The 91,208-nt window shown below is 73.4% G+C and carries 80 protein-coding genes and 1 pseudogene; 30 read left to right on the top strand and 51 right to left on the bottom strand.

What is annotated here, in order from left to right; all coding sequences use genetic code 11:
• Positions 1–134: 134 nt before the first annotated feature.
• From ACIRD3_RS34085 to ACIRD3_RS34070, 4 genes and pseudogenes are all read left to right on the top strand, one after another.
• A pseudogene (locus tag ACIRD3_RS34085) lies at positions 135–287 on the top strand (MerR family DNA-binding transcriptional regulator); the annotation flags it as partial.
• Positions 288–437: 150 nt separating this feature from the next.
• Positions 438–1,190, top strand: a complete 753-nt coding sequence (locus ACIRD3_RS34080; RefSeq protein ID WP_402224313.1) for a DUF6215 domain-containing protein — start codon at positions 438–440, stop codon at positions 1,188–1,190.
• A 102-nt stretch (positions 1,191–1,292) separates the two neighbouring features.
• Entirely contained in the window at positions 1,293–1,973 is a 681-nt protein-coding gene (locus ACIRD3_RS34075; RefSeq protein WP_402224300.1) for a DsbA family oxidoreductase, read from the top strand.
• Positions 1,974–2,169: 196 nt separating this feature from the next.
• Positions 2,170–2,652 (top strand): hypothetical protein, encoded by a 483-nt coding sequence (locus tag ACIRD3_RS34070; RefSeq protein ID WP_402224299.1) that lies wholly within the window; start codon positions 2,170–2,172, stop codon positions 2,650–2,652.
• Between the two features lie 67 nt (positions 2,653–2,719).
• Here ACIRD3_RS34070 and ACIRD3_RS34065 read toward each other — a convergent pair whose 3' ends face one another.
• A complete protein-coding gene (locus tag ACIRD3_RS34065; protein WP_402224296.1) occupies positions 2,720–4,141 on the bottom strand; it encodes a BTAD domain-containing putative transcriptional regulator in 1,422 nt (473 codons plus the stop codon).
• Between the two features lie 139 nt (positions 4,142–4,280).
• Here ACIRD3_RS34065 and ACIRD3_RS34060 point away from each other — a divergent pair, with 139 nt between their 5' ends.
• From ACIRD3_RS34060 to ACIRD3_RS34040, 5 genes are all read left to right on the top strand, one after another.
• A complete protein-coding gene (locus ACIRD3_RS34060) occupies positions 4,281–7,196 on the top strand; it encodes an AfsR/SARP family transcriptional regulator (protein WP_402224294.1) in 2,916 nt (971 codons plus the stop codon).
• A gap of 142 nt (positions 7,197–7,338) precedes the next feature.
• Entirely contained in the window at positions 7,339–8,244 is a 906-nt protein-coding gene (locus ACIRD3_RS34055) for a CAP domain-containing protein (RefSeq protein ID WP_402224291.1), read from the top strand.
• A gap of 112 nt (positions 8,245–8,356) precedes the next feature.
• Positions 8,357–9,229, top strand: a complete 873-nt coding sequence (locus ACIRD3_RS34050; protein ID WP_402224289.1) for a peptidoglycan-binding protein — start codon at positions 8,357–8,359, stop codon at positions 9,227–9,229.
• Between the two features lie 36 nt (positions 9,230–9,265).
• Positions 9,266–9,832, top strand: a complete 567-nt coding sequence (locus ACIRD3_RS34045; protein WP_402224286.1) for an RICIN domain-containing protein — start codon at positions 9,266–9,268, stop codon at positions 9,830–9,832.
• A 105-nt stretch (positions 9,833–9,937) separates the two neighbouring features.
• Complete coding sequence (locus ACIRD3_RS34040; protein ID WP_402224283.1) at positions 9,938–10,738, top strand: GNAT family N-acetyltransferase; 801 nt, start codon at positions 9,938–9,940, stop codon at positions 10,736–10,738.
• A gap of 21 nt (positions 10,739–10,759) precedes the next feature.
• Here the strand turns inward: ACIRD3_RS34040 and ACIRD3_RS34035 are convergent, their stop codons facing one another.
• Positions 10,760–11,533, bottom strand: coding sequence for a nucleotidyltransferase domain-containing protein (locus ACIRD3_RS34035; RefSeq protein WP_402224280.1), 774 nt, complete (start codon positions 11,531–11,533; stop codon positions 10,760–10,762).
• Positions 11,534–11,747: 214 nt separating this feature from the next.
• On the opposite strand from ACIRD3_RS34035, the gene ACIRD3_RS34030 reads away from it, so the two are divergent.
• The gene (locus tag ACIRD3_RS34030) at positions 11,748–12,464 is read left to right on the top strand and encodes a hypothetical protein (RefSeq protein ID WP_402224279.1); all 717 of its coding nucleotides are present in this window, start codon (positions 11,748–11,750) and stop codon (positions 12,462–12,464) included.
• Between the two features lie 67 nt (positions 12,465–12,531).
• On the opposite strand, the gene ACIRD3_RS34025 is transcribed toward ACIRD3_RS34030, so the two are convergent.
• The gene (locus ACIRD3_RS34025; RefSeq protein WP_402224277.1) at positions 12,532–13,170 is read right to left on the bottom strand and encodes a TetR/AcrR family transcriptional regulator; all 639 of its coding nucleotides are present in this window, start codon (positions 13,168–13,170) and stop codon (positions 12,532–12,534) included.
• A gap of 476 nt (positions 13,171–13,646) precedes the next feature.
• On the opposite strand from ACIRD3_RS34025, the gene ACIRD3_RS34020 reads away from it, so the two are divergent.
• From ACIRD3_RS34020 to ACIRD3_RS34010, 3 genes are all read left to right on the top strand, one after another.
• Positions 13,647–13,997 (top strand): DUF6542 domain-containing protein, encoded by a 351-nt coding sequence (locus ACIRD3_RS34020; protein WP_402224275.1) that lies wholly within the window; start codon positions 13,647–13,649, stop codon positions 13,995–13,997.
• A complete protein-coding gene (locus ACIRD3_RS34015; RefSeq protein ID WP_402224274.1) occupies positions 13,990–15,669 on the top strand; it encodes an LCP family protein in 1,680 nt (559 codons plus the stop codon). Before ACIRD3_RS34020 ends, ACIRD3_RS34015 begins: the two co-directional genes overlap by 8 nt.
• A 152-nt stretch (positions 15,670–15,821) precedes the next feature.
• Positions 15,822–16,202 (top strand): VOC family protein, encoded by a 381-nt coding sequence (locus ACIRD3_RS34010; RefSeq protein ID WP_402224271.1) that lies wholly within the window; start codon positions 15,822–15,824, stop codon positions 16,200–16,202.
• 73 nt (positions 16,203–16,275) lie between these two features.
• On the opposite strand, the gene ACIRD3_RS34005 is transcribed toward ACIRD3_RS34010, so the two are convergent.
• The 20 genes from ACIRD3_RS34005 to ACIRD3_RS33910 form a co-directional block, all read right to left on the bottom strand.
• A complete protein-coding gene (locus ACIRD3_RS34005; RefSeq protein ID WP_402224311.1) occupies positions 16,276–17,337 on the bottom strand; it encodes a thiamine pyrophosphate-dependent enzyme in 1,062 nt (353 codons plus the stop codon).
• A gap of 5 nt (positions 17,338–17,342) precedes the next feature.
• The gene (locus ACIRD3_RS34000; protein ID WP_402224269.1) at positions 17,343–19,340 is read right to left on the bottom strand and encodes a 2-oxoacid:acceptor oxidoreductase subunit alpha; all 1,998 of its coding nucleotides are present in this window, start codon (positions 19,338–19,340) and stop codon (positions 17,343–17,345) included.
• Positions 19,341–19,572: 232 nt separating this feature from the next.
• Entirely contained in the window at positions 19,573–20,235 is a 663-nt protein-coding gene (locus ACIRD3_RS33995; RefSeq protein WP_402224266.1) for a response regulator, read from the bottom strand.
• Between the two features lie 143 nt (positions 20,236–20,378).
• The gene (locus ACIRD3_RS33990; protein ID WP_402224263.1) at positions 20,379–21,389 is read right to left on the bottom strand and encodes a polyprenyl synthetase family protein; all 1,011 of its coding nucleotides are present in this window, start codon (positions 21,387–21,389) and stop codon (positions 20,379–20,381) included.
• A 309-nt stretch (positions 21,390–21,698) separates the two neighbouring features.
• Positions 21,699–23,336: an NADH-quinone oxidoreductase subunit NuoN gene (gene nuoN, locus ACIRD3_RS33985; protein ID WP_402224261.1), complete on the bottom strand. Its 1,638-nt coding sequence runs from the start codon at positions 23,334–23,336 to the stop codon at positions 21,699–21,701.
• Positions 23,333–24,952: an NADH-quinone oxidoreductase subunit M gene (locus tag ACIRD3_RS33980; RefSeq protein WP_402224258.1), complete on the bottom strand. Its 1,620-nt coding sequence runs from the start codon at positions 24,950–24,952 to the stop codon at positions 23,333–23,335. Before ACIRD3_RS33980 ends, nuoN begins: the two co-directional genes overlap by 4 nt.
• Positions 24,953–24,989: 37 nt before the next feature.
• On the bottom strand, positions 24,990–26,885 hold the full coding sequence (gene nuoL, locus ACIRD3_RS33975; protein WP_402224256.1) for an NADH-quinone oxidoreductase subunit L: 1,896 nt from the start codon (positions 26,883–26,885) through the stop codon (positions 24,990–24,992).
• A 13-nt stretch (positions 26,886–26,898) separates the two neighbouring features.
• A complete protein-coding gene (gene nuoK, locus ACIRD3_RS33970; protein ID WP_030235394.1) occupies positions 26,899–27,198 on the bottom strand; it encodes an NADH-quinone oxidoreductase subunit NuoK in 300 nt (99 codons plus the stop codon).
• Positions 27,195–28,130, bottom strand: a complete 936-nt coding sequence (locus ACIRD3_RS33965) for an NADH-quinone oxidoreductase subunit J (RefSeq protein ID WP_402224253.1) — start codon at positions 28,128–28,130, stop codon at positions 27,195–27,197. Before ACIRD3_RS33965 ends, nuoK begins: the two co-directional genes overlap by 4 nt.
• Positions 28,127–28,738, bottom strand: coding sequence for an NADH-quinone oxidoreductase subunit NuoI (nuoI, locus tag ACIRD3_RS33960; RefSeq protein ID WP_402224251.1), 612 nt, complete (start codon positions 28,736–28,738; stop codon positions 28,127–28,129). The genes ACIRD3_RS33965 and nuoI overlap by 4 nt, the downstream gene beginning before the upstream one ends.
• A gap of 6 nt (positions 28,739–28,744) precedes the next feature.
• Positions 28,745–30,073, bottom strand: coding sequence for an NADH-quinone oxidoreductase subunit NuoH (nuoH, locus tag ACIRD3_RS33955; protein ID WP_402224248.1), 1,329 nt, complete (start codon positions 30,071–30,073; stop codon positions 28,745–28,747).
• On the bottom strand, positions 30,070–32,589 hold the full coding sequence (locus ACIRD3_RS33950) for an NADH-quinone oxidoreductase subunit G (protein ID WP_402224245.1): 2,520 nt from the start codon (positions 32,587–32,589) through the stop codon (positions 30,070–30,072). Before ACIRD3_RS33950 ends, nuoH begins: the two co-directional genes overlap by 4 nt.
• Positions 32,586–33,947 (bottom strand): NADH-quinone oxidoreductase subunit NuoF, encoded by a 1,362-nt coding sequence (nuoF, locus tag ACIRD3_RS33945; RefSeq protein WP_402224243.1) that lies wholly within the window; start codon positions 33,945–33,947, stop codon positions 32,586–32,588. The genes ACIRD3_RS33950 and nuoF overlap by 4 nt, the downstream gene beginning before the upstream one ends.
• Positions 33,947–34,765 (bottom strand): NADH-quinone oxidoreductase subunit NuoE, encoded by an 819-nt coding sequence (gene nuoE / locus ACIRD3_RS33940; RefSeq protein WP_402224308.1) that lies wholly within the window; start codon positions 34,763–34,765, stop codon positions 33,947–33,949. The genes nuoF and nuoE overlap by 1 nt, the downstream gene beginning before the upstream one ends.
• Positions 34,766–34,782: 17 nt before the next feature.
• Positions 34,783–36,123: an NADH-quinone oxidoreductase subunit D gene (locus ACIRD3_RS33935; protein WP_402224240.1), complete on the bottom strand. Its 1,341-nt coding sequence runs from the start codon at positions 36,121–36,123 to the stop codon at positions 34,783–34,785.
• Positions 36,123–36,836: an NADH-quinone oxidoreductase subunit C gene (locus tag ACIRD3_RS33930; RefSeq protein WP_402224237.1), complete on the bottom strand. Its 714-nt coding sequence runs from the start codon at positions 36,834–36,836 to the stop codon at positions 36,123–36,125. The genes ACIRD3_RS33935 and ACIRD3_RS33930 overlap by 1 nt, the downstream gene beginning before the upstream one ends.
• Positions 36,837–36,909: 73 nt before the next feature.
• Positions 36,910–37,464, bottom strand: a complete 555-nt coding sequence (locus tag ACIRD3_RS33925) for a NuoB/complex I 20 kDa subunit family protein (RefSeq protein ID WP_402224235.1) — start codon at positions 37,462–37,464, stop codon at positions 36,910–36,912.
• A gap of 123 nt (positions 37,465–37,587) precedes the next feature.
• Entirely contained in the window at positions 37,588–37,947 is a 360-nt protein-coding gene (locus ACIRD3_RS33920; protein ID WP_030060100.1) for an NADH-quinone oxidoreductase subunit A, read from the bottom strand.
• 629 nt (positions 37,948–38,576) lie between these two features.
• A complete protein-coding gene (locus tag ACIRD3_RS33915; RefSeq protein ID WP_402224232.1) occupies positions 38,577–39,290 on the bottom strand; it encodes a response regulator in 714 nt (237 codons plus the stop codon).
• A 36-nt stretch (positions 39,291–39,326) separates the two neighbouring features.
• Entirely contained in the window at positions 39,327–40,406 is a 1,080-nt protein-coding gene (locus ACIRD3_RS33910; protein ID WP_402224229.1) for a sensor histidine kinase, read from the bottom strand.
• 233 nt (positions 40,407–40,639) lie between these two features.
• On the opposite strand from ACIRD3_RS33910, the gene ACIRD3_RS33905 reads away from it, so the two are divergent.
• Positions 40,640–41,233, top strand: coding sequence for a hypothetical protein (locus ACIRD3_RS33905; RefSeq protein WP_402224226.1), 594 nt, complete (start codon positions 40,640–40,642; stop codon positions 41,231–41,233).
• 13 nt (positions 41,234–41,246) lie between these two features.
• Here the strand turns inward: ACIRD3_RS33905 and ACIRD3_RS33900 are convergent, their stop codons facing one another.
• Positions 41,247–42,230 carry a DMT family transporter gene (locus ACIRD3_RS33900; protein ID WP_402224223.1) on the bottom strand — a complete coding sequence of 328 codons (984 nt, stop codon included), beginning with the start codon at positions 42,228–42,230 and terminating at the stop codon, positions 41,247–41,249.
• Between the two features lie 255 nt (positions 42,231–42,485).
• Positions 42,486–43,160: a CatB-related O-acetyltransferase gene (locus tag ACIRD3_RS33895; protein WP_402224220.1), complete on the bottom strand. Its 675-nt coding sequence runs from the start codon at positions 43,158–43,160 to the stop codon at positions 42,486–42,488.
• A gap of 94 nt (positions 43,161–43,254) precedes the next feature.
• On the opposite strand from ACIRD3_RS33895, the gene ACIRD3_RS33890 reads away from it, so the two are divergent.
• The 3 genes from ACIRD3_RS33890 (at position 43,255) to ACIRD3_RS33880 (ending at position 45,356) form a co-directional block, all read left to right on the top strand.
• Complete coding sequence (locus ACIRD3_RS33890) at positions 43,255–44,007, top strand: TetR/AcrR family transcriptional regulator (RefSeq protein WP_402224217.1); 753 nt, start codon at positions 43,255–43,257, stop codon at positions 44,005–44,007.
• A gap of 191 nt (positions 44,008–44,198) precedes the next feature.
• Positions 44,199–44,906 carry a peptidylprolyl isomerase gene (locus tag ACIRD3_RS33885; protein ID WP_402224216.1) on the top strand — a complete coding sequence of 236 codons (708 nt, stop codon included), beginning with the start codon at positions 44,199–44,201 and terminating at the stop codon, positions 44,904–44,906.
• Between the two features lie 87 nt (positions 44,907–44,993).
• Complete coding sequence (locus ACIRD3_RS33880) at positions 44,994–45,356, top strand: MazG-like family protein (RefSeq protein WP_402224214.1); 363 nt, start codon at positions 44,994–44,996, stop codon at positions 45,354–45,356.
• A 149-nt stretch (positions 45,357–45,505) separates the two neighbouring features.
• On the opposite strand, the gene ACIRD3_RS33875 is transcribed toward ACIRD3_RS33880, so the two are convergent.
• The 7 genes from ACIRD3_RS33875 to ACIRD3_RS33845 form a co-directional block, all read right to left on the bottom strand.
• Entirely contained in the window at positions 45,506–46,816 is a 1,311-nt protein-coding gene (locus ACIRD3_RS33875) for a geranylgeranyl reductase family protein (RefSeq protein ID WP_402224213.1), read from the bottom strand.
• Between the two features lie 200 nt (positions 46,817–47,016).
• Positions 47,017–47,712: a demethylmenaquinone methyltransferase gene (locus ACIRD3_RS33870; protein ID WP_402224211.1), complete on the bottom strand. Its 696-nt coding sequence runs from the start codon at positions 47,710–47,712 to the stop codon at positions 47,017–47,019.
• 219 nt (positions 47,713–47,931) lie between these two features.
• A complete protein-coding gene (locus ACIRD3_RS33865; RefSeq protein WP_402224209.1) occupies positions 47,932–48,519 on the bottom strand; it encodes a hypothetical protein in 588 nt (195 codons plus the stop codon).
• A 336-nt stretch (positions 48,520–48,855) separates the two neighbouring features.
• The gene (locus ACIRD3_RS33860) at positions 48,856–49,518 is read right to left on the bottom strand and encodes an imidazolonepropionase-like domain-containing protein (RefSeq protein ID WP_402224207.1); all 663 of its coding nucleotides are present in this window, start codon (positions 49,516–49,518) and stop codon (positions 48,856–48,858) included.
• 32 nt (positions 49,519–49,550) lie between these two features.
• Entirely contained in the window at positions 49,551–50,774 is a 1,224-nt protein-coding gene (gene mqnC / locus ACIRD3_RS33855) for a cyclic dehypoxanthinyl futalosine synthase (protein WP_402224205.1), read from the bottom strand.
• Between the two features lie 73 nt (positions 50,775–50,847).
• Positions 50,848–52,653, bottom strand: a complete 1,806-nt coding sequence (locus tag ACIRD3_RS33850) for a serine/threonine-protein kinase (protein WP_402224203.1) — start codon at positions 52,651–52,653, stop codon at positions 50,848–50,850.
• Positions 52,654–52,991: 338 nt separating this feature from the next.
• Positions 52,992–53,822 (bottom strand): menaquinone biosynthetic enzyme MqnA/MqnD family protein, encoded by an 831-nt coding sequence (locus ACIRD3_RS33845; protein ID WP_402224305.1) that lies wholly within the window; start codon positions 53,820–53,822, stop codon positions 52,992–52,994.
• A gap of 473 nt (positions 53,823–54,295) precedes the next feature.
• On the opposite strand from ACIRD3_RS33845, the gene ACIRD3_RS33840 reads away from it, so the two are divergent.
• Entirely contained in the window at positions 54,296–54,499 is a 204-nt protein-coding gene (locus ACIRD3_RS33840) for a cold-shock protein (RefSeq protein WP_045692393.1), read from the top strand.
• A gap of 295 nt (positions 54,500–54,794) precedes the next feature.
• On the opposite strand, the gene ACIRD3_RS33835 is transcribed toward ACIRD3_RS33840, so the two are convergent.
• On the bottom strand, positions 54,795–56,138 hold the full coding sequence (locus ACIRD3_RS33835; RefSeq protein ID WP_402224201.1) for a dicarboxylate/amino acid:cation symporter: 1,344 nt from the start codon (positions 56,136–56,138) through the stop codon (positions 54,795–54,797).
• Between the two features lie 99 nt (positions 56,139–56,237).
• Positions 56,238–56,390, bottom strand: a complete 153-nt coding sequence (locus ACIRD3_RS33830; protein WP_402224199.1) for a hypothetical protein — start codon at positions 56,388–56,390, stop codon at positions 56,238–56,240.
• 210 nt (positions 56,391–56,600) lie between these two features.
• Here ACIRD3_RS33830 and ACIRD3_RS33825 point away from each other — a divergent pair, with 210 nt between their 5' ends.
• Positions 56,601–57,812, top strand: a complete 1,212-nt coding sequence (locus tag ACIRD3_RS33825; RefSeq protein ID WP_402224198.1) for an MFS transporter — start codon at positions 56,601–56,603, stop codon at positions 57,810–57,812.
• A gap of 191 nt (positions 57,813–58,003) precedes the next feature.
• On the opposite strand, the gene ACIRD3_RS33820 is transcribed toward ACIRD3_RS33825, so the two are convergent.
• The 4 genes from ACIRD3_RS33820 to ACIRD3_RS33805 form a co-directional block, all read right to left on the bottom strand.
• Positions 58,004–59,125 carry a substrate-binding domain-containing protein gene (locus tag ACIRD3_RS33820; protein WP_402224196.1) on the bottom strand — a complete coding sequence of 374 codons (1,122 nt, stop codon included), beginning with the start codon at positions 59,123–59,125 and terminating at the stop codon, positions 58,004–58,006.
• Positions 59,126–59,169: 44 nt separating this feature from the next.
• A complete protein-coding gene (locus tag ACIRD3_RS33815; RefSeq protein WP_402224194.1) occupies positions 59,170–59,514 on the bottom strand; it encodes a DUF4229 domain-containing protein in 345 nt (114 codons plus the stop codon).
• Positions 59,515–59,674: 160 nt separating this feature from the next.
• Entirely contained in the window at positions 59,675–60,199 is a 525-nt protein-coding gene (locus ACIRD3_RS33810; protein WP_402224192.1) for a GNAT family N-acetyltransferase, read from the bottom strand.
• Between the two features lie 190 nt (positions 60,200–60,389).
• Complete coding sequence (locus ACIRD3_RS33805) at positions 60,390–61,730, bottom strand: MFS transporter (RefSeq protein WP_402224191.1); 1,341 nt, start codon at positions 61,728–61,730, stop codon at positions 60,390–60,392.
• A gap of 155 nt (positions 61,731–61,885) precedes the next feature.
• Between ACIRD3_RS33805 and ACIRD3_RS33800 the strand changes: the two genes are divergently transcribed.
• Complete coding sequence (locus ACIRD3_RS33800; protein ID WP_402224189.1) at positions 61,886–62,857, top strand: GlxA family transcriptional regulator; 972 nt, start codon at positions 61,886–61,888, stop codon at positions 62,855–62,857.
• Positions 62,858–63,382: 525 nt separating this feature from the next.
• On the opposite strand, the gene ACIRD3_RS33795 is transcribed toward ACIRD3_RS33800, so the two are convergent.
• Entirely contained in the window at positions 63,383–63,862 is a 480-nt protein-coding gene (locus ACIRD3_RS33795) for an ATP-binding protein (protein WP_402224187.1), read from the bottom strand.
• 651 nt (positions 63,863–64,513) lie between these two features.
• Here ACIRD3_RS33795 and ACIRD3_RS33790 point away from each other — a divergent pair.
• Both ACIRD3_RS33790 and ACIRD3_RS33785 read left to right on the top strand, forming a co-directional pair.
• A complete protein-coding gene (locus ACIRD3_RS33790; protein WP_402224185.1) occupies positions 64,514–65,098 on the top strand; it encodes a sigma-70 family RNA polymerase sigma factor in 585 nt (194 codons plus the stop codon).
• A complete protein-coding gene (locus tag ACIRD3_RS33785) occupies positions 65,085–66,311 on the top strand; it encodes a zf-HC2 domain-containing protein (protein WP_402224184.1) in 1,227 nt (408 codons plus the stop codon). The genes ACIRD3_RS33790 and ACIRD3_RS33785 overlap by 14 nt, the downstream gene beginning before the upstream one ends.
• Positions 66,312–66,345: 34 nt before the next feature.
• Here the strand turns inward: ACIRD3_RS33785 and purU are convergent, their stop codons facing one another.
• Positions 66,346–67,212: a formyltetrahydrofolate deformylase gene (gene purU, locus ACIRD3_RS33780; RefSeq protein ID WP_402224182.1), complete on the bottom strand. Its 867-nt coding sequence runs from the start codon at positions 67,210–67,212 to the stop codon at positions 66,346–66,348.
• A 160-nt stretch (positions 67,213–67,372) separates the two neighbouring features.
• Positions 67,373–67,807 carry a hypothetical protein gene (locus ACIRD3_RS33775; RefSeq protein WP_402224180.1) on the bottom strand — a complete coding sequence of 145 codons (435 nt, stop codon included), beginning with the start codon at positions 67,805–67,807 and terminating at the stop codon, positions 67,373–67,375.
• 256 nt (positions 67,808–68,063) lie between these two features.
• Here ACIRD3_RS33775 and ACIRD3_RS33770 point away from each other — a divergent pair, with 256 nt between their 5' ends.
• Positions 68,064–69,359, top strand: a complete 1,296-nt coding sequence (locus tag ACIRD3_RS33770) for an ABC transporter substrate-binding protein (protein ID WP_402224178.1) — start codon at positions 68,064–68,066, stop codon at positions 69,357–69,359.
• Positions 69,360–69,482: 123 nt separating this feature from the next.
• On the opposite strand, the gene ACIRD3_RS33765 is transcribed toward ACIRD3_RS33770, so the two are convergent.
• Complete coding sequence (locus ACIRD3_RS33765) at positions 69,483–70,667, bottom strand: hypothetical protein (protein ID WP_402224176.1); 1,185 nt, start codon at positions 70,665–70,667, stop codon at positions 69,483–69,485.
• A 207-nt stretch (positions 70,668–70,874) separates the two neighbouring features.
• On the bottom strand, positions 70,875–72,251 hold the full coding sequence (locus ACIRD3_RS33760; RefSeq protein ID WP_402224174.1) for a transcriptional regulator: 1,377 nt from the start codon (positions 72,249–72,251) through the stop codon (positions 70,875–70,877).
• A 306-nt stretch (positions 72,252–72,557) separates the two neighbouring features.
• On the opposite strand from ACIRD3_RS33760, the gene ACIRD3_RS33755 reads away from it, so the two are divergent.
• The gene (locus ACIRD3_RS33755) at positions 72,558–73,268 is read left to right on the top strand and encodes a bifunctional DNA primase/polymerase (RefSeq protein WP_402224173.1); all 711 of its coding nucleotides are present in this window, start codon (positions 72,558–72,560) and stop codon (positions 73,266–73,268) included.
• A gap of 421 nt (positions 73,269–73,689) precedes the next feature.
• Here the strand turns inward: ACIRD3_RS33755 and ACIRD3_RS33750 are convergent, their stop codons facing one another.
• The gene (locus ACIRD3_RS33750; RefSeq protein ID WP_402224171.1) at positions 73,690–74,382 is read right to left on the bottom strand and encodes a metal-dependent transcriptional regulator; all 693 of its coding nucleotides are present in this window, start codon (positions 74,380–74,382) and stop codon (positions 73,690–73,692) included.
• A gap of 221 nt (positions 74,383–74,603) precedes the next feature.
• Between ACIRD3_RS33750 and ACIRD3_RS33745 the strand changes: the two genes are divergently transcribed.
• The 4 genes from ACIRD3_RS33745 (at position 74,604) to ACIRD3_RS33730 (ending at position 78,319) form a co-directional block, all read left to right on the top strand.
• The gene (locus ACIRD3_RS33745; protein WP_402224169.1) at positions 74,604–75,368 is read left to right on the top strand and encodes an SIS domain-containing protein; all 765 of its coding nucleotides are present in this window, start codon (positions 74,604–74,606) and stop codon (positions 75,366–75,368) included.
• A 326-nt stretch (positions 75,369–75,694) separates the two neighbouring features.
• Entirely contained in the window at positions 75,695–76,702 is a 1,008-nt protein-coding gene (locus tag ACIRD3_RS33740; protein ID WP_402224167.1) for a DUF4231 domain-containing protein, read from the top strand.
• A gap of 23 nt (positions 76,703–76,725) precedes the next feature.
• Positions 76,726–77,580, top strand: coding sequence for an alpha/beta fold hydrolase (locus tag ACIRD3_RS33735; protein WP_402224302.1), 855 nt, complete (start codon positions 76,726–76,728; stop codon positions 77,578–77,580).
• Between the two features lie 67 nt (positions 77,581–77,647).
• On the top strand, positions 77,648–78,319 hold the full coding sequence (locus tag ACIRD3_RS33730) for a hypothetical protein (RefSeq protein WP_402224165.1): 672 nt from the start codon (positions 77,648–77,650) through the stop codon (positions 78,317–78,319).
• Positions 78,320–78,328: 9 nt separating this feature from the next.
• Here the strand turns inward: ACIRD3_RS33730 and ACIRD3_RS33725 are convergent, their stop codons facing one another.
• The 3 genes from ACIRD3_RS33725 to ACIRD3_RS33715 are packed head-to-tail and all read right to left on the bottom strand — an operon-like array spanning position 78,329 to position 84,780.
• Entirely contained in the window at positions 78,329–79,303 is a 975-nt protein-coding gene (locus ACIRD3_RS33725) for a 2-hydroxyacid dehydrogenase (RefSeq protein WP_402224163.1), read from the bottom strand.
• Between the two features lie 30 nt (positions 79,304–79,333).
• The gene (gene fxsT, locus ACIRD3_RS33720) at positions 79,334–83,341 is read right to left on the bottom strand and encodes an FxSxx-COOH system tetratricopeptide repeat protein (protein WP_402224161.1); all 4,008 of its coding nucleotides are present in this window, start codon (positions 83,339–83,341) and stop codon (positions 79,334–79,336) included.
• Positions 83,338–84,780: a TIR-like protein FxsC gene (locus ACIRD3_RS33715; protein ID WP_402224159.1), complete on the bottom strand. Its 1,443-nt coding sequence runs from the start codon at positions 84,778–84,780 to the stop codon at positions 83,338–83,340. Before ACIRD3_RS33715 ends, fxsT begins: the two co-directional genes overlap by 4 nt.
• A gap of 198 nt (positions 84,781–84,978) precedes the next feature.
• Here ACIRD3_RS33715 and ACIRD3_RS33710 point away from each other — a divergent pair, with 198 nt between their 5' ends.
• Positions 84,979–85,173: a DUF397 domain-containing protein gene (locus ACIRD3_RS33710; protein WP_402224157.1), complete on the top strand. Its 195-nt coding sequence runs from the start codon at positions 84,979–84,981 to the stop codon at positions 85,171–85,173.
• Between the two features lie 238 nt (positions 85,174–85,411).
• The gene (locus ACIRD3_RS33705; RefSeq protein ID WP_402224155.1) at positions 85,412–86,071 is read left to right on the top strand and encodes a DUF4097 family beta strand repeat-containing protein; all 660 of its coding nucleotides are present in this window, start codon (positions 85,412–85,414) and stop codon (positions 86,069–86,071) included.
• 14 nt (positions 86,072–86,085) lie between these two features.
• Here ACIRD3_RS33705 and ACIRD3_RS33700 read toward each other — a convergent pair whose 3' ends face one another.
• From ACIRD3_RS33700 to ACIRD3_RS33685, 4 genes are all read right to left on the bottom strand, one after another.
• Complete coding sequence (locus ACIRD3_RS33700; protein ID WP_402224153.1) at positions 86,086–86,802, bottom strand: aminoglycoside N(3)-acetyltransferase; 717 nt, start codon at positions 86,800–86,802, stop codon at positions 86,086–86,088.
• Between the two features lie 171 nt (positions 86,803–86,973).
• On the bottom strand, positions 86,974–89,373 hold the full coding sequence (locus tag ACIRD3_RS33695; protein WP_402224151.1) for an FxsB family cyclophane-forming radical SAM/SPASM peptide maturase: 2,400 nt from the start codon (positions 89,371–89,373) through the stop codon (positions 86,974–86,976).
• Positions 89,374–89,417: 44 nt separating this feature from the next.
• Positions 89,418–89,603: a hypothetical protein gene (locus ACIRD3_RS33690; RefSeq protein WP_402224150.1), complete on the bottom strand. Its 186-nt coding sequence runs from the start codon at positions 89,601–89,603 to the stop codon at positions 89,418–89,420.
• 251 nt (positions 89,604–89,854) lie between these two features.
• Positions 89,855–90,760, bottom strand: coding sequence for an aKG-HExxH-type peptide beta-hydroxylase (locus ACIRD3_RS33685; protein ID WP_402224148.1), 906 nt, complete (start codon positions 90,758–90,760; stop codon positions 89,855–89,857).
• Positions 90,761–91,208: the final 448 nt, after the last annotated feature.

The raw sequence follows: 91,208 nt of genomic DNA, 5'->3' as shown, positions 1-91,208 counted from the left end.
TCGGGCGCTCGAGAAATAGGACAACTCAGCCGATTCTTGACTCGGCTGACTGCTCGCTCCGGTCTCTCGGAACCTTGTGAAACAACCTTTAGGAGCTGGAGCGCGGTCTAGATCAAGTCCTCGGCTTCGGCGGCATGACGGAACCGGGCAGCAGCGGCGGCGACAGCGGACTCGGCATCGGCGAGGTCTCCGAACGGAGCGGGCTCAGCGTGCACGCGCTGCGGTTCTACGAGCGCGAGGACCTGCTGGTCGGCCCGGTCCGGCGCACGGCGGGCGCCGAACTGCGCCGCTTCGCCGAGCTGGGCGGATTGCCACGTCCTCGCAGGTCACCGGACCGACCGCGGTCATCGCCCCCGGCGGGCCGGCGCTACGATCGGCCCGGCTCGCCCGGGCCCCGGACGATCGGGGGCGGGCTTCTCGAACGGGGGGAACAAGGGATGGAAGACACGGCCGACGCGGCCGACACCGCGGACACCGCCGACGCGGCCCGCACGGCCCGCACGGCCGAAGGCACCGCCGCCGACACCGGCGCACCCGTCGGCACCGGCGAAGCCGTCGACCGGCCGAAGACGCTGCGGCCGGGCCTCCAGCTGGCCGCCGCGGCGGTGGTGCTCGGCGGTTTCCTGGCCGCGCTCTGGGGGCTGGGGTGCATGGACGGCTCCACGGACCCGCACGCCGAACCGGTCGCCAAGCCCGCCGAGTGCGCCGCTCCCCGCCCCACGGACCCGCCGGGGTACCCGGCCCTGTGCGCCGCGCTCAACCGCCCCGACCTGCCGTCCCTGCTGGGCACGCCCGAGGACCGGGTCTCCACCGCGCACCCGGCGCCCATCGTCTTCGGCAAGGACGTCATGGTGGAGGTGCGCCTCAAGCTCAGCGTCGTCAGCCTGATGGACAGCAACACCTCGGTCGACGACATGGTCGGCATGCCGCAGTTCTTCGCCCAGCCGACCACCGTCCTCGGCCACCCGGCCGTGACCTACCGGTCGAGCGCGTCGTACATCTTCGCCCCCGGCAAGGCCGGCCCCTCCACCCGCAACCTCGTCGTGGCCCAGGACCCCAAGGCGCCCGGCGGTCGGGCCTACGAGCTCGCCGTCTTCCGCCAGGACGAGCGGAACCCCGACGAGGCGGCCCTGAACCGGCTCGCCGAAGCCCTGCTGCCCACCCTCCCGGGCTGGGTGGCGGCCCCGTAGCGACACCTGGATATTTCTCGTCCTGAAATATCCAGGTCGCCGAACGGGTTGCACCCGGCGTCGGCGCGGGAGGTCCGCGCAGGTCGGAAGGAGAGCAACACCGTGCGCGTCGAGATCTGGAGTGACATCAACTGCCCGTGGTGCTACATCGGCAAGGCGCGGTTCGAGCGGGCGCTGGAGGGTTTCGAGCACCGGGACCAGGTCGAGGTCGTCCACCGCTCCTTCGAGCTGGACCCGCGCGCACCGCACGAGGCCCGTCCGGTCGTGCCGCTGATCGCCGCCAAGTACGGGATGAGCCTGGAGCAGGCCGAGGCCGCGGAGGCACGGATCGCCGAGAACGCGCGCGGCGAGGGGCTGCCCTACCTGAGCGAGGGCCGCGACGCGGCGAACTCCTTCGACATGCACCGCCTGCTGCACTTCGCCGAGGAGCACGGCCGGCAGGGACAGCTGCTGGACGCCCTCTACCGGGCGAACTTCGCCGATGAGCGCTCGGCGTTCGAGGAGGGCCGGCTGGTCGAGCTGGCCGTCGAGGCCGGCCTGGACGGCGAGGCGGCGTCCGCCGTGCTCGCCGACCCGGACGCCTACGCGGACGCCGTCCGCGAGGACGAGACGACCGCCGCCGCGATGGGCGCGACGGGCGTGCCGTTCTTCGTCCTGGACCGCCGCCTCGGCGTCTCCGGCGCCCAGCCCGCGGAAACGTTCGCCCGCGCACTCCAGCAGGCCTGGGAGAGCCGTGTCACCGTACCCCTGACGCCGCTGACGCCCCTGGCCCCGCAGCAGTAGCGAGGCCGGCGGAACGGGAAGTCGGCCACGCCGACTTCCCGCTCACGCGCGTACGTCGAGAAACCCCCGGCAGGCCCCCGGCAGGCGCCTCAATGAGACGTTCATCGTTTGTCTACCGCCCTCGCGCATGATCGCCTCCGAAGGGCGCCCCGAAGACCTCGCGGGCGCCGGCGGACGAGAGAGGCAACACGGGGACATGAAGACGACGAAGACGCTGCGGCACCTGGCCATCGGGACGGCCGCCGGCACGCTGGCGCTGACCGGGGTGCTGGCCGGAGCGGGGAACGCGGCCGCGGACGGCATTCAGGTCGCGAGCATGGCGGAGCCCGGGGTCCTGTACCGGAACGACCGGCTCGAAGCCGGCGACACCCGGCTGATCATGCAGGGCGACGGCAACCTCGTCATGTACCGGAACACCGGCAACGGCGACGTACCCCTGTGGTCGACCCACAGCGCCGGCTGCGGCGACCGGGCGATCATGCAGGGCGACGGGAACCTGGTCGTCTACGGCACCGGCACCCGGATCTGTTGGGCCAACAACGTCTTCAAGGGCGGGCCCGGAACCGCCGCCCTCGAAGTGCACAGCGGCGGCGGCCTGCACATCGAGATGGGCGCCGGCAGCACCAACTACTACATGAACCAGATCACCATCGTGCGGGGCTCCTCCGACCCGTACTAGGCCGCTCCCGGCCCCGCCCGGTCGCGCTCAGCCCCGCCCGGTCGCGCTCAGCCCAGCCCGGTCGCGCTCAGCCCCGCCCGGTGAACCAGCCGACCAGGTCGGCCACCGACCAGCGGGGCCGGGCCGCGAGGCGTTCCGCGGCCGCCCTCAGCAGGACCGGCAGGTTCCCGCAGAGGGCGGCCAGTTCGGCCACCGCCTCCGGCTCCTGCCGGATCCGGTCCGCGCCGGCGATGCGGGCCAGCAGTTCGTGGGCGTCGTGCGGCTCCAGCGGTCCCACCGCGAGCCGTACGACGCCGCCGGGCAGCGCGCCCGGTTCGGCGCCCGCCACCACCGCGGCGCAGCCCGGTACGGCGGGCAGCAGCGGGGCTGGCTCGGGCAGTCCGTCGAGCACCACCAGGACCCGTCGGCCGGCCAGCGCCGTCCGGTAGCGGGCGGACAGGTCGTCGAGGCCGGCCGAGGGGGCGGGCCGTTCGCCCAGCGCCCGGAGGAAGCCGGCCAGCACCGTGCCGGTCTCTCCGCCCGCGGTGTACAACTGCCCGTCCGGGAAGGCGTCCTGGACGACGTGGGCGACGTGCACGGCGAGCGCGGACGTCCCGCTGCCGGCCGGACCGGACAGGCCCAGCACCGGCGCCCCGTCCGCGCGCAGCGCCCGCTCCGCCTCCCGGACCAGCGCCGCCCGGCCGACCAGGTCGGGGATGTCCGGCGGCAGTTGGCACGGGCGCGGCAGCCGGCGCGGCGGCACCGGCGCTTCGCCGCGCCGGATCCGGTCGGCCAGTTCGACCACCGCGGGCGCCGGTTCCAGCCCCAGCTCCCCGTCCAGCCGTTCCCGCAGCGCCTCGTAGGCCGCGAGCGCCTCCGTCGTGCGGCCGCAGCGGTGCAGGGCCAGCAGGTGCAGTCGGTGCACCTCCTCGTCCTGCGGGTGGGCGGCGGCCAGTTCGGCCAGCGGCTCCACCGTGCCGGCGTGCCGCCCGAGCCCCAGCTCCAGGTCGAACAGCGCCTTCACCGCCGCGAAGCGCCCGGCCGCCAGCCGTTCCCGGGCGCGCTCGGCGAACCCGCCGGGCACGCCGTCCAGCGCGCGGCCGCCCTCCCATGCGGCGAGCGCCGCCACCAGCAACTCCCGTGCCCGGACCGGGTCCTGGTGACGCAGCGCGACGGCTTCCGTCACCGCGCCCTCGTAGCGGAACAGGTCCACGGCCTCGCGCGGCACCGCCAGCCGGTACCCGCCCGCGGCCGCGACCAGCAGCCCTGAGACGCCCAGCGCCCGCCGCAGCCGGTGCACATGGGTGCCGATCTGCCCCGCCGGATCCTTCGGCCAGCGGGTGTCGTCCTCGCCCCACAGCCCTTCGACCAGCCGGTCCGTCGGCACCAGCTGCCCGGGGGCGAACAGCAGCGCGGCGAGGACGGCCCGCTGCTGCGGTCGGCCGAGGTCGATCTCACGGCCGTCGTGCCGGGCGCGCAGCGGTCCCAGCACGCGGAATTCGAGCCCCACAGCCCACTCCCCGAAGCTCCCCGAAGTCCCCGTTCCGGTGCACAATCAGTGACAGAGCATAGGCCGCCGGGGTATGGGGGCGCCGCTGTCCGGACGGAAGTGGCGGGATCCCGGCGCGAGACGACCTTCGGGGACGGACATGGGTGACGTGGGGGGAGCCGGGCTGCGGTTCGCGCTTCTGGGGCCGCTGCGGGCCTGGTGCGGGGAGCAGGAGCTGGAGCTGGGCCGACCGCAGCAGCGGGCCGTGCTCGCCGTCCTGCTGGACGCCGCCGGGCGGACGGTGTCCGTCCCGCTGCTGGTCGAGGGGGTGTGGGGCGGGGCCCCGCCGGCCGACCCGCGCAAGGCCGTCCAGCTGGCCGTCTCCCGGCTGCGCAGCGCGTTCCGGCCGTACACCGGGGACGATCCGGAGCGGCTGCCGCTGCTGCGGATCGGCGACGGCTACGCGCTCCGGGTGCCCGGGGCCGAGGTGGACGCGGCCGCCTGGACGGAGCTGCTGGCCGAGGCCGAACGGCTGCGCGCGACGGACGCTCCGCCGCAGGAGGTGCGGGAGGTGCTGCGGCGCGCCCGGCGGCTGTGGGCGGGCGAACCGCTCGCCGGGCTGCCCGGGCCGCACGCCGAGGCCGTCCGCGCCCGGCTGCTCGAGCAGCGGATCTCGGCCAAGGAGACCCAACTGGAGCTGGACGCCGAACTCGGCGACCGCACCGACCTGACGGCCGAGGCCGAGGCGCTCGCCCTGGAGCACCCCGGGCGGCCCCGGCTGACCGCCGTCCTGATGCGTGCCCTCTACCAGGCGGGCCGCAAGGCCGAGGCGCTCGCCGTGTACGAGGACGCCCGCCCGTCGCTGCCGCCGGACGCGCCGGGCCCGGCCGCCCTCCAACTGCGCATCCTGCGCGAGGACGCCACCCTGCGGCCCGCCGGCGCCGCCCCCGAGCCGGTCGGCGACAGCTGGCAGGCGCCCGACCAACTCCCCTCCGGCCTACCGGACTTCACCGGCCGCTCCGAGGAGGTGGAGGCCCTCCTGGACCGCCTCGCCGCGGCCGGCGGGCGGGCCGTCGTGGTCTCCGCGCTGGACGGCATGGGCGGCGTCGGCAAGACCACCCTCGCCGTGCACGTCGCCCGGCAGGTCCGCGACCGCTTCCCCGACGGACAGCTCTTCGCCGACCTGCGCGGCGCCGACCGCACCCCGCCCGACCCGGGCACCGTGCTGGCCGGCTTCCTGCGCGCCCTCGGCGTCGACCCCTCCGACGTCCCGCCGGACACCGGCGAGCGCAGCGCGCTCTACCGCTCGGCGCTGGCCGGACGCCGCGTCCTGGTCGTCCTCGACAACGCCGCCACCCCGGACCACGTCGAACCGCTGCTGCCCGGCTCGGCCGGCTGCGCCGTCCTGGTCACCAGCCGCCACCGGCTGGCCGGTCTCGCCGGGGCCCACCAGCTGCGCCTGGACACCCTGCCGCCGGAGCAGGCGCTGGACCTGCTCACCCGCATCGTCGGCGCCGAGCGGGTCGCCGCCGAACCCGCGACAGCCGAGCAGGTCGTGCACGCCTGCGGGCTGCTGCCGCTCGCGATCCGCATCGTCGCCTCCCGGCTCGCCGCCGACTCCGCGCTCACCCTCGCGGAACTCGCCGACGGGCTGCGCCACGAGCACCGGCTGGCCGAACTCAGCGACGGCGAGAGGGCCGTGGAAGCCACCTTCGCGCTGTCCTACCACCGGCTGGACCCCGAACTCGCCCGCGCCTTCCGCCTGCTGTCGCTGCCCGACGCCCCCGACCTCCCGCTGCCCTGCGCCGCCGCGCTGCTCGGCCGCAGCGAGGACGAGGCCGACCGGCTCCTCGAAGAGCTCGTCGACCTCAACCTGCTGCAGTCCCCCCGGTTCGGCCGCTACGGCTTCCACGACCTGGTCCGCGCCTACGCCCGCGACCGGCTCGCCGACGAGGACGCCCCCGGCGACCGCACCGCCGCCACCGACCGGCTGCTCGACTTCTGCCTCGCCACCGCCCGCAACGCCGACCTCGCCGCACGCAAGGCCGAACCGGCCGAGCTCAGCCTGCTCGGCGCCCCCGTGGCCGCCGCCGGCCGGACCATCGCCGACGGCGCGGACGCCGTCCGCTGGATGCGGGACCAGGCCGAGGTGAACGCCGCCGTCATCGCGCTGAGCTGCGACGACCCCGCCCTGCCGCTCGACCGCGCCGCCGAACTCGCCGACCGGATGGGCGCGGTGCTCCCGGAACGCACCCAGACCACCGTCATCGTCGACCTCGCCGGACGCATCGCCCGCCGCGCCGCCGAGCGCGGCGAGGACGGGCCGCTCGCCCTCGCCCGCTACCTGCGCGGCAGCATGCTCTGGCACGTCAACCGCTACGCCGAGTCCCAGGAGGAGATCCAGCGGGCCGTCGCCCTGTCCGAGCGGGACGACCGCACCGAGCGCGTGCTCGCCAAGGCCCTGATCACCCTCGGCAGCAACGCCCGGATGCACGGCCGCTACGCCGAGGCCGCCGAACACGCAGGCCGCGCCGCCGGGTTGTTCCACCGCCTCGGCGCCCGGAGGGCCGAGGGCAGCGCGCTCGGCGAGTTCGCCTTCAGCGCCGCCCACACCGGACGCCTGGCCGAGGCCCGGGACGCCGCCGAGCGCTGCGCCCGTCTGATGAGCGACTCGGGGCCGGTCTCCGCCGCGATCGGCCGCTACTACCTCGCCCGGGTGCTGCGGCTGTGCGGCGACCCGGAGGCGGCGCTCGACCACGCCGTCGCCGCCCGCGAGGAGTTCACCACCCTCCAGGTCACCGTCTTCGCCGCCGCGGCCGGCGACCTCGCCGCCCGCATCCACGCCGAGGCCGGCCGCTGGCTGCTCGCCGTCGACGCCGCCGAGGCCGTCCTCCCGCTCGCCCGCCGTACCAGCGCCGCCCTGGAGGCCGCCCTGCTGCGCACCCTCGGCACCGCGCTCACCGGCCTCGGCCGCCCGCGCCAGGCCCGGGCCTGCCTGACGGACTCCCTGGAGGTGTACGAGCGACTGGGGCTCGACGAGGAAGCGGCGCAGGTCAGGGGGCTGCTGGCGGAGTAGACACGGCATCAACGCTGGCTCCGGCTACGCGCGTTGACCACCCGTCTACCGCACTGCGGAAACGTCTCTCCCGTCAGGCCCCGGGCCGCCGCCGACCACAGGTCGCGGCCCGGGGCGGCACCACCGACGAGAGGCGCGACACATGCCCACGCTCCCGCAGCACGGCCAGACCTGGACGCTCAAGTCCGCCAACGGAACGGTCGCCGACGTCCGCTCCAGCCAGACCGCCGCCGGCACCGCCATCCAGTCCTGGGGCTCCAACGGCACCACCGCACAGGGCTTCACCTTCTGGGGCAAGGAGAACGGCAGCTTCCTGCTGGAGACCCAGCTGACCACCGGCCGGCACGCCCCCGGCCAGGCCATGGTCATGGACTACAACTACTCCATCGGCCAGACCTGGCTGTTCAACGAGCACAACCAGCCCAACCAGCACTGGTGCTTCGAGCCCGTCGACAACGACTGGGTCCGCATCCGCACCACCCGCACCGACGAGGGCGAGCTCTTCCTCACCGCGGCCGCCCCCGGCTCCCCGCTCACCCTGGGCAAGCAGGACGACGGCAACCCGGCCCAGCGCTGGCAGCTCGTCCCGGCCGGCGGCGTCAGCGGCGGCGGCCAGCAGCAGCGGCCCCAGCCGCAGCCCCAACCGCAGCCCCAGCCGGGCGGTGGCGACTTCCGCTCCGCGATGCTGAACGCCGTCAACGCCGAGCGCGGCCGGGTCGGCGCCCCGCCGCTGAGCCTGGACGACCGCCTCAACGCGGCCGCCCAGCGGCACGCCGACGACATGGCCTCGCACGACCTCACCCAGCACGACGGCACCGACGGCAGCTCACCCTGGGACCGCATCCGCGACGCCGGCCTCACCAACGTGGCCGCCGCCGAGAACGTCACCCCGGGCAACAGCGTGCCGGAGGCGATGCAGATGTGGATGAACAGCCCGCACCACCGGGACAACATCCTCAACCCCACCTACAACCGCCTCGGCGTCGGCTACGCGCCCCGCCAGCGCGGCAACTGGGGCCGCTACGTGCAGACCTTCGCCCGCGTCTGAGCCCCACCGACACCCCTCCGGCACGTCCGGCACGTCCGGCACGTCCGGCACGTCCAGCACGTCCAGCACTTCCAGCACTTCCAGCACTTCCAGCAACAAGGAGTCCACACCCATGTCCTCGAACGCGGCGGACCTGATCCGCGTCGCCCGAGACGAGGTCGGCTACCACGAGGGCCGCAGCGGCGGGCACTGGAACAACATCCAGAAGTTCTCCCCCGCCGTCGCCGGCCTGGAGTGGTCCCAGGGCGAGGCCTGGTGCGCCACCTTCGTCGCCTGGTGCGCCGAACAGTCCGGCAACGCCGGGCTGTTCCCGGTGACCGCCTCCTGCGCGGAGGGCGTCGCCTGGTTCAAGGAGCGCGGCCGCTTCACCGAGTACCCGGTGATCGGCGGCCAGGTCTTCTTCGGCCCCGGCGGTGGCAGCCACACCGGCATCTGCATCGCCTACACCAGCTCCACCATCACCACCGTCGAAGGCAACACCAACGAGGGCGGCGGCTCCGAGGGCGACGGCGTCTACATGAAGACCCGTGAGCGCCGCTCGGACTGGGTCCACGGCTACGGCGTCCCGGACTTCGCCGGCGGCGTCGTCCTCGCCGACCCGGACTGGAAGGACCGGCCCGGCGCGATCTACTTCGGGCAGGAGGCCTCCGCGGAGGACAGCCCGAGCGACGGCGCCCCGGCCGGCGGGACCGCCCCGGCCGGCTCCGACGGCGGCTCCGGCGATGACGGCTCCGGCGGCGACGAGCCGTTCCCCGGCGTCGAGTTCTTCCACGACGGTCGGCGCAGCGAGGTCATCACCCGGATGGGAGAGCGCCTGGTCGCCGAAGGCTGCTCCGCCTACGCCGAGGGCCCCGGGCCCGAGTGGTCCGACGCCGACCGCGAGTCCTTCCGCAACTGGCAGCACAAGCTCGGCGACTCCGGGGAGGACGCCGACGGCATCCCCGGCCCGAAGCAGTGGGCCGCACTCAGGGTCCCGCGCGGCTGACGTCGGGACCGTCCACCACACCAGAAGGAGAATCCGATGAACACCACCACCCGTACCCGTAGGTTCCTCGCCTCGCTCGGCGCCGTCACGGCCGTCGCGGGGGCGGTCGTGGCCGGCGCGCCGGCCGCGCAGGCCGCCCAGGCGGGCGACTGCGACCTGGGCGCCGCGCTGCACAGCCCCGCGAAGGTCTACAACGGCGCCGCCGGCGTCCTCGACCTGCCGGGCGACAACGAGAGCAACGGCACCCGGATCGGCGTCTACTCGGCCAACGACTGGTCCGACGCCCAGAGCTGGCTGGTCTGGAACTACTGCGACGGCACCACCGCCATCTCGCACGGCAGCACCGGCAAGGTCATCGACCTCGACACCGGCTCGGGCGCCGTCCGGCTCTGGGACACCCCCGGCGGCTGGGACGGGCTCAACCGTCCGGTCCAGTACGGGATGCCGGCCAACCAGAAGTGGCGGCTGACCGACGAGGACCGCGGCTGGTACCTGGTCCGCAACGCGGTCACCGGGCAGTGCCTCAAGGGCAACGGCGTCAGCCAGTACACCTCGATGACGTCCTGTGACGGCAACGACCCGGCCCAGCGCTGGATGATCTGACCCCACCCGGGCCCGGTCCGCTCGTCGGCGCCGACGAGCGGACCGGGCCGCCGCCCGTCCGGTGCGCACACCGGACGCCGACGGGCCCGCCCTATCCTCGACCGCGTGCCCCTCATCAGCCTGCACGACCGCGCCGCGCTCGCCGCCCGCTTCCGCACCGACCCGGCGCTGCACCTCTTCGAACTCGGCGACCTGGACGAGCCCACCTGGTCCAACACCGCCTGGTACACCGCCTCCGCCGAGCACGGCCCGGTCGCCCTGCTCTTCAGCGGCGGCGACACCCCCGTCCTGCTCGCCTTCGCCCGGCCCCCCGCCGTCCCGCCGCTGGAGGCCCTGCTGGGCGAGCTGCGGCCGTTCCTGCCCCGCCGCTTCACGGCCGGCCTGCCGGAAGGCGCCGAGCGGGCCCTGGCGCCGGACTACGCGGTCGAGCGCCGGACACCGCTGCTGCGGATGCTGCTCACCTCCGCACTCCCGGACGGAGCCGGCCACCCGGACGGCCACCCGGACAGCCACCGGGCCGAGCCGTTGACGGACGCCGACCTCACCGCCACCCGCGCCCTGCTGGCCGCGTCCTACCCGGAGGCCTGGTTCGACCCGCGGATGCTCTCCGGCGGCGGCTACGTGGGCGTCCGCGAGAACGGCCGGCTGCTGGCCGTGGCCGGGGTGCACGTCCACTCCCCCGTCCAGCGGGTGGCCGTCCTCGGCAACGTGGCCACCCACCCGGACGCCCGCGGCCGCGGCCTCGCCCGGGCCTGCGTCACCGCCCTGTGCCGGCACCTCGCCGCGACCACCGACCACCTGGGCCTCAACGTCCGCACCGACAACGCCCCGGCGATCCGCCTCTACGAAGGGCTCGGCTTCACCACCGTCGCCACCTACAACGAGCTGGTGCTCAGGGCCGCTTGACGACACGACGGCCGCTACGTCCTAGACGGTGCGCTCGAGGGTGCCGCGCCAGGTGCGGCGGTAGCCCTCCGTCAGCGGGCCGCCGACCAGGTCGAGGACCTGCCGGGCCGCCCGCGCCAGCGGCTGCGGGTCGCCGTCGCGGCACAGCCGCAGGTGGCCGTCGAGGAGGGCGGGGCCGAGCACCGGGTCGGCCTCGCGCAGGCGGCGCGGCAGCCACTTGCCGACTCCGGTCCAGGCCCGGCGGTGGTCGCAGAGCAGGTCGGCGGCGGCGTTCAGCACCTCTCCGGCGATCGCCAGCCGCTCGGCGGCGTCCCCCGCGTCCTCCAGGTCCGCCGCGTCTCCCGTGCTCCCGGCTCCGGCGTCCGCCAGGTCGTCCAGGAGGTCGGTCAGGCCGTACCGTCGGGTCTCCACCGCGTCCGGGGCCAGGGCTGGCGGGCCCTGGCGCAGATCGGCCTCGGCGCGTTCGCGGGCGCGGGCGCCGTGGCCGTCCGGGTCGGTCAGCAGGAGGCCGGTGGCGTACATGCTCTGGAGGACGGCCCGGCGGGAGGCGGCGTCGACGGCGAACAGCTCGGTGAGGCCGGTCCCGGTGTGGACGAAGAGCTCGACCGCGCGGCCCTCGAAGCGCACGGTCTCGCGGTAGGTCTCGCCGCCGTCCGCGACCAGGACGGCCAGGTCGAGGTCGCTGGTGGCGGTGGCGCGTCCGGTCGGCGCGGACCCGGCCAGCACGGTGGCGAGCGCGTCCGGGAAGCGGTCGGCCACCAGCCGACGGGCCTGGTTGATCATCTCCGAAACCATGGCGGACAGAATCGCACAGGAACGATCGATCCACGGAGGTCGCCCCCGGCCGCCGCCGGATCACGACTCGATATCCCTTGTCACGGACCCGCGTGGGCCTCGTCACGGACCGGTCAAAAGAACACCGGAATCATGGCCTCCGGCCGTGGAACTGCGCTATGAACGTCCTTCAGGAGGGCCGCCGACGGCGGTCCGCAATGACGGGGGACGTCACATGAAGCCCATCCGCAGCAGTCGCCGCGCCCTGGCCCTGGTCGCGCTGACGGCGGTCGGCGCACTCACCATGACCGCCTGCAACGACGACGCGTCGTCGTCGGACACCGCCACCACCCCGCCGCCGGCCGCGCCGCCCGTCTCGTCCGCGCCCGCCACCGGCGCGCCGTCGCCGAGCGGCGGCGCCATCACCCCGGCCGCCCCGACCTCCGCCCCGGCGGGCGGCGCGGCCTCCGGTTCCGCGGCCGCCCCCGCTCCGGCCGGCGCGAGCCCGGCGCCGGGGACGACGGTCAAGGTCGGCGACGCCGTCACGATCCCGTTCAGCTCGGGCAGCACCAAGGGCACCATCTCGCTCGCGGTCACCTCGATCGAGAAGGGCGACCCGGCCGACCTCGCCCCGCTCAACCTGGGCGACAAGGCCAAGGGCCTGGTGCCGTACTACATCCACTACAAGGTCACCAACGCCGGCAGCACCGACCTGTCCTTCACCAGCGTCGGCCACATGAAGGGCCTGCTGGCGGACGGCACCGAGGCCCAGGACCTGCTGATCATCGGCGCGTTCCCCAAGTGCAAGAGCGAATCGCTGCCCAAGGGCTTCACCAACGGCCAGTCGGCCACCTCCTGCGCGGTGGCGATGTCGCCGGAGGCCTCGAAGATCGCGGGCGCCGAGTACTGGGGCGACCCCTACACCCTCGGCAAGGGCGTCAACTGGAAGTGATCCGTACGGACTCCGGGCGGGGGCGGCGCACTGCCGCCCCCGCCCGGCGGTCCATCCGGCCCCGAGCTCAGGCCCGCTCGGCGCCGTAGATCCGCAGGAAGGCGTCGACGCCGACCGCCGCGATCCGCTCGACCTCCTCGTCCGCCACCGGGAGGGCGCCCCAGAAGGAGCGCTCGGCGATGCCGTGGAAGGTCAGCAGCGTGTACTGCTCGGCGGCCAGTCCGGCGTCCCCGACCGCGAGCAGCCCCCGCTCCGAGAGCGCCGCGAAGCGCGCCGCGAGGTCGCGCAGCGAGGCGATCGGCCCGGCCTCCAGCCAGGCCTCCAGGACGTCGGCCGGGATGTTGGCCACCTCGGCGCGGATCGCCCGGCCGAGCGCCCCGTGCTCCCCGGCGGACAGCACCGCGCGGGCCCGCTCGACCGCGAAGTCGACCAGGTCCTGCCGCAGGTCGACCACCCGGTCGAGGTACTTCGCCATCAAGTCCCGGATCTTCTCGGTCAGTTCGGCCGAGTTCTGCAGCGCCACCGACAGGAAGAGGGTCTCCTTGTCGGCGAAGTGGTTGTAGACCGTGCGCTTGGACACCCCGGCCTCGGCTGCGATGGCGTCCATGCTGGCCCGCACGTACCCCTCGCGGCCGAACACCACCGTCGCGGCCTGCGTGATCGCCTTGCGCTTCTCCGGCCGCCCCGCTCCACCCGTCGCCGCCACGGTCCGCTCCTCCACTGCCTCGACCCCTCGATGAAACTACTCGGTGCAGTGTACCGATGCCGACCGGACCCCGCACGCCGACGCGATCGAACACCCGCACCCCCGCCGAGTAGAATCTCTACACCCGTGTAGAACTCATCCGGAAGCACGTTCCTCGCATGACGGGCGGCCCGACCGCGCCCGGGAACCGGCCGGTCGGCACCGACGTCCAGAACTGGCAGTGCCGCAATCGGACTTGTGACCGTCCGGCGCGGGCGCCACCGTGGCGCGCGACGACGCACGGAAGAACGAAGCGCGAAGCACGGGAACACGGAAGCACGAAGCACGGGAACACCGGGGGTGAGCACGTGGCGGGGCAGCGAGGACGGTCGTCCGACCGGGGGCGGGAATCCGGGCAGGGAGCACGGCGGCGGGAGCCGGACGGGCCTGCGGCGCGCCCGAAGCGCCCCCTCTCGGCGGGGCCCGCCCTCCCGGCGGTGGCCGCGGTCGGCCTGCCGGCGGCGGGCGCGGCGGTCAGCGAACTCTCCGGACCCGGCATGGGCCTGGCCTTCACCCTGGCCGCGGTGCTCGGCACCGGCCTGGCCGCCGCCCTGAGCACCCGCAACGGCTGGTGGTGGGTGCTGGCCGCCTCCCCGCTGGTCGTGCTGGGCGTGACGGCCGCCGCCGAGCTGCTGGCCAACCGCGAGCTCTACCAGGGCAAGGCGCTCGCCACCGGCGCCGCGAAGTGGGTGGTGCACGGTTTTCCCGTGATGGCGCAGGCCGCGGCGGCGGCGCTGCTGGTGATCGCGGTCCGGCTGGTCCGGGGCCGGAGGGGGCAGCATGGCTGAGCACGGCGCACCGCACGAGCACCGCGCACCGCACGAGCACGGCGAACCGCACGAGGGCGGCCGGGCCGCGGCCCGGCGCGCCTCCGGGGCCCCGACGGCCCGCACCCGGTCCCCGCTGCTGATCGCGGGCCGGGTGGTGGCCTGCACCGCCGGGCTGGCGGTGTTCGCCGCCAGCGGGGTGGTCTGGTACGAGTACAAGCGGCTCACCGACGGGATGACCACCTCCAACGTCATCGCCGAGACGAAGAAGGACGCCCCCAAGCACCTCGACAACTCGGTCAACCTGCTGCTCATCGGCCTGGACAGCCGCAAGAACATGGACGGTTCGGACCTGCCCCCGCAGTTCGTCCAGGACGAGCTGCACGCCGGCCACAGCTCCGACATCGGCGGCTACAACACCAACTCGCTGATCCTGCTGCACATCCCGGCGAACGGCGGCAAGGTGCAGGCCGTCTCCATACCGCGCGACGACTACGTGATGACCTACGACGCCGACGGCTCCCAGCTGGGCATGGCCAAGATCAAGGAGGCCTACGGCGCGGCCAAGGAGAAGGCCGACGCGGGCCTTCGGGCCAAGGGCCTCAAGGGTGCCGCCCTGGAGAAGGCCGGCCGCGACATCGGGCGGGCGGCCACCATCCGCACCGTGCAGAAGTTCCTCGACCAGCCCGTCGACCACATCGCCGAGGTCAACCTGATGGGCTTCTACGACATCGCCAAGGCGGTCGAGCCGATCCAGGTCTGCCTCACCCACGACACCAAGGACCCGGCCATGGCGGGCCAGGGCTCCGGCGCCGACTTCAAGAAGGGCATCAACACCCTCAACGCCTCCCAGGCGCTCTCCTTCGTCCGCCAGCGCCACAACCTCGACGGCCCCGACGGGAACTCCGGCGACTTCGCCCGCACCCACCGCCAGCAGGCCTTCATCTCCGCCGTCGTGCACAACCTGAAGCAGAAGGGCGTCATCGGCGACCTCGGCAAGATGCAGGAGCTGATGAGCGTCATACAGAAGGACCTCGTCATCGACAACGAGTGGAACATCCTCGACTTCGCCCAGCAGGCCCCGGCCCTCACCGGCGGCAACGTCGAGTTCAACACCCTGACCTTCGACGGCTTCGGCACCCGCAACGGCCAGGACGTCAACCTGGTGACGCCGGCGAAGGTCCAGAAGGTGGTCAAGCAGCTGTTCGGCTACGCCGACGCCGCCCCCGCGCCGGCCCCGGAGGACGCCCCGTCCACCGGCGCCACCCCGACTCCGGCGCCCACCCCGACCCCCACGCCGACCGCCGCGAAGGCCGTCACCGTGGACGTCCTCAACGCCTCCTCGGCGGCCGGGGTCTCCTCCACCGCCGAGTCCAGGGCCCTGGTCGCGATGGGCTTCAAGGAGGGCCGGACCGGTCCGGCGGCCACCAGGCCGAAGACCACCACCGTGCTCTACGGCAAGGGCGCCAAGGAGGCCGCCGACCAGATCGCCGCCCGCTACGGCGTGACCGCCGCCGAGTCCGCCGCCGTCGGCCAGGACCGGGTCGTCGTGACCCTCGGCACCGGCTTCACCGGCGCCGGCGACAAGCCCGCCGCCCCCACCGGCTCCCCGTCCGACCCGGCCGCCAACCTGCCCATGCAGGGCCCCGGCGTGGACGCCCAGTCCGACGGCGGCATCCCCTGCGTCTACTGACGCGTTCCGCACCGACCTCCCGAGGGGGGCTCCCGCACCCGGGGGCCTCCCTCGGGCCGTTTCCGGCACACCCCTGGCGCAATTCTCCGTACTGTGTATAGTGTACTGCGTACGGGGTAATCGCCCGCGCACCGACGAGAGGGTTCTCCACCTTGCAGATCAACCGGTCCGCCGTCTCCCTGACCGTCGAGGACGTCACCTCCTCCGCCGCCTTCCTCCGCGACCACTTCGGCTACACCGAGGAGATGTCGGCCGACGGCTTCGTCTCGCTCGTCCACCCCGGCGGCGGGGTGAACGTCGTCTACCTGCGGCGCGGCCTCGAAGTCCTGCCCGAGGACCAGCGCCACCGGATCGCGGACGGCGTGATCCTGGCGTTCGTCGTCGAGGACATCGCCGCCGAGGACCGCCGCCTGCGCGCGGCCGGGGTCCCCGTCATCCTCCCGCTGCGCGAGGAGCCGTGGGGCGAGAAGCTCTTCCAGGTCGCCGACCCGAACGGGGTCGTGATCGAGCTGGTGGAGTGGGCCGAACGGTAGGCGGGGCCCGCACGAACGACTCGGCGCCCCCGTCCCGGCCGGGACAGGGGCGCCGAGTCGCGTCCGGGAACGGTCAGTCCACGGTCCAGGTGTCGTTGCCCGCCAGCAGCGCGGCCAGGTCGCCCGGGCCCCGGTCGGCGGCCGCGGCGGCCAGCTGGCCCGCCATCAGCTCGTCGTAGACGGGCCGCTCGACGCTGCGCAGCACACCGATCGGCGTGTGGTGCAGGGTGTCGGCGTCGGCGATCCGGGAGAGCGCGAAGGCGGTGGCCGGGCCGGCCGCGTGCGCGTCGTGGACCAGCACCTCGGCCTCGTTCGCCGCGGTGACCGGCGCGGTGAACAACTCGCCGTCCGGGCCCCGGAAGACGCCGCTCGCGCCCTCCGCACCGAAGCGGACGGGCTGCCCGTGCTCCAGCCGGATCAGCGCCTCGTCCCGGGTGCCCGGCTCCTTCAGCACCTCGAAGGCGCCGTCGTTGAAGATGTTGCAGTTCTGGTAGATCTCCACCAGCGCCGTGCCCTCGTGCTCGGCCGCGGCCCGCAGCACCGACTGCAGGTGCTGGCGGTCGGAGTCGATGGTGCGCGCGACGAAGGTGGCCTCGGCGCCGAGGGCGAGCGACAGCGGGTTGAACGGTGCGTCCAGCGAGCCCATCGGGGTGGACTTGGTGATCTTGCCGAGTTCGCTGGTCGGCGAGTACTGGCCCTTGGTGAGGCCGTAGATCCGGTTGTTGAACAGCAGGATCTTCAGATTGACGTTCCGCCGCAGGGCGTGGATCAGGTGGTTGCCGCCGATCGACAGCGCGTCGCCGTCACCCGTCACCACCCACACGCTCAGGTCCTGCCGCGCGGTGGCCAGCCCGGTCGCGATGGCCGGCGCCCGTCCGTGGATCGAGTGCACCCCGTAGGTGTTCATGTAGTACGGGAAGCGCGAGGAACACCCGATGCCCGAGACGAACACCGTGTTCTCGCGCTTGATCCCGAGCTCCGGCATGAAGGACTGCACCGCTGCCAGGATCGCGTAGTCACCGCATCCCGGGCACCAGCGCACCTCCTGGTCGGTCTTGAAGTCCCTTGCGCTCTGCGGGGCTTCGGCCTTGGGCACCAGCCTCAGCGACGGGAAGCCACGCTTCTCGGAGTCGATGTCACTCACCGGTGGTCCTCCTCGTCCAGGGTGCCGATCGCGGCCCACAGCACGTCCGCCAACTGGGCCGCCTTGAACGGCAGTCCGCGCACCTGGTTGTAGGACTCGGCGTCCACCAGGTACTTCGCCCGCAGCAGCAGGGCGAGCTGCCCGAGGTTCATCTCGGGCACGATGACCTTCTCGTAACTCCTCAGCACCGCGCCCAGGTTGGCCGGGAAGGGGTTGAGGTTGCGCAGGTGCGCCTGGGCGACCTCGCCGCCGTCCGCGCGCACCCGGCGCACCGCCGCGGTGATCGGCCCGTACGTCGAGCCCCAGCCGAGGACCAGCACCCGGGCGTCACCGGTGGGGTCGTCCACCTCGACCGGCTTCACGGTGATGCCGTCGACCTTGGCCTGCCGGGTGCGGACCATGAAGTCGTGGTTGGCCGGGTCGTAGGAGATGTTCCCGGTGCCGTCCTGCTTCTCGATGCCGCCGATCCGGTGCTCCAGACCGGGTGTGCCGGGCAGCGCCCAGGGCCGCGCCAGCGTCCGCGGGTCGCGCAGGTACGGCCAGAAGGCCCCGTCCTCGCGGTTCGGCCCGGTCGCGAACCGCGGCTCGATCGCGGGCAGTTCGTCGACGGCCGGGATCCGCCAGGGCTCCGATCCGTTGGCCAGGTAGCCGTCGGAGAGCAGGAAGACCGGGGTCCGGTAGGTCACCGCGATCCGGGCCGCCTCCAGCGCCGCGTCGAAGCACTCGGCGGGCGTGGCCGGGGCGACGATCGGCACCGGGGCCTCGCCGTTGCGGCCGAACATCGCCTGCAGCAGGTCCGCCTGCTCGGTCTTGGTCGGCAGACCGGTGGAGGGGCCGCCGCGCTGGATGTCCACGACCAGCAGCGGCAGTTCGAGCGAGACCGCCAGGCCGATCGTCTCGCTCTTGAGCGCCACCCCGGGACCGGAGGTGGTGGTCACCCCGAGCGCCCCGCCGAACGCGGCGCCGAGCGCGGCACCGATGCCGGCGATCTCGTCCTCCGCCTGGAAGGTGCGCACCCCGAAGTTCTTGTGCTTGCTCAGCTCGTGCAGGATGTCCGAGGCCGGGGTGATCGGGTACGAGCCCAGGTACAGCGGCAGGCCCGAGCGCTCGGCGGCCGCGATCAGCCCGTAGGAGAGGGCGAGGTTGCCGGAGATGTTGCGGTAGCGCCCGGCCGGGAGCTTGGCCGGCGGCACCTCGTAGGAGACCGCGAAGGACTCGGTGGTCTCGCCGAAGTTCCAGCCCGCCCGGAAGGCGTGGATGTTCGCCTCGGCGATCTGCGGCTTCTTGGCGAACTTGCCGCGCAGGAAGGTCTCGGTGCCGTGCGTGGGCCGGTGGTACATCCAGGACAGCAGGCCCAGGGCGAACATGTTCTTCGCCCGCTCGGCGTCCTTGCGCGCCAGGCCGCTGTCCTTGAGCGCCTCCAGGGTCAGCGTGGTCAGCGGCACCTTGTGCAGGTGGAAGCCGTCCAGCGAGCCGTCGGTCAGCGGGTCCGCCGGGTAGCCGACCTTGGCCAGCGCCCGCTTGGTGAACTCGTCGGTGTTGACGATGATCTCGGCGCCGCGCGGCAGGTCCGGCAGGTTGGCCTTGAGGGCGGCCGGGTTCATCGCGACCAGCACGTTCGGGGCGTCGCCCGGGGTCAGGATGTCGTGGTCGGCGAAGTGCAGTTGGAAGGACGAGACGCCCGGCAGGGTGCCGGCGGGAGCGCGGATCTCGGCCGGGAAGTTCGGCAGCGTGGACAGGTCGTTGCCGAAGGACGCCGTCTCCGAGGTGAACCGGTCACCGGTGAGCTGCATGCCGTCACCGGAGTCGCCGGCGAAACGGATGATCACCCGGTCGAGTCTGCGGATCGGCTTGCCCCGCCCGGGTGGCGGGCCGCCCGGGGCGGGCGGTCCGGCGGGCGCGCTCGAGCCGGGGCGCGCCTCGCCGCTCCCGGTACGGGCCTCGTCGCCGTCCGAGCCGTCCACTGCCTCTGACTGATCGACCTGACTGGTCACTGCCGCGGACCTCCTAGGGCACACCACCGCGGGCGCGGCCCCGTGCCCCGTCCGCCTGGTGCACCTCCCGCATCCTATGCGGGTGGAGTCGGCCTGGGACGGAACTCCCGCGTGCGGCGGGAAATCACCGGCCCGCGCCCGTGCCGCACACGGGGAACAACGTACGACCGCCGGAGATCATTCCGATTCCGGCGGCCGTTCCCGGTTCCCCCGCGGTGCGCGGGGCCGCGGGCTAGGAGTTGAGGTAGGTCAGCACGGCCAGCACCCGGCGGTGGTCCTCCGGGCTCTGGGCCAGGCCCAACTTGAGGAAGATGTTGCTGACGTGCTTCTCCACCGCGCCGTCGGAGACCACCAGCTGCTTGGCCACCGCGGCGTTGGTGCGGCCCTCGGCCATCAGTGCGAGCACTTCGCGCTCGCGCGGCGTGAGATTGGCCAGAACATCGCCCTTGCGGCTGCGGCTGAGCAGCTGCTGCACGACCTCCGGGTCCAGCGCGGTGCCGCCCTCGGCGACCCGGAGCACGGCGTCGGCGAACTCGCGCACCTCGGCGACCCGGTCCTTGAGCAGGTAGCCGACGCCCCGGGTGGATCCGGCCAGCAGCTCCGAGGCGTAACGTTCCTCCACGAACTGTGACAGCACCAGCACGTTCAGCTGAGGGTAGCGGCCGCGCAGTTCCACGCAGGCGCGCAGGCCCTCGTCGGTGTGGGACGGGGGCATCCGCACGTCGGAGACCACCACGTCCGGCAGCGCGTCCGCGGCGGCCAGGTCGTGGATGGTCTTGACCAGGGCCTCGCCGTCCCCGACGCCCGCGACGACCTCCAGACCGCGGTCGGTGAGCAGCCGGGTCAGTCCCTCCCGCAGCAGTACGGAGTCCTCGGCGATGACGACGCGACGCATGGCGACCTTCCCGGCTGGGCTGAGCTGACGGGAGTCAGTCTCCCCCATCCGGGGGCCCGCCGGAGGCCCGGTGCCCGGGATGGCCGGGGCACCGCGGGCGGGCACGGCACCGGGCGCCGCGGAGGCGGCCCGGCCCCGCCGGATCACATGGTGCGGATGGCCACCGCGTCGCAGAGCCCGACCAGGGCCGTCTTCGCCGGGCACTCCGGCAGCGGGGCGAGCAGCGCCCGGGCCTCCTCGGCCCGGCGCAGCGTCTCGGCGCGGGCGCGCTCCAGCGCGGGGTGGGCCCGCATCAGGCGCAGCGCCTCGGCGTGCAGCTCGTCGTCCGAGAGGTCCTGGGTGAGCAGCTCGCGCAGCCGGGCGTCGTCCGGGTCGGACGGGTCGGCGGGCATCTGCTGCAGCAGCAGGGTCGGCAGGGTGGGCACGCCCTCGCGCAGGTCGGTGCCGGGGGTCTTGCCGGACTCGTGGCCGTCGCTGGCGATGTCGAGGACGTCGTCGGCCAGCTGGAAGGCGATGCCGATCCGCTCGCCGAACTCGCCGAGGGTGTCCACCAGCTCGGGCTCGGCGCCGGCCATCAGCGCTCCCATCCGGCAGGAGACGGCGATCAGCGACCCGGTCTTGCCCTCCAGCACGTCCAGGTAGTGCAGCAGCGGGTCCATGTCCGAGCCGGGGCCGCGGGTCTCCAGGATCTGGCCGGTGACCAGCCGCTCGAAGGCCTCGGCCTGCATCCGCACGGCCTCCGGGCCGAGGTCGGCGAGCACCTGGGAGGCGCGGGAGAACAGGAAGTCACCGGTGAGGATGGCGACGGAGTTGTCCCAGCGGGAGTTGGCGCTGGGGGCGCCGCGGCGCACCGGGGCCTCGTCCATGACGTCGTCGTGGTACAGCGTGGCCAGGTGGGTGAGCTCGACGACCACGGCGGCCGGCACCACGCCGGGCGCCCCCGGGTCGCCGAACTGGGCGGCCAGCAGCAGGAGCAGCGGCCGGAAGCGCTTGCCACCGGCTTCGAGGAGGTGACTGGCGGTGACGGTGATGAAGGGGACGTCGCTCTTGACGGCCTCGCCGAGAGCCGCCTCCACCGCGTCCAGTCCGGCCTGGACGTCCCGGGTCAGGTCGCGGTCCTGCACGCTGAGCCCGAAGGGTTCCACGACGGTCACGAAGACCACTCCTCTGTCCCTGGTCGATCTAGCGGCCTGGTCCCTGAGTGCCGCCGCTGGCCATACAGGCAGGGTATCCGGTCGCGAGTGGATCACTGCACGGGCGTGCGGATCCTGTCATGATCGGGCCGGATGCCCTGGTCAGGGCGGCTGTGCGGGCCGTACGGCGGTGGGGGTGAATTCGGCTGGGAATAAAGGCGGGAGACCGGCCGGAACCGTTCCCGCCCGGGTGCCGACAAAGACCCGTCCGGGCCGCGCGGACGGGCGCGGCCCGGACGGGCCCTGGTCGGGAGCGGCGGACGCGATCGGTCAGCGCACGAACAGCGAGGCCTTCGAGGCGAGGTCGAGGAAGTACTGCGGCAGCAGGCCGAGACCCAGCGTGACCAGCACCCCCACCCCGATCGCGGTCGCCGTGAAGGCGCTCGGGATCGCCACCGTGGGGCCGCCCGGCTGCGGGTCCGAGAAGAACATCAGCACGATGACCCGGATGTAGAAGAACGCGGCCACCGCCGAGCTCAGCACACCGACGATCACCAGCGGCGTGGCCCCGCCGCTCGCCGCGGCCTGGAACACCGCGAACTTCCCGGTGAAGCCGGAGGTCAGCGGGATCCCGGCGAAGGCCAGCAGGAACAGTGCGAACACCGCCGCCACCAGCGGCGAGCGCCGCCCCAGCCCGGCCCAGCTGGACAGGTGGGTCGCCTCGCCCTTGGAGTCGCGCACCAGGGTGACCACGGCGAACGCGCCCAGCGTCACGAAGGAGTACGCCAGCAGGTAGAACAACACCGAGGAGATGCCCTGCTTGTTGACGGCGATCACGCCGGTGAGGATGAACCCGGCGTGGGCGATCGAGGAGTACGCCAGCAGCCGCTTCACGTCCTGCTGGGTCACCGCCAGCACCGCGCCCACCACCATGGTGAGGATGGCCACGCCCCACATCACCGGCCGCCAGTCCAGCCGCAGGCCGGGGAAGGCCACGTAGAACAGGCGCAGGAAGGCCCCGAAGGCCGCGACCTTGGTGGCCGCCGCCATGAAGCCGGTCACCGGGGTCGGCGCGCCCTGGTAGACGTCCGGGGTCCAGGAGTGGAAGGGCACCGCGGCGACCTTGAACAGCAGGCCGACCGCGAGCATCGCCAGGCCGGTCAGCACCAGCACGTCGCTGCGGGTGCTGCTCAGCTGGGCGGGGGTGGTCATCGCCTTGCCGGAGATGACGTCCCCGATGTCGCCGAGCTTCACGCTGCCCGCGTAGCCGTACAGCAGCGCGGTGCCGAACAGGAAGAACGCCGAGGCGAAGGCACCGAGCAGGAAGTACTTGACCGCCGCCTCCTGGGAGAGCAGCCGGCGGCGCCGGGCCAGGGCGCACAGCAGGTACAGCGGCAGGGAGAAGACCTCCAGCGCCACGAACATGGTCAGCAGGTCGTTGGCGGCGGGGAACAGCAGCATGCCGCCGACCGCGAACATGGTGAGCGGGAAGACCTCGCTGGTGGCGAAGCCGGCCCGGACGGCCGCCCGCTCCTGCTCGCCGCCGGGGGTGGCGGCGGCCTGGGCGGCGAAGGCGTCGGCGGGCAGGCCGCCGGCCTTGGGCTCCAGCTTCCGCTCGGCGTAGGTGAGCACCGCGACCACCGAGGCCAGCAGGATCACGCCCTGCAGGAACATCGCCGGGCCGTCCAGCGCGACCGACTCCATGGCCAGCAGGTCGATCCGGGTGAAGCCGTGGCTCTGCACGGCCAGCACCACCACGGCGACGAAGGCGCCGACCAGCCCGGCCAGGGCCAGCGTCACCTGCGTCCAGTGCCGGTACCGGCGGGGCACGAAGGCCTCCACCAGGATCCCGGCCACGGCGGCGCCGAACACCACGAGCATCGGGGAGAGTTGGCCGTACTCGATGTGCGGCGCCGGGATGCTGGGGGTGTTCCCGCCGGCGGCGGCGAGCACTGCGGGGGCGTTCACTTCTGCTCACCTCCTGGGGTGGCGGCGACCGGGTGGGCCGGTGCCGGGTCGGTCTGGTGGACCTGCGAGAGCGTCGCGTTCACCGAGGGGTTGACCAGGTCGGTGAGCGGCTTGGGGTAGACGCCGAGCAGGACGGTCAGCGCCACCAGCGGGGCGACCACGGCGAGTTCGCGGGCCTTGAGGTCCGGGATCGCGCGCACGCCCTCCTTCACCGGGCCGGTCATGGTGCGCTGGTACAGCAGCAGGGCGTACAGCGCGGCCAGCACGATGCCGAAGGTGGCGACGATCCCGATCGCCGGGTAGCGGGTGAAGGTGCCCACCAGCACCAGGAACTCGCTGACGAACGGGGCCAGACCGGGCAGCGACAGGGTGGCCAGGCTGCCGATCAGGAAGGTCCCGGCGAGCACCGGGGCGACCTTCTGCACCCCGCCGTAGTCGGCGATCAGCCGCGAGCCGCGGCGGGAGATCAGGAAGCCGGCCACCAGCATCCACGCGGCCGTGGACAGCCCGTGGTTGACCATGTAGAGGGTCGCACCGCTCTGGCCCTGGCTGGTCAGGGCGAAGACGCCCATGATGATGAAGCCGAAGTGCGAGATCGACGCGTAGGCGACCAGCCGCTTGATGTCCTTCTGGCCGACCGCCAGCAGCGCGCCGTAGACGATCCCGACCAGCGAGAGGACCAGGATCGCCGGGGCGAACGTCTTCGAGGCGTGCGGGAACAGTCCGAGGCAGAAGCGCAGCATCGCGAAGGTGCCGACCTTGTCCACCACCGCGGTGATCAGCACCGCGGTGCCGGCGGTGGCCTCGCCCATCGCGTTCGGCAGCCAGGTGTGCAGCGGCCACAGCGGGGCCTTCACCGCGAAGGCGAAGAAGAAGCCCAGGAACAGCGCCTTCTCGGCGGTGCCGCTCAGCTGCAGCCGGCCGTCGGCGATCGCGTTGGTGAGGGTCGGCAGGTCGAAGGTGCCGAAGCCCTGGTCCTGCGCGATCACGTACAGGCCGATCACGGCGGCCAGCATCACCAGGCCGCCGAGCAGGTTGTAGAGCAGGAACTTCACGGCCGCGTACGAGCGCTGGCGCGCCGCCTCCGGTCCGCCGGCCCGGTCGCCGAAGCCGCCGATCAGGAAGTACATCGGGATCAGCATGGCTTCGAAGAACACGTAGAACACGAAGACGTCGGTGGCGTAGAAGGAGACGACCACCATCGCCTCCACCGCCAGGATCAGGGCGAAGAAGGCCTGGGTGCGGCGGAGGTTCTCGAAGCTGCCGTCCGGCCCGGCCGGCGCCGGGTCGGCGTCGTGCCAGGAGGCGAGCATCACCATCGGCACCAGGACCGCGGTGAGCAGGGCGAGGACGGCGCCGATGCCGTCCACGCCGAGCGAGAAGGTGATGCCGAAGGAGCGGATCCAGCTGTACGACTCGGTCAGCTGGTAGCGGTCACCGTGCGGGTCGAACCGGGTGGCGACCAGGGCGGCCAGCACCAGGGTGACGGCCGAGACGCCCAGGGCGACGACCTTGGTGGTCCGGCGCCGGGACTCGGTCGACCCGGCCGGCAGGGCGGCGGTCAGCACCGCGCCGGCCGCCGGGACGGCGCAGGTGGCGGACAGGAGGGCACTCATGCTCGACCTCCCCCGCGAGTTGCGGAATCCCTCTTCATCACACGGACCTCATCAGGAGAGTCGTGGCGACCAGCACCAGCGTGCCGCCGAACATGGAGAGCGCGTACGAGCGGACGAAGCCGTTCTGGACCCGCCGCAGCCGGCCGGACAGTCCGCCGATCGTGGCGGCCAGGCCGTTGACGAAGCCGTCCAGGCCGCGGCTGTCGAAGTAGACCAGCGTCGCGGCGAGCGCCGAGCCCGGCCGCACCAGCACCGCGTGGTTGAAGTCGTCCTGCAGCAGGTCGCGGCGGGCGGCCCGGGTGAGCGGGGAGCCCACCGGCGGCACCACCGGGACGGGCGCGCGGCCGTACATCAGGTACGCCAGGCCGACGCCGGCCAGCATGCAGGCCGTGGTCAGCAGGGTGACGGTCAGCGGGGTCAGCGGGGAGTTGCCCTCCTCGTAGCCGGTGACCGGCTCCAGCCACTTCAGGAAGGAGTCGTTGAAGGCGAACAGCCCGCCCGCGAAGACCGAGCCGAAGGCCAGCAGGACCATCGGGACCGTCATGGTCTTCGGCGACTCGTGCGGGTGCGGGGCGTTGCCCTGGGCGTCGGGCTGCCAGCGCTTCTCGCCGAAGAAGGTCAGCACCATCACCCGGGTCATGTAGAACGCGGTGACGGCGGCGCCGACCAGCGCGCACAGGCCGAGGATCCAGCCCTCGGTGCCGCCCTTGGCGAAGGCCGCCTCGATGATCTTGTCCTTCGAGAAGAACCCGGACAGGCCCGGGAAGCCGATGATCGCCAGGTAGCCGAGGCCGAAGGTGACGAAGGTGACCGGCATGTACTTCCGCAGGCCGCCGTAGTGCCGCATGTTCACCTCGTCGTCCATGCCGTGCATGACCGATCCGGCGCCCAGGAACAGCCCGGCCTTGAAGAAGCCGTGGGTCACCAGGTGCATGATCGCGAAGGCGTAGCCGATCGGGCCGAGCCCGGCCGCCAGCACCATGTAGCCGATCTGCGACATGGTCGAGCCGGCCAGCGCCTTCTTGATGTCGTCCTTGGCGCAACCGACGATCGCACCGAACAGCAGCGTGACCGCGCCGACCACCACCACGGCGGTCTGCGCGTCCGGCGCCAGGTCGAAGATCGCCGAGGAGCGGGTGATCAGGTAGACGCCGGCGGTCACCATGGTGGCCGCGTGGATCAGCGCCGACACCGGGGTCGGGCCCTCCATGGCGTCCCCGAGCCAGGACTGCAGCGGCACCTGCGCCGACTTGCCGCAGGCCGCCAGCAGCAGCATCAGGCCGATCGCCGTCAGCTTGCCCTCGCTCGCCTGGTGCGCTCCGCCGAAGACCGGGTCGAAGGCGAAGGAACCGAACTCGGCGAACATCAGCATGATCGCGATGGACAGGCCCATGTCGCCGACCCGGTTGACGAGGAACGCCTTCTTCGCCGCCGTCGCCGCGCTCGGCTTGTGCTGCCAGAAGCCGATCAGCAGGTACGAGGCCAGGCCCACGCCCTCCCAACCGAAGTACAGCAGCAGGTAGTTGTCGGCGACCACCAGCAGCAGCATGGCGGCCAGGAACAGGTTCAGGTACGCGAAGAAGCGGCGCCGGCGCTCGTCGTGCGCCATGTAGCCGACCGAGTAGAGGTGGATCAGCGTGCCGACACCGGTGATCAGCAGGACGAAGGTCATCGACAACTGGTCGAGCCGGAAGGAGACGTCGGCCTGGAAGGCGTTCACCTGCACCCAGGTGAACAGGTGCTTGGTGACCGCCCGGTGCTCGGCGTCACGGCCGAGCATGTCCGAGAAGAGCGCCAGGCCGAAGCCGAACGAGAGCGCCGCGAAGGCGGTGGCGAGCCAGTGGCCGAACCGGTCCAGCGCGCGGCCGCCGAGCAGCAGCAGGGCGGCACCGGCCAGGGGGGCCGCCACCAGCAGCGGAATGAGAGAGTTCACCGAGGTCCTCCGCCTACAGCTTCATCAGGTTGCTGTCGTCGACCGAAGCGGAGTGCCTGGTCCGGAAGATGGAGACGATGATGGCGAGGCCGACCACGACCTCGGCCGCCGCGACCACCATCGTGAAGAACGCGATGATCTGGCCGTCCAGGGTCCCGTGCATCCGGGAGAAGGTCACCAGCGCCAGGTTCGAGGCGTTCAGCATCAGCTCCACGCACATGAACAGCACGATCGCGTTGCGCCGGATCAGCACCCCGGAGGCGCCGATGGTGAACAACAGGGCGGACAGGTACAGGTAGTTGACCGGGTTCACTCCGCGCCCTCCTCGCCCGTCCGGCCGTTCTCGCCGTTCTCGCCGTTCGCCACGCCGCGCCGGGCCGGCTCGTGATTCGGCACCGGCTCCAGCGACTTGCGCGGACCGGTCACCGGCGGCCGCTCCGAGGACGGACGGCCCAGCCAGTCCGCCGTGCTGTTCTCCAGCTCCGCCATCCGCTGCAGCATCGCCTGGCTGACGTCCCGGATCTGGCCGCGCTCGCGCAGCGTCGCCATCACCGAGTCCTCGGCGATCGAGCCGTCCGGCAGCAGGCCGGGCACGTCCACCGCGTTGTGCCGCGCGTACACGCCCGGCGCCGGCAGCGGCGGCACCTGGATGTTGTCCTTGACCCGCTGCGCCGCCAGCTCGCGCTGGGTCTTCGGCGCCTTCACGTGCTCGCGGTGGGTCAGCACCATCGCGCCGATCGCGGCGGTGATCAGCAGCGCGCCGGTGACCTCGAAGGCCCAGACGTACCGGGTGAAGATCAGCCGGGCCAGGCCCGGCACGTTGCCCTCGGCGTTCGCCTCGGACAGCCCGGTGAAGTGGTCCAGCTTCGCGTTGGCGATCCCGGCGACCAGCAGCACGCCGAAGCCCAGGCCGCACAGCACCGCGGCGAACCGCTGCCCCTTCAGCTGCTCCTTGAGGGAGTCCTCGCTGGTCACGCCGACCAGCATCACCACGAACAGGAACAGCATCATGATCGCGCCGGTGTAGACGACGATCTGCACCACGCCCAGGAACACCGCGCCCTGCGCCATGTAACAGACCGCCAGCGCCAGCATGGTGGCCGCCAGGCAGAGCGCGCTGTGCACGGCCTTCCGCATCAGCAGCATGCCGAGCGCGCCGCCGACCGCGATCACCGCGAGCACCCAGAACTGGACGGCCTCACCGGTGGAGGTCGTCCCGGTCGCCGCCAGGGTCAACGGGTTCACTGCCGCACCTCCTTCTCCCGGTCGGTGCGCTCCTGCTGGACCGTCCCCGGCGCCGCCGCGGTGATCTCGCCCCGGTAGTACGCGCCCTCGTCGGCGCCCGGGAAGATCGCGTGCGGGGTGTCGACCATGCCCTCGGACAGGCCCACCAGCAGCTGCTCCTTGGTGAAGATCAGGTCCCGCCGCGAGGAGTCGGCCAGCTCGTACTCGTTGGTCATGGTCAGCGCGCGGGTCGGGCAGGCCTCGATGCACAGCCCGCACAGGATGCAGCGGGCGTAGTTGATCTGGTACACCGCGCCGTAGCGCTCACCGGGCGAGTAGCGCTCCTCGTCCCGGTTGTCCGCGCCCTCCACGTAGATCGCGTCGGCCGGGCACGCCCACGCGCACAGCTCGCAGCCGACGCACTTCTCCAGGCCGTCCGGATGCCGGTTCAGCTGGTGGCGGCCGTGGAAGCGCGGAGCGGTGGGCTTCTTCTGCTCCGGGTACTGCTCGGTGAGCCGCTTCTTGAACATGGCCTTGAAGGTCACGCCGAAGCCGGCGGCCGGGCCGAGGACCGACGGCCGGTCGACCCGCTCGGGCCGGTCCGTACGGTCGGACTGGTCGGACGACATCTCGGTTCAGCTCCCTTCGGAATGGTCGGCCCCGTTGAGGGCGTCCTGGAGTTGCTTCGGGGCGCGGCTGCGCCGGCGCGGCACCGGCGGAAGCACCTGACCGGGCAGCGGCGGGACCGGGTAGCCGCCCGCCATCGGGTCGAAGTCCGCGGTGGGCGGGGCCTCTTCGGCCTCCGGCTGCTTCTTCAGGAAGTCCCGCAGCAGCAACAGCAGCAGCACCGCCCCGACCGGGGCGCCCACGTACAGCACCACCTCGCCGAAGCCGTAGCCCTCGTTGCGCAGCGCCCGCACGCTCGCGATCAGCACCAGCCACACCAGCGAGACCGGGATCAGCACCTTCCAGCCCAGCTTCATGAACTGGTCGTAGCGGAACCGGGGCAGCGTGCCGCGCAGCCAGATGAAGAAGAACAGCAGCAGCTGGATCTTCAGCGTGATCCACAGCATCGGCCACCAGCCGTGGTTGGCGCCCTCCCAGAAGGTCGACACCGGCCACGGGGCCCGCCAGCCGCCCAGGAAGAGCGTCGAGGCCACCGCCGAGACCGTCACCATGTTCACGTACTCGGCCAGCATGAACATCGCGAACTTCAGCGAGGAGTACTCGGTGTTGAAGCCGCCGACCAGCTCGCCCTCGGCCTCCGGGAGGTCGAACGGCGCCCGGTTGGTCTCCCCGACCATCGCGATGACGTAGACGATGAACGAGACCGGCAGCAGCGCCGCGAACCAGGTCGGCTGCTGGTGCGCCACGATCTCCGAGGTCGACATCGAGCCCGAGTAGATGAACACCGCCGCGAAGGACAGGCCCATCGCGATCTCGTAGCTGATCATCTGCGCGGACGAACGCAGCCCGCCCAGCAGCGGGTACGTCGAACCGGAGGACCAGCCGGCCAGCACGATGCCGTAGATGCCCACCGAGGCCGTCGCCAGGATGTACAGCAGCGCCACCGGGAAGTCGGTCAGCTGCAGCGGCGTCCGGGTGCCGAAGATCGACACCTCGTTGCCGGCCGGACCGAACGGGATCACCGCGAAGGCCATGAAGGCCGGGATGGCGCAGACGATCGGGGCCAGGATGTAGACCGCCTTGTCCGAGCCCTTGACCACCAGGTCTTCCTTCAGCGCCAGCTTCACGCCGTCCGCCAGGGACTGCAGCAGGCCCCACGGCCCGTGCCGGTTCGGCCCGATGCGCAGCTGCATCCAGGCCACCACCTTGCGCTCCCAGACGATCGCGATCAGCACCGTCAGGACCAGGAAGGCGAAGCAGAACACCGCCTTCAGCAGGACCAGCCACCACGGGTCCTGGCCGAAGAAGTGGAGCGTCTCGTACGGCTGCGGAGTCATCGGTCCTCCCCTTCGCCCGCGTCCGCTCCGGCCGGGGCCTGCGCCGCCGGCTCGGGCTCGGCCTCGGCCGCGGCGATCGTGACCAGGTGGCCGACGGTGGTGCCGAGCGCGCGGTGGGCGCCGCCCGGCGTGGAGTTGAGCGGGACCCAGACCGTGCGGTCCGGGATCGAGTCGGTGACCTCCAGCGGCAGGGTCAGCGAGCCGGCCGGGCCGGTCAGCCGCAGCGCGGCGGCCGCCTCGGCGCCGATCTCCTTCGCCGTCTCGGCCGAGATCCGGGCCACCGCCCGGTGCCGGGTGCCCGCGAGGTGCGGATCGCCCTGCTGCAGCGTGCCGTTGTCCAGCAGCTGGCGCCAACCGGCCAGCACCGCCTGACCGGTGGCCGGACGGGGCAGCAGGCCGGGGTGCGCCGCCGGGTCGGCCGAACGGTCGCCCTCCCAGGGCGTGAAGGCGTCCAGCTCCAGCCGCGCCGCCCGGACGTCGGACAGGCCCAGCCGGTGGCCCAGCGCGTCCGCCAGCATGGTCAGCACCCGCAGGTCCGACTGCAGGTGACGGCCCATCTGCTGGTCCGGCTTGAGCGCGGACTCGAACATCCGCACCCGGCCCTCCCAGTCCAGGAAGGTGCCGGCCTTCTCCGCCACCGCGGCCACCGGCAGCACCACGTCCGCGCGCGCCGTCACCGCCGAGGGCCGCAGCTCCAGCGACACCACGAACGGCACCGCCGCCAGCGCCTCGTCGGCCAGGGCCGGGTCCGGCAGGTCGTCCGGGTCGACGCCGCCGACCAGCAGCGCGTCCAACTCGCCCTGCGCCGCGGCCGCCAGGATCTGGTCGGTGTCCCGGCCCGGCCGGGTCGGCAGCTCCGCCACTCCCCACGCGGCGGCCGCCGCGGCCCGCGCCGCCGGGGCGGCCACCGGACGCCCACCGGGCAGCAGGCCCGGCAGCGCGCCCGCCTCCACGGCCCCGCGCTCACCCGCCCGGCGCGGCACCCAGGCCAGCCGGGCGCCGGTCGCGTGCGCCAGCCGCAGCACCGCGGTCAGCGCGCCCGGAGCGGCGGCCAGCCGCTCACCCACCAGGATCACCGCACCCGGGGCGCGCAGCAGCTCGGCCGCCCGGCCCGCGTCGTCGCTCAGCGGCTCGTCCGCCGCCAGCGCCGCGAACCACTCCGCCTCGGTGCCCGGCGCGGCCGGCAGCAGCGCGCCGCGCAGCTTGGCCAGGCCCCTGGAGCCGAACGCGGCCACCGAGAACACCTTCTGACCGCGCCCGCGGACCGCCTTGCGCAGCCGCAGGAAGACGATCGGCGACTCCTCCTCCGGTTCGAAGCCCGCCAGCAGCACCGCCGGCGCCTGCTCCAGCCGCTCGTACGTCAGGCCCTCGCCGTCCACGTCGACGCCCCGGCCGGCCACCACCGCGGCCAGGAAGTCCGCCTCCTCGCCGCTGTGCGGGCGGGCCCGGAAGTCCACGTCGTTGGTGCCCAGCACCACCCGCGCGAACTTGGCGTAGGCGTAGGCGTCCTCCACCGTCACCCGGCCGCCGGGCAGCACACCGGTACGGGCCCCGCGCAGGCCCTCGGCGGCCTTCGCCAGTGCCTCCGGCCAGGAGGCCGGCACCAGCTCGCCGTCCACCCGCACCAGCGGGGTGGTCAGCCGGTCCCGCTGCTGGGCGTAGCGGAAGGCGAACCGGCCCTTGTCGCAGTTCCACTCCTCGTTCACCGCCGGGTCGTCGCCCGCCAGCCGGCGCAGCACCTTGCCGCGCCGGTGGTCGGTGCGCTGCGCGCAGCCCGCCGAGCAGTGCTCGCACACGCTCGGCGAGGAGACCAGGTCGAAGGGGCGCGAGCGGAACCGGTAGGCCGCCGAGGTCAGCGCGCCCACCGGGCAGATCTGGATGGTGTTCCCGGAGAAGTACGACTCGAAGTCGTCCCCCTCGCCGGTGCCGACCTGCTGCAGCGCCCCGCGCTCCACCAGGTCGATGAACGGGTCCCCGGCGATCTGCTGCGAGAAGCGGGTGCAGCGCGCGCACAGCACGCAGCGCTCGCGGTCCAGCAGCACCTGGCTGCTGATCGGCAGCGGCTTCGCGTAGGTCCGCTTCATGCCCTCGAAGCGGGAGTCGGCGGCGCCGCTGCTCATCGCCTGGTTCTGCAGCGGACACTCGCCGCCCTTGTCGCAGACGGGGCAGTCCAGCGGGTGGTTGATCAGCAGCAGCTCCATCACGCCGCGCTGCGCCTTCTCCGCCACCGGCGAGCTGAGCTGGGTGCGCACCACCATGCCCTCGGCCACCGGGATGGTGCAGGAGGCGACCGGCTTGCGCTGACCCTCGATCTCGACGATGCACTGCCGGCAGGCGCCGGCCGGGTCGAGCAGCGGGTGGTCGCAGAAGCGCGGGATCTGGGTGCCGATGGTCTCGGCCGCCCGGATCACCAACGTCCCCTTGGGGACCTGCACTTCGACGCCGTCGATGGTGAGCGTGACCAGTTCGACCGCGGGCTTCTCTGCCGTGGAGGCGGTTGGCTCTGTGATCGTCACGCGTGCACCTCCCTTTCGGTGGCGGACTGGTGGCCGGGGCGGGGGCCGTCGGCCCAGACGGTGGAGGCGGCCGGGTCGAACGGGCAGCGGCGCTCGGCCAGGTGCTGCTCGTACTCGGCCCGGAAGTGCTGGAGCGAGGAGACGATCGGGCTGGCCGCGCCGTCCCCCAGCGCGCAGAAGGACTTGCCGTTGATGTTGTCGGCGATGTCGAGGAGCTTCTCCAGGTCCCCGTCGACGCCCTCGCCCGCCTCGATCCGCTTGAGCAGCTGGACCAGCCAGTAGGTGCCCTCGCGGCAGGGGGTGCACTTGCCGCAGGACTCGTGGGCGTAGAACTCCGTCCAGCGGGTGACCGCCCGGACCACGCAGGTGGTCTCGTCGAAGACCTGCAGCGCCTTGGTGCCGAGCATCGAGCCGGCCGCGCCGACGCCCTCGTAGTCCAGCGGGACGTCGAGGTGCTCGTCGGTGAACATCGGGGTGGAGGAGCCGCCCGGGGTCCAGAACTTCAGCCGGTGCCCGGGGCGGATGCCGCCGCTGAGGTCGAGCAGCTGGCGCAGGGTGATGCCCAGCGGGGCCTCGTACTGGCCGGGGTTGGTGACGTGGCCGGAGAGCGAGTAGAGCGTGAAGCCGGGGGACTTCTCGGTGCCCAGGCCCTTGAACCACTCCTTGCCGCGGGCCAGGATCGGCGGCACCGAGGCGATCGACTCGACGTTGTTCACCACCGTCGGGCAGGCGTACAGGCCGGCGATCGCCGGGAACGGCGGCCGCAGCCGGGGCTGGCCGCGGCGGCCCTCCAGCGAGTCCAGCAGCGCCGTCTCCTCGCCGCAGATGTACGCGCCGGCGCCGGCGTGCACGGTGATGTCGAGGTCGACGCCGGAGCCGAGGATGTTCCGGCCCAGCAGTCCCGCCTCGTACGCCTCCGCGACTGCCGCGTGCAGCCGGCGCAGCACCGGGACGACCTCGCCGCGCAGGTAGACGAAGGCGTGGTCGCAGCGGATCGCGTAGGAGGCGATGATCATTCCCTCGATGAGGGAGTGCGGGTTGGCGAACAGCAGCGGGATGTCCTTGCAGGTGCCCGGTTCGGACTCGTCCGCGTTGACCACCAGGTAGTGCGGCTTGCCGTCGTTCTGCGGGATGAACTGCCACTTCATCCCGGTGGGGAAGCCGGCGCCGCCGCGGCCGCGCAGTCCGGCGTCCTTGACCAGGGCGATCACGTCGTCCGGCGGCATGGCGAGGGCCGCCTTGAGGCCCTCGTAGCCGTGGTGGCGGCGGTAGGTGTCGAGCGTCCAGGGGCGGCTGTCGTCCCAGGAGTCGGACAGGACGGGGGTGAGCAGCTTCTCGGCCGGCTCGGCGGAGGTCATCACGCCTCGCTCCCTTCCTGGCCGGAGCCCTCGGTGCGGTCGTCGCGGGGAGCGTCCGTGTGGGGCGCGTCGGTGCGGGGCGGCTCGTTGTGCGGTGATTCGTTGCGCGGAGGCTCGTTGCGGGGCGAGACGACCCGGGTGCCGGCGGTGCCGGGCAGGGCCTCGCCGCGGGCCAGCCGCAGACCGGCCAGGGAGGGCGCGCCGCCCGCGCCGGACTCGTCGTTGGCGCCCGGGCGCTCGTCCGGGAAGCCGGCCAGGATCCGGGCGGTCTCCTTGAAGCCGCACAGCCGGGCGCCGCGGGTGGGCCGGACCTCGCGGCCGGCCCGCAGGTCGTCGACCAGCTGCCGGGCGCTCTCCGGGGTCTGGTCGTCGAAGAACTCCCAGTTGACCATCACCACGGGCGCGTAGTCGCAGGCCGCGTTGCACTCGATGTGCTCGATCGAGACCTCGCCGTCCTCGGTGGTCTCGTTGTTGCGGATGCCCAGGTGGTCCTGCAGCTCGGCGAAGATCTGGTCGCCGCCGAGCACCGCGCACAGGGTGTTGGTGCAGACCCCCACGTGGTACTTCCCGGCCGGGCTGCGCCGGTACATGGTGTAGAAGGTCGCGACGGCGGTGACCTCGGCGGTGGTCAGGTCCAGCTGCTCGGCGCAGAACCGGATCCCGGTCCGGCTGACGAAGCCCTCCTCCGCCTGCACCAGGTGCAGCAGCGGCAGCAGCGCCGAACGGGCCTGCGGGTAGCGGGCGATCAGCTCGGCGGCGTCGGCGGCCAGCCGGGCGTGCACCTCCTCGGGGTACGGTGCGGCCGGCAGCGCCGGCAGTCCGAGTTCGACGTTGGTCACCGGTCCACGCCTCCCATCACCGGGTCGATCCCGGCCACCGCGACGATCACGTCGGCCACCTGGCCGCCCTCGCACATCGCCGCCATCGTCTGCAGATTGGTGAACGACGGGTCCCGGAAGTGGACCCGGTAGGGACGCGTCCCGCCGTCGCTGACCACGTGCACGCCCAGCTCGCCCTTGGGCGACTCGACCGCCGCGTACGCCTGGCCGACCGGGACCCGGAAGCCCTCGGTGACCAGCTTGAAGTGGTGGATCAGGGCCTCCATCGAGGTGCCCATGATCTTGCGGATGTGGTCGAGCGAATTGCCCATCCCGTCCGGGCCGACGGCCAGTTGGGCCGGCCAGGCGATCTTCTTGTCGGCCACCATGACCGGGCCCGGGCGCAGCCGGTCCAGGCACTGCTCGACGATCCGCAGCGACTGCTTCATCTCCTCCAGCCGGATCAGGAAGCGGCCGTAGGAGTCGGCGCTCTCCGCGATCGCGACCTCGAAGTCGTAGTCCTCGTAGCCGCAGTACGGCTCGCTCTTGCGCAGGTCGTGCGGCAGTCCGGTGGCGCGCAGGATCGGGCCGGTGGCGCCGAGGGCCAGGCAGCCGGGCAGGTCCAGGAAGCCGACGTCGACCAGGCGGGCCTTGAACACCGGGTTGCCGGTGGCGAGTTTGTCGTACTCGTGCATCCGCGAGCGGAAGACCTTGACCGCCTCGCGGATCTGGTCGACCGCCCCGGGCGGCAGGTCCTGGGCGAGGCCTCCGGGGCGCACGTACGCGTGGTTCATGCGCAGGCCGGTGACCAGCTCGAAGACGTCCAGGATCAGCTCGCGGTCCCGGAAGCCGTAGATCATCAGGGTGGTGGAGCCGATCTCCATGCCGCCGGTGGCCAGGCAGACCAGGTGCGAGGCGATCCGGTTGAGCTCCATCATCATCACGCGGATGACGTTCGCCCGGTCCGGGACGTCGTCGGTGATGCCGAGCAGCTTCTCGACCGCCAGGCAGTAGGCGGTCTCGTTGAACAGCGGGGTCAGGTAGTCCATGCGGGTCACGAAGGTGGTGCCCTGGACCCAGCTGCGGAACTCCATGTTCTTCTCGATGCCGGTGTGGAGGTAGCCGATGCCGCAGCGGGCCTCCTTCACCGTCTCGCCGTCGATCTCCAGGATCAGCCGCAGCACCCCGTGGGTGGACGGGTGCTGGGGGCCCATGTTGACGATGATGCGCTCGTCGTCGGCCCGGCCGACCGCCTCGACCACCTCGCCCCAGTCGCCGCCGGTGACGGTGAAGACCCGGCCCTCGGTGGTCTCGCGGGCGTCCGCTTCCTGGGCCTGTTCGTCGTGCTGGGTGTTCATCAGCTGTACGACCTCCGCTGGTCGGGAGCCGGGATCTGAGCGCCCTTGTACTCGACGGGGATGCCGCCGAGCGGGTAGTCCTTGCGCTGCGGGTGGCCCAGCCAGTCGTCCGGCATCATGATCCGGGTGAGCGCCGGGTGGCCGTCGAAGACCAGACCGAAGAAGTCGTAGGCCTCGCGCTCGTGCCAGTCGTTGGTCGGGTAGACGCTCACCACGGAGGGGATGCGGGGGTCGGCGTCGGGCGCGGTGACCTCCAGCCGGATCAGCCGGCCGTGGGTGATCGACCGCAGGTGGTAGACCGCGTGCAGCTCGCGGCCCTTGTCGCCGGGGTAGTGCACGCCGCTCACGCCCAGGCACAGTTCGAAGCGCAGCGCCGGGTCGTCGCGCAGGATCCGGACGGTCTTCAGCAGATGGGCACGGTCGACGTGGAAGGTGAGCTCGCCGCGGTCGACCACGGTCTTCTCGATCACCTCGACCGGGTCCAGGCCCTGCTCCTCCAGGGCGCCCTCCAGCTCGTCGGCGACCTCGTCGAACCAGCCGCCGTACGGGCGTTCGCTCGGACCGGGCAGCACGACCGGGGCGGCCAGGCCGCCGAAGCCGGAGGTGTCGCCGCTGCCCTGGGCGCCGAACATGCCCTGCCGGCGGCCGACCACCTCGACCGGGATCTCGCGGACCGGCTGCTCGCGGCGGGTCTCGGGTACCTGGTCGTTCATGCGCCCACCTCGCTGCGCTCGGCAGGGGCGTTCACCCACGCGCGCCTCTCGATGACTCGCTTGCTGCGCTCGCTCATTGCAGCTGCCCCCGCATCTCGCTGATCGGGGTGGCGTTGAGGGCGAGCGCCTCGCCGAGCTCCTCGGCCCGGCGCCGGTTCACGCCCAGCGGCTCGTGCTGGATCTTGTCGTGCAGCTTCAGGATGGCGTCCATCAGCATCTCCGGACGGGGCGGACAGCCGGGCAGGTAGATGTCCACCGGGACGATGTGGTCGACCCCCTGCACGATCGCGTAGTTGTTGAACATCCCGCCGGAGGAGGCGCAGACGCCCATCGAGATGACCCACTTGGGGTTGGGCATCTGGTCGTACACCTGGCGCAGCACCGGTGCCATCTTCTGGCTCACCCGGCCCGCCACGATCATCAGATCGGCCTGCCGGGGGGAGCCCCGGAAGACCTCCATGCCGAACCGGGCCAGGTCGTAGCGGCCGGCGCCGGTGGTCATCATCTCGATCGCACAGCAGGCCAGACCGAAGGTGGCCGGGAAGAGTGACGCCTTGCGCACCCAGCCGGCGGCCGTCTCCACGGTCGTGAGCAGAAAGCCGCTCGGCAGCTTCTCCTCGATTCCCATCAGATCCCTCTCAATGCCCTCAAGTCCTCTGGTACGTCCGGCCCGTTCGGGCTTGTCCGCTCGTTCACAAGGGCGGCGGCCACCCCGCGCTCAGTCCCGCTCCGGGGGTCGGCCCCACGGGGCTCAGTCCCACTCCAGGCCACCGCGACGCCAGACGTAGGCGTACGCGACGAAGACAGTGGCGATGAAGAGCAGCATCTCGACCAACCCGAAGATCCCCAGGGCGTCGAAGGTCACCGCCCAGGGGTAGAGGAAGACGATCTCGATGTCGAAGACGATGAAGAGCATCGCCGTCAGGTAGTACTTGATCGGGAACCGACCGCCGCCCACGGGCTGCGGGGTCGGCTCGATGCCGCACTCGTACGCCTCCAACTTGGCCCGGTTGTAGCGCTTGGGGCCGGTGAGTGAGGCCATCACGACGGAGCCGACCGCGAACGCCGCCGCGATGGCACCGAGTACGAGGATCGGCGCGTAGGCATTCATAGCCCCCGCTCCCTCCGTCCAGTCGTCCTTGACTGCAGATCGGAACCGGCGGGTCACGCTCAGGTGAACCCGCCCTCCGGTTCCCGGGATCCGCCTCATGTGAGGCAGTTCACAAAGCCTGGAACGAGCGCATCCTATGCCCGTCGGCTTGTGATCTGCGACACGCAGTTCACCGCGATCTTTGTGATCTACGACACCATGTGAATGGTGGCGAATGTGAACATGCCCAGATTTGTCGACGCAAAGGAGTCAAATGATCACAAGCAGTCGCATTTATTTGTGAAGCGGCTGGTCAGGGGTGCGTTCCTATATCAACTATGCGTCGGCGCGGGCAAATTTCCGGGCGTCATGTTGACGTGTTATGGCGGCTCACTCGGAGGGGTGGCGGGGGCCCGAACGCTCGCTTGACCCTTCGTTCACAAGCGCGCGGGGTCGGTGTGGGGCGGGGTTCTCCCGCCCCTTCGCCCGTGTCGTCCTCCGGCCTCCGGGCGTCCTCTCCGGGGCGGCGGTCTCCGGAGACGGCGGCCCCTCCGGGGCTGCGGCACCTCCGGGGCTGGGCGGGGGCGCCCCGGGGGTGGACCGGGGTTGGACCGGGGCCGTCCCGTCTCGCGCGTGGGACCGGTGACCGGTCAGCGGTTGCCGGCCGCCTGCTCCCACACCCAGGCCGCGACGCCCACCCGGTTCCGGGCCCCGATCTTGCGCTGGATGTTGGCGAGGTGGTTCTTCACCGTCCCCGGTGAGATGAACAGCCCCGCACCGATCTGGGCGTTGGTCGCACCGTCCGCCACCAGCTCGGCGATCTCCCTTTCTCTCGTGGTCAGTTCCTCCACCGGCCCGCCCGGCGGCTGCTTCGGCTGCGTCGGCGCGGCCGGTGCCCCGGCGCCGGGCCCGGGCCCGGGCTTCGGCTCCGCACCCGGGAAGGCCATGTGCCGCAGCAGCCGTACGGTGATCTGCGGGCTGATCAACGCGTCCCCGGCCACCGCGGCCCGGACCGCCTCGATCAACAGCACCGGCCCCGACCGCTTCAGCAGGAACCCGGCCGCCCCGTGCCGCAGCGCGGTGTGCACGTACTCGTCCAGGTCGAAGGTGGTCACCACGATCACCTTGTGCTCTCCCGCGAGTTGCCGCGTGACCTCCAGACCGTCGAGCTTCGGCATCCGGATGTCCGCGAGCACGACGTCCGGCCGCAGCCTCCTCGCCTCCGCCACCGCTGCGGCGCCGTCCGCCACCTCCGCCACCACCGCCAGGTCCGGCTGGGCGTCCAGGATCATCCGGAACGCACTGCGCACCTCCGCCTGGTCGTCCGCGATCAGGATCCGAACCGGCCCTGCGCCCCTGCCCATCCCCACACCTTCCCCGTCGCCGACCCGCGTCGGCCGCTACGATCCCGCCGGCCCTGTGCCGACCTGCTCCAGCGGCAGCACCGCCGTGACCCGCCAGGCCTCCCGCTCGTGCGGACCGGCTTCCAGCGAGCCCCCGAGGGCCTCGACCCGGGCCGCCAGCCCCGGAAGTCCGCTGCCGCCGCCCCGGCGCGGCCTCCCCGCCGGGCCCGGCGCCCGACCGTCGTTGGTCACCGTCAGCTCCAGCCGTCCGCCGTTGCGGCGGGCCCGGATCCTGACCGCCCGCGCGGCCGGAGCGTGCCGCCGGACGTTGGTCAGGGCCTCCACCACGATCCGGTGGACGGTGCTCCCCACCTCCCGCGGCACCGCCTCCTCCGGCAGCTCCAAGCGGACCTCGGCACCGCCCGTCGCGGTGAACCGCTCGGCCACCTCGGCGAGTTCGGCGAGCCCCGGCTGCGGGCCGCGGCCGCCGCCCTCCTCACTGCGCAGCAGCTGTACCGTCCGGTCCAGCGAGGCCAGCGCCCGCTGCCCGGCCTGCTCTATTCGCTGGAACATCTCGGTCGCGCCGACTGGATCGATCCCGGCCAGATAGGCCCCCGCCTGGGCCTGGGCGACCATCCCGCTGACGTCGTGCGCCACGAAGTCGTGCAGGTCGTGGGCCAGTTCCAGCCGCTGCGCCCGCCTGGCCTCGGCCACCGCCCGGTTGCGCCCCTCGTCCAGGCCCCGCAGGTAGAGCCCGGTCAGAACGGCCGGCAGCGAGAGCACCGACCCGAAGCCGAAGAGCGTGAGGGCGTCCGCCGGCCCCTCGACGAAGGAGAACCGGGACGGCCAGAGGACGACCGCTCCGCACGCCGTCCAAGCCGCCGCGGCACACCGCGGGCCGTGGTCGGCGCGCAGGCCGGTGACCACCGCGAGCAGCAGGACGGCCAGCTCGGCCAGGCCCAACAGCCCGGCCCAGCGCTGCCCCTCGTCCCAGCGGCCGAGGAGCCAGACGACGACCGTGACCACGACCGACGCCACCCCGAGCGCCATCGTCACGGCCGCCGCCCCGTACCGCCCGCGCACCGCCCAGGCCGGCGGCACCAGGACCAGGAAGGCCCCGGACAGGATCTGAGTCATCGTCGCCACCTCTCCCCGGCTCCTCGAATCTTCGACGCTTCGACGCTTCGACGCTTCGACTGCCGTCACATTACGACGCCCTGCCGGCGTCGCGCCTGTGCCGATCGGCATATTTCACAGGCGGGTTGAGCAGGGAGAACCTCCCGATCGGCACTGCCGCAGACCTGCGGCGGACCTCCACTCTTGAGCCATCGCACCGGCCGAGGGGCCGGGTCGGAAGGGAGTCCACCACCATGTCGAAACTCGTGATCAACGCCCGCCGCGCCGCCCACCGGGCCGGAGCGCCCACGCCGGCCGCCCAGACCGCCCCGGACGTCCCGCCCGCCCCGCGCTGGGCCCGGCTCGCCGCCGGGGCGGCCGTCCTCACCACCATCCCCTCGGGGGTGTGGCGGATCGCCTTCGGCTTCGGCGCCCCGGTCGGATTCACGGGAGCGACGGCGGCAGCGTTCGCCGAGCACCAGCCGGGTTGGGGCACCGTCTACTGCGTGGCGCTGAGCGTCCTGGCGGAGACGCTGGCCCTCCTGACCCTCGGCCTGGTCCGGCCCTGGGGGCTGGTGACTCCTCGCTGGATCCCGCTGATCGGCGGCCGCCGGGTCCGGCCGCTCGCCGCGGTCGTCCCGGCCCTGCTGGGCTCGTTGATACTCACGGCCCTCGGCATGGAAGGGTTGTTCGGCCGCTGGGCCGGCAACCTGGCCGAGCCGGATTCGCCGCGCGGCTTCGCCGCCGTGGTGATGACGCTCGCCTACCTGCCACTGGTGGCCTGGGGCCCACTGCTCGGCGCCGTCACCCTGGACTACGCCCGCCGGACCGTGCGGTGGCGCCGATGACCACGGCGACGGATCAGGCCGGGGCCGGCTCCCCCGTCGGCTCCCCGGCGCCGGCCTCCGCCCCGACAGCCGTAGCGTCCTCGCGCCCGGCCGGGCGCGGCGCGGGGGCGGTCCGGCGGCCCCACTCGGTCGCGATCAGCACCAGGGCTCCGCCGAGCAGGGCGAGCGGGCCCGGCCGGTTCCCGGCCAGGGTGATCCCGAAGACGGCGGCCCACAGCGGTTCGGTGCCGAGCAGCAGGCTCACCCGGGAGGGCGACGTGGCCCGCACCGCCCACATCTGGACGAAGAAGGCGAACAGCGTGCAGAACAAGGACAGGTGCAGCAACCAGGCCCACTGGCCCGCCCCGTACGAGCGGGCGACGGTCCAGGGCGCCGGCCCCACCGACAGCGCGACGACGGCGAACACCACGGTGGCCACGGCGAGTTGGACCCACGTCACGGCGAGCACGTCGCTGTCGCGGACGGCCCGGGTGCGGGCCATCGCGAGGACGTACGCGGAGCGGACGAGGGCGGCGCCCAGCACCAGCAGATCACCCGAGGACGGGGGGCGCAGCCCGCCGTCGCCGGTGAGCAGGGCGACGCCGAGGACGGCCAGTCCGGCCGCCGCCAGGAAGGCCTTGGGCGGCGCGGTCCGGCCGAGGGCGCTCTCGCCGAGCGGGGTGAGCACCATCGCGAGGCTGATGATCAGTCCGGCGTTGGTCGCGGAGGTGTGCACGGCACCGTAGGTCTCCAGCAGGAAGATCCCGCTGAGCACCAGCCCCAGGGCGGCGGCGCCGAGCCACTCGGCACGGCTCAAGCTCCGCAGGGCCCGCCAGGCCACCACCCCGAGCACCGGCAGTACCAGACCGAAACGCAGCACGAGCATCGCCACGACCGTCCCCGGCTCGGCCACCCGCTGGACGGCGAGGAAGCTCGACCCCCACACCACCGCCACGAGCAGCACCGGGAGATCACGAAGGCCCGACGGGGGCGAGCCCTCGGGTGAGGAGGCAGGCATGACGAGGATCCCTCCGAGCGAACGGAACCGGCGAGCGCGAGTACCGTACGGCGTCGGACGGACCCAGCAACCGGGCGGAAGGCCCGGCGGTGGACAGGACGGAGCGTGGAGCGAAGGGGCGCCATCCTCGCGCACCGGACCACGGTTGATCAATGCCGTTCCGGACACCGGACGGTCGGCACGGCCTCCACCGGCTTGGCGTCCTGCAGACCTCCACCGGCTCGGCGGCCCGCACAGCCGGCCCCGCCACCCCGGTCAGCCGCCGCCGAGCAGACCGTTCTCGGCCGCGATCGCCTCGATCTCGGCCGGAGTCCCGGCCATGATGGCGCGGACGTGCTCGGTGACGAGCTCGACCGGCCAGTCCCACCAGGCGGCGCGGAGAAGCCGCTCGACGTCGGCCTCGTCGAAGCGGCGCCGGATCGGTCGGGCGGGGTTGCCCCCGACGATGGTGTACGGCTCGACATCGGCGGTGACCACCGCACCGGCCGCGATGATCGCGCCGTCGCCGATCCGGATCCCGGGCAGGACGGTGGCGCCGAAGCCGAACCAGACGTCGTTGCCGATCACGGTGTCGCCCCGGCTGGGCAGGCCCGTGACGATGTCGAGGGTCCGCTCGGTCCAGGCGCCGCCGAACATCGTGAAGGGGAAGGTGGAGACACCGATGCTCGGGTGAGCGGCGCCGGCCATCAGGAAGCGCGTCCCGGTGGCGATGGCGCAGTAGTTGCCGATCACCAGCCGTTCGGGGCCATACGCGTAGAGGACGTTGCGCTCCTCGAAGCGGGTGGCGCCGTCGGGGTCGTCGAAGTAGGTGTACTCGCCGACCTCGATACGCGGGTCGGTGACGAGCGGTCGTAGCAGGACGACCCGGTCGTGGCCGGCGAGCGGGTGGAGCACGGTGGGATCGGGGATGGCAGTGGTGTCGGCAGGCACACGGACTCCTCTCGTAATGCGACTGGAGTCGCATTACGATGAGCATGGCATGACCGCCACCCCGCAGCAAGCATTAATGCGACTGGAGTCGACTTTGTCCCGAGCCCCCAAGCCCGAGCAGCCACCTCACGCCCCCACCCCCACCCCACGCCCGGGCGGCCGCAGCGCCCGGGTCCGGGCGGAGGTGGTCGCCGCCACGCTCGCCGAAGTCACCGAGAAGGGGTACGACGGCCTCACCGTCGAGGCGGTCGCCACCCGCTCCGGCGTCCACAAGGCGACCCTCTACCGCCGGTGGGGCGGGGTCGACGGCCTGGTCGCCGACGCCCTGAACGCCTCCGCCGACCAGCCCTGGCCCCTGCCCGACACCGGCGACCTCCAGCAGGACCTCCGCCGGATCACCCAGGAGGTGTTCACGGTCTTCACCGACCCGGAACTGGGCCCCACGCCCACCGCGCTGATCTCCGCCGCCCAGCGCTCCGACGCCGGCGCCGCCGCCCTGCGCACCTTCTTCGCCGCCCGCCACCGCCAGGCCGCCGAGGTGGCCGAACGGGCCCTCGCCCGCGGCGAATTGCCCGCGGGGACGAACGGCGCGGAGGTGGTCCGGGCCGCCACCGCCCCGCTCTACTACCGCCTGTTCGTCTCCGGCGAACCACTCGACGCGCGCACGGCCGTGCGGGCCGCTGACGCCGCCGCCCTGGCCGCCCGCGCCGGGCTGTTCATCCCCGACCCGACCGACCCGACCAGCCCTCCCGCGCCGACGAGCCCGACCAGCCCGACCAGCCCGACCAGCCCTCCCGCGCCGACCACCCCCGACACCCCCGCCGCACCGGCAAACCCCGCAACATGAGCAACACCGGCACCTCCCGTGCCACCCACGACACCCCCACCACAGACGGCATCCGCGCCACCGGATCCACCCGGCAGCGATGGAACCCCGCCCCCGCAAGCCGCCTGACCGACCATCACCCACTCGCGCCCGGAGAAGCACGGCCGTTTCACCCCCTACCGCATCCCCACCCGGCCGTGGATGATGCCTCCATGACAATCCAGCCGTCCACCACCCCCCGGAAGGCCCGTCACGTGAAGCGCACCCACTGGGCGCTGGTCGCCGCCGCCACCGTCCTCCCGCTCGTGGCGAGCACCGGCACCGCCGTCGCGGACACCTCCGCCCCCACGGCCGCACCCGCCGGCTGCACCTACACACCGGCCGTCCCGGCCGACAACTTCAAGGGCATCCCGGTCTTCGACGCCAAGAAGGCGGCCCAGCCCTACCGCGCGACACTGCGGACGAGTCAGGGCGCGATCACCTTCGAGGCGTTGACCGACAAGGCGCCGTGCACCACCTTCTCGTTCCGGTTCCTCGCCGAGCACGACTACTTCGACCGCAGCCACTGCCACCGCCTCACCACCCAGCGGATCTACGTCCTGCAGTGCGGCGACCCGACCGGGACGGGCAGCGGCGGCCCCGGCTACTCCTTCCCGGACGAGAACCTCACCGGCGCCACCTACCCGGCCGGCACCGTGGCCATGGCCAACGCCGGCCCGAACACCAACGGCAGCCAGTTCTTCTTCGTCTGGAAGGACACCAAGCTCTCCCCCGCCTACACCCCCTTCGGCCGGGTCACCGCCGGCCTGGACGTCCTGCAGAAGATCGCCGCCGGCGGCGAGGACGACCAGAACAACCCTGGCGACGGCTTCCCCACGCTTCCGGTGAACATCCGGCACGTGAAGATCAGCACCCGCTGAGCCCACGGGCCGACCACCCCGTCGGCCACCCGCGCGCCGCTCCCGTACGGTGGCAGCACCACCGACACCGCATGGGAGCAGGCCCGCATGGACAGCCGCATCTGGGAGAGCGTCGACCACCTGGTCGCTTGGCTGGACGAGGAGGGCACGCAGTCGCCCCAGGAGGAGCGTCTGCTGCGGATCCTCAAGCTCTCCGAGGAGATCGGCGAGGTCGGCGCGGCGGTGATCGGTGCCACCGGCCAGAACCCGCGCAAGGGCGTCACCCACACCTGGGAGGACGTCCAGCACGAGCTCTGCGACGTCGTCTTCTCCGCCCTCGTCGCCTTGCGGACCCTCACCCCCGACGCGGCCCGGGTCTTCGCCGACCGCCTGGCCTACGTCGAACAGCGCTCCGCCGCCTCCCGGCGCCCGGCCGACGGGCCCCGGGAAACGGCGGCGGAATCGAGCTGACGCACCGGAACGCTGACAGGCCGACGGACACCGACCGACGGCTGTCCGGCCGGCGGGCCAACGAAGCGGCCTGACCGACGAGACAGCCGGACCGACGAAACGACCAGGCCGCCGACCGGAGGGGCCGCCGACCGGACAGCCGACCGGGGTCAGGCGTTCGGCGCGACCCGGGCGAGCCCGTTGATGACGCGGTCCATCGCGTCGCCGCCCTGCGGGTCGGTCAGGTTGGCGAGCAGCTTGAGGGTGAAGCGCATCAGCATCGGGTGGGTGAGTCCGCGCTGGGCGGCGATCTGCATCACCTTCGGGTTGCCGATGAGCTTCACGAAGGCGCGGCCCAGCGTGTAGTAGCCGCCGTACACGTCCTTGAGGATGCGCGGGTAGGCCTGGAGGGCGCGCTCGCGTCCGCCGTCGGTGACCCGGGCGAGGGCCTGCACGATGACCCCGGCGGCGATCTGGCCGGATTCCATCGCGTAGGCGATGCCCTCGCCGTTGAACGGGTTGACCATGCCGCCCGCGTCACCGACGAGCAGCAGCCCGCGGGTGTAGTGCGGCTGCCGGTTGAAGGCCATCGGCAGGGCGGCGCCGCGGATCGGCTCGGTCATGTTGTCGGGCGTGTAGCCCCACTCCTCCGGCATGCCGGCGCACCAGGCCTTGAGGACCTCGCGCCAGTCCAGCTCGCCGAACGCCGGCGAGGAGTTGAGGATGCCGAGTCCGACGTTGGAGGTGCCGTCGCCCATGCCGAAGACCCACCCGTAGCCCGGCAGCAGCTTGCGCTGCCCGCCGCGGGTGTCCCACAGCTCCAGCCAGGACTCCAGGTAGTCGTCGTCGTGGCGCGGCGAGGTGAAGTAGGTGCGGTAGGCGACGCCCATCGGACGGTCCTCGCGCCGGTGCAGGCCCATGGCGAGCGAGAGCCGGGTCGAGTTGCCGTCGGCGGCGACCACCAGGGGGGCGCGGAAGGTGACCGACCGCTTCTCCTCGCCCAGCTTCGCCGTGACACCGACGATCCGTCCGGTGCGGTCGTCCAGCACCGGCCCGCTGACGTTGCAGCGCTCGTAGAGCCGGGCGCCGGCCTTCTCGGCCTGACGGGCCAGCAGCTCGTCGAAGTCGGCGCGCTTGCGGACCAGGCCGTAGTCGGGGAAGGAGGACAGCTCGGGCCAGTCCAGCTCCAGCCGGACACCGCCACCGATGATGCGCAGGCCCTTGTTGTGCAGCCAGCCGTTCTCGGTGGAGACGTCGATGCCCATGTCCACCAGTTGCTTGGTGGCGCGCGGGGTCAGCCCGTCACCGCAGACCTTCTCGCGCGGGAAGGCCGTCTTCTCCAGCAGCAGCACGTCCAGCCCGGCCTGGGCCAGGTAGTACGCCGTGGTGGAGCCGGCCGGGCCCGCGCCGACCACGATGACGTCGGCCGTGCTCTCCACCGGGCTGTCCGGCTTCGTCAGATCGGCTGCGGTCTCGGACACGTGGACACACTCCTGGAGCTGCGGCGGGGGACGGCGGCTGTTGTCTCCGGCAGTCTAGTTCCGCTCACGCCGCCGGAAGCTCCCGCGCCCCCGCCACACCGCGGCGGCGACCCGCCCGACCACGTACCGCGCGGCCCGCCCGACCCGGCGCCCCGCGCCCGCCCGACCGCGTACCGGTCCCCGCCCGACCGCCAGGCCCGCTACGCGAGCTTGTACGCCCGGTGCAGGGCGACGATCCCGCCGGTCAGGTTCCGCCAGGCGACCTTCGACCAGCCGCTCTCCTGCAGCTTGGCGGACAGCCCCGGCTGGTCCGGCCAGGCCCGGATGGACTCGGCGAGGTAGACGTACGCCTCCGGGTTGCTGCTGACGGCCGTGGCGACCGGCGGCAGCGCGCGCATCAGGTACTCGGTGTAGACCGTCCGGAAGGGTGTCCAGGTCGGCGTGGAGAACTCGCAGATCACCAGCTTGCCGCCGGGCTTGGTGACCCGCAGCATCTCGCGCAGCCCCGCCTCGGTGTCCTGGACGTTGCGCAGCGCGAAGGAGATCGTCACCGAGTCGAAGGTGTCGTCCGCGAACGGCAGCCGGGTGGCGTCCCCGGCGGTGAGCGCCAGCTCGGGGTGGCGGGCCTTGCCCTCGGTGAGCATCCCGACCGAGAAGTCGCACGGGACGACCTTGGCCCCGGCCTCGGCGAAGGGCAGCGAGGAGGTGCCGGTGCCGGCCCCGAGGTCGAGCACGAGGTCCCCCGGTCCGGCGTCCACCGCCTCGGCCACCGCCCGGCGCCAGGCGCGGGCCTGGCCGAGGGAGAGCACGTCGTTGGTGCGGTCGTACTTGGCCGCGACGTCGTCGAACATGGCGGCGACTTCGTGCGGCTGCTTGTCCAGAGAGGCTCGGGTCACGCCCCCATTGTTCACCCTCGCCCGGACACCCCGACCAACGGGGCACACCAGCGGACCCAGCAACCGACGCCCGGCCGACGTCCGGCGCACGTCCGGCGCACGCCCGGCCGACGTCCGGCGCACGGCCAGCGGGCGGCCGGCGGGCGGCCGGCGGACCACCACCGTGCTCCCCACCACGCTCGCCGCAGCCCCGGCCGCCCACCCGGGGGAGCGCCCCCGTCAGTGCTGCCCGCGCCGCCCGCCCACGCGCCGCTTCCGGCGGGAGCGCTTGCCCTGGGTGATCGCGGGCATCCCGTCCGCCAGTGCCTCCGTCGCCAGCGCGAGGTTGACGGCAAGCCGCCCCTGTCCGGCGCGGACCGCGACGGCCTTGCGGTGCCGGCGGATGCGCAGCACGCAGATCACGAACAGCACCACGGCGACCGGCACGCTGAACCGGGCCAGCCCGACCCCGACCGGCTGCGGATAGGTGTCACCGCAGATCCGCACCGCGCCGGGGTCGTCGGCGGCGTGCTCCAGGCAGACCGCGTCGCCGAGCTTGGTGCCGTCCGCGAGCGGCAGCGCGGCCGCGGTGTGCGACTGTCCGCCGACCCGGTAGCTGACCGCGCTGTAGGTGCCGCCACCGGTCGGGAGCTGGGTGACGACGCCCTCGACTCTCACCGGGTGCGCCTCGATCCGGTCGGCCTGGTCGGCCTGGCGCCAACCGAGCAGGCACATGCCGACGGCCAGCACGGCGCTGAGCACGGCGGCGAGGTACCAACCACGGCCCAACCGCGGGACGCGCGGCGGGGGGACGGTCGCGGTTCGCATGGTTCCTGTCCTGGCTTGCCTTCGGGGCCTTGGACGTGGCCCCGCCGTCCGCGGGGGACACGGGCGGTGGTGTGGTGAGGGTACGGAGTGAGCTGTCCGGGATCGTATCCGCTGGCGGGCCCTCAGGTCACGGCGAAGGGACAATCACCCCCCGCCGCCGAGACCGGAGTTCGGGTGCACACGAAGGAAGTCCGGTGCGCCGCAAGGGAATCCGACTACTGACGAGTACGTCACACCGGAACCCCCCGAAGGCCGGGCCGGACACCACCGCAGTCCTGCCGGACACCGCCACAGCCTGCCGGACACACCGCCCCGCCCGACACCACCGGGGTCGGCTCAGCGCCGCCGGTACACCAACCGCCCGCCCAGCACCGTGGCCAGGCACCCGCCCGCCACCGGGTCGACGCCCGCGCCCAGGACACCACCACTCAAAAGGCCCGCACCGCCCTCACCCAGCGCGAACACCGCGAAGTCCGCCCGCCCACCGGCCGCCACCCGCCCGTGCACGGCCGCCGCGAACGGCAGCGCCGCCAGCGGGTCCAACGGCCCCGCGAGGTCGGGGGTCCCCGGCACCCCCGCCAGCCCGGAGCGCGCCACCGCCGTCCGCACCGGGGCTCGCTCGAAGGGTCCGGCCACCGCCGTCACCCCGAACCCGAGCATCCGCTGCAGCCCGCGCCGCGCGCTCGCCCCGCACCGCGCCTCGTCCGCGGAGCCGAGCAGCCCGTCCGCCACCGGCTCGGCACCGATCTCCTCGCGCGGGTCCGGGTGGTACGCGCGTTCCAGCAGCCAGTGCCCGTACGGATTGCGCAGCCCGGGCGCGAGCACGGCGGAGCCCCAGTCGCGCACCCGCGCACCGGGGTGGGCCGCCGCCAGGTCCGCGTACGGCCCGACCGCCTCGACCCGCTCGCCGCGCACCACCACCGCCCCGTCCGGGATGGAGGGGGCGGTGGGATCGGCCGGGTCGGGCAGCACGTACGCAGCCCGGTGCAGGGTCAACACGTCTCGGGAAAGGGCCGGAAGGGGGGACGGCCTCAGCCGTTGTCGAGGATCTTCAGCTCGGGGTGCGCCGTGCCGCCCTCGATCGCCGTGGAGGCGATGTGCGAGGCGACCCGCGGGTCGACGGGGTCGTTGGCCGGGTCGTCCAGCACCCGCAGGTGCTCGTACGTGGTCGAGCGCTGCGCCGGGACGCGGTCGGCGGCCCGGATCAGGTGGATCAGCTCGGTGAGGTTGGAGCGGTGCTTGGCACCGGCCGCCGAGACGACGTTCTCCTCCAGCATGACCGAGCCGAGGTCGTCCGCGCCGTAGTGCAGCGACAGCTGGCCCGCCTCCTTGCCGGTGGTGAGCCAGGAGCCCTGGATGTGGGCGACGTTGTCGAGGAACAGGCGGGCGATGGCGATCATCCGCAGGTACTCGAAGACGGTGGCCTGGGTCGAGCCCTTCAGGTGGTTGTTCTGCGGCTGGTAGGTGTACGGGATGAAGGCGCGGAAGCCGCCGGTGCGGTCCTGCACGTCCCGGATCATCCGCAGGTGCTCGATCCGCTCGGCGTTGGTCTCGCCGGTGCCCATCAGCATGGTGGAGGTGGACTCCACGCCGAGGCCGTGCGCGACCTCCATGATCTCCAGCCAGCGCTCGCCGGACTCCTTCAGCGGGGCGATCGCCTTGCGCGGGCGCTCCGGCAGCAGCTCGGCGCCGGCGCCGGCGAAGGAGTCCAGGCCCGCCTTGTGGATCCGGGTGATCGCCTCCTCGACGGAGACGCCGGAGATCCGCGACATGTGCTCGACCTCGGAGGCCCCCAGCGAGTGGATCACCAGCTGCGGGAAGTCGGCCTTGATCGCCGAGAACGCGCGCTCGTAGTACTCCACGCCGTAGTCCGGGTGGTGGCCGCCCTGGAACATGATCTGCGTGCCGCCCAGCTCGACCGTCTCGGCGCAGCGGCGCAGGATCTCGTCGAGCTCGCGCGACCAGCCCTTGTCGCTCTTGGGCGGCACGTAGAAGGCGCAGAACTTGCACGCCGTCACGCAGACGTTCGTGTAGTTGATGTTCCGCTCGATGATGTACGTCGCGATGTGCTCGGTACCGGCGTAGCGACGGCGGCGCACCGCGTCGGCGGCCGAGCCGAGCGCGTGCAGCGGCGCCGAGCGGTAGAGCTCCAGCGCCTCCTCCGGAGTGATCCGGCCACCGGCGGCGGCCCGGTCGAGCACGGCCTGCAGGTCGGTGCTGGACGCATCGAGGGTGGTCGCTGCGAGCTCGGTCACCTGGCGGCCTTCTCTCTCTCAAGTGCTACTGGGGTACGGCCGAACCAGCCTACGCCAGGCCTTTCGGGCGTCCTCAGCCCACCGCCCCGTTGACCTTGTGCATCGTCCCGACCGGGTTCCCACCCGGCGGATCGGCGGAGCTGAACCGGAGCGTCCCGTCGGTCTGCAGGGTGAGCGTCTCCGCATTGGCCCCGGCGGTGCAGGCCCCGGGGATCGAGGAGTGGACGAGGCGGGACCGGAACACCAGCGTGGTGTCGGAGACGGACGTGAGGGTCCAGGCGCCGTCGCAGCTGAGCGGGATCAGCCCGGAGAGGGCGTTGCGGCTGGTGGTGCTCTCCTGGCCGATCGCCCCGGGGCGGATGGTGAGCGTGGTGGTGCCGCCGGGCAGGCCCTTGTCGGTGACCATGTCCCCGCTCCAGGTGCCCAGGAACGCGGCCGGCACCGCGTTCGGCCCGCCCGTCACCGGCGCCGGAGCCGAGCCGGAAGCGGAGGCGGAAGCGGAGGCGGAGGCGGAAGCAGAAGCGGTCCCGGAGACGGACGCGGAGGGGGACGGACCGCCCGGCACCAAGCCCCCGGGCGACGCGATCGCGTCGCCCGGGTCGACGGACGGAACCGCCAGTGGCCCGGAGCCGGTCGGCCCGGCCGACCCCGGCGTCCCCGGATCCTCGCGCCGCAGCGACGCGTACAGCCCGTACCCCACGCCCCCGAGCACCGCGGCCGTCAGCACCGCCACCGTCGCGAGGCGGGCCCGCCGCCGCCACCACGACCGCGCGGGCGTCGCGGTCCGCCCGAACCCGCCGGGCGGGTAGGAGCACGGCGGCAGGGTGGGAGTCCGCACCGCTTCGACGCCGTCCCCGTCCGCTCCCTCCGCAGCCCCGAACCGCGCTGCCCCGGACCCCTCAGCCCCGCCCACCGCAGCCCCAGCCCCCGCAGCCCCGGCGCCCGCCACCCCGGCCCCCTCCGTCCCGGTGCCCGCCGGCTCGTCCTCCAGGTCCAGCAGCTCCACCGCGCTGCGCCCCACCCCGGCCGCCAGCGCCGGCGGCAGGAAGCCCCACAACCGGGCGGCTCCCACGCCGTCCGGGTCCAGCCGGGCGACGAGCTGCCGCGGGGTGGGCCGGGCGGCCGGGTCCTTGGCCAGGCAGTCGAGGACGACCGCCCGCAGTCCCTCGGGCAGCCCGGCCAGGTCCGGCTCCTCGTGCAGCACCCGGTAGAGCAGGACGGCCGCGCTCACCCCCTCCCCGAACGGGTGGACGCCGGTGGCGGCGAAGGCCAGCACGGCGCCGAGCGAGAAGACGTCCCCGGGAGGCCCGACCGGCTGCCCGTTCGCCTGCTCGGGGGACATGAAGCCCGGCGAGCCGACCACATAACCCGAACGAGTGAGGCCGGCCGTCGCGTCCAGCGCCCGGGCGATCCCGAAGTCGATCAGCCGCGGCCCGTCCAGGGTCAACAGCACGTTGGACGGCTTGACGTCGCGGTGCACCAGGCCGAGCCCGTGCACGTGGTCGAGCGCTCCGGCCAGCCCGACCCCGAGGCCGCAGACGGCCGCTTCGGGCAGCGGCCCGTACGTCCGGACGGCGACGGCGAGCGCCGGTCCGGCCACGTAGCCGGTGGCGACCCAGGGCTGCTCGCCCTCGGTGTCGGCGTCCAGCACGGGCGCCGTCCAGGCGCCGCCGACCCGTCGGGCGGCGGTCACCTCCTGCCGGAACCGGGCGCGGAACTCGGGGTCGTCCGCCAGCTCCGCGCGCACCACCTTCACCGCGACGGTGCGCCCGCCGGCCGTCCGGCCGAGGTAGACCCGGCCCATCCCGCCCGAACCGAGCCGCCGCAGCAGCCGGTAGGCGCCCACCCGGCGCGGATCGTCCGACCCCAGTGCCCGCATGCCCCGCACGCTCCCCTCGCACGCGCACGCGCGGCCCCGGGCGGGTGCCCGGCCGCGTGCGCCGCTCCCGGGGTGCTCCCGCGGGCCACCCGCCGGACGCGCCCCGGGAGCAGACCGTACCGGGCCGACCCGGTGCGACACACCCGAGAAGGATCAGCCGAACGGATCACCCGAACCGTCCGGCGAGCGTTCACCCGAACCGGCCGGCCGACGGAGACCGGCCGGCCCCCGCCCCGACCCCGACCGCAACGGCGGCCCCACCCGGCCACCATCCCGACCGCGGCCCCACCGACCGTGGCCCCACCGACCGCGGCCCCACCGACCGCGGCCGCAACCACCTACAGCGGCAACTCCGCCGGCTCCAGCAGCCGTACCGCCACGTCCGGCGCGAAGCCGCTGTCGTGCGCGACCCGCCGGGCGAACTCGGCGACGCCGGAGAGCTGCCGTTCCCCGAGCGAGAAGTCCAGCGCCTCGCTGAAGTACCGCTCCAGCACGTCCGCCCCGAAGGCCTCCCACCGGGCGGCCTGCTCGGCGACCTTGGCGGCCTCCACCAGGGACAGGTCGCGGGACTCCAGGAAGGCCCGGTGCACGGCGGCGGTCAGCTCCGGGCACCGCTCGGCGAACTCGCGGCGCACGGCCCAGACCGCGAAGACGAACGGCAGGCCGGTCCACTCCTTCCACATCTCGCCGAGGTCGTGGACGGTCAGCCCGAGGTCGGCGGCCTGCCCGAGGTAGGCGCGCAGCGCCGGGTCGCCGATCAGGACGGCGGCGTCGGCCTCGGCGAGCATCGCGCTGAGGTCGGGCGGGCAGCTGAAGTACTCCGGCCGCACGCCCTCGCGCTCCTCCAGGAGCAGCCGGGCGAGCCGGACGGAGGTGCGGCTGGTGGAGCCGAGGGCGACCCGGCGGCCGTCGAGGTCGGCCAGCGGCACCTTGCTCACGATCAGGCAGGACATCACCGGGCCGTCGCTGCCGACCGCGATGTCGGGCAGGACCAGCAGGTCGTCGGCGTTGCGCAGGTACTCCACGCAGGTGATCGGACCGATGTCCAGGGAGCCGTCGACGAGCCGGTCGCTCAGCTTCTCCGGGGTGTCCTTGGTGAGGTCGAGGTCGAGCAGATTGCCGGTCCTGGCGAGTCCCCAGTAGAGGGGGACGCAGTTCAGGAACTGAATATGGCCGACCCTGGGCCTGACCGGGGTGTTCTCCCCGCCCGGGGTGTTCTGGGGCTCCCGCGTTCGCGCGTCCGGTGTTTGTGCGTCCGGTGCTGCCACTGCGCCGCTCCCTTGCTGTTCGTGCGCCTCCCCGCAGCGTATGCCCGCCGTTCACGGCCACCGGCACCGGCCACCCGACACGCCCTCACGAGCCGCCAACGCGCCTTTGCGTGCCCGCTTCCGCCCCTCCGACACGCGCCTTGAGCGCCTCAAGTGACCTCTGGTCGTCACAGCTGCCGCATGCTAGCGTTGCCCTCAGTTGCAGTTTGATTCCCCTTGCAGTACTTGAAGCCTGCGGAGCATGTAACCGCAGGCTTTTTGTAGTTTTTCAGCAATATCGAAAAACTTCGGACTCATCCGGAGGCAGGGCGATCAGCGCAGCGGACCGGGCGCCACACGGTGTGGCCCCCGACACGCATCGCAAGGAGAACGGCATGGCCACGGGAACCGTCAAGTGGTTCAACGCTGAGAAGGGCTTCGGCTTCATCGCCCAGGAGGGCGGCGGCCCGGACGTCTTCGTTCACTACTCCGCCATCAACGCGAACGGCTTCCGTTCGCTGGAGGAGAACCAGGCGGTCACCTTCGACGTCACCCAGGGCCCGAAGGGCCCGCAGGCGGAGAACGTCACCGCTGTCTGACGATCCTCTGATGATCTGATCGCTCGGGACCCCGACGGGTCCGCCGACGGCTCCCGACAGCCGTCACCATGAGCACAAGAGCAGTACCCAAGGGGGCCCGCCCATCCGGTGGGCCCCCTGCCTTTTCGAGCCGGGGCCGCACGGCGGCCGGCGCACGCGGAAGGGCCCTCCCCCGTCACCGGGGGAGGGCCCTTCCGTCGTACCGCGCCCGCCTGCTCCTACCGACGCGGGGCCGCTTCGCGAATCCGGCCGCGCCGCGCATCAGGCCGGGCCGCGCATCAGACCGCGTCGCGCATCAGGCCGCGGTCGCGGCGGCGGGGGCGGCCGGGGCGGCGGCCACCGGGGCGTCCGTGTCGTACAGGTCGCCCGAGGGGTTGTTGTACGCGGCGACGTCCAGGATCTTCTCCCGGGCGGCGACCACGACCGGCACCAACGCCTGGCCGGCCACGTTGGTCGCGGTGCGCATCATGTCCAGGATCGGGTCGATGGCGAGCAGCAGGCCGACGCCCTCCAGCGGCAGGCCCAGGGTGGACAGGGTCAGCGTCAGCATGACGATCGCACCGGTGAGGCCCGCGGTGGCGGCGGAGCCGACCACCGAGACGAAGGCGATCAGGACGTAGTCCTTGATGCCGAGCTCGATGTTGTAGACCTGGGCGACGAAGATCGCGGCGATCGCCGGGTAGATCGCGGCGCAGCCGTCCATCTTGGTGGTGGCACCGAACGGGACCGAGAACGACGCGTACTCGCTCGGGACGCCGAGGCGCTCGGTGACGCGGCGGGTGACCGGCAGGGTGCCGACCGAGGAGCGCGAGACGAAGGCCAGCTGGATGGCGGGCCAGGCGCCCTTGAAGAAGTGCAGCGGGTTGAGGCCCGCGGCGAAGCGCAGCAGCAGCGAGTAGACGACGAACAGGACCAGCGCGCAGCCGACGTAGATGTCGAGGGTCAGCGTGGCGAAGGGCTTGAGCAGGTCCCAGCCGTACTTGGCCACGGACTTGCCGATCAGGCCGAGGGTGCCGAGCGGGGAGAGCCGGATGACCCACCACAGTGCGGTCTGGGTCAGCTCCAGGACGGACTCGCTGAGCTTGAGGACCGGCTCGGCCTTGGCGCCGAGCTTGATGATCGCCGCACCGACCACGACCGCCAGGAAGACGATCTGCAGCACGTTCACCTTGGCGAAGGCGTCGACGATGTTGGTCGGGAAGATCCCGGTCAGGAAGTCGACCCAGCTGCCCTTGGAGTCGAGCGCCTTGAGGCCGTCGGTCTTCAGGTCGGTGCCCCGGCCGGGGTTGGTCAGCAGGCCGAGGCCCAGGCCGATGCCGACCGCGATCAGCGAGGTGATCATGAACCAGAGCAGCGTGCGGGTGGCCAGCCGGGCCGCGTTGGTGACGTTGCGCAGGTTGGCGACGCTCACCACGATCGCGGTGAACACCAGCGGCGGGACGGCCAGCTTGAGCAGCTGGACGAAGGTCTTGCCGATGGTCTCCAGGGTGGTGGCCAGCCAGGAGATGTCGGCGGACCGGGCCAGGTAGCCGAGGCCGACGCCGAGCACCAGGCCGGCGACGATCTGCACCCAGAACGGTGTCTTGCGGATACGGGCGAGCACGGACGGCGACGAGGTCGCCTCGGGCGCTGTGGACATGGGGGTGCGTCTCCGGGGGAGGGCGTGGCTGAACGGTGGGGTGTGGGGCGGAGCGGGCGGCACGACGCGGGGCCGGACGGGGAGGGGTCGGGCCCCCGGTCAGGGGCGTGCCGCCCCGGTACAGCTCAGGGCGGTACGGCTGATGGCGCGACAACGGCGCGGGCTGTCCACAGCACCGGTCGGAACGCAGGGGCGGGCGGCGGCGGGCAGCGAGCCCGGGCCGTGCATCCGCAGTGCGTCCGAGGTGGTCATGGCCGATACGTTAGCAGTAAAGGTTTGAGATGTTCAAAGTAGTTGTTTGAGATGACCTTCGATCTCCGGGCCCCGAGGGCGATATCCGGACACGAACGAAGCTGACGCCCCATCAGTGCATCGCACCGGTCCGATTGACTGCCGATTGGTTATACGTATAACCTTGACGACGTCCCCGCCCCCGCCTGCCCAGACCGGAGAGGAAGGCCGATGGGCTACCTCGCCCTGCTCCGTGCCCCGCACGTCACCCGCCTGCTGCTCGGCACCCTGCTCGGCCGCCTGCCCGCCGGCATGACCGCCCTGGTGATCGCCCTCGCCCTCCGCGAGGCCGGCGCACCGTACGGGCGGATCGGACTGGCCACCGCCGCGTACGCGATCTCCGCCGCCGTCGGCGGGCCGGTCCTCGGGCGGATCGTCGACCGCACCGGGCAGCCCCGCGTCCTGCTGCTCTCCGCCGTGGTGGCCGGCGGCGGGTACGCGCTGCTCGCGCTCGCCCCCGCCTCCCCGCTGGCCGCCCCGGTCGGCGCCGCGATCGCCGGCCTCGCCATGCCCCCGCTGGAACCCTGCCTGCGCTCGCTCTGGCCGGACGTCGTCGAGGAGGAGCAGCTCGACACCGCCTACGCCTTCGACTCCGCCTCCCAGCAGATCCTCTACGTCGCGGGCCCGCTGGCCGTCGCCGGGATCGCCGGACTGTTCAGCCCGGTCGCCGCGCTCTGGGTGGCCGCCGGGCTCGGCCTGGCCGGCGCGCTGATCGTGGCCACCGCCGCACCGGCCAAGGCCTGGCGCGCCCCGGTCCGCGCGCACTCCGCCGGACTGCTCGGCCCGCTGCGCTCCCCCGGCCTGGTACTGCTGCTGATCGGACTGGCCGGCGCCGGTTGGGCGGTCGGCGCGCAGAACGTGCTGTTCATCGCCTACGCCGAGCACCACACCGGCGCGCTGCCGGGCGGCGCGGGCACCCTGCTGGCACTGGCGGCGCTCGGCGGGCTGCTCGGCGCGCTCGCCTACGGCGCGGTCAGGTGGCGGCAGACCACCGCCACCCGCACCTGGGTGATGGCGCTCGCGATGGCCGCCTCCTACCTGCCGCTGGTCACCCTGCCGGGGCCGTACCCGATGGCCGCGCTGGCCTTCCTGTCCGGGGTGATGCTGGCGCCGCTGCTCGCGGCGGCGTTCGTGCTGGTCGCCGAGCTGGCTCCGGCCGGCACGGTCACCGAGGCCTTCGCCTGGCTGGTGACGCTGTTCGCCACCGGCAACTCGCTCGGCTACGCGGTCTCCGGCAACCTCGCCGAGGACTCGCTGCGCCAGGTCTCGCTCTGCGCGGCCGGCGGGATCGCGCTCGGCGGACTGCTGCTGTTCGGCGCCCGGCGGTGGTTCCACCCGATGCCCCTCGCGGCCGCCCCGGCCCGGCCCGTCCCGGTGGGCTGAGCCACCCGGTGGGCCGAGCCCACCCCCGTGAACGACCGTGCCCCCCGGTGGTCTGGCCGGGGGGCACGGTCCTGCTCCTCTTCCCTACGGGCGATCAGCCGTGGCCGCGCGCCAGGTTGCGGGCAGACCGGCCACCGCCAGGGCAGGCCGCAGCCGGACCCAGGCCGCCGACGGATCAAGCCCCCGCCGGATCAGGCCGACGCCGTCGAGGAACGCAGCACCAGCGAGGTGGCCAGCGGCGCCACCGGCGCCACCCGCTCCCCGCGCAGCAGGCCCGCCAGCGCGGCCGCGCCCGCCCGGCCCAGCTCCTCGCCGGGCAGGTCGACGGTGGTCAGCGGCGGGGCGAGCAGCGCGGCCACCGCGACGTTGTCCATGCCGACCACGGACAGGTCCTGCGGCACCCGCAACCCCAGTTCGGCGGCGGCCTGGTAGACCCCGGAGGCGACCACGTCGTCGTCGCAGATCACCGCGCGCGGCCGGTCCGCCCGGGCCAGCAGCTGCCCCGCCACGGTCCGCGCGGCCCGGTGGCCCTCGTTCAGGCTCACGCCGAACTCCACCACGTCCAGGCCGAGTTCCCGTACGGCCCGCTCGAAGGCGGCCTGCCGGACCCGGAAGGTGTGCGCGGCGTGGGTGGAGCGCAGCCGGCCGATCCGGCGGTGGCCGAGGGCGGCCAGGTGCTCGACGGCGGCGCGCATCCCGCCGGCCACGTCGAGTTCGACGGTCGGGCGGGACCGGTCGGTGTCCGGGTCGGCGTCCAGGAAGACGGCGGGGGTCTCCGGCGGCAGCTCGCCGAGCTGGCTGTCGTCCGGGGAGCAGATCAGCAGGCCGTCGAAGCGGCCCGCGGTGGCGGCATCGGCGAGGGTCGCGCTGCCCCAGCCCGAACTGACCACGACCGCCAGGCCGTTGCGGCCGGCCTCCTGGTGGACACCCTCCAGCACCCGGCCGAAGAACGGCCCCTGGAGGTTCGGCACGGCGAGCAGCACCATCCCGCTGCGGCCCAGCCGCAGCTGCCGGCCGGCCGCCTGCGGGCGGTAGCCGAGGCTGCGGGCGGCCTCGCGGACCCGTTGCCGGGTGGCCTCGGAGACCCGGCGGCCGGCCTCGGCGCCGGAGAAGACCAGCGACACGGTGGCCTGGGAGACCCCGGCGAGCCGGGCCACGTCCCGGCCGGTGGGCCGGCGGACCGGAGCCGGCCAGGTCCCGAGCCCGCCCTCGGCCGGCGGCCCGGTCGGCAGCCCGTCGGGCTGACCGGACGGCTGCTCGTCGGGCTGCCCGGACGGCTGCTCGGGCGACACGGAGTCGGGGGTGGCGGGCACGGCGGCTGCGGCGGGGGTTCGGTGGTCGGGCGTGGGGCCGGGGGTCAGCTCTGCTTGGCGGCGGCCGCGCGGGCGGCGTCGTCCGCGGCGTCCTCCTCGGCGTTCTGCACGGCGATCCGCTCGGCGGTCCGGCTGCGCATCCCGGCGACCTTGCCGCTGATCTGGGCGGACATCTCGTCGCGCTGCTTGCTCAGCAGCGCGTAGCTGAGCGGCGCGGAGGCCACCGCGGCCAGCAGGAACAGGAAGATCACACCGGCCTGACCGCTCACCGGGATGATGCCGAAGTGCCCGAGCAGCAGGGCCACCAGCAGACAGCCGAGGAAGATGCTGACCCGCAGGGAGGTGTAGCGGAGCGTGGCGTGGGACTTCTCCGGGCCGTTGCTGCTCACTGGGACACATCCTTCTCGTCGCGCGGGGGACCTGGCGGGCCGGTCCTCCAGTGAAGCATGCCTGACGGCCGGCGCGGGCGGGGCCCCTCTGCGCGGAGTCGGGCGGGGAGGGCGGACGGGTCACCCGCTCAGGCCGTCCCGCGCCGCTCCCCGGCGGGTGTCAGCGCAGGTCGAGCCACATGGTGATGTCGTCCCGGTCGTCACCGGGGGCCACCCGGATCGCGGCCGGCACCCGGCCGACCTCCCGGTAGCCGCTGCGGGCGTAGAAGTCCTCCAGCCCCAGGCCGCCGCGCGCGGTGAGCCGCAGGGCCGCCAGTCCCCACTCCCGGGCGGTCCGCTCGGCCTCGGCGAGCAGCCCGGCGCCGTACCCGCGGCCCTGGCAGTCGGGGTGCACCATGACCCGCTTGAGCATCCGCCAATGCTCCATGGGCCCGAAGCGCATCGACTCGAAGAACAGCAGGCCGACCAGCCGGCCGGTGTCGTCGTGCGCGACCAGCAGCCGGTCCGGGCCGTCCGGCGCGACGCCGGTGAACTGGCGCTCGGCGGTGTCCCACACCTCGTCCTCGGTGACCGGCGCCACGAAGCCGACCGCGCCGCCGGCGTTGGTGACGTCGGTCCAGAGCCGGACGATCTCCGTCCGCAGGTCGGGGTCGAGCTTCGGGTCCAGGGTGAAGGTGAGCGCCATGGGTCGGAGCCTAGACCTCCGCCCCGACAGGCCCGATGGGCGACGGACGACGGGCGACGGGCGGCCGGGCGACGGGCGGCCGGGCGACGGGCGGCCGGGCGACGGACCGGCAGCGGCACCGCGCCGGCGGCCCTCGGCGGACGGCCGCCCCCACCCGCCGACGGGCCGCACCCACCCGCCGACCGGCCCCTCACCCGAGCGCCGGCACCGCCCGGTCGGTCCGCCCGGTGCGCAGCGCCAGGCAGAGCCCGACCGCGACCGCGCACAGCCCGCCGGCGCCGTACCAGGTCAGGTCGTAGTTGCCGAGCGCGTCGCGGGCCAGCCCGGCCAGGCCCGCGACGACGGCCGCGCCGATCTGGTGGCTGGCCAGCACCCAGCCGAAGACGATCGGGGCGTCCTCGCCGAAGTGCCGGCGGCACAGCGTGACGGTCGGCGGCACGGTGGCGACCCAGTCCAGGCCGTAGAAGACCACGAAGGCGAGGATCGGCGGGTGCAGCGAGCCGGCCAGCAGCTGCGGCAGCAGGAGCAGGGACAGGCCGCGCAGCCCGTAGTAGACCGTCAGCAGCACCCGGGAGTCGACCCGGTCGGTGAGCCAGCCGCTGAAGACGGTGCCGACCACGTCGAAGACGCCGATCAGGGCGAGCAGGCTCGCGGCGGTGGTGACCGGCATGCCGTGGTCGTGCGCGGCCGGGATGAAGTGGGTGCCGACCAGGCCGGCGGTGGTGGCGCCGCAGATCGCGAAGGATCCGGCCAGCAGCCAGAACGGCCGGGTCCGGGCGGCGTCGCGCAGCACCCGCAGCGAGCGGGCCAGGGCCCGGCCGTCGGTGACGGGCGGCGCGGGCTCCTCGGTGGCGCCGTACGGGAGCAGGCCGAGGTCGGCGGGCCGTTCGCGCATCAGCAGCAGGACCGGGACGGCGACGGCGCTGGCGGCGAGCGAGACCACGACCACCGCCGAGCGCCAGCCGTGCTGTTCGACCAGCCAGGCGCCGACCGGCAGGAAGACCAGGTTTCCGGCCGCGCCGGCGGCGGTCAGCACGCCGGTGACCAGGCCCTGGCGGGCCCGGAACCAGCGGCCGGTGATGGTGGTGGCGAAGGCGCCGGCCATCGAACCGCTGCCGAGGCCGACCAGCACGCCCCAGCAGAGCACCAGTTGCCAGGGCTCGCGCATCAGCATGGTGAGCCCGGAGCCGACCGAGATGGTCAGCAGCGCGCAGACCACCACCAGGCGCACCCCGAACCGGTCCATCAGCGCGGCGGCGAAGGGGGCGGTGAGGCCGTAGAGGGTCAGGTTGACGGAGGTGGCGCTGGAGATCGTCCCGAGCGACCAGCCGAACTCGTTGTGCAGGGCGTCCATCATCAGGCTCGGCGTGGAGCGGAAGCCGGCCGAGCCGAGCAGGACGAGCAGGGCGACGCCGGCCACCACCCAGGCGTAGTGCACCCGGGGGCGCTTGGCCGGGGCGGGCGGGGCGGGCCGGGCGGAGCCGTGCGGATCGGGGACGGGCGTGGGGGTGAGGGCGCTGCGTTCGGTCACGCGGACGAGTGTCCCGGGCCGCCGGGGCCCGGACGAGTGGCCTGAATGACAGCTTTCGCAAGAATCGGGCCACGGTCCGGCGTAGGCTGGCCCGGCCCCACCCGCACGCACCCGCCCTCACACAGCCGCCCGCAGCCACACCGGAAGAGGACCCGATGGCGCACCTGGTCGCGGTACTCGCCCTGAAGGGCGTGATCGCCTTCGAACTCGGCATCCCCGCCCGCATCTTCGGCGGTGCCAGGGATCCCTCCGGACAGCCCCTCTACGAGGTGGCCACCTGCACCCTGGACGGGCGGCCGATCGCCACCAGCGCCGACTTCCGGGTCGCGGTCGACCACGGGCCCGAACTCCTGGAACGGGCCGACACGGTGGTGATCCCGGCGTCCGCCGATTCCGGCCCGGAGGTCGCCGACGCCTGCTTCACCCCGGAGCTGGCCGCCGCGCTGGCCCGGATCCGCCCCGGCACCCGGCTGATGTCGATCTGCACCGGCTCCTTCATCCTGGCCGCCGCCGGCCTGCTGGACGGCCGCCCGGCCACCACCCACTGGCGGTACACCGAGCGCTTCGCCCGGCTGTTCCCCGCGGTGCGGCTCGATCCCGACGTGCTCTACACCGACGACGGCGACATCCTCACCTCCGGCGGGGTCGCCGCCGGGGTGGACCTCTGCCTGCACGTGGTGCGCCGCGACCACGGCAGCGCGGTGGCCAACGCGGTGGCCCGCAACTGCCTGGTGCCGCCGTGGCGCGAAGGCGGCCAGAAACAGTACGTGGAGGCACCGAGCCCGGCGGACACCGACGGCCCCGGCACCGCGGCGGTGCGCGCCTGGGCGCTGGAGCACCTGGACCAGCCGCTCACCCTGCGCCGGCTCGCCGACCGGGCGGGCGTGAGCGTACGGACCTTCACCCGGCGCTTCCGTGAGGAGACCGGTGCCAGCCCCGGCCAGTGGATCACCACCCAGCGCACCGAGCGGGCCCGTCAACTGCTGGAGCGGACCGATCTGACGATCGATCAGATCGCCCGGGAGTCCGGCTTCGGCACCGCCGCCTCGCTACGGCTGCAGCTGCGCGGCCGGCTCGACGTGGCCCCGAGCGCCTACCGGCGCACCTTCCGCGCCGTCCCCCGGTAGCCGCCGACCACCGGGCGCCCACCGGCGGACCCCGGCGCGCGACCTGCGGCGAGCGGACCCCGCCGGAGGAACCCCCGCCGGGAGACTCCCGCCGATTGATTCCCGTCGGCCCACTCCCGCGCCACGAAACGGAATCCGATCGTCAGGTGGCCGGATCCGTACACCCCGGAGCAGCACAGTGGATGGCGGCGAGCCGCGCGCACCCCGAGCGCGGAACGGCAGGCCGCCATCCAACCGCGACGCGCGGGCCCTGAACCCGCGCCGCGGCCTCCGCACTCGCCGAGGAGCGGCCCGTGACCGGCAGTCCGCGGACCCCCTCGCTGACACGATCCCCCTGGACAGCGGCACCGCGGCGGCGGACGGACGTCCCCTCGGCGTCCCCTCGCAACGGAGAGCCGCACCCAAGCGTGATCAGTCGGATACGTCACGTCAATGGGTAGTCCGAAATTCGGAATGGTTGCGTCACCTTTCAGCCGGTGATCGCCGCGGGTGATCGGCACCGCTCTCCGGCCGCCCCGGAAGCCGCTATTGCGCCAAAGCCGCCCAGTCCACGTCCGCCAGCGGATCGGCCGGCCGGGCGTCGGCGCCGATCTCGCACCAGACCCGCTTGCCCGAGCCGTCCGGGTACCAGCCCCAGCGCTCGCAGAGCAGCTCGACCAGCTCCAGGCCTCGCCCGTTGGTCGCGTCCTCGTCCGCGCCGGCGTGCCGCGGGGCCGGCGCGGTCCGGCTCGCGTCGGCGACCTCCACCCGCAGCGGGACGGCCCGGCAGGCGCGCTCCTCCTCCGGCCCCTCGGTCACCGGCAGGCAGAGCCTCAACACGGCCGGACAGCCGGTGTGCACCACGGCGTTGGTCACCAGCTCCGAGACCACCAGCACCACCGTCTCGGCCATCGGCGCGTCCGGGTCCACCCCGTGGTTCAACAGCCTGGAGCGCACCCAACGGCGGGCCCGGCCGACCTCGGCGGGGTCCGCCTGCACCGCCAGCTGTACCTGAAGAACCTGCACCGCTCCACCACCCGCACTCGCAGTTCGGCCAAAGTCCCGATCGGGCCGGATCGACCCGCCGCCGGGCCCGCGCACTCCGCCCGGCGCCACCCGAGCCGCCGCCGGGCGCCCGCCCGGCCCGTCCACCGCGCCCACTCGTCCGCGCCGACTCGTCGGTCGCGCACCGGCCGCGACACGAATACGCCTCAGGATGGGCGGGCGGGCGGACCGCAGCAAGCGCTTCGGGCATATTCCGGCGATCGGGGGACAGGGCAGTGCATACTGTCCCGCTCACTCTCGCGAGCCTCGTACCGGCGCTCGTCCGGCCGGGCCGACCCGCCGGTCCCGCTGTCGGGAACCTACCGCCGCGCGCCCCCGGCTCCCCGCCCGCCACTCGCGAACCACCCGTGCGACATATGTCCAACGGCTCTCGAACAGCGGCGTCGACGGACCGTCCCACGAGCGGACCGTCGCACCATGTGACGATCCGCGCCGGAACCGCCCCGGAACCGCGCCGGTGCCACCCCGGTACCACGGTCCGCCCCGTACGGCGCCCCGCTCCCGACGATCCGCGAGGACCGGTTCCGTTCTTGCCGGATTCCCTCCCACCGCGGACCGGCCGCAAGATACCGTTGGGTAAGCCAGCGAACCCGGGCAGGAGGGTGGTTCCCGATGGCCACCCCGGAGCGGCCCCCGCGCTGGGACGAGCAGCTGCAACGCCGCCTCGCGCGCGGCGAGGAGACGGCGCTCGGCGAACTCTACGACCAGCTCGCGCCGATGGTGCACGGCCTGGCCGGGCGGATACTCGCCGACCAGACGGCCGCCGCCCAGCTCACCCGGGAGATCTTCGCCCACGTCTGGGAGCACCCCGAGGACTTCGACCCCGCCCGGGGCTCCCTGCGCTCCTGGCTCGGCGCGCTCACCCACACCCGCGCCGTCGAACGGCTGCGGGTGCGGCGGGCCGCCGAGCACCTTCCGGGCTGCGACACCCGGGGCGCCGAGGCGGAGATCCGCGCCGTCGCCACCGCCGCGCGCGTCCAGTACGTGGTCGACTCCCTGCCCCAAACCCTGCGTGAGACCATCGCGGTGACGTACTACGACGGCCGCACCTACCGGGAGACGGCCCGGCTGCTCGGCATCAGCGAGCAGGCCGCCAAGCAGCGGATGCGGCTCGGACTGGAGCTGCTGGCCACCGAACTGGCCGAGGAGCGCGCCCGCCAGGACGAACCGGGGACGGGGAGACGTGAGCAGCACTGAGGAGCAGCACGACGCCCTGCGCTCGCTGCTCGGCGCCTGGGCCCTCGGCGCCTGCCCGGCCCGGGAGGCCGCCGACCTGGAACGGCACCTGCGCGATTGCCCGGAGTGCGCCGAGGAGGCGGCCCGACTGCGCGAGGCGGCCGGCTGGCTCTCCCTGGACGAGCCGCTGGACCAGCCCGGCCCGCTGCGCCAGCAGGTGCTCGACTGGTGCCTGGCCCGCCGCCCGGCCGAACTGCCCGTCCCCGCCTGGGGCATGCCGTACACCGCGGAGACCGCCAAGCTCGACGCGCTGCTGCGCGACCTCGGTCCGGAGGAGTGGCAGGAGGTGGCCGAACTGCCGTGGCACGGCGGCACCGAGCGGCTGCGTCCGGCCGAGGTGCTCGGCCGGCTGACCGCCGTGGACGGCTTCCTGGCGCTCGCCCTCGGCCTGCCCGACCCGGTGCCGACCGGTCCGGGCGCTCGGGAGACGGCCGCCGAACGCCGGGTGCCGCCGCAGGATCCGGCCCGGCCGACCGCGCCGCCGCGCGTCCCGCCGCAGGGCGGCCCGTACGGCGCGATCACCGCGCGCACCGCCCGGCTGCTCGCCGACCAGGGCGCGCTGGCCCCGCAGTCGGTGCGCTCCCGGTGGCGGCGGCAGACCCACGACCTGGTGCGCAGCGCCGCGCTCGCCCCGCAGGGCAACACCCCGGTCGACTACGGCGACTCCGTGCTGCCGCTGCGCGACGCCTTCGTGGACCGCGCCCTGGAGTGCTACGTGCACGGCGAGGACGTGGCCCGGGCGGTCGCCTACCCGTACGACCCGCCGGCGCCGCAGCACCTGCGGCAGATGGTCGAGTTGGTGGTCCGGCTGCTCCCCCGGGCGCTGGACGGCCTGCGCGCCGCCCGCCCCGAGCACGCCGGGGCCCCGACCGCCCCGACCGCACCGGACGGCGGCAGCACCGGGAACGGCGGGAGCGGGACCGGCCGACGGCTGCGGCTGGTGGTCGACGGCCCGGCGAGCGGTGAGTGGCTGGTCCCGCTGGACGGCGCCGCCGGCCCGGACGCGGCGGCGCCCGGCGGGGAACCGGTGGCCTCGATGGTGCTGGACGGCCTGGAGCTCTGCCAGTTGGCCGCCGCGCACCGCGACCCGGACCGGCTGCCGGTCGGCGAGCACGGCGACCGGGCCGCGGTCCGCGAGGTGCTGCACGCGCTCCCGCTGCTGTCGCGTCCCTAGAGCCCGGGGCCGTCCCGCCCCCGGTGCCGGGGACCTACGCGAAGACGACCGTGCGGGCGCCGTCGAGCAGGACCCGGTGCTCGCTGTGCCACTTCACCGCGCGGGCCAGCGCCTGGCACTCGACGTCCCGGCCGATCGCGACCAGCTGGTCCGGGCTGACGTCGTGGGTCACCCGGGCCACCTCCTGCTCGATGATCGGGCCCTCGTCCAGGTCGGCGGTGACGTAGTGCGCGGTGGCCCCGATCAGCTTCACGCCGCGGGCGTGCGCCTGGTGGTACGGCTTGGCGCCCTTGAAGCTCGGCAGGAAGGAGTGGTGGATGTTGATCACGCGGCCGGACAGCTCGGTGCACAGCTGGTCGGAGAGCACCTGCATGTAGCGGGCCAGCACGACCAGTTCGACCTGCTCCTTGGCGACCAGGTCCAGCAGCCGCTGCTCGGCCTCCGCCTTGGTGTCCTTGGTCACCGGGATGTGGTGGAAGGGGATGCCGTAGCTCTCGGTCAGCTGCTGGAGGTCGGTGTGGTTGGAGACCACCGCGGCGATCTCCACCGACAGGGCGCCGATCCGGGTGCGGTAGAGCAGGTCGTTCAGGCAGTGCCCGAACTTGCTGACCATGAGGATGATCCGCATCCGCTCCTCGGTCGGGTGGATCTGCCAGTCCATCGCGAAGGAGGCGCCGATCGCGGCGAAGCTGGCCCGCAGCTTGTCCGCGGTGACCGGCTCGGGGGCGGAGAAGTGCACCCGCATGAAGAAGAGTCCGCTGTCCCCGTCCCCGAACTGCTGGCTGTCGATGATGTTGCAGCCGGTCATGAAGAGGTAGCTGGAGACAGCGTGGACGATGCCCTGCTTGTCGGGGCAGGACAGCGTGAGGACGTACTGGGCGCCGGCCGGCTGCTGTTCCACTTGGGGGTATCCCGTTCTGAGCTCGTGACGTGCGTGGACGGTCCAGCGTGTCACATCCTGGACAGTCGCCGCCCCGCTGCCCGTACTGCGGGACGGCGGCGTCCGCCCGGGCCGGCCCGGGTGCCGGACCCGGGTGCCGGACCCGGGTGCCGACCTGCGCTCAGACCTGGGTGAGGATGCGCAGCACGTCCAGCGACTTGGGCGCGGCGTCCGGGTCGTCCCCGTCGCCGACGGCCAGCAGGACGTGCGCCTCGCGGGCGGCCCGGACGGTCTCCGGCCAGCCGGGGTGGCCGAAGTAGGCGGAGGCCGGGGCGTCCGCGCCGACCTCGTGCAGCAGCTGCACCGCCCGCAGCACCGCGACGTCGACCAGCGCGGCCTCGGCGGAGTCACGGAAGATCGTGCCCACGTACTTCTCGGCGGACCAGCGGTCCAGCCAGGTGTCCTCGACGAGCCGGTAGACGGCGTCGGTCACGTCCCCGTACCCCTCCCGGCCGGACAGCCAGGCCTCCTGCTGGAAGGCGGGGTCGGACAGCATGTGCAGCGCCGAGCGCAGTCGGGCTCGCCAGCGCCACCAGGGCAGGTCGTTGAGCGGCATGCCGCCCATCGTGCTGGAGCGGTGGCCCGGACGAGAAGGGGTTCGGGCGTACCGGTGCGAAGAATCTGTGCTGGCGGACATGGTGAGCGATCGTACGTTCCCTGTCCGTTCGTACTCCACTCGCGATCTACACGCGTACCGCTACGGATTTCGGCTGCCGTTGGTGAACCGTTCACATTTCCGCCCTCTCGGCTTGTGGCACCGGGGCTTGGCTGTCTCCGGTGCGCCGGAGTGCGCCCAGAGAGAGGGAAGACCGATGACCAGCCGAAGGGACTCGTTCCAGGCCCGTCCCCCGTCCGGGCGGCGCCGCCGCCGTCCGATCGCCGCCGCCGCGACCGCGGCCGCGTTACTCCCCACCCTCCTCTCGGCCTCCGCGTGCGGCGGACCGGCCGATGCCGCCGGCGGCGACGACCTGGCGGTGATGACCTGGGCGCCGTCCGGCACCGGGACCGCCGACCGGCCGGGCATGACCGCGCTCGCCTCCGCGATCGGCCAGGACGTCAACACCAAGGGCGGGCTGAACGGCCGCCGACTGCGGGTGCTCACCTGCAACGAGCGCAACAGCGCCGACGGCGCCCGGGCCTGCGCCCAGCAGGCGGTGGACGCCAAGGTCATCGCGGTGATCGGCTCGTACAGCCAGTGGGGGGAGGCCTTCATGCCGGTGCTGGAGCGCGCCGGGATCCCGCTGATCGGCGGGTACGGCCTCTCCCAGCCGGAGTTCTCCAGCCCGCTGTCCTACCCGGTGGACGGCGGCATGCCCGCGCTGATCGCGGGCAACGGCCGCCAGCTGGTGGAGGCCGGCTGCAAGACCGTGGCCCTGGTCCGCCCGGACACCCCGGCCGGCGACAACCTGCTCGGCTACCTGGGCAACGCGCTGCGCCCCGCCGGGATCAGGCTGCAGGACGTGAAGGCGCCCGAGCAGTCCTCCGACTACACCCAGGTGGCCCGCAAGGCGATCGGCAAGGACGAGGCGGGCAACTGCGTCACCAGCGCCCTGGCCGCCCTGCCCACCGGCAACCTGCTCGACTCCTACCGCCGGCTGAACCCGAAGAACACCCGGATCGCCTCGGTGATCGGCAGCGTCCAGCAGTCGGTGGTCGACTCCACCGGCGGCGACACCGGCCCGCTCGGCGGCGCCTACGTCACCAGTTGGTACCCCCCGGAGTCGGCCAAGATCTGGGACGGGCTGCGCGCGGTGGTGCGCGCCGACACCACCGGCGGGAACACCATCGACGTCTCCGACCCCGGGGTGCAGACCACCTGGGTCGCCTACGAGGTGTTCCGCACGGTGACGCAGAAGCTGTCGGAGGCCGGCAAGCCGGTCACCTCGAAGTCGATCACCGGGCTGCTGGACGCCGGCGAGGGCATCGACACCGGGATCACCCCGCCGCTGAACTGGGGCGGCACCAACATGCTGCCCAGCACCGAGTCGCCCCGGCTGGTGAACACCTGGGTCACCTACCAGGTGGTCAAGAACGGCCGGATGACCCTGCAGCAGCCGGGCTTCGTGGACGTCCGCTGGGCGCTCACCGGAGGCCGCCCGCCGGCCTGACGCGCGAGGGGGCGGGCCCGCCGGAGGCCCCGCCCCGCCCGTCCTGCCGCTTCCGCCACAGGTCGCCCCCGCCTACAGGTCGCCGTCGCCCACGGGCCGCCCTCGCCCACGGGCCGCCCTCGCCTACAGGTCGCCGTCGCCGCGCACCGGCAGACCGGTCTGGCCGGCGATCGTGTTCCAGAGCGTGGAGGCCTGCTTCTTCGCGGTGGTCGCGGTGCCGCTGGCCTGGACGGCGTTCTTGTAGTGCTGGTTGTCCTGCTTCTTCGCGTCGCAGGCGGCCTGCGCGTCCTGCGCCCAGGCCGCGTACTCGTCGTCGGCCTGGGCCGAGGCGGCCCAGGCCGCGTTCAGCTGCTCGACCAGCTGCTGGCCGCCGGGCAGCTTGTCCGTCTTCAGCTGGCCGAGCTTGGTCTGCAGCTCGCGGCGCTTGCCGGCCGCCGCGGTGAGGGCCTGCTGGGACTCGGGGAGCTTGTCGCACTTCTGCACCGAGGCGACCGCGGAGACCACCGAGCTGCGGCTGTCGCTCGCGGTGCCCAGCAGGTCCGACAGCGGCTGCGCCTGGGCCTTGACCTCCGGGTCGACGGCGGCACCGGAGCCGCTCGCGCTCGCCGCGCCGGTGGCCGTACCGGTGCCGGCGGCGGCCACCGGGGTGGTCTTCTTGGCGTCCTTGGTGTCGTTGCCGCCACCGCCCATCAGCACGGCGACCAGGATGCCGGCCGCCGCGCAGCCCGCCACCACCCCGCCGATGATCAGCTTGTTGGACGGGCGGCGGTCGCGGCCGCCCCCGCCCGCCCGGGTCGCGTCGAAGCCCTCCCCGTGGCTCGGGGCGTAGCCCTGCTGGTAGTCCTGCGCCGGGTGGGCCGGCTGGGGCTGCGCGGCCGGCGGGTACGCCTGGTAGCCGGGCGCGGCCTGCTGCTGCGGGAAGCCGGACTGGGGCTGCGGCGCCGGGTAGCCGCCCGCCTGCGGGTCGGCGACCGGGTACGGCGGCAGGTGCTGCGTCTCCGGGGCCGGCTCGGCCTGCGGACCGCCGTACCCGGGCTGCGGCGCACCCCACGGGGCGCCCGCCGCGGGCATCGGCGGGGCCGGCGCGACGTGGGTCGGCAGTGCGTGCGCGCCCTCGCCGAGGTACTCGGGCTGCCCGGACGGCTGCCCCACCGGCGGCACCGCCGCGTGGCCCGGCTGGCCCTGCTGGCCCTGCTGCCCCGGGTACGGGGGCTGCCCCGGCTGGCCCTGCGGCTGGCCGGGCTCGGGGCGGAACAGGTCGTCCAGGTTGAAGTCACCCGAGTTGGGGTACGAGCGGCGCTGACTCAACGCGATTCCTCACCTGTGCAGGACCGCGCGCTGACGGCGGACCACATCTCGTCGGTTCTTGGGAGCATCACAGTTCCTTGGACGTCGCGCCCACGCTACCGGTTCACCTCACCGGGTGACCACGTGGGCGGGACATCCATCACGCTCCCTGCACAGACGATCCGGGGCTGCCCCCGGCCGGTCCGCCTCCCCTCAGGCCGCCTCCCCTCAAGCCGCCTCGGCGTCCGCCCGGGCGTGGAACTCCCGGACCACCCGCTGCTCCCGGTACGGCTCCAGCCGGCGCCGGAACTCGTCCAGGTACTCCACGCCCCGGTTGGAGCGCAGCCCGCTCAGCAGCCGCACCGCCTGGGTGCCCGTCTCGCAGGCGCGTTCCAGGTCCCGCTGCTGCAGCTGGGCGGTGGCCAGCAGCACCAGGTCCACCGCGCGGCGCCGGACCCGGGTCGGCGGGTGCAGGTCGAGCGCCCGGCGGGCGTAGTGCTCGGCCTGGCCGGCCTGTTCCAGGTCCCGGTGGCAGTGGGCCAGCTCGTCCGCGAGGTAGGCGTCGTCGAAGTGGGCGATCCAGTCCGGATCGTCCTCCGCGCGGCGTTTCTCCATCATCTCCAGCGCCCTGGCCGCCACCGCCTCGCAGGAGCGGGCGTCGCCGAGCAGGGCGTGGCCGCGGGCCTCGGCGGCGTAGAACATCGCCATCGCCGTCGGGGTGGCCACCGTGCGGGCGCCCTCCTGCGCGGCGCGGGCGAGTTGGGCGATCTCCCGCGGATTGCCGAGGGTGGCCGCCAGGTGGCTCATCGAGGCGGCCAGCACGTAGCCGCCGTAGCCGCGGTCGTCGGCCGCCTGGGCGAGCCGCAGGGCCTGGATGTAGTAGCGCTGGGCCAGTCCCGGCTGCCCGGTGTCCACCGCCATGTAGCCGGCCAGTTCGGTCAACCGGGCCACCGCGGCGAAGAGTTGGCGACCGGTCTCCTCCCGGTAGGCCCCGCCGAGCAGGCCGGAGACCACCGAGTTGAGGTAGTGCACCACGACCGGGCGCACGTGCCCGCTGCCGAAGCGGTGGTCCAGGTCGACCAGCATCGCCGTGGTCGCCTTGATCGCGGCCACGTCGGTCGGGCCGACCCGGGGGCCGCCGGTGCGCGCCACCACCGGGTCCGGCGGGGTGATCAGCCAGTCCCGGCTGGGCTCCACCAGCGCGGAGGCGGCGACCGTCGCCCCGGTCAGGAAGTCCCGTCGGCCGACGTCACTGCGCCACAACTCGCAGACCTGCTCCAGGGCCGCGCCCAGGGTCGGCGCGAACTGCAGCCCGATGCCCGAGCTCAGGTTCTTGCCGTCCGCCATGCCGATCTCCTCGACCGACACGCTGCGGCCGAGCTTGCGGCCCAGGGCCTCGGCGATCACGGCCGGCGCCTGCCCGCGCGGCTGCTGACCGCGCAGCCAGCGGGCGACGGAGGTCTTGTCGTACCTCAGGTCCAGACCGTGCTCGGCGCCGCAGAGGTTGACCCTCCGGGCCAAGCCGGCGTTGGAGCAGCTGGCCTCCTGGATCAGTTGCTGCAGACGCTCGTTGGGCTGTCGTGCGACGAGTGGTCTCGCGGCCATTGGGCTTCGCCTCCCCACACCCTCCGGTCCCGGCCGGTGGGCGACGATTCTGCTGATCTGTTGCCGACTGTCCGACCGTCCAAGGAATCTGACACCAGGTTAGCGATCAGCAACGCCAGCGGGATACCCACGGTGACGAACCGCACCCCCCTTGCGCCCTGGGAAATGCTCCCGTGCGCCCCCGCTGCGCCCGCCCCCGACCGCACCAACTCGGTTGAGTAACCGGAACGGGTGACATTGCCGGGATGCGCCCAACCGGGCGCCTCCGGCCCGTAACCCGCCTCACGCACGGTAGTTGAGCAGCGCGTGGAAGACATCCCCGACGCCTCCGGCCAGGACAAGAACGCCGGTCTGCCCCCGTTGCTCATCGAAGCCGTCGGCTACGCCGAGAACCGCCACTGGGAGGTGGCCCCGGGCGCTTGGCTGATCGACGGCGACGGGGCCGCCCGCTGCTCCTGCGGCGATCCGCGCTGCGCGCTGCCGGGCGCCCACCCGGTGGACGCGGACTGGGCCCGCAAGGCGAGCGCCGGACCGGGCGCGGTGCGGCGCTGGTGGACGGAACGGCCCCAGGCCTCGATCCTGCTGCCGACCGGCCGCTCCTTCGACGTCCTGGACGTGCCGGAGACGGCCGGCTGCCTGGCGCTGGCCCGGATGGAGCGGATGGACCTCCAGCTGGGCCCGGTCGCGGTGCTGCCCGCCGCGCCCGGGCGGATCGGCCGCCGGCTGCACTTCCTGGTGCTGCCCGGGGTCGCCGCCAAGCTCCCGGAGATGCTCCGCAAGCTCGGCTGGCCGCCCGGCCGGCTGGACCTGGTGGCCCGCGGCGAGGGGGACTGGACGGTCGCCCCGCCGTCCCGGATCGGCTCCACCGGGTACGCCCAGTGGGCCCGCTCCCCCTCCGCGCTCAACCGCTGGCTGCCGGACGCCGCCGAGCTGATCAGCCCGCTCGCGTACGCCTGCGGCCGCGACGCGCCCGCCCACCGCGCCGCCCAGGCCGCCCAGCCGGCCCCGGTGGGCTGACCGGGCACCCGCCCGGTTCACCCTCCCCCGGACAGCCGCCCTACGCCGATCGGGCGAGGGCGCGCACCGCGCGACACAACGCGCGCGAGTGACGGGCCTTGTCTCCCACCGGAGGCGGGGCCCGTCATACGCATGTCCGGATAAGGCCTCCGCCTACCCGCTGGTCAACCGGAGAAGCCCCCCGTACGAGTGACAGCGCTCAAGGATTGCCATGATCGGCCGAGGGGAGGAATGGCGGTGCGGGGACGCCGAAGGGGCGCTCGGACGGGGAAGCCGGGCGAGGCGGTGGCGGGGAGCGGGAGGGAGCAGGGAGGGACGGGAGGGAACGGGGAGGACGGGTCGGGCCCGCTGCTCTGGGAGGGAGCAGCGGGCCCGCTCGGCGGTCCGGGGAGCGGAGGGTCAGACCTGGGTCATGCCTGGGTCAGGCCTGGGCGACGAAGACGTGCTGGGCGATGTCCTTGCCCAGCTCCGCCGCGTTGTCGCCGCTGCCGACCAGCACACCGGCGACACCGGCGCTCACCTTGACCGTGGAGCCCGGCCGGACGCCCGCCCGGCGCAGGGTGCTCATCAGCACGCTGTCGGTCTGGATCGGCTCGCCGATCCGGCGGACCACCACGTCGGCCCCGGCCTCGCCCGGCTTGACGGTGTCCAGCGGGACGAGCCCGGCGTCGAAGCCCTCGCCCTCGGCCTTGGCGTCGCCCAGCTCGTCCAGGCCCGGGATCGGGTTGCCGTACGGGGACTGGGTGGGGTGGCCGAGCATGGCGAGCACCTTGCGCTCGACGGTCTCGCTCATCACGTGCTCCCAGCGGCAGGCCTCCTCGTGCACCTGCTCCCACTCCAGGCCGATCACGTCGACGAGCAGGCACTCGGCGATGCGGTGCTTGCGCATGACGCGCACCGCGAGCCGGCGGCCCTCCTCGGTGAGTTCGAGGTGACGGTCCCCCGCGACCTGGAGCAGGCCGTCGCGCTCCATCCGGCCGACCGTCTGGCTGACCGTGGGGCCGCTCTGTTCCAGGCGCTCCGCGATCCGGGCGCGCATCGGGACGATGCCCTCCTCCTCCAGCTCCAGGATGGTGCGAAGGTACATCTCAGTGGTGTCGATCAGCCCAGACATCGCCGCTGGCTCCGTTCCTCGGTGTCCTCATCGCCAATTCTGACGTACCGGGGCGGCAACCGGGCCCGCGCGGGGGCTTCCGGTACGGGATTTCGTTCCTGTTGACAGCGGCACCACCGGAACGCGACCGTGCTCGCCGTAGCTTTCTCCACCGGCGGTCCGGACCACCAGGACCGCCCCACCGAGCCGGCTCCCTCACCGGCAGAGAGCGGAGGCACCCGATGAACGACCTGGTCGGCAGGTACTTCGACGCCGCGATCGCCCACCTCCAGCGGGTCCGCGAGGAGGAGGCCGACACCGTCGAGGCCGCCGCCGCGCTGCTGGCGGAGGCGATCGCGGAGGGCCGCCGGGTGTTCACCTTCGGTGCCGGGCACTCCTCGCTGCCAGCCCAGGACGTCGTCTACCGGGCCGGCGGGCTGGTCCCGATGAACCTCCTGAACGTGCCCGGGACGGCCGGGGTGACGGTGATGCCCGCCCCGCTGTCGAGCGCCCTGGAGCGGGTCTCCGGGCTGGCCACCGCCACCCTGGACCTGACCCCCGCGACCACCGGCGACCTGCTGTTCGTGATCTCGCTGTCCGGCCGCCAGGTCATGCCGGTCGAGCTGGCCCGGTACGCCCGGGACCGCGGCCTGCGGGTGATCGGGGTGACCTCGCTGGCCTACCCGGAGGAGGTGCCCTCGGCGCACCCGTCCGGCACCTACCTGAAGGACCACTGCGACGTGGTGCTGGACAGCAAGATCGCGGTCGGCGACGGCGAGCTCACCCACCCCGGCGCCGAGACCGCCTTCGGCCCGGTCTCCACCATCGTGACCAGCGCGCTGATGCAGGCCGTGGTGGCCTCCGCGGTCGGCCGGCTGGCCGACCGCGCGGCCGCCGGGGACGCGCCCGCGCCGCCGCTGTTCCGCTCCGGCAACGTCCCGGGCGGCACCGAGTGGAACGCCAAGCAGATGGCCGACAACGCCGACCGGGTCTTCTACACCCACTGAACCGCGCACACCGACGGAACCCTGAACGCCCACTGAACCGCGCACACCCACGGAACCCTGAACGCCCACTGAATCCCGGACGCCCGCTGAATCCCGTACGCCCGCCGAACCGGGCGCGGCGCCGGGCCCGCCTGACACGCCCCTGCACGCTGAGTGCCGGAGCGAACACGGGGCGTACCGGACAATCCACCGGGCCTTCCCGGCCATTGCGGGCCGCCCCGGCCGGCGCCAGGCGTACCGGGAAGCCGCCCGGGGCAGGAGAGCGGTGCGACCGGAGCGACGGGTGGGGGCCGAACATGGCGTCTGGTGCGGGACGGACCGGGTGGGTGCGCGAGCGGGACCTGCTGCCCGGGTTCTTCTGGGCCGCCGACGCGGCCTCGCTGCGCGGGCAGCAGCGTTCGGTGCTGCTCTCCGCCTGGGAACTCGTCCTGCTGGTGGTCGCCGCCGCGACCGGCTCGGCCGACGGCGGGCCCTGGGCCTGGCCGGCCGCCGTCGCCTACCTCGGCGCGATCGTCCTGGCGGTGGTCATCGGCCGGCAGAACCCGCAGGGCCTCTGGTACGAGGGCCGGGCGGCCGCCGAGTCGGTGAAGACCCTCGCCTGGAAGTACGCCGTCCGGGCCGATGCCTACCAGCCGCCGCCGCGCACCCTGCCGGACGCCGAGGGCCTGTACCGCTTCCAGCTCGGCCGGGTGCTCGGCGCCTTCCGGGACAGCCCGGTCGTCGGCCCGGACGGCGGGGTGGAGATCACCGCGGCGATGCGCGAGCTGCGCGACCGGCCGCTGGCGGTGCGCCGCGAGGTGTACCTGGGCGAGCGGATCCGGGTGCAGCGCGACTGGTACCGGGCCAAGGCCCGCTACTGCGCCCGGGCCGGGCACTGGGCCGGGGTGCTCGGCGTGCTGCTGCCCGCGCTCGGCCTGGTGCTGGCGCTGCTGCGGGCGCTCGGCGCGTTCACCTACGACGCGCTGGGCACCGTCTCGGCGGTCGCCGCCTCGGTCACCGCCTGGGCGCAGCTGCGCCAGTACCGGCCGCTGGCGGCCGCGTACGGGCTGGCCGCCGAGGAGTTGACCCAGATCCAGTGCCAACTCGCCGAGCTGGACCTGGATTCGCCGGAGGCCGAGGAGATCTGGGCCCGGCTGGCCCGGGACGCCGAGGACGCGATCTCCCGCGAGCACACCACCTGGCAGGCCCGCCGGGAGGTGCGCACCACCACCGACCGGGAGTCCGAGACCGGTCCGGAGCAGGGGGCCGAACGCGCACAGGGAACCGACCCGGAGCGGGCGACCGGCCGGGAACAGCGAAGCGACCCGGAGCGGGCGACCGGCCGGGAGCACTGAGGAGGCCGCAGGTGTCGTTACGGATGGTCAAGACCGCGGACGACCGCGCCCTCGCGGTGGAGTCCCTCGGCGATCCGCGCGGTCGGCCGGTGTTCCTGCTGCACGGCATGCCCGGCAGCCGGGTCGGCCCGCACCCGCGCAGCACCGTCCTGTACCGGCTCGGGGTGCGGCTGATCTCGTACGACCGTCCCGGCTACGGCGACTCGACCCGGCTGTTCGGCCGCCGGGTGAGCGCGGCGGCGGCCGACGTCCGGACGATCGCGGACGAGTTCGGGCTGGACGGCTTCGCGGTGCTCGGCCGCTCCGGCGGCGGCCCGCACGCGCTGGCCTGTGCGGCGCTGCTGCCGGAGCGGGTCAGCCGGGTCGCGGTGCTGGTGGGCCTGGCGCCGCGCGACGCGGCCGGCCTGGACTGGTACGCGGGGATGACCCCGTCCAACGTCCGCGCGTACCAGGAGGCCGAGCGCGGGCACGGCCGGATCGCCGACGCGATGGAGTTCCGCTCCCGGCAGATCAAGGACGACCCGGTCCGGCTGCTGAACGGGCTGCGCACCGAACTCTCCCCCGCCGACCGGGAGGTGGTGGCCGACAGCGGGCTGCGGCGGATGCTGCAGAGCAACTACCGGGAGGCGTTCCGGCACGGCGCGGACGGCTGGATCGACGACGTGCTGGCCTTCACCGCCGACTGGGGCTTCGACGTCGGCTCGATCCGGGTGCCGACCTGGCTCTGGCACGGCGCGGACGACCAGTTCTCGCCGGTCGACCACTCCCGCTGGCTGGCCGACCGCATCCCGGGCGCCGAACTGTTCCTGGAGCCCGGCGCCGCGCACTTCGGGGCGTTCCGGGTGATGACCACCGCCCTGGCCTGGGCGGCGGGTTAGCACCTGAAGCGGCTTCTGAGTCCACGTACTCAGGTGCGGGGTGGGTCCGTTCTGCGAGGGTGGGCGGATGAGCAACTGGCGCCGCGGGTCGGCGAAGGTGGAAGGGATCCTGGGGCTGGTCGTGCTCCTCGCCGCCCTCGCCGGGCAGGCGGTGCTCGCCCCCGGCATGCCGGCGACCTGGCGCCTGCGGCGGGTCGTCCGCTCCAAGGCCTTCCGGCAGGCCCGCGAGGAGGCGGCGGAGCAGCTGCGGGAGCGGCTGGGCGAGATCGCGCGGACCTACGGGCTCCGGCTCGTCCTCTGCCAGACGATCGACAGCTGTTCGCGGGGTTCACGGCTGAACTTCCGCCTTCCCCACAGCACTCCCGGGGTCGAATCCGCGCTGACGGGGCACCTGCGGATCATCGGCTACTTCGCGCCGTCGGAGCCCGTCGAGCAGGCGGTCCCCGAACTGATCGAACGCCTCCCGCCCCAGCCGCAGTACTCGCGGGACCTGGATCCCCACAGCCCCGGCCCCCACTCCGTCCACGACGGGCGGGAGGTCGTCCAGATCGACTGGGACATCCCGGGCGAGCATCTGATCCCCGACTGGCAGCTGCCCCGGAAGAGCCGGAAGCACCTGCGCCGGACCGTCACGAACGACCCGGCCGGCCTCACCCCGGAGCAAGCCCGGGAGGCCCACGGGCCGCTCGTCGCCTGGTACCTCACCGACCTGTACTACGACCAGCCGAAGAGCAGGTAGCCCCGCCCCTCAGGGCCGTACCGGGGTCACCGGCTCCCCGCCGGCGAGCACCGCGAGGACGTTGTCCACCGCCAGGCCGCCCATCGCCTGCCGGGTGGCGACGGTGGCGCTGCCCAGGTGCGGGGCCAGCACCGCGCGTTCCTGGGCGAGCAGCGCGGACGGGACGGCCGGCTCGTGCTCGAAGTTGTCCACGGCCGCGGCGAACAGCGCCCCTGACTCCAGCGCGGCGGCCAGCGCCTCCTCGTCCACCACGCCGGCGGTCATGCTGACCACCACCGCGCCGTGCGGCAGCAGCGCCAGCCGGCGGGCGTCCAGGAGGTGCCGGGTGGAGTCGCCGAGCGGGCAGGTGACGACCAGCACGGTGGACGTGGCGAGCAGGTCCTCCAGCGGCTTCCAGTCGGCGCCCTCGGCCTGCTCGGACGGCAGTTCACGGCGGTTGTGGTAGCTGACCGGCATCTCGAAGGCGCGGGCCCGGCGGGCCACCGCCCGCCCGATCCGGCCCATGCCGAGCACGCCCAGCGGGGTGCCGGACAGCTCCATGCCGAGCAGGAAGTTGGGCGCCCAGGTCCAGGGCGTGCCGGAGCGCAGCAGCCGCTCGCCCTCGCCGAGCCGGCGGGTGGCGGCCAGCAGCAGCGCCCAGGCCATGTCGGCGGTGGCGGTGGTGAGCACCCCGGGGGTGTGGGAGACCAGGACGCCGCGCTCGGCGCAGGCGGCCAGGTCGATGTTGTGGTAGCCGACCGCGTGGTTGGCGACGATCCGCAGGGCGGGGCCGGCCGCGTCCAGGAACTCGGCGTCCACCCGGTCGTCCAGGGTGGTGAGCACGGCCCGCCGGCCGCGGACGGCGGCGAGCAGCTCGGCCCGGTCCATCGCCAGGTCGGAGTCGTGGCAGGTGACGGCGTGGTGGGCGGTGAGCCGCTCCATGACACCGGGCGCGAGGCGCCGGGTGACCAGGACCGGGGGGACCGGGGGCGGGGTGTCGCTCATGGTGCCGCAGCGTACCCCGCCCCCTCCCGATCAGACCGGCTGCGGCTCCAGGTCGCGGTTGATCCGCTTCCAGCCGCGCGCCGACACCGTGTTGGGGTGCTCCTCGCCGAACTGCCGGATCAGCTCGGCGATCGCCCGCGACCGCAGTTCGGCGGCCTGGGTGTGCCGGTTGGCCGCCCGCAGGGTGACGGCCAGGTTGGCCTCGCAGGCCACCGCGTCCGGGTGCTGCGCCGAGTAGCGCTCGCACAGGCCCCGGTGCGCGGTCCGGCCGAGCTGCTCGGCGAGTTCGAGCTGCCCGTCGTCGCCGTAGGCGTTGGCCAGGTTGATCATCGCGTTGAGGGTGTACGGGTGCTCCGCCCCGACCGAGCGGGTCAGCCCCTCGACGGTGAGCCGGCCGCGCTCGATGGCGCCCGGGACGTCGCCGCTGCCGCGCAGGTAGATGCCGAGGTTGTTGGCGCAGGCCAGGGTGAACGGGTGCTCGTCGCCGAACAGCCGGCGGTGGCCCTCGAAGACGGTGGCGCAGAGGTCGCGGGCGGCCTCCTTGTCGCCGAACGCGCTGTGGTCGGCGGCCAGGTTGAGCGCGCAGGCGAGCGCGTCGGGGGCGTCGGCGCCGTAGCGCTCCAGGTAGCGCTCGTAGGTCTCCTTGGTGATCCGGCGGGCCTCGGCGAGCTGGCCCATCCGGCGCAGCGAGACGGCCAGCGACTTGGCGTTGCGCAGGCTCTCCGGCAGGCCCGGGTCGAGCCCGTCGCCGAACTCCGCGGTGACTTCCTGGAGCAGCTCCACCGAACCGCGGTAGTCCCCGAGTTCGCGCAGGTCACGGGCGAGGGCGGACTTGGTGATGAGGGTGTACGGGTGCTTGGGGCCGAGCACGGCGGTGCGCCGGTCGAGGGTCTCCTGGTCGAGTTCGCGGGCGGCCTCGCTCTCGCCGACGAGCCGGTAGTCGATCGCCAGGTTGTTCGCCATGGAGAGCGTGCGCGGGTTGTCGTCGCCGAACAACTCGCGGAACTGGTCGAGGATCTCGCGGTCGAGGTCGAGCGCGGCCTGGAACCGGCCGAGCGCCCGGCGGTCGGCGCCGAGCGAGCCGGCCGTCATCAGGGTGTACGGGTGGTGCTCGCCGAGCAGCGCCCGCTGGCGCTCCAGGGTGGCTTCGTCCAGGGCCAGCGCGTCCGCGTAACTCCCCTGGGATCGAAGCACGTTGGCGAGCTGGAAGCGCAGCAGCAGGGTCTGCCGGTCGTCCTCGCCGAGCTTGCTGGTCCACTCGGCGTCGAGCGCGTGGCCGAGGTCGCGGGCGCGGTCGAGTTCGCCGCGCTTCCACAGGTAGCGGACCCGGTCGATGAGCAGCTGGCGGGTGTCCGCCTCGTCGCAGTTGTGCGCCTTGGAGGGCGACAGGTGCGGCCAGATCTCGTCGAAGGCGGGCCAGTTGGCCGGGTCGTCGGTGTCGCCGAGGACGGGCCGGGCACCGGTGAGGATGCGGTGCACCTCGTGGACGGCGATCTCCTGCTCGTCGGCGCTCATCCCGGCCCGGATCACCGCCTGGACGAGCCGGTGCACCTGGAAGCTGTTGCTGCCCGCGTCGACCTTGGCCAGCGCGTACCGGCCGATCGCCTGGATCACCTTGCCCAGCATGAACTTGTCGCTGAGGTCGGCGTCGTACTTCACCAGCGCCCGGATCATCTGGTCGCTGTAGAAGAGGTTCATCGAGATCGGCTCGGGCGCGAAGAACGCGCACAGCTGGAGCAGCCGCACCGCCGCCGGGGACTGCTGGCGCAGCCGTCCGATCGAGACGTTCCAGGTCGCGGCGACCGGGGTCGGGTAGTCGGCGGGGCGGCCGACGGCCAGTGCGCGGGCCGCCTCGGCGTGCAGCTGGGAGACGTAGGTCTCCACCGGGGTGCCGGTGGTGTCCAGCCAGGCGGCGGCGACCTCGACGGCCAGCGGCAGGTCGCCGACGGCTTCGGCGACCCGGTCGGCATCCGGCCGGGAGAGGCTGCGGGCGCGCCGGCACAGGTGCTCGACGCTCTCGCCGCGGGTGAAGACGTCGACCTCCAGCGCCTCGGCGTGCCCGGTCCAGGCCTGGTTGCGGGAGGTGACCAGGATGTGGCCGGAGCCGCCGGGGAAGAAGCGGCGGATCTCGGCGGGCTCGTCGGCGTTGTCGAAGATCAGCAGCCAGCGCGAGGTGGGAACGCCGCGGCGCAGCGCCTCCCGGGCGGCCTCGGCGGCCTCGGTCACCGAGTCGCCGACCCGCAGGCCGAGCCGGCGGGCGAGTTCGGCCAGCGCGGGGGCGACCAGCTCGGTCTGCTCGGCGTCGATCCACCAGACCAGGTCGTAGTCGGACATGAAGCGGTGGGCGTACTCCAGCGCCACCTGGGTCTTGCCCACGCCGCCGAGCCCGTACAGGGTCTGCGGGGTCGGCAGGACGGCCGCCATGCCGCCGCGCAGCTGGTTGCGCAGCTGCTCCAGGACGGCGGAGCGGCCGGTGAAGGAGGGGTTGCGCGGCGGGACGTCCCACACCGAGGGCTTGCTGCCGGGGAAGCGCGGTCCGCCGCTGGGGGCGTCGCCGAGCGGCGCGTCGCCGCGGCCGAGCGCGCGCAGCAGGCTCTGGACCGACTGCGCCTCGTCGCGGCCGACCAGGTCGACCGGGTTCCGGTTGCTGAACGGCGCGGTGAGCCGGACGTCGCCGACCCGGACGGGCAGCAGCTGGCGCCGGGTGCCGGAGGGGTCGGAGCTGACCACCGACTCCCACAGCGCCCGCGCCTGCGGGGAGCGCTGGTAGGCGGGCGAGAGCACGGCGACCGTCCGGTACGCGGAGTCGATGCCGCGCTCGGTCTCCTCGCGCGGGTCGGTGCCGGCGCTCAGGTCGCGGGGCAGCACCCGGAAGCCGGCCCGGGTGAGGACGGACTCGATCCAGTCCGCCCACATCCGGTCCTCGGGGACGTAGGAGAGGTAGAGGTCGGCGGGGACGGACGGGCGGCGGCGGGTGAAGGCGTCCACGTAGCGCAGCCGCACCTCCTCGTCCACCGGCGGCAGGCCGGTGACCCGCCCCTCGGTGATCATGGAGGTCAGCCGCTCGCAGGCGGCCAGCATCGAGGTCGGGGTGCCGGTCTGGTCGCCGAAGGTGGCGAGGATCTCCTCGTAGGCGTAGAACGGCCGGTACGGGATCTCCACCGAGCCCCAGTACTGGGCGAGTTCCTCGCCGCCGAAGCCGGAGGGCAGGCCGTCGAAGCGGACCCGGGCGAGGGCCCGGCCGGCGTCCGCCTTCTCCTTCTCGCCCTCGTCGATGCGCATCGGGACGGGCAGGATGCGGATGCCGCGCTCGCGGTACCGGTCGTGGATGTGCTGGGCGATCCGGGAGGCTCCGTCGATGGACTGGTCGCTCAGGGTGAAGCAGACCACCAGGTCGTCGGGCATCTGGACGGTGCAGATCTCGGCGATGTCGGACAGGCCGGTGCGGGAGTCGATCAGCACGTAGTCGTAGCGCTTGGCCATGTCGGCCTTGAGCGCGTCGAAGAACTGCCCGCCGTCGAAGCGGTCGTAGAAGATGTCCCAGTCGAGGTGGGTGACGGCCTCGGAGTAGTCCCGGTTGAACTGGCCCGCGGAGAGGAAGTCCAGGCTGCCGCCGGCCGGGAAGTGCGGCCAGGCGAGCGACAGCGCGTGCGGGTGCACCCGGGCGAAGTCCAGGTGCCAGCCCTCGGCGTGCTCGACCGGGCGCAGCGCCTCCTCGCGGTACTCGGCGATCAGGTCCATCATCCCGGTGGTGCCGGCCAGGGAGGCCGGGTCGAGGAAGGGGTGGAAGAACTTGGCGAGGCCCGGCGCCTCCAGGTCCCAGTCCACGGTGAGCACCCGGAAGCCGTTGGCGGCCAGGATCCAGGCGGTGTTGGCGAGGGCCATGGTGCGGCCGGTGCCGCCCTTGTAGGAGTAGAAGGTGATGATCCGGCCGTTGCGGTCCTGCTCCGCGGCCTTCCGCTCGGCCTCGCGCCGGTCGGCCAGGTCGGCGGCGGTGAGGCCGCCGAGGCGGAGGTTCCTGGTGCGGTTCTCGGTCATCGGTTTCCTCGTCCTCCCAGGGGCGCCATCCCGTCATCGGGGTCATCGCCGTCGTCGCGGTACTGGTCGTGCTCGCGGTACGGGTCATCGCCGTCGTCGCGGTACTGGTCGTGCTCGCGGTACGGATCGTTGCCGTTGGTGCGCCGCCGCGCGGGGCGGTCGTCGTGGGAGCCGTCCGGTCCGGGCCCGCCGCCGCGCCGGAAGGCGTCCCGCAGGCTCGGCCGGGGCGGCGGCGGTTCCTCCGGCTCGGCCCTGGTGCGCCCCTCGAAGGCGTACTTGGCCTTCATCGCGGCCCTGGGCAGCGCGTCGTCGAAGTCCTCCAGCGAGTGCAGCCCGGTGGGGCCGGTCGCGCCGAGGAAGCTCGGGCGGCCGGCCCGCCGGGTGCTCCGCAGCGCGTCGTCGCTCAAGTCGTCCAGCTCGCCCGCGCGTTCCCGGCACTCGGGGTCGTCGGCGTTGTACGGCTCCAGGACGCTGACCCAGGTCGCGTCCGAGCGGTCGAAGCGCCGGACCAGCTCGCGCCGGTGCGGGTCGCGCAGCGCCCAGCGGTCGAGCAGCAGCAGTCCGGGGGCCTCGGCGTGGCCCTCGATGATCGACTCGGCTTCGTCGTCGAACTCGTGCACCGTCGGCTGGAAGCCCAACTGCCGGGCCAGCCGTACCGCGTGCTGCGCGATCGGCGAGCCGACCGGCCGGTACGGGTGCCAGTCGGTGCGCCGCTCGCCGTAGTAGTCGGGGCTGCGGTCCTCCGGCAACTCGCCCTGGTGGTAGGCGAGCACCGAGATCCGCAGCTGCCTGGTCGGGGCGGTGACGTTGAACGCGCTGGGCAGGGAGTTGAATTCGAGGCGCCGCCCGACCGGGATCACCGTCTCCTCCGCGACCTGGACGATCCGGGCCGCCAGGCGGTGCACGGCCAGCTCGTAGGCGGCGCGGAAGTAGCTGAGCTTCATCAGCGCGTACAGGCCCTCGGTGGCGTAGTCCGGGCCGAAACTCGCGTGGTTGAACTGGAGTTCGCCGGCCACCTTGGGCAGCCGGTAGCGGCTCATCGGCGCCCACAGCACGGGGACGATGCCGCTGGTGCGCTCGGAGTCGAGGTTCGCCGGGTAGACCGGTCGGCGGGTGAAGGCGTGCCACTCCTGACCACACGGCACGCTGTTGAAGTACCGGGGGGAGTAGAGCGGGACGAACACCCGGCAGCTCGCCAGTTCGTCGGACAGCCGCTCGGCCCACAACTCGCCCTGGTGCATGGACTCGTCCATGAATCCGACCGGCACCCCGTCGGGGACGGTGGTGAGCTGGAGCACCGCCTCGCAGAGGTCCCGGTACAGCTGGCGGACCCAGTGGTTCGGGTCGCCGGCGCCCCGCGCACCGGCTTTCGGGGTGTGCGCGTAGGAGAGGAAGAAGTACGGCCGGGTGTCGTCCTCGTCCCAGCCCCGGTCAGTCACACGCGCCTCCCCCGGGCCCGTCGGCAACCTGCCTCCCGCAGCCCCCGTGCGGCGGGGCTTCAGTGTAGGAACGACTGACACCCCAATGGAATAGCACAACGACTCGCACGAATTGACATGACCGAAACGATGCCGCCGCCTTCTTCGCAGGAGCAGTACCCTCGTTCGGGCCGCCGCGAACGACCAGGAAGGCACCTCGTGGATCACCTCGACTGGCAGAAGTCCAGCACCAGCGGCGACGGTGCCGACTATCTGGAGATCGCCTCCGAGGGCGACCTGGTCCACATCCGCGAGTCGGACGACCCCGCCCGCGTCGTCACCACCACCCGCGCCAAGTTCAACGCCTGGGTCCTGGGCGCCAAGGCCGGGGAGTTCGACCACTTCGTCGCCTGAGCGCACGCCCGCACCCGCACCCGCACCCGGATAGCGTTCACTCTCACCTCATTGCAACGATCGGATCCCATGACGTTGCATTAGATTCTGGACCGTTGCAACGATTTCCCGGCAACTACCTGCAATAATGCGGATTCGACGCAACATGCTCGTTGCCACATTCATGAACGCAACGTAGCTTTTCCATCGTCAGAAACGACGGGCGCAGCAAGCGCCCGCCCCTCACGAAGGAAGCACGATGCAGAAGTTCGACACCACCGCCGCGATCACCGCCGTCCTCGACGTCCCGGCCGGACGCGTCCAGCTGATCGCCGCCGACCGCGCCGACACCACCGTCGAGATCCGGCCCGCCGACGCCTCGAAGGGCCGCGACGTCCGGACCGCCGAGCAGACCACCGCCACCTACACCGACGGCGTCCTGCGGATCACCACCGGGGGCAGGAGCGGGCTCACCGGCCCCGGCTCGGTCGAGGTCACCGTCCAGCTGCCGGCCGGCTCCCGCGTCGAGGCCCGGACCGAGGCCGCCGAGCTGCGCGTGGTCGGCCGGCTGGGCGACCTCGACTTCACCGGCGCCCACCGGCAGATCAAGATCGACGAGGCCGACGGCGTCCGCCTCACCGCCGTCGACGGCGACGTCGAGATCGGCCGGCTGAACGGCCCCGCCGAGATCAGCACCGCCCGCGGCGACATCCGGATCGCGCAGGCCCTGCGCGGGATCGTCACCCTCAGCACCCAGTCCGGCTCCATCACCGTCGGCGCCGCCCCGGGCACCTCCGCCGTCCTGGACGCCGCCACCGCCCACGGCCGGATCAGCAACGCCCTACGCAACGACGGCACCACCGAGCTCGACATCCGCGCCACCACCCCGCACGGCGACATCACCGCCCGCAGCCTCTGAGCGCTCGGAGCGCCCTAAACCCGGCACTCCTCCCGCCGGATCCGCTCCGCGAGGTCCACGGCCTCCCGGACCGGGACGAGGCGGCAGTCGGCGCCGCCGATCCGGGCGGTGGTGACGCCCCGGGCCAGCCGCAGGACCCGGGCGCCGAGGGCGCCGAAGTGGAGGTCGTCCAGGTCGGGCGCCTCGAACGCGGTCCAGCCGTCCTCCCCGACGCACCGGTACTCGCGCACGGCCACGTCCGGCAGCCGCAGGTCGGCGAGGTGGAAGGCGGTGAAGCGGTCCATCGGGACGCCGATCATCAGCACCCGGGCGTCCAGGTCGTAGAGCCGCCCCAGCGGGGAGTCGACGCCCAGGTGGCAGGTGTCGGGGTGGCGGGCGGTGATCTCCCGAGCGCGACGCCCCACCGCCGCCCAGGAGGTCTGCGGGTGGCGGCTGCGCAGCGCGCCGCGGTGGGTGCGGATCGCCTCCGACAGGGCCCCCATGGTCGGGGAGGCCGGTGTGGTGGCCGGGTCGAAGCGCGGCATCCGGGCCTGGTAGTCGGCCACTTCCGCCGGGGAGCGGCCGGCCACGGCGGCCTGGTGGATGCGCGAGGTGGCGGAGTTCTCGGGGGTGGCCGTGTAGGCGACCAGCGTGCCCTCGGGGCCCAGCAGGTCGAGCAGGGCGTCGATCACGCCGGCGGCCCCGCCCGGCACCGGGCCGAGCCTGCGCAGGGACGCCTGGACGTGCAGCACCGTGCCCGGGCGGACCCCGAGCTCGGCGAACTCGCGGCGCAGCGGGCGGACGTGGGAGGGGGCGGGGTCTGCGACGGCGAGGCTGCCGGCGCGGGGTTCGGTGAGGATGACGGTTCCCCGGGGTTGAGGGCCCCGGGGCGAGGGACGGCCCGGGGCGGGGCGGTTGTGGGGTCAGACCCCGGCCCGGTCCCGTCGCAGCCGGTCGGCCGTCTGCTCGGCGGCGGCGGGCAGCGACAGGGCGAGCCAGGGTGCCACGGTGGCACGCATGCCGTCGGCGAAGCGCAAGCCGGCCCCGGTCAGGGCTCCGGACCCGGCCAGCCGTTCCACGGCCTCGGCGGTGTACCGCCGCCAGAGCGCGAACTGCGCGCGCGCCCGGTCGGCGGCCTCGCCCGGCAGGCCGTCGTACGCCCGGGTGCGGGTGCCCCAGTACTCGGTGACGGCGAGGTGGGCGTACGTGCCTTGGAGCAGCCCTTCGAGCGGCCGGGGGTCGGGCCGCCAGGGGGCGAAGTAGAGCGCGGTGTCGCCGCGGTCGTACAGGTCGGTCAGGTCGAGCACCGCGCCGAGTTTGACGTGCTGGAACTCGTGCGCGAGCAGCAGTGCGAGGGTGGGCGCGGTGGCGGGCCGGGCGATGCCGACCGCGCCGTACGCCTGCCGGGCCGCCGAGCTGACGTCCCGCCCGGCGGGGCCGGGCCGCAACGGGGTGACCGTCGACAGTCCGGCCCGGATGCCCTCCGCGTATCCGGGCAGGTCCCGCCCGAGCAGCTCCCAGGCCTCGCGCAAAGCGCCCGTCCAGTCGAGCAGTTCGGCGTCCGGCAGCCGGTCGGCCACCGGGTGGTCGTGGGAGTCGCGCAGCGGGTCGGTGTCCTCCAGGGCGACCGTCCAGCCGCCGGCCAGCCGGACCCGCCGCAGCGGCTCGTCCAGGACCGTGCGCACCGGGCCGGCGACGGACCGCACCTCGAAGCCGTCGGCCCGTCCGGTGACCACCGCCTCCCCGTCGGGTACGGCGATCCGCCCGAGCGTCGGCAGGTGCAGCCACCCGCCGCGCACGGGCACCGGCACCGCGTCCCCGCGCCCGGCCCGGACGGCCGCGGCCGCGGCGAGGGCGGCCAGCGGGCCGAGCCCGAACCGGAGGTCCCCGGCGAGCCGCCGGGCCGCCCAGGCGCGGGCGTACGGGTGGGCGAGGACGGCGTCCACGGCGGCGGGGGCCTCGACGTCCAGTTCCGACAGCAGGGCCCAGGCCTCGGGCCGGCCCTGCCCGGAGGCGTCCCAGGCGGCGGCCAGCATCGCCCGGGTGAGGGCGAGTTGGGATCGGCCGAGCGCGGCGACGGTGTCCGCACCGCCGTAGCCCCGGGCGAGTTCGTCGAGTTGCGCGGAGGTGAGGGCGCCGGGCAGCACCGGGCGGTCGGCGGCCGGTCCGCCGCCCTGCACCGGCACGGCGGCGGAACCTCCGCTCCCCGCAAGCCCGTTGATCAGCGTCATGAGATCACCGCAGTAGACGGAGGGATGGTCGAAGCTGCCTCCTCCATCGTCGCTCCGATAGCGGTGGGCGTACAGCCCGCCTCCACAGGAGCGGACGACGGAGCAGGCGCGGCAGGCCTCGCTCAGTCCGGCCAGGCCGGACTGGCGGGCGGCGATGCCGGGGTGGCGGGCGAGGTCGTCGAGGCTGTGCGCGAAAACGTTCATCCCGGTGGCGGGCGCGCCGTCGTACGCGGTCTTCAGGCTGTCGGCCTGCTCGAAGCTGCCGTCCGTCTCCAGGACGGCCAGGTCGGAGGGCTCCAGCCCGAGCGACTCGGTGAGGCTGGAGAACCCGCGCAGCGTCCGGTGCACCGATTCGAAGATCCGCACGGCGAACGGCCGCCCGTCCGCCTCCCACAGCCCGTGGACGGTCAGCAGCCAGTCGGCGTACGGGGTGGCACCGAGCGCGTCGGGGCGTTTGGGCGGCTCGTCCCAGGTGGCGTGCGGAAGCAGGAAGTCGACGGCGGGGGGCCGGAGTTCGGCCAGTGCTCGGTACACGACCGCCGGGTCGTTCTCGACGTCCATCGTGCACAGCAGCCCGGCGAAGAGGTGCCGGAACCCGGGCTCGTTCAGCAGCCCGACGGCCCGCAGGACCTGCGGGTGGCTGCTGCGCCCGTCGGCGAAGCGCCGGTGGCGGTCGTTGGCGGCCCTGTCGCCGTCCAGCGAGATGCCGACCTTGAGGTCCAACTCCGCGAACAGCGTGCAGAAGGCGCGGCTCAGCAGCACGCCGTTGGTGTGGATGCGCAGGTCGAGCGCACAGCCGGGCGGCAGCGCGGCCCGGAGCGCCTCGGCGGCGCGGCGCAAGCGGTCCGGGCCGGCGAGCAGGGGTTCTCCCCCGTGCAGGACGACCCGGACGGCGGGCAGCCGGTGGGCGGCCGCGTGCTCGCCGATGCGCTCGGCGGCCTTGGCCATGATCCCGTCCGCGAGGACCTTCGGGCGGGAGCTCCAGCTGCGGTCCGCGTGCTCGTAGACGTAGCAGTGGTCGCACGCGAGATCACACCTGCTGTGCATCTTCACCACGAACTGCGTCAGGGGCAGCGGGATCGACGTCGTCATGGAACTTTTCGGGGATCCGTTCGGATCGGGTGTCGCTCGGCGGTTCAGATCGAGGAGTTGAAGGCCGCGACCGGCACGAGGCCGGATTCCGCGCCGGGGAGCGCGCGCTGCAGGCGGGAGGCGAGTTCCTCCGCCCCGAGGGCGGCCAGATCGGCGAGGGACGGACGTTCCGGCGTCTCCTGAAGGTCAGTGAGGTTGCCGGCCGGCCTGGTGCTGGTTACCGGAGTCATATTCGTTTCCTTAGGGCGCGGTTAGGACCTGCCGAGGGTGGGTAAGCCACCTGATTGCGACCAATGTAGTGCCCGCGAAGACTCCACGCGGCACGTTGTCGACTCACGTTGGGCGCACCAAGCGGCCGACGTCGCACGACGGGGCGCGGAACCCCCGTTTTTCACCCGTTCAGCGGTCGCGCACTTCGCCCTGGCGCGCGCCGAAGCGCACCGCACGGCAAGCATCCGACCAACCGTTCGACTGATTCCCCTCAGCCCAGCCCACGCACGGCCCGGGCCAACTCCTCGGTGAACTCCTTCCCCTGCTCGGTCAATTCCCCGCACCCCAGCAAGGTGTCCGCAGCCTCCAGGGTGTGCCCCCGCCACCGCGCGAACTCCCGCTCCGCCCGCTCCCCTTCGCCCGCGGCCGCCTCCGCGCACCAGAAATCCGCGACCCCCAGGTGCGCGTACGCCCCCTGCAGCAGCGCGCCGGCCGGGCGCAGGTCCGGCCGCCAGGGCGCGTGGTACACGGCCGGTCCGTTGGGCCGGTGCAGCGGCACCAGGTCCAGCAGGGCACCGAGTTGGACGTGCAGGAACTCATGGACCAGCGCCAGCGCCAGCACCACCGGATCCCCCGGCAACGAGGCCGCCACCGCCCCGTACGCCCGCCGGGCCGCCGCACTGACCGCCTCCCCACCGGGCGCGGACCGCAGCGGAACGATGGTGCCGACACACGCCGCGACCGCCTCCGCGTGCCACCGGTGGCGGCGCACCAGAATGCTCCACGCCAGCGCCAACTCCTCGCGCCAGAGCTCCAGTTCGGAATCCGACAGCGGACCGGCCGGTGGCCGCCCGTAGTCCACCCGGTACGGTCCGATATGGTCCACCCTCGGCGCCCAGCTCAGCCCGTCGCACTCCACCGGCAGCACCACTCCGCCCCCGCCCCGGAGGAACCCGCCCAGCCCGTCCAGCCCGTCCAGCGGAACCTCCTCACCGGCCGCGATCCCCCGCAGGCAGTCAGCCGCCCAGGCGTCCAACTCCGGTCGCAGCAGCACCGATTCCCAGCGCATCCGGTCCTCCCCCTGCAACGCCCGGACCCTGGCGTACGCCTCGCGGTAGCCCTCGTGCTCCGGCGCCGCCCGACGCAGCGCGAGCAACAGCAGGGCACGCTTGCTCAACTGCCCCGCACGCAACAGCCGAACGGCCTCCGCCCCACCCCGCGCACCCGCGATCGCCCGGAACATCGCCCGCTCCACCCCGTGCCGGGGCAACCCCGCCACCCCGCGCGCCCCCGGCACCCCAGCCGCCACCGCCTCACCCGTACCCGCCACCATTCCTCCTCCTGCACCGCACGACCCCGTCCGCCCGCAGTCTCCCCCCACCACACCGGACAATCCGGCCACTACCCCAAACGGACGAACGCCCCACCCCCAGCACCCCCCACAGCACCCCCCACAGCACCCCCCACAGCACCCCCCACAGCACCCCACCCACCAACTCACCCACCCACCCCCCTCCCCCTCCCCTCCCTCGACCAGGCGAGAGGGACGCGCTGCGGAAGGGGCGGCGCAGGGGGTGGCCCGGAGAGGGGCGTTGCGGGTGATTTTCAGACTGCCAACGGTCTCA

Origin of the sequence: Kitasatospora sp. NPDC093550 (genome assembly GCF_044764985.1) — a bacterium.
Lineage (GTDB): Bacteria > Actinomycetota > Actinomycetes > Streptomycetales > Streptomycetaceae > Kitasatospora.
The sequence above is the reverse complement of the archived record's forward strand: the minus strand, read 5'-3'. Positions and strand labels throughout refer to the sequence as shown.

Excerpts from the sequence above, each read along its gene's own strand:
- ACIRD3_RS34045 (WP_402224286.1), top strand. The coding sequence starts at position 9,266 with ATGAACACCACCACCCGTACCCGTAGGTTCCTCGCCTCGCTCGGCGCC.
- ACIRD3_RS34070 (WP_402224299.1), top strand. The coding sequence starts at position 2,170 with ATGAAGACGACGAAGACGCTGCGGCACCTGGCCATCGGGACGGCCGCC.
- ACIRD3_RS33910 (WP_402224229.1), bottom strand. The coding sequence starts at position 40,406 with ATGACTCAGATCCTGTCCGGGGCCTTCCTGGTCCTGGTGCCGCCGGCC.
- ACIRD3_RS34030 (WP_402224279.1), top strand. The coding sequence starts at position 11,748 with ATGAAGCCCATCCGCAGCAGTCGCCGCGCCCTGGCCCTGGTCGCGCTG.
- ACIRD3_RS33825 (WP_402224198.1), top strand. The coding sequence starts at position 56,601 with ATGGGCTACCTCGCCCTGCTCCGTGCCCCGCACGTCACCCGCCTGCTG.
- ACIRD3_RS33730 (WP_402224165.1), top strand. The coding sequence starts at position 77,648 with ATGAGCAACTGGCGCCGCGGGTCGGCGAAGGTGGAAGGGATCCTGGGG.
- ACIRD3_RS33690 (WP_402224150.1), bottom strand. The coding sequence starts at position 89,603 with ATGACTCCGGTAACCAGCACCAGGCCGGCCGGCAACCTCACTGACCTT.
- ACIRD3_RS33925 (WP_402224235.1), bottom strand. The coding sequence starts at position 37,464 with ATGGGAATCGAGGAGAAGCTGCCGAGCGGCTTTCTGCTCACGACCGTG.
- ACIRD3_RS34055 (WP_402224291.1), top strand. The coding sequence starts at position 7,339 with ATGCCCACGCTCCCGCAGCACGGCCAGACCTGGACGCTCAAGTCCGCC.
- ACIRD3_RS33935 (WP_402224240.1), bottom strand. The coding sequence starts at position 36,123 with ATGAACACCCAGCACGACGAACAGGCCCAGGAAGCGGACGCCCGCGAG.
- ACIRD3_RS33745 (WP_402224169.1), top strand. The coding sequence starts at position 74,604 with ATGAACGACCTGGTCGGCAGGTACTTCGACGCCGCGATCGCCCACCTC.
- ACIRD3_RS33705 (WP_402224155.1), top strand. The coding sequence starts at position 85,412 with ATGCAGAAGTTCGACACCACCGCCGCGATCACCGCCGTCCTCGACGTC.
- ACIRD3_RS33995 (WP_402224266.1), bottom strand. The coding sequence starts at position 20,235 with ATGCGTCGCGTCGTCATCGCCGAGGACTCCGTACTGCTGCGGGAGGGA.
- ACIRD3_RS33865 (WP_402224209.1), bottom strand. The coding sequence starts at position 48,519 with ATGCGAACCGCGACCGTCCCCCCGCCGCGCGTCCCGCGGTTGGGCCGT.
- ACIRD3_RS33830 (WP_402224199.1), bottom strand. The coding sequence starts at position 56,390 with ATGACCACCTCGGACGCACTGCGGATGCACGGCCCGGGCTCGCTGCCC.
- ACIRD3_RS33810 (WP_402224192.1), bottom strand. The coding sequence starts at position 60,199 with ATGGCGCTCACCTTCACCCTGGACCCGAAGCTCGACCCCGACCTGCGG.
- ACIRD3_RS33735 (WP_402224302.1), top strand. The coding sequence starts at position 76,726 with ATGGTCAAGACCGCGGACGACCGCGCCCTCGCGGTGGAGTCCCTCGGC.
- ACIRD3_RS34035 (WP_402224280.1), bottom strand. The coding sequence starts at position 11,533 with ATGGTTTCGGAGATGATCAACCAGGCCCGTCGGCTGGTGGCCGACCGC.
- ACIRD3_RS33760 (WP_402224174.1), bottom strand. The coding sequence starts at position 72,251 with ATGGCCGCGAGACCACTCGTCGCACGACAGCCCAACGAGCGTCTGCAG.
- ACIRD3_RS33905 (WP_402224226.1), top strand. The coding sequence starts at position 40,640 with ATGTCGAAACTCGTGATCAACGCCCGCCGCGCCGCCCACCGGGCCGGA.
- ACIRD3_RS33835 (WP_402224201.1), bottom strand. The coding sequence starts at position 56,138 with ATGTCCACAGCGCCCGAGGCGACCTCGTCGCCGTCCGTGCTCGCCCGT.
- ACIRD3_RS33840 (WP_045692393.1), top strand. The coding sequence starts at position 54,296 with ATGGCCACGGGAACCGTCAAGTGGTTCAACGCTGAGAAGGGCTTCGGC.
- nuoF (WP_402224243.1), bottom strand. The coding sequence starts at position 33,947 with ATGACCTCCGCCGAGCCGGCCGAGAAGCTGCTCACCCCCGTCCTGTCC.
- ACIRD3_RS33915 (WP_402224232.1), bottom strand. The coding sequence starts at position 39,290 with ATGGGCAGGGGCGCAGGGCCGGTTCGGATCCTGATCGCGGACGACCAG.
- ACIRD3_RS33770 (WP_402224178.1), top strand. The coding sequence starts at position 68,064 with ATGACCAGCCGAAGGGACTCGTTCCAGGCCCGTCCCCCGTCCGGGCGG.
- ACIRD3_RS33850 (WP_402224203.1), bottom strand. The coding sequence starts at position 52,653 with ATGCGGGCACTGGGGTCGGACGATCCGCGCCGGGTGGGCGCCTACCGG.
- ACIRD3_RS34060 (WP_402224294.1), top strand. The coding sequence starts at position 4,281 with ATGGGTGACGTGGGGGGAGCCGGGCTGCGGTTCGCGCTTCTGGGGCCG.
- ACIRD3_RS33880 (WP_402224214.1), top strand. The coding sequence starts at position 44,994 with ATGGACAGCCGCATCTGGGAGAGCGTCGACCACCTGGTCGCTTGGCTG.
- ACIRD3_RS33725 (WP_402224163.1), bottom strand. The coding sequence starts at position 79,303 with ATGAGCGACACCCCGCCCCCGGTCCCCCCGGTCCTGGTCACCCGGCGC.
- ACIRD3_RS34080 (WP_402224313.1), top strand. The coding sequence starts at position 438 with ATGGAAGACACGGCCGACGCGGCCGACACCGCGGACACCGCCGACGCG.
- ACIRD3_RS33980 (WP_402224258.1), bottom strand. The coding sequence starts at position 24,952 with ATGAGTGCCCTCCTGTCCGCCACCTGCGCCGTCCCGGCGGCCGGCGCG.
- nuoI (WP_402224251.1), bottom strand. The coding sequence starts at position 28,738 with ATGTCGTCCGACCAGTCCGACCGTACGGACCGGCCCGAGCGGGTCGAC.
- fxsT (WP_402224161.1), bottom strand. The coding sequence starts at position 83,341 with ATGACCGAGAACCGCACCAGGAACCTCCGCCTCGGCGGCCTCACCGCC.
- ACIRD3_RS34015 (WP_402224274.1), top strand. The coding sequence starts at position 13,990 with ATGGCTGAGCACGGCGCACCGCACGAGCACCGCGCACCGCACGAGCAC.
- ACIRD3_RS34050 (WP_402224289.1), top strand. The coding sequence starts at position 8,357 with ATGTCCTCGAACGCGGCGGACCTGATCCGCGTCGCCCGAGACGAGGTC.
- ACIRD3_RS33920 (WP_030060100.1), bottom strand. The coding sequence starts at position 37,947 with ATGAATGCCTACGCGCCGATCCTCGTACTCGGTGCCATCGCGGCGGCG.
- ACIRD3_RS33775 (WP_402224180.1), bottom strand. The coding sequence starts at position 67,807 with ATGCCGCTCAACGACCTGCCCTGGTGGCGCTGGCGAGCCCGACTGCGC.
- ACIRD3_RS33790 (WP_402224185.1), top strand. The coding sequence starts at position 64,514 with ATGGCCACCCCGGAGCGGCCCCCGCGCTGGGACGAGCAGCTGCAACGC.
- ACIRD3_RS33900 (WP_402224223.1), bottom strand. The coding sequence starts at position 42,230 with ATGCCTGCCTCCTCACCCGAGGGCTCGCCCCCGTCGGGCCTTCGTGAT.
- ACIRD3_RS33695 (WP_402224151.1), bottom strand. The coding sequence starts at position 89,373 with ATGACGACGTCGATCCCGCTGCCCCTGACGCAGTTCGTGGTGAAGATG.
- ACIRD3_RS33930 (WP_402224237.1), bottom strand. The coding sequence starts at position 36,836 with ATGAACGACCAGGTACCCGAGACCCGCCGCGAGCAGCCGGTCCGCGAG.
- ACIRD3_RS33750 (WP_402224171.1), bottom strand. The coding sequence starts at position 74,382 with ATGTCTGGGCTGATCGACACCACTGAGATGTACCTTCGCACCATCCTG.
- ACIRD3_RS33800 (WP_402224189.1), top strand. The coding sequence starts at position 61,886 with ATGGCGCACCTGGTCGCGGTACTCGCCCTGAAGGGCGTGATCGCCTTC.
- ACIRD3_RS33885 (WP_402224216.1), top strand. The coding sequence starts at position 44,199 with ATGACAATCCAGCCGTCCACCACCCCCCGGAAGGCCCGTCACGTGAAG.
- nuoH (WP_402224248.1), bottom strand. The coding sequence starts at position 30,073 with ATGACTCCGCAGCCGTACGAGACGCTCCACTTCTTCGGCCAGGACCCG.